General features: G+C 70.4%; 103 protein-coding genes, 1 tRNA gene and 2 pseudogenes (1 of these 106 cut by a window edge). 46 read left to right on the forward strand and 60 right to left on the reverse strand.

From position 1 onward, the window contains the following. Nucleotide 1: 1 nt before the first annotated feature. The 10 genes from AYO52_RS18035 to AYO52_RS16835 form a co-directional block, all read right to left on the reverse strand. Complete coding sequence (locus tag AYO52_RS18035) at nt 2-364, reverse strand: TniQ family protein (protein WP_172812199.1); 363 nt, start codon at nt 362-364, stop codon at nt 2-4. 5 nt (nt 365-369) lie between these two features. Continuing rightward, nucleotides 370-1854, reverse strand: a complete 1485-nt coding sequence (locus tag AYO52_RS18040) for a TniQ family protein (RefSeq protein ID WP_082924126.1) — start codon at nt 1852-1854, stop codon at nt 370-372. Then, a complete protein-coding gene (locus tag AYO52_RS18045; protein WP_082924127.1) occupies nt 1851-2891 on the reverse strand; it encodes a TniB family NTP-binding protein in 1041 nt (346 codons plus the stop codon). The genes AYO52_RS18040 and AYO52_RS18045 overlap by 4 nt, the downstream gene beginning before the upstream one ends. After that, the gene (locus AYO52_RS18050) at nt 2888-4963 is read right to left on the reverse strand and encodes a DDE-type integrase/transposase/recombinase (protein ID WP_172812201.1); all 2076 of its coding nucleotides are present in this window, start codon (nt 4961-4963) and stop codon (nt 2888-2890) included. The genes AYO52_RS18045 and AYO52_RS18050 overlap by 4 nt, the downstream gene beginning before the upstream one ends. Before the next feature lie 98 nt (nt 4964-5061). Next, entirely contained in the window at nt 5062-5781 is a 720-nt protein-coding gene (locus AYO52_RS16805; protein ID WP_067720001.1) for a TnsA-like heteromeric transposase endonuclease subunit, read from the reverse strand. 739 nt (nt 5782-6520) lie between these two features. Further along, complete coding sequence (gene dnaB / locus AYO52_RS16815) at nt 6521-8344, reverse strand: replicative DNA helicase (RefSeq protein ID WP_067720007.1); 1824 nt, start codon at nt 8342-8344, stop codon at nt 6521-6523. 486 nt (nt 8345-8830) lie between these two features. Continuing rightward, entirely contained in the window at nt 8831-9283 is a 453-nt protein-coding gene (rplI, locus tag AYO52_RS16820; RefSeq protein WP_067720010.1) for a 50S ribosomal protein L9, read from the reverse strand. 115 nt (nt 9284-9398) lie between these two features. After that, nucleotides 9399-9974 carry a single-stranded DNA-binding protein gene (locus tag AYO52_RS16825; RefSeq protein WP_067720013.1) on the reverse strand — a complete coding sequence of 192 codons (576 nt, stop codon included), beginning with the start codon at nt 9972-9974 and terminating at the stop codon, nt 9399-9401. 105 nt (nt 9975-10079) lie between these two features. Next, nucleotides 10080-10367 (reverse strand): 30S ribosomal protein S6, encoded by a 288-nt coding sequence (gene rpsF, locus AYO52_RS16830; RefSeq protein WP_067720016.1) that lies wholly within the window; start codon nt 10365-10367, stop codon nt 10080-10082. A gap of 157 nt (nt 10368-10524) precedes the next feature. Continuing rightward, a complete protein-coding gene (locus tag AYO52_RS16835; RefSeq protein ID WP_067720216.1) occupies nt 10525-10785 on the reverse strand; it encodes a LuxR C-terminal-related transcriptional regulator in 261 nt (86 codons plus the stop codon). A gap of 279 nt (nt 10786-11064) precedes the next feature. Here AYO52_RS16835 and AYO52_RS16840 point away from each other — a divergent pair, with 279 nt between their 5' ends. Next, nucleotides 11065-14946 carry an AAA family ATPase gene (locus AYO52_RS16840; protein ID WP_067720019.1) on the forward strand — a complete coding sequence of 1294 codons (3882 nt, stop codon included), beginning with the start codon at nt 11065-11067 and terminating at the stop codon, nt 14944-14946. Nucleotides 14947-15006: 60 nt separating this feature from the next. Here the strand turns inward: AYO52_RS16840 and AYO52_RS16845 are convergent, their stop codons facing one another. From AYO52_RS16845 to AYO52_RS16860, 4 genes are all read right to left on the reverse strand, one after another. After that, the gene (locus AYO52_RS16845) at nt 15007-15198 is read right to left on the reverse strand and encodes a hypothetical protein (protein ID WP_067720022.1); all 192 of its coding nucleotides are present in this window, start codon (nt 15196-15198) and stop codon (nt 15007-15009) included. Further along, the gene (locus AYO52_RS16850; RefSeq protein ID WP_067720024.1) at nt 15195-16763 is read right to left on the reverse strand and encodes a glycosyltransferase family 87 protein; all 1569 of its coding nucleotides are present in this window, start codon (nt 16761-16763) and stop codon (nt 15195-15197) included. The genes AYO52_RS16845 and AYO52_RS16850 overlap by 4 nt, the downstream gene beginning before the upstream one ends. 36 nt (nt 16764-16799) lie before the next feature. Beyond that, nucleotides 16800-19097: a transglycosylase domain-containing protein gene (locus AYO52_RS16855; RefSeq protein ID WP_067720027.1), complete on the reverse strand. Its 2298-nt coding sequence runs from the start codon at nt 19095-19097 to the stop codon at nt 16800-16802. Between the two features lie 130 nt (nt 19098-19227). Beyond that, nucleotides 19228-19716, reverse strand: a complete 489-nt coding sequence (locus tag AYO52_RS16860; protein WP_253702278.1) for a DUF5318 family protein — start codon at nt 19714-19716, stop codon at nt 19228-19230. A gap of 188 nt (nt 19717-19904) precedes the next feature. On the opposite strand from AYO52_RS16860, the gene AYO52_RS16865 reads away from it, so the two are divergent. The 5 genes from AYO52_RS16865 (at nt 19905) to AYO52_RS16885 (ending at nt 23152) form a co-directional block, all read left to right on the forward strand. After that, nucleotides 19905-20456 carry a PadR family transcriptional regulator gene (locus tag AYO52_RS16865; protein WP_067720031.1) on the forward strand — a complete coding sequence of 184 codons (552 nt, stop codon included), beginning with the start codon at nt 19905-19907 and terminating at the stop codon, nt 20454-20456. Beyond that, complete coding sequence (locus AYO52_RS16870) at nt 20453-21541, forward strand: inositol-3-phosphate synthase (protein ID WP_067720034.1); 1089 nt, start codon at nt 20453-20455, stop codon at nt 21539-21541. The genes AYO52_RS16865 and AYO52_RS16870 overlap by 4 nt, the downstream gene beginning before the upstream one ends. 21 nt (nt 21542-21562) lie before the next feature. Beyond that, nucleotides 21563-22135, forward strand: a complete 573-nt coding sequence (locus AYO52_RS16875; RefSeq protein WP_067720035.1) for a hypothetical protein — start codon at nt 21563-21565, stop codon at nt 22133-22135. 143 nt (nt 22136-22278) lie between these two features. Further along, entirely contained in the window at nt 22279-22947 is a 669-nt protein-coding gene (locus AYO52_RS16880; RefSeq protein WP_067720037.1) for a HemK2/MTQ2 family protein methyltransferase, read from the forward strand. A gap of 34 nt (nt 22948-22981) precedes the next feature. After that, the gene (locus AYO52_RS16885) at nt 22982-23152 is read left to right on the forward strand and encodes a CDGSH iron-sulfur domain-containing protein (RefSeq protein WP_067720218.1); all 171 of its coding nucleotides are present in this window, start codon (nt 22982-22984) and stop codon (nt 23150-23152) included. A 157-nt stretch (nt 23153-23309) separates the two neighbouring features. On the opposite strand, the gene AYO52_RS16890 is transcribed toward AYO52_RS16885, so the two are convergent. Both AYO52_RS16890 and AYO52_RS16895 read right to left on the reverse strand, forming a co-directional pair. After that, entirely contained in the window at nt 23310-24326 is a 1017-nt protein-coding gene (locus AYO52_RS16890) for an iron-containing redox enzyme family protein (protein WP_067720039.1), read from the reverse strand. Nucleotides 24327-24335: 9 nt separating this feature from the next. Next, the gene (locus AYO52_RS16895; protein ID WP_067720040.1) at nt 24336-25565 is read right to left on the reverse strand and encodes a hypothetical protein; all 1230 of its coding nucleotides are present in this window, start codon (nt 25563-25565) and stop codon (nt 24336-24338) included. Between the two features lie 178 nt (nt 25566-25743). Here AYO52_RS16895 and fdh point away from each other — a divergent pair, with 178 nt between their 5' ends. From fdh to nrfD, 3 genes are read left to right on the forward strand one after another with little or no spacing between them, the layout of a single operon-like run. Beyond that, nucleotides 25744-28998 (forward strand): formate dehydrogenase, encoded by a 3255-nt coding sequence (gene fdh, locus AYO52_RS16905; protein ID WP_253695467.1) that lies wholly within the window; start codon nt 25744-25746, stop codon nt 28996-28998. Nucleotides 28999-29001: 3 nt separating this feature from the next. Beyond that, complete coding sequence (locus tag AYO52_RS16910; protein ID WP_067720045.1) at nt 29002-29970, forward strand: 4Fe-4S dicluster domain-containing protein; 969 nt, start codon at nt 29002-29004, stop codon at nt 29968-29970. Then, nucleotides 29970-31061 carry an NrfD/PsrC family molybdoenzyme membrane anchor subunit gene (gene nrfD / locus AYO52_RS16915; RefSeq protein WP_082924130.1) on the forward strand — a complete coding sequence of 364 codons (1092 nt, stop codon included), beginning with the start codon at nt 29970-29972 and terminating at the stop codon, nt 31059-31061. The genes AYO52_RS16910 and nrfD overlap by 1 nt, the downstream gene beginning before the upstream one ends. Nucleotides 31062-31132: 71 nt before the next feature. Here nrfD and selB read toward each other — a convergent pair whose 3' ends face one another. From selB to AYO52_RS16930, 3 genes are all read right to left on the reverse strand, one after another. Continuing rightward, on the reverse strand, nt 31133-32896 hold the full coding sequence (selB, locus tag AYO52_RS16920; protein ID WP_067720047.1) for a selenocysteine-specific translation elongation factor: 1764 nt from the start codon (nt 32894-32896) through the stop codon (nt 31133-31135). Continuing rightward, nucleotides 32896-34158 (reverse strand): L-seryl-tRNA(Sec) selenium transferase, encoded by a 1263-nt coding sequence (gene selA, locus AYO52_RS16925; RefSeq protein ID WP_067720224.1) that lies wholly within the window; start codon nt 34156-34158, stop codon nt 32896-32898. Before selA ends, selB begins: the two co-directional genes overlap by 1 nt. Nucleotides 34159-34277: 119 nt before the next feature. Then, a tRNA-Sec gene (locus tag AYO52_RS16930) sits at nt 34278-34373 on the reverse strand. Between the two features lie 71 nt (nt 34374-34444). Between AYO52_RS16930 and selD the strand changes: the two genes are divergently transcribed. Next, a complete protein-coding gene (gene selD, locus AYO52_RS16935) occupies nt 34445-35455 on the forward strand; it encodes a selenide, water dikinase SelD (RefSeq protein ID WP_067720049.1) in 1011 nt (336 codons plus the stop codon). 168 nt (nt 35456-35623) lie between these two features. Here the strand turns inward: selD and AYO52_RS16940 are convergent, their stop codons facing one another. The 6 genes from AYO52_RS16940 to AYO52_RS16960 form a co-directional block, all read right to left on the reverse strand. Then, the gene (locus AYO52_RS16940) at nt 35624-36811 is read right to left on the reverse strand and encodes a M20 family metallopeptidase (protein WP_067720051.1); all 1188 of its coding nucleotides are present in this window, start codon (nt 36809-36811) and stop codon (nt 35624-35626) included. Next, nucleotides 36789-38678 (reverse strand): prolyl oligopeptidase family serine peptidase, encoded by a 1890-nt coding sequence (locus tag AYO52_RS16945; protein ID WP_067720053.1) that lies wholly within the window; start codon nt 38676-38678, stop codon nt 36789-36791. The genes AYO52_RS16940 and AYO52_RS16945 overlap by 23 nt, the downstream gene beginning before the upstream one ends. Further along, complete coding sequence (locus AYO52_RS16950) at nt 38671-41277, reverse strand: carboxylate--amine ligase/circularly permuted type 2 ATP-grasp protein (RefSeq protein ID WP_082924132.1); 2607 nt, start codon at nt 41275-41277, stop codon at nt 38671-38673. The genes AYO52_RS16945 and AYO52_RS16950 overlap by 8 nt, the downstream gene beginning before the upstream one ends. 67 nt (nt 41278-41344) lie before the next feature. Further along, the gene (locus AYO52_RS19070; protein ID WP_253702280.1) at nt 41345-41830 is read right to left on the reverse strand and encodes a circularly permuted type 2 ATP-grasp protein; all 486 of its coding nucleotides are present in this window, start codon (nt 41828-41830) and stop codon (nt 41345-41347) included. Then, nucleotides 41788-43227: a glutamate-cysteine ligase family protein gene (locus AYO52_RS16955; RefSeq protein WP_253702282.1), complete on the reverse strand. Its 1440-nt coding sequence runs from the start codon at nt 43225-43227 to the stop codon at nt 41788-41790. Before AYO52_RS16955 ends, AYO52_RS19070 begins: the two co-directional genes overlap by 43 nt. A 73-nt stretch (nt 43228-43300) precedes the next feature. Then, nucleotides 43301-44101 carry a crotonase/enoyl-CoA hydratase family protein gene (locus tag AYO52_RS16960; protein WP_067720055.1) on the reverse strand — a complete coding sequence of 267 codons (801 nt, stop codon included), beginning with the start codon at nt 44099-44101 and terminating at the stop codon, nt 43301-43303. A 501-nt stretch (nt 44102-44602) separates the two neighbouring features. Between AYO52_RS16960 and AYO52_RS16965 the strand changes: the two genes are divergently transcribed. Beyond that, a complete protein-coding gene (locus AYO52_RS16965; protein ID WP_067720057.1) occupies nt 44603-45313 on the forward strand; it encodes a GntR family transcriptional regulator in 711 nt (236 codons plus the stop codon). 251 nt (nt 45314-45564) lie between these two features. Here the strand turns inward: AYO52_RS16965 and fadD5 are convergent, their stop codons facing one another. The 5 genes from fadD5 to AYO52_RS16990 all read right to left on the reverse strand — a co-directional run bounded on the left by fadD5 (nt 45565) and on the right by AYO52_RS16990 (nt 51889). Further along, entirely contained in the window at nt 45565-47157 is a 1593-nt protein-coding gene (gene fadD5, locus AYO52_RS16970) for a fatty-acid--CoA ligase FadD5 (RefSeq protein WP_067720059.1), read from the reverse strand. A gap of 59 nt (nt 47158-47216) precedes the next feature. Next, the gene (locus AYO52_RS16975) at nt 47217-48008 is read right to left on the reverse strand and encodes an enoyl-CoA hydratase-related protein (protein WP_067720062.1); all 792 of its coding nucleotides are present in this window, start codon (nt 48006-48008) and stop codon (nt 47217-47219) included. Further along, a complete protein-coding gene (locus tag AYO52_RS16980) occupies nt 48005-48991 on the reverse strand; it encodes a nitronate monooxygenase family protein (protein ID WP_172812205.1) in 987 nt (328 codons plus the stop codon). The genes AYO52_RS16975 and AYO52_RS16980 overlap by 4 nt, the downstream gene beginning before the upstream one ends. A gap of 313 nt (nt 48992-49304) precedes the next feature. Continuing rightward, on the reverse strand, nt 49305-50294 hold the full coding sequence (locus tag AYO52_RS16985) for an oxygenase MpaB family protein (protein WP_227022309.1): 990 nt from the start codon (nt 50292-50294) through the stop codon (nt 49305-49307). A 98-nt stretch (nt 50295-50392) separates the two neighbouring features. Next, nucleotides 50393-51889, reverse strand: a complete 1497-nt coding sequence (locus AYO52_RS16990) for an aldehyde dehydrogenase family protein (RefSeq protein ID WP_067720070.1) — start codon at nt 51887-51889, stop codon at nt 50393-50395. 134 nt (nt 51890-52023) lie between these two features. On the opposite strand from AYO52_RS16990, the pseudogene AYO52_RS16995 reads away from it, so the two are divergent. From AYO52_RS16995 to AYO52_RS17005, 4 genes and pseudogenes are all read left to right on the forward strand, one after another. Beyond that, nucleotides 52024-53165: pseudogene (locus AYO52_RS16995) on the forward strand (acyl-CoA dehydrogenase family protein). After that, nucleotides 53162-53386 (forward strand): annotated as a pseudogene (locus AYO52_RS19075) (GXWXG domain-containing protein); the annotation flags it as partial. The pseudogenes AYO52_RS16995 and AYO52_RS19075, both read left to right, overlap by 4 nt. A 145-nt stretch (nt 53387-53531) precedes the next feature. Beyond that, nucleotides 53532-53666 (forward strand): DUF4334 domain-containing protein, encoded by a 135-nt coding sequence (locus tag AYO52_RS19080; protein ID WP_253702292.1) that lies wholly within the window; start codon nt 53532-53534, stop codon nt 53664-53666. 89 nt (nt 53667-53755) lie between these two features. After that, nucleotides 53756-54556, forward strand: coding sequence for an LLM class F420-dependent oxidoreductase (locus tag AYO52_RS17005; protein ID WP_067720072.1), 801 nt, complete (start codon nt 53756-53758; stop codon nt 54554-54556). A 180-nt stretch (nt 54557-54736) separates the two neighbouring features. Here the strand turns inward: AYO52_RS17005 and AYO52_RS17010 are convergent, their stop codons facing one another. From AYO52_RS17010 to AYO52_RS17030, 5 genes are all read right to left on the reverse strand, one after another. Beyond that, complete coding sequence (locus AYO52_RS17010; RefSeq protein WP_007627187.1) at nt 54737-54961, reverse strand: hypothetical protein; 225 nt, start codon at nt 54959-54961, stop codon at nt 54737-54739. A gap of 6 nt (nt 54962-54967) precedes the next feature. After that, nucleotides 54968-55879: a carbohydrate ABC transporter permease gene (locus AYO52_RS17015; RefSeq protein WP_253702284.1), complete on the reverse strand. Its 912-nt coding sequence runs from the start codon at nt 55877-55879 to the stop codon at nt 54968-54970. Nucleotides 55880-55914: 35 nt separating this feature from the next. After that, nucleotides 55915-56904, reverse strand: a complete 990-nt coding sequence (locus tag AYO52_RS17020) for a carbohydrate ABC transporter permease (RefSeq protein ID WP_067720075.1) — start codon at nt 56902-56904, stop codon at nt 55915-55917. A 190-nt stretch (nt 56905-57094) separates the two neighbouring features. Then, entirely contained in the window at nt 57095-58363 is a 1269-nt protein-coding gene (locus AYO52_RS17025; protein ID WP_067720078.1) for an ABC transporter substrate-binding protein, read from the reverse strand. A 278-nt stretch (nt 58364-58641) separates the two neighbouring features. Beyond that, nucleotides 58642-59697 (reverse strand): ABC transporter ATP-binding protein, encoded by a 1056-nt coding sequence (locus tag AYO52_RS17030; RefSeq protein ID WP_067720081.1) that lies wholly within the window; start codon nt 59695-59697, stop codon nt 58642-58644. 206 nt (nt 59698-59903) lie between these two features. On the opposite strand from AYO52_RS17030, the gene AYO52_RS17035 reads away from it, so the two are divergent. Further along, nucleotides 59904-62018 carry a PhoX family phosphatase gene (locus AYO52_RS17035; RefSeq protein WP_067720083.1) on the forward strand — a complete coding sequence of 705 codons (2115 nt, stop codon included), beginning with the start codon at nt 59904-59906 and terminating at the stop codon, nt 62016-62018. A gap of 87 nt (nt 62019-62105) precedes the next feature. Here the strand turns inward: AYO52_RS17035 and AYO52_RS17040 are convergent, their stop codons facing one another. Beyond that, on the reverse strand, nt 62106-62918 hold the full coding sequence (locus AYO52_RS17040; protein WP_067720085.1) for an alpha/beta fold hydrolase: 813 nt from the start codon (nt 62916-62918) through the stop codon (nt 62106-62108). A gap of 113 nt (nt 62919-63031) precedes the next feature. Between AYO52_RS17040 and AYO52_RS19160 the strand changes: the two genes are divergently transcribed. The 3 genes from AYO52_RS19160 (at nt 63032) to AYO52_RS17055 (ending at nt 65409) form a co-directional block, all read left to right on the forward strand. Further along, a complete protein-coding gene (locus AYO52_RS19160) occupies nt 63032-63577 on the forward strand; it encodes a MarR family winged helix-turn-helix transcriptional regulator (protein WP_067720087.1) in 546 nt (181 codons plus the stop codon). Continuing rightward, nucleotides 63574-64248, forward strand: a complete 675-nt coding sequence (locus AYO52_RS17050) for an SDR family oxidoreductase (RefSeq protein ID WP_067720089.1) — start codon at nt 63574-63576, stop codon at nt 64246-64248. Before AYO52_RS19160 ends, AYO52_RS17050 begins: the two co-directional genes overlap by 4 nt. Before the next feature lie 72 nt (nt 64249-64320). Further along, on the forward strand, nt 64321-65409 hold the full coding sequence (locus tag AYO52_RS17055) for a 2-dehydropantoate 2-reductase (RefSeq protein ID WP_082924133.1): 1089 nt from the start codon (nt 64321-64323) through the stop codon (nt 65407-65409). A 58-nt stretch (nt 65410-65467) separates the two neighbouring features. Here AYO52_RS17055 and AYO52_RS17060 read toward each other — a convergent pair whose 3' ends face one another. Continuing rightward, nucleotides 65468-65749: an Lrp/AsnC family transcriptional regulator gene (locus AYO52_RS17060; RefSeq protein WP_067720093.1), complete on the reverse strand. Its 282-nt coding sequence runs from the start codon at nt 65747-65749 to the stop codon at nt 65468-65470. Nucleotides 65750-65787: 38 nt separating this feature from the next. Between AYO52_RS17060 and AYO52_RS17065 the strand changes: the two genes are divergently transcribed. Then, nucleotides 65788-66477: an AIM24 family protein gene (locus tag AYO52_RS17065; RefSeq protein ID WP_067720095.1), complete on the forward strand. Its 690-nt coding sequence runs from the start codon at nt 65788-65790 to the stop codon at nt 66475-66477. Between the two features lie 49 nt (nt 66478-66526). Here AYO52_RS17065 and AYO52_RS17070 read toward each other — a convergent pair whose 3' ends face one another. After that, nucleotides 66527-66901: a nuclear transport factor 2 family protein gene (locus AYO52_RS17070; RefSeq protein WP_067720096.1), complete on the reverse strand. Its 375-nt coding sequence runs from the start codon at nt 66899-66901 to the stop codon at nt 66527-66529. A gap of 180 nt (nt 66902-67081) precedes the next feature. On the opposite strand from AYO52_RS17070, the gene AYO52_RS17075 reads away from it, so the two are divergent. Further along, nucleotides 67082-68512, forward strand: a complete 1431-nt coding sequence (locus AYO52_RS17075; RefSeq protein ID WP_067720099.1) for a sugar porter family MFS transporter — start codon at nt 67082-67084, stop codon at nt 68510-68512. A 238-nt stretch (nt 68513-68750) separates the two neighbouring features. On the opposite strand, the gene AYO52_RS17080 is transcribed toward AYO52_RS17075, so the two are convergent. Beyond that, entirely contained in the window at nt 68751-69362 is a 612-nt protein-coding gene (locus tag AYO52_RS17080; RefSeq protein WP_067720101.1) for a GyrI-like domain-containing protein, read from the reverse strand. Nucleotides 69363-69534: 172 nt separating this feature from the next. Here AYO52_RS17080 and AYO52_RS17085 point away from each other — a divergent pair, with 172 nt between their 5' ends. Next, complete coding sequence (locus AYO52_RS17085) at nt 69535-69717, forward strand: hypothetical protein (RefSeq protein WP_067720103.1); 183 nt, start codon at nt 69535-69537, stop codon at nt 69715-69717. Further along, complete coding sequence (locus AYO52_RS17090) at nt 69714-70601, forward strand: hydrolase (protein WP_067720105.1); 888 nt, start codon at nt 69714-69716, stop codon at nt 70599-70601. Before AYO52_RS17085 ends, AYO52_RS17090 begins: the two co-directional genes overlap by 4 nt. Nucleotides 70602-70608: 7 nt before the next feature. Here the strand turns inward: AYO52_RS17090 and AYO52_RS17095 are convergent, their stop codons facing one another. From AYO52_RS17095 to AYO52_RS17105, 3 genes are all read right to left on the reverse strand, one after another. After that, nucleotides 70609-71019 (reverse strand): helix-turn-helix transcriptional regulator, encoded by a 411-nt coding sequence (locus AYO52_RS17095; protein WP_082924134.1) that lies wholly within the window; start codon nt 71017-71019, stop codon nt 70609-70611. Next, nucleotides 71016-71504, reverse strand: coding sequence for an SRPBCC domain-containing protein (locus AYO52_RS17100; RefSeq protein WP_067720107.1), 489 nt, complete (start codon nt 71502-71504; stop codon nt 71016-71018). The genes AYO52_RS17095 and AYO52_RS17100 overlap by 4 nt, the downstream gene beginning before the upstream one ends. A 149-nt stretch (nt 71505-71653) precedes the next feature. After that, entirely contained in the window at nt 71654-72547 is an 894-nt protein-coding gene (locus AYO52_RS17105) for an SDR family NAD(P)-dependent oxidoreductase (RefSeq protein ID WP_067720232.1), read from the reverse strand. Between the two features lie 215 nt (nt 72548-72762). Here AYO52_RS17105 and AYO52_RS17110 point away from each other — a divergent pair, with 215 nt between their 5' ends. The 3 genes from AYO52_RS17110 (at nt 72763) to AYO52_RS17120 (ending at nt 76115) form a co-directional block, all read left to right on the forward strand. Further along, on the forward strand, nt 72763-73992 hold the full coding sequence (locus AYO52_RS17110) for a lipase family protein (protein ID WP_067720109.1): 1230 nt from the start codon (nt 72763-72765) through the stop codon (nt 73990-73992). A gap of 278 nt (nt 73993-74270) precedes the next feature. Then, nucleotides 74271-75140 carry an alpha/beta fold hydrolase gene (locus tag AYO52_RS17115; protein WP_067720111.1) on the forward strand — a complete coding sequence of 290 codons (870 nt, stop codon included), beginning with the start codon at nt 74271-74273 and terminating at the stop codon, nt 75138-75140. A gap of 117 nt (nt 75141-75257) precedes the next feature. Next, nucleotides 75258-76115, forward strand: a complete 858-nt coding sequence (locus tag AYO52_RS17120) for a hypothetical protein (protein WP_067720113.1) — start codon at nt 75258-75260, stop codon at nt 76113-76115. Nucleotides 76116-76118: 3 nt separating this feature from the next. Here the strand turns inward: AYO52_RS17120 and AYO52_RS17125 are convergent, their stop codons facing one another. Further along, a complete protein-coding gene (locus AYO52_RS17125; protein ID WP_067720115.1) occupies nt 76119-76841 on the reverse strand; it encodes a methyltransferase domain-containing protein in 723 nt (240 codons plus the stop codon). A 397-nt stretch (nt 76842-77238) separates the two neighbouring features. Here AYO52_RS17125 and AYO52_RS17130 point away from each other — a divergent pair, with 397 nt between their 5' ends. Next, the gene (locus AYO52_RS17130) at nt 77239-78594 is read left to right on the forward strand and encodes a lipase family protein (RefSeq protein ID WP_082924135.1); all 1356 of its coding nucleotides are present in this window, start codon (nt 77239-77241) and stop codon (nt 78592-78594) included. Between the two features lie 46 nt (nt 78595-78640). On the opposite strand, the gene AYO52_RS17135 is transcribed toward AYO52_RS17130, so the two are convergent. After that, a complete protein-coding gene (locus tag AYO52_RS17135) occupies nt 78641-79075 on the reverse strand; it encodes a nuclear transport factor 2 family protein (protein WP_067720117.1) in 435 nt (144 codons plus the stop codon). Between the two features lie 24 nt (nt 79076-79099). On the opposite strand from AYO52_RS17135, the gene AYO52_RS17140 reads away from it, so the two are divergent. Genes AYO52_RS17140 through AYO52_RS17150 form a run of 3 tightly spaced genes read left to right on the forward strand, consistent with a single transcriptional unit; the run spans nt 79100 to nt 80951 of the window. After that, nucleotides 79100-79630: a nuclear transport factor 2 family protein gene (locus tag AYO52_RS17140; RefSeq protein ID WP_067720119.1), complete on the forward strand. Its 531-nt coding sequence runs from the start codon at nt 79100-79102 to the stop codon at nt 79628-79630. Then, entirely contained in the window at nt 79627-80523 is an 897-nt protein-coding gene (locus tag AYO52_RS17145) for an SDR family NAD(P)-dependent oxidoreductase (RefSeq protein ID WP_067720121.1), read from the forward strand. The genes AYO52_RS17140 and AYO52_RS17145 overlap by 4 nt, the downstream gene beginning before the upstream one ends. 2 nt (nt 80524-80525) lie before the next feature. Continuing rightward, nucleotides 80526-80951 (forward strand): hypothetical protein, encoded by a 426-nt coding sequence (locus AYO52_RS17150; RefSeq protein ID WP_067720124.1) that lies wholly within the window; start codon nt 80526-80528, stop codon nt 80949-80951. 165 nt (nt 80952-81116) lie between these two features. Here the strand turns inward: AYO52_RS17150 and AYO52_RS17155 are convergent, their stop codons facing one another. Continuing rightward, nucleotides 81117-84146, reverse strand: a complete 3030-nt coding sequence (locus AYO52_RS17155; protein ID WP_067720126.1) for a leucine--tRNA ligase — start codon at nt 84144-84146, stop codon at nt 81117-81119. Between the two features lie 122 nt (nt 84147-84268). Beyond that, the gene (locus AYO52_RS17160; RefSeq protein WP_082924136.1) at nt 84269-84784 is read right to left on the reverse strand and encodes a DoxX family protein; all 516 of its coding nucleotides are present in this window, start codon (nt 84782-84784) and stop codon (nt 84269-84271) included. Between the two features lie 82 nt (nt 84785-84866). Here AYO52_RS17160 and AYO52_RS17165 point away from each other — a divergent pair, with 82 nt between their 5' ends. The 3 genes from AYO52_RS17165 to AYO52_RS17175 all read left to right on the forward strand — a co-directional run bounded on the left by AYO52_RS17165 (nt 84867) and on the right by AYO52_RS17175 (nt 86681). Continuing rightward, nucleotides 84867-85382: a MarR family winged helix-turn-helix transcriptional regulator gene (locus AYO52_RS17165; RefSeq protein ID WP_067720128.1), complete on the forward strand. Its 516-nt coding sequence runs from the start codon at nt 84867-84869 to the stop codon at nt 85380-85382. After that, nucleotides 85379-85972 (forward strand): SdpI family protein, encoded by a 594-nt coding sequence (locus AYO52_RS17170; RefSeq protein ID WP_082924137.1) that lies wholly within the window; start codon nt 85379-85381, stop codon nt 85970-85972. The genes AYO52_RS17165 and AYO52_RS17170 overlap by 4 nt, the downstream gene beginning before the upstream one ends. A 139-nt stretch (nt 85973-86111) precedes the next feature. Next, a complete protein-coding gene (locus tag AYO52_RS17175; protein WP_067720240.1) occupies nt 86112-86681 on the forward strand; it encodes a hemerythrin domain-containing protein in 570 nt (189 codons plus the stop codon). A gap of 60 nt (nt 86682-86741) precedes the next feature. On the opposite strand, the gene AYO52_RS17180 is transcribed toward AYO52_RS17175, so the two are convergent. Continuing rightward, the gene (locus tag AYO52_RS17180; RefSeq protein WP_067720130.1) at nt 86742-87113 is read right to left on the reverse strand and encodes a hypothetical protein; all 372 of its coding nucleotides are present in this window, start codon (nt 87111-87113) and stop codon (nt 86742-86744) included. Then, nucleotides 87110-87511 carry a YidH family protein gene (locus tag AYO52_RS17185; RefSeq protein WP_067720133.1) on the reverse strand — a complete coding sequence of 134 codons (402 nt, stop codon included), beginning with the start codon at nt 87509-87511 and terminating at the stop codon, nt 87110-87112. Before AYO52_RS17185 ends, AYO52_RS17180 begins: the two co-directional genes overlap by 4 nt. Nucleotides 87512-87579: 68 nt before the next feature. On the opposite strand from AYO52_RS17185, the gene AYO52_RS17190 reads away from it, so the two are divergent. Next, nucleotides 87580-88584, forward strand: coding sequence for a bile acid:sodium symporter family protein (locus AYO52_RS17190; RefSeq protein WP_067720134.1), 1005 nt, complete (start codon nt 87580-87582; stop codon nt 88582-88584). Nucleotides 88585-88617: 33 nt separating this feature from the next. On the opposite strand, the gene AYO52_RS17195 is transcribed toward AYO52_RS17190, so the two are convergent. Both AYO52_RS17195 and AYO52_RS17200 read right to left on the reverse strand, forming a co-directional pair. Continuing rightward, complete coding sequence (locus AYO52_RS17195) at nt 88618-89187, reverse strand: VanZ family protein (protein WP_256388227.1); 570 nt, start codon at nt 89185-89187, stop codon at nt 88618-88620. Nucleotides 89188-89270: 83 nt separating this feature from the next. Then, nucleotides 89271-90122 (reverse strand): alpha/beta fold hydrolase, encoded by an 852-nt coding sequence (locus tag AYO52_RS17200; RefSeq protein WP_067720136.1) that lies wholly within the window; start codon nt 90120-90122, stop codon nt 89271-89273. A 457-nt stretch (nt 90123-90579) separates the two neighbouring features. On the opposite strand from AYO52_RS17200, the gene AYO52_RS17210 reads away from it, so the two are divergent. Next, entirely contained in the window at nt 90580-90858 is a 279-nt protein-coding gene (locus AYO52_RS17210) for a WhiB family transcriptional regulator (protein ID WP_067720140.1), read from the forward strand. A 135-nt stretch (nt 90859-90993) separates the two neighbouring features. Beyond that, entirely contained in the window at nt 90994-91725 is a 732-nt protein-coding gene (locus AYO52_RS17215; RefSeq protein ID WP_067720142.1) for a GAF and ANTAR domain-containing protein, read from the forward strand. A 65-nt stretch (nt 91726-91790) separates the two neighbouring features. On the opposite strand, the gene AYO52_RS17220 is transcribed toward AYO52_RS17215, so the two are convergent. Further along, nucleotides 91791-92492, reverse strand: a complete 702-nt coding sequence (locus tag AYO52_RS17220; RefSeq protein ID WP_067720144.1) for a type 1 glutamine amidotransferase domain-containing protein — start codon at nt 92490-92492, stop codon at nt 91791-91793. Between the two features lie 913 nt (nt 92493-93405). On the opposite strand from AYO52_RS17220, the gene AYO52_RS18475 reads away from it, so the two are divergent. After that, on the forward strand, nt 93406-93735 hold the full coding sequence (locus tag AYO52_RS18475; RefSeq protein WP_067720147.1) for a hypothetical protein: 330 nt from the start codon (nt 93406-93408) through the stop codon (nt 93733-93735). A 120-nt stretch (nt 93736-93855) separates the two neighbouring features. Continuing rightward, nucleotides 93856-94413, forward strand: a complete 558-nt coding sequence (locus tag AYO52_RS17230) for an N-acetyltransferase (RefSeq protein WP_067720150.1) — start codon at nt 93856-93858, stop codon at nt 94411-94413. A 36-nt stretch (nt 94414-94449) separates the two neighbouring features. On the opposite strand, the gene AYO52_RS17235 is transcribed toward AYO52_RS17230, so the two are convergent. Next, complete coding sequence (locus AYO52_RS17235) at nt 94450-94902, reverse strand: MarR family winged helix-turn-helix transcriptional regulator (RefSeq protein ID WP_235027764.1); 453 nt, start codon at nt 94900-94902, stop codon at nt 94450-94452. A 72-nt stretch (nt 94903-94974) separates the two neighbouring features. Between AYO52_RS17235 and AYO52_RS17240 the strand changes: the two genes are divergently transcribed. Then, nucleotides 94975-96219 carry a cytochrome P450 gene (locus AYO52_RS17240; RefSeq protein ID WP_067720154.1) on the forward strand — a complete coding sequence of 415 codons (1245 nt, stop codon included), beginning with the start codon at nt 94975-94977 and terminating at the stop codon, nt 96217-96219. Between the two features lie 22 nt (nt 96220-96241). Here the strand turns inward: AYO52_RS17240 and AYO52_RS17245 are convergent, their stop codons facing one another. Both AYO52_RS17245 and AYO52_RS17250 read right to left on the reverse strand, forming a co-directional pair. Next, complete coding sequence (locus AYO52_RS17245; protein ID WP_067720244.1) at nt 96242-96526, reverse strand: branched-chain amino acid transporter permease; 285 nt, start codon at nt 96524-96526, stop codon at nt 96242-96244. A gap of 47 nt (nt 96527-96573) precedes the next feature. After that, complete coding sequence (locus AYO52_RS17250) at nt 96574-97278, reverse strand: AzlC family ABC transporter permease (RefSeq protein ID WP_067720156.1); 705 nt, start codon at nt 97276-97278, stop codon at nt 96574-96576. Between the two features lie 84 nt (nt 97279-97362). Here AYO52_RS17250 and AYO52_RS17255 point away from each other — a divergent pair, with 84 nt between their 5' ends. Together AYO52_RS17255 and AYO52_RS17260 are read left to right on the forward strand one after the other, a co-directional pair. Next, complete coding sequence (locus AYO52_RS17255) at nt 97363-97794, forward strand: VOC family protein (RefSeq protein ID WP_067720158.1); 432 nt, start codon at nt 97363-97365, stop codon at nt 97792-97794. A 163-nt stretch (nt 97795-97957) separates the two neighbouring features. Further along, nucleotides 97958-99703, forward strand: a complete 1746-nt coding sequence (locus tag AYO52_RS17260; protein ID WP_067720160.1) for an RNA-binding domain-containing protein — start codon at nt 97958-97960, stop codon at nt 99701-99703. Between the two features lie 160 nt (nt 99704-99863). Here AYO52_RS17260 and AYO52_RS17265 read toward each other — a convergent pair whose 3' ends face one another. Together AYO52_RS17265 and AYO52_RS17270 are read right to left on the reverse strand one after the other, a co-directional pair. Further along, the gene (locus AYO52_RS17265) at nt 99864-101111 is read right to left on the reverse strand and encodes an MFS transporter (protein WP_253702286.1); all 1248 of its coding nucleotides are present in this window, start codon (nt 101109-101111) and stop codon (nt 99864-99866) included. An 85-nt stretch (nt 101112-101196) separates the two neighbouring features. After that, entirely contained in the window at nt 101197-101829 is a 633-nt protein-coding gene (locus AYO52_RS17270; RefSeq protein ID WP_067720162.1) for a YqgE/AlgH family protein, read from the reverse strand. A 103-nt stretch (nt 101830-101932) separates the two neighbouring features. On the opposite strand from AYO52_RS17270, the gene AYO52_RS17275 reads away from it, so the two are divergent. After that, nucleotides 101933-103354 carry an MFS transporter gene (locus AYO52_RS17275; protein WP_067720164.1) on the forward strand — a complete coding sequence of 474 codons (1422 nt, stop codon included), beginning with the start codon at nt 101933-101935 and terminating at the stop codon, nt 103352-103354. On the opposite strand, the gene AYO52_RS17280 is transcribed toward AYO52_RS17275, so the two are convergent. From AYO52_RS17280 to AYO52_RS17295, 4 genes are all read right to left on the reverse strand, one after another. Then, nucleotides 103274-104560: a hypothetical protein gene (locus tag AYO52_RS17280; RefSeq protein WP_067720166.1), complete on the reverse strand. Its 1287-nt coding sequence runs from the start codon at nt 104558-104560 to the stop codon at nt 103274-103276. The genes AYO52_RS17275 and AYO52_RS17280 overlap by 81 nt on opposite strands. Nucleotides 104561-104667: 107 nt before the next feature. Continuing rightward, complete coding sequence (locus AYO52_RS17285; protein ID WP_067720168.1) at nt 104668-105951, reverse strand: glycosyltransferase 87 family protein; 1284 nt, start codon at nt 105949-105951, stop codon at nt 104668-104670. Then, entirely contained in the window at nt 105948-107489 is a 1542-nt protein-coding gene (locus tag AYO52_RS17290; RefSeq protein ID WP_253702294.1) for a CCA tRNA nucleotidyltransferase, read from the reverse strand. The genes AYO52_RS17285 and AYO52_RS17290 overlap by 4 nt, the downstream gene beginning before the upstream one ends. Nucleotides 107490-107897: 408 nt before the next feature. After that, nucleotides 107898-108230 (reverse strand): putative quinol monooxygenase, encoded by a 333-nt coding sequence (locus tag AYO52_RS17295; RefSeq protein WP_067720170.1) that lies wholly within the window; start codon nt 108228-108230, stop codon nt 107898-107900. Between the two features lie 100 nt (nt 108231-108330). Between AYO52_RS17295 and AYO52_RS17300 the strand changes: the two genes are divergently transcribed. The 4 genes from AYO52_RS17300 to AYO52_RS17315 all read left to right on the forward strand — a co-directional run. Beyond that, nucleotides 108331-109413: an alpha/beta hydrolase family protein gene (locus AYO52_RS17300; RefSeq protein ID WP_172812202.1), complete on the forward strand. Its 1083-nt coding sequence runs from the start codon at nt 108331-108333 to the stop codon at nt 109411-109413. 70 nt (nt 109414-109483) lie between these two features. Continuing rightward, on the forward strand, nt 109484-110809 hold the full coding sequence (locus AYO52_RS19095) for an NUDIX hydrolase (RefSeq protein WP_227022304.1): 1326 nt from the start codon (nt 109484-109486) through the stop codon (nt 110807-110809). Then, nucleotides 110806-113442 carry a hypothetical protein gene (locus AYO52_RS17310; RefSeq protein WP_067720172.1) on the forward strand — a complete coding sequence of 879 codons (2637 nt, stop codon included), beginning with the start codon at nt 110806-110808 and terminating at the stop codon, nt 113440-113442. The genes AYO52_RS19095 and AYO52_RS17310 overlap by 4 nt, the downstream gene beginning before the upstream one ends. Then, a protein-coding gene (locus AYO52_RS17315; protein WP_067720174.1) for a lipid II flippase MurJ crosses the window boundary here: on the forward strand, nt 113439-114550 show its 5' portion. The gene runs 760 nt beyond the window's last position; only the first 1112 of its 1872 coding nucleotides appear in the window; its start codon is at nt 113439-113441; the stop codon falls past the right edge of the window. Before AYO52_RS17310 ends, AYO52_RS17315 begins: the two co-directional genes overlap by 4 nt.

A 114550-nucleotide genomic window follows, 5' to 3' on the forward strand; every position in this document is an offset into this window, starting at 1 on the left:
CTCAGATGCGAAGAGCCTGTAAGGGGAACCAACCGCGGGCCGAGATCGCTCGGAAGGCCGCTGCAGATGGTTCAGCAAAGCCGTTGAAGTCCAAAGGTCGATTGTTCGCGAAGCGCTGAAGGGTTGCACTCTTCGCTTGACAGAGTTTCAGCGTAGTAATTCGTTCAATCTGCTCGAGCAGGTCGTCCGATGGTTGAACGAGGGCAAAGGTCAACGATTCTGCGTCGGCTCGAGGATCGAGTAAGCGGAGCAATTCCATAGTGGTCAGGTCGTTGGCAAGAGCGACCCGCTCCAAGTATGAGTCGAGTGCCTCTCCGTCTGAGAGCTGCACCCGGCTTGGCAGGGGCTCGGTCGGGCTGGCCATGACAGTCATCCGACTTGATCTTGGATGCGGTGGAGGACTTGCTCACCGCAGCGTCGCTGGAGACCTCGCCCCTCGACTTCCGCGACTACTGAATCGCGCAGGTCGAGAAGCTGCAGCTTCTGTTCGACCGTCAATTGTGCGTCAACTCGCCAGATGTCTTCGAGGGGCACGACACTGTCCGAGATCACCTTCGGCTGTTGCTCGGGGCTTTGCATCCACAGCCAGTATTCAAGGACCTGTCGAGTTTCCGGGTCATTGCCGATTTCTGGCATCAGCCATCTGACAGCCGGGCCGGGTAGCCCGATCCTGCCGGCGGTTAAAACGGGTGTTAGTTGATTTGTCAGAATCGTTGTCAGCTCCGCAGCGAACGTGGAGGATGCGATGGGAGATGCCTCAACCGAGCCAATCAGAGCACTAGCGCGGCGGCCAGTTCCTGCCGTGGCTTGGGCTTGAATGCCCGGTCCGTTTCTGTACGTAGTCACGGCTTCATGAACGTCGTTACAGGCCTGTCTGCGCGCGTTCCACATCGCAGCAGCGCCTTCACGCACACGTGAGTCCTCACGATGTAAGGCGTTCCAATCTGGATCCCCTGCAGCGAGGTAGATCGTCGGGACAGCGCCTTCGTGAAGTCCGCCCGCATCGACGAGTTTGGCGATTCGTCTTCCGACTCGCATCAGGTTCGAGATTTCTTCCAACGCCTGTAATCGCGCCTCCTCCTGATCTCGCCTAGGCTCCGTCTGGCTGGCGGGTCGTTCGCAGAGAACTCGGAGGTTAGTCGCCATTGCCCTGTCGAATCCGCTACAGGTCACGATCGGTAGAAGGCAGTTGAGCAGTATCGCCGCCTGTAGGGGGGTTAGAACTGCCTGCCCCGTTGTGATCTGGACTTTCTCTAGCCACGTCAGCACGTGCTCTGTCCCAGGTTGGACCTCGTGGGGTCTCACTGCCTTGCTTAAGCGTCGCAACTGCTTCATGTGGGAAAGTAGCCGGCCAGTGACGATAAAGGCATCGTGGTTGTCGCGAAGCAGATTGTTGGCGCGAGCTTGGAGCGCCAAGACTCTATCACTCGCCACGACTGCTCTGTGCGGCCCTGCGTCGTTGACTTCGAGGAAGACGCCGTGCTCTTCGCAGGCAAAACGCAACCAGGTCTTCTCGCAGTGCGAGCGGATTCCGTGCACTTCACATTCCGGGCACACCCACCGCCTGCCCTGAAGGAGCCCTACGAGTCGGGGAGTAGGGCTCCGCTGGCGATGGCGAACCGACATCGCATCAAGTTCATCTGAACTCACGGACAGGCGCTGTGCAAGCTCGCTCAGTGGAATTTTCTTGCGGTTCGAGAGATTCTCTGGCGTCAGCCCGTCGCACCCCTTAAGTAGAAGCGATACGGGAACGTCATTCGCGTCAGCGCACCGTTGGACGAACGACGCCAGGGTTTCCTGCCTGGCTGGTGAGAGGCGTGTGGGCAGCTGAGTGGGCTGGTCGGTGGTGATCATGATCGAGCCCCTTCCAACGCGGCTTGTCGAGCTTCAGCGCGTGCGCTAAGTGGTACCGCTTTGATATGGGCCCCAGTAATCACTCCGGTTCCATCCTCGATTGCGCGGCCGGCACATTCGGTAAGAAGTTCACGCACATCGCCCAGATACCCTTGTGTCCTCTTCCACAGCAGTCCCGCGAACTCATCGTGGAGCACGCCAGTTGAAAGCCCAGGGAGATATAGCGCTAGAGCACGCTCCTGCGCCACCAACATGGTCTGCCACTTTAGCTTTCCTTCGTTCGTGTCAACTTCTATCGGGCCCAAAAAGTGTGCTTTCAGCCTCGCGGCGATCTGCGGATCTGTGAGCAGCTCACCCCCCTCGAGGTTTGCGCCCACTAGGACGATTGAGGCGCCCAGTTCACCGAGCTCAGTATTTAGTACCTTGACGTGATCAAGTACCTCTCTTCCGATCTTTTGTCCGGTGTTGAGCAGGTGTGCGTCGTCGATGATCAGTAATCGCACGAGATGCCGCTCACACGCTCTCAGAACTCGTCCAGTCTGGAGACGTGCTACGCCCTCCCCCGGGAGCGCTAAGAACTCAAGGATCACTGAATTCAGGTCCTTCACCTTCGCGGCAGACGGCAAATTTACCCAGCAGACCGGAACCACGTCGCGCTCCTTCTCAGGATCTGGGTACCAAACTGGCCTGCCATCCGGTCCAGAGGTCGGGTACCCCAGCGCCGATTCTCTGTATCGTTCCATCGCCCAGCGCTTGACGAACGTGCTTTTCCCCGCGCCGTTCGGACCGGTAACCGACATGAATGTCCTCGCCCCAGGCGGGGAATCATTGTTAGCCCTTACGGTCTCGGATAGATGACGCGCAATAGCCTCCCGGTCCGGCGTCGTAAAAAATTGAGTGCGATACCACTTTCTGACCTGAGCTGCATATTGTTCACGGACTTCAGGGCTAGCCGAGCGGAGCTCCGTAGCCGTGAGTCGGTCCGGTTCCTTGCCGTCCATCGCGATGCTCGCCCGGTGCCACCGATGCGCCGTCATTGCTTCTCATTTGCGTAGTCAAGTGTCAGCCGGCCCCAAGGGGCGTCGAAGTCGATTGGGCTCGTACTCAGCGTTTCCGTCGTAGTCGGATGCGGAGACAAAGGAGTCCGTGATTGCGCATCCACAGCCTCGTTGATGTCACGACGAGATTGCTGCCGTCGTAATCGCGCTGCGCGGATCCGCGCTGGCTCGTCGAAATTCTCAGCATGCGTGGTGAGCTCGATAAGTTCTTCAGCAATGAGGTGCTGGGACCACTCGCGGGAGATCATCTTCTTACCGCCTCGGTTCTTGGCAACCTTCCACGCGGCATCTACAAGTGCGTCAGTCATGGGCGCGTGTGTCAATCCGGCGCCCTTCCAGGGAACCTCGTTGACCTCGTTGGTTTCTGGGTCGCGGAACCACAGCCTGCTCAGGTCGTGAGGATCACGGTAGAACGGCGCGGCGGCGTCCTTCTCACGAAATCGCCCTTTCCGACCGTTCCGGTACTCATCGAGGCATTCGGCGTCGAAGATGAGGTTCTTGCACTTGATTCCGCCATGTGAAATTACTGCCCAGTGAATTGGGAGGAAGTCGAAAACCATGTCGGCGCGCTGGGGGACATCGATGCAACCCGTAAGTTCGGTGAGCATGTCCCACATCTCGAGCGGCGTGAATCTCGCTTTGGGCTCTCCCGGAACGCGCAGTCCCGCGTGTTCTGTCCGGTGGTAGTCCAAGCTCACAAATCTCCGGAGGTGCTGCTCTAGTTCGTTAGCGGTTAGTAGGGCTTCTGTGTCGACCTTGGCGCCGCGCTCGCCAGTGTTCCTGCCCTTGTATCCAGGGATTTGCTGCCACGCACGTTGCAATGTCTCATGGAACCGCTCGATATGCGGGTTGTCAGTTGGTCTGCCGCCTCGTGTCGGCAGGAAATCGATTCCGAGCGACGCAAGAGTGTCTTGAAAGTGCGCGGACATGAAGTTAGAGCCGTGATCACTTCGCACTGCATCTGGCAACACTGACGGGATAGCGTGCTCACCCTGAAGGGTTGTGTAGTCCGGCAGTACGTCAGTCTTCCCGTCAGCCGTGGTCATCAGAGATACCTGACCCGGCAATCCGCACCACCTCCAGTCAGAGACGGATGTCCCTTCGACGAGCATGGAGAAAGGTCGGCACACGTCGTATAGGAGTAGAGCCGCGTCAACTGCGTCAGCGGACTTTGGGACCACGCGCAACGCCAGCACGACTCGTGTCGCCACATCGATCGCGGTGAGAACTTCGACACTGAAGACTTCTCCAGTTCCCACGTCCCTCACCAGACAGTCCGCTCGGGTCGCGTCGATCGCTACGACCTGCCCGGGCCGCATGGCCGGGTAGTGCTCGTAGCCCGAGGTGTTTCGCAGTGAGCGGGTCTTCTGGGTACGCGTCGTCGCACCACGCGTGAACATGAGCCACGAGAGGTACTGGGATTTGATGCGCTTCGCTGGCTGTTTGTATTCCACTCCACTTTGCTTGAGCGCAACGGTGATTCTTCGGTCCAGCTCCGCGATGTTGACCGCGGACCGGTCCCCGTCGAAGGTGCGGGCGAGCGTTTCCGCGACCTCTCGATAGGCCTCATCGATCTGCGCCCATTCCTTCCGGGGTTTCAGCGCACGGCCATCAATCAACCCGACAAGTCCGTCTCGTCGCCAATTCTGGACCCAGCCACGAATCGAACTACTTGAGGGGGAGCTACCAGCCTTGCCCCCCTGGGCGAGTTTGCGTTGACGGGTCCGGTCCACCTCAAACTCGCTTGCCAAATGAGCCGCCATCGCGTTTGCTCGAGCTGTCTCAGATACGCCACTGTGTGAGCCAAACGGATGCCGCGGCTCTCCGGGCCGCGCTAGGTCCGGGTGCCCGTCTCGATAGCCTGTCAAGACCTCTTGGACGACCTCGAGCTTGAACAGCGCGGCTTCTCTCGCGCTTACTGAAAGTGCGTCCCACAACGGTTGTAAGGCCGCGGAGGCAGCAGCCACCCTGCCGTCGTCTATCTGACGCGCTTCGGTTAGCTCGCCAAAGTTGATGACTTCTTCCGCCCCCGTAACCGTTTTGACCTCCAATCCACCCGGGAGAACTCCAGTGACGCGGTACAAGCCACCGGGCATCAGGATCAGGTCGCCACGCTTGATCGGCGTACGCGCGTTAGGGCGCCTAACACTCACAGCGCACCTACCGAGGTTCGAATCTCGCTGTTGAGGTCGATTCGACGCTGTAGATCACACGCGAGGTCTCCAGACCAGATGAGATGCCAAATCCCAGCTTTGACCCTTCCATCCCCCTGGTCCAAGCGCATCAACTCGCCTAGCGCCACTACTGCATGAAGTCGAACCTCCTCGATGATGAGAGGCCGCACGGAGTCGATCCAGCTCGGTGGCCGACGAAATCCTTGCAGCCACAACAAATTCAGCTTCTCCACCCGGTCAAGCTCGGCGAACAATTTGTAGCTCCACCCAAAAGCCGCACATGCTTCTCTCGTGACCGGAACGGCTTCGAGGAACTCCGCGTCCTGTTTCTCAACCGGCCGGGCATCCCAGATCGTCACCAACTTGGACGCGTCAACCGACAGGACATCAGGAATATGGGACTTTCGTCCCGATGGCGTCGCCCATGAGACTCGGCATGGTTGAGGGACCAACCACTGCACTTGCGGGTCTCTATCCAGTTTCCGCACGAGGTCGTGCTCAAGGCCGGACTCGACGTCCAGCACCCGACCGACGGTCTGACTCCATGCTCTGGCGGGGATGTTCTTCGACCGCGTACTTGCACGAACTTTCCGGAACGGCGTGATACATGAGAAGTCGGTTGGCGGAAGGCCCTCCGACCAATCCCGTGCCTCCGGCTTGCCTTCCCACCGGAAAGACCATGTGATTGCGGTCATCAGGCACCTCGCCAGGGGTTGACGAGCCGGGTTTCGAAACTGTCTGCTAGAAAAGACAAGGGAATCCTCCACTGAGGTAAGTCCTGCTATCACAGGTGAAGTCCCACGCGAAAGCGTGGGCGGATCCAGCGAGAAGGTCGGGTGGCACCCCGGCCTTCTTTCGCATTTCGGCGCTCTACGTCGCCCGTGTTGTTCTAAGTCGTCGCCGCCCCCGAATCCCCAAGAGCCTGCGCAAGAAGGTCAGCGACAACGCCACTAACTGGCTTCTGGTTTCGGTTCGCCGTCTCATAGATCCGCGCGGCCAGCTCCGCGGGCAGCCGCGCGGAAACGAGGACTCGCTCGTTCGGCTTCAATTGCTGCGCACGCAAACGAGGCCTGCCCGTTCGCGCAGGCTGAAGATCAACGCGAGGTGCATGATCAGCGGGCGACATGGTTGGCCTCCAAGCACGGGTCGGAGTAGACATCCGTCCTCGGAACTCACGTTATGCCTCGTGACCTGCACCGTCCACGAAACCGCAAAACTCGACCACTACATTCGTAAAGCCAACAACGTTCGTAGCCTTTTGACCAGCATCTATGCACTTCCCAGAACTTCTAGATTGACCGAGCCGTAGCGGTCGGTCTACTGATGATTCTGGATTTCACCTGGTCAAAAGGATTCTGACGCCCCAATAGCTGGTTCACCCGTCAATCTAGAAGGTCATTTCGTCAATCTAGACCGCACAGCGACACGCGGCAGCTACAGCCCCCGCGCCATGTCCACGAAACGCGAGTAATGGAGCTGATGCGCCACCGTGATCGTGGACGTGGGACCACCGCGGTGCTTGCCCAGGATCAGGTCCGCCTCGCCGGCCCGAGGGTCGTCGCGCTCGGAGGCGTCCGGGCGGTGCAGCAGCATGACGATGTCGGCGTCCTGCTCCAGTGAGCCGGACTCACGCAGGTCGGACACCTGGGGCCGCTTGTCGGTTCGCTGCTCGGGGCCACGGTTCAGCTGGGAGATCGCGATCAATGGGACGTCGATCTCCTTGGCCAACAGCTTGAGCTGACGAGAGAACTCGGAGACCTCCTGCTGACGGGACTCCACCTTCTTGCCCGACGACATCAGCTGCAGGTAGTCCACCACGATCAGCCGCAGGTCGTGCTTCTGCTTGAGCCGGCGGGCCTTGGCGCGGATCTCCATCATCGTCATGTTGGGCGAGTCATCGATGAACAGCGGCGCCTCGGAGATCTCCCCCATGCGCCGCGCCATCCGGGTCCAGTCCTCATCGCTCATCTTGCCCGACTTCATATCGGACAACTTCACGCGCGCCTCCGCGCTCATGAGGCGCATGACGATCTCCGTACGGCTCATCTCCAGCGAGAACACCACCGAGGAGAGCCCGTGCTTGATGGAGCAGGACCGCATGATGTCCAGGCCGATGGTCGAGTTGTGCGTGGGGATCGCGGTGGGCCCGGCCAGATACAGGTGATTGGCGGCGGCGACCTCGATGCACCTGACCGGGACGCTCTCCGCACTGCGCACGTCGGTGATGAGCCGGGCCGCCCGGCCGGAGCCGGGATTCTCGGGGACGACGATGCCGAAGTCGCAGACCAGCATGAGGGTGTCGAGTGACTTGGTGGTGACGACCTGCTCGGTGCCGCCCATTTCGATACGCCACTCGTGCTCGGCGTCGGCGACCAGCTCGGTGCCGTCGTTGAACCGCACTGTGAAGCACGGGCGGTCCTGCCACACCTCGGTCACGGCGACGACCTCGGTGGGCTGCCCGTCGGCATCCAGCACCCGGTCCCCCACGGCGACCTCGCCCATGGTGGTCTGCCCGTCGGGCGTGGGCAGGACGGTGTCGAGGGCCAGCGCCTTACCCACGCCGGGGCGGGCGGCGATGATGATCATCTGGCCACCGTGCAGACCGTTGGTCACGGCGTCCAGGTCGGCGAATCCGGTGGGCACACCCTGGGCGAGCCCACCAGCGGTGTGGATCGCGTCGATCTCGTCCATCGTGGGCTGCAGCAGCTCCTCGATGATCACGAAGTCCTCGGTGGTGCGTCGCTCGGTGACCTCGAAGATCTCCGCCTGGGCGCGGTCCACCACTTCGGCGACGTCCGCGCCCTCGGACCCCGAGTAGCCGAACTGCACGATCCGGGTGCCGGCGTCGACCAGGCGGCGCAGCACCGCCTTCTCCGCGACGATCTGCGCGTAGTACCCGGCGTTGGCCGCGGTGGGGACGGTGGAGATGAGCGTGTGCAGGTACGGGGCACCGCCGGCACGGCGGAGGTCGCCCCGGCGGTCGAGCTCGGCGGCCACGGTGACGGCGTCGGCCGGCTCACCGCGTGCGTACAGGTCGAGGATGACGTCGTAGATCGCCTGGTGCGCGGGCTTGTAGAAGTCGCCCGGCTGGATCTCCTCCACCACGTCCGCGATGGCGTCCTTGCTCAACAGCATCCCGCCGAGCACGGACTGCTCGGCGGTGAGGTCCTGCGGCGGGGTGCGGCCGAACTCTCCGCCGCCGCCCTCGTCCGGCGGAGGCGGCATCTCGCCGGGACCGCTGAATCCCCCCTGCGCCATGACCGCTCCTCTCCGCCGTAGAACTCGTACCGTCACCGAACCCGATCGGGCGCCAACCCGAATGGGCACCGACCCTGAACAGGCGCCGAGCGACCTCTCCACTGTAGGTCACCCCGCCGACACGCCCGGCGCCCTGCCCACCCGGTTATCCCCAGGTTTGTCCACATTTGCGAGAGAGCACCTGTGGACAACTGTGAATGGATGTGGGTTACGCAGGGCCGATGGGCGTATCACTGTGGACAACCGGTGGAAACCGCTGGCCACTTTCAGCAAAACCGCAGGTCACCATCATCGTCGCAGGTCGCGGCGCCGGTGGAGAACGGCGCTTACCACGTCACAAACAGGGACACAATGGATAACGAAAGATGAACGGCACTGATCCGAGAACCGTCCGGACCCTAGGCATTACAACTAGTTATCCACAGGCCGTCCACAAAAGCGAGGGCCCCGACCGTCACTGTGACGATCGGGGCCCTTCGCGGTGAATCAGGCGGGGACGACCTCGACCGCGACGCGCGCGGTGGTGTCGTGACCCAGGTCGACGACGACGCTGTGGGCGCCGGTCGACTTGATGTGCTCCTTGGGCATCTCGACGGCGCGCTTGTCGAGAGTCGGTCCGCCCGCGGCCTTGATGGCAGAGGCGACATCGCCCGCGGTGACCGAGCCGAACAGCTTGCCGGTGTCCGAGGTCTTGACCGCGACCTTGACGTCGGCCAGCGACTCGAGCTTCTGCTTGAGCTCGTTGGCGTGGTCCGAGTCGCGCACCTCACGAGCCTCCTGGGCCCGCTTGATGGAGTCGACCTGGCGCTCGGCGCCACGGGTGGCCACGATGGCCAGCCCGCGCGGGAGCAGGAAGTTACGACCGTATCCGCCCTTGACCTCGACGATGTCGCCCGGCGCACCGAGCTTGTCGACGTCGGCGGTGAGGATCAGCTTCATGATCCGTCTACCTTTCTTTCCTCCGACGGACCCGACCTGGGCCGGGATGTCGCGAGGTCATGTCTCATGCTTATGGGGTGGGACGCGGGTGGCGCCCCGGGGAATTCGACGCGCTCTAGAACGGGGGCTCGTCGTCCATGCCACCGAAGCCACCGGAACCGCCGGCCTGCGGGGCGCTGCCCCACGGGTCGTCGTTCTGCTGACCACGGCCCTGGCCGCCGCCGTAACCGCCCTGCGGCTGACCGCCACCCTGGAAGCCGCCGCCCTGCTGGCCGCCACCCTGGAAACCGCCGCCCTGCTGGCCGCCGCCCCCGCCGCCTTCACGGTTGGTGCGGGTCACCTTGGCGGTGGCGTACTTGAGCGACGGGCCGACCTCGTCGACCTCCACCTCGTAGACGGTGCGCTTCTCGCCCTCACGGGTTTCGTACGACCGCTGGCGCAGCCGACCGTTGACGATGACGCGCATGCCCTTCTGGAGCGACTCGGCGACGTTCTCCGCCGCCTGCCGCCAGACGTTGCAGGTGAGGAACAGGCCTTCGCCGTCCTCCCACTGGTTGGTCTGCGAATTGAAGCGACGTGGCGTGGAGGCGATCCGGAAGTTCGCCACCGCGGCACCCGACGGCGTGAACCGCAGCTCGGGGTCCGCGACGATGTTCCCGACCACTGTGATAGGGGTGTCGCCCTGTGCCATGCGCTTGTCCTCCGTGTTGAAGCCGGCGTATTACAGCCTGAGGTGGATGGTGATCGAAGGCCGACCGACCGCGCCCAGATTACCGGTGCGGTCGGACACTCCGGGTCACTTGTCGGCGCGGAGCACCTTGGTGCGGAGAACGTTCTCGTTCAGACCGAGCTGACGATCCAGCTCCTTGACCGCGTCCGGCTCGGACTTGATCTGCGCGACGGCGTAGATGCCCTCGGTCTGCTTGTTGATCTCGTAGGCGAAGCGGCGCTTCCCCCAGACATCGACCTTGTCGACCGATCCGCCCTCTTGCCGGATCACGTTGAGGAACGTGTCCAGCGACGGCGCCACGGTGCGCTCGTCGAGACTCGGATCGAGGATGACCATCACTTCGTATTGACGCATGGGACCTCATCACCTCCTGTGGACTACAGATTCGGCCACGGTGTCTCCGTGGCAGGAGGGTCGTTGCGTCAGCAACCGCTCAAGGCTACCCCGGTGACCTCGGCAGACGAAATCACCGTCGGCGGCGGCAGCACCGTCGCACGGGCGCGCCACCCCCTCACAGGTCGTCGAGTCTGACGTAGCCGTCCTCCACCGCTCGCAGCAGCAACCGGACCTTGGTCCGCGCGGGCCGGCCGACGGCGTCGTACTTGGAGCGCACCCGCTGGATGTAGGTGCTGACGGTGGAGTCGGCCAGGAACAGCCGCTCGGTGACCTCGCGCTTGCTGTCCGAGGCGAGCCAGGCGATGAGGACCTCGACCTCCCGGTCACTGAGGTCCGGACGGGCCGCGGCGGGGCGGAAAGGAATCGTGGCGGTCATGGCGCCCTCTCGTTCGATGAGTTCCGATTCATTCTGGCGACGGCCGGTCACGGCGTGAACTTCCCCCGAATTGTCAGTACAAGTCCGTACGGATGCGTCCTACGATCGTATGAAACCCCAGCACATGACCTCCGAATCCCTTCCGTACGCCGGTCGCCCGGCCGTACGATGTTGACCGTGCACACCCCCCGCGAGCCCGTCGAGGGCGCAGTTGGACGATCAGCTCCTTCTCAGATTCAGACTCGGGAGGAGCTCGGCACCGCGCTCACCGCTCTCCGGGTGACGGCCGGTCTCTCGGTCCGCGACGTTGTGCGGCTGGTCCCCTCCCTGACCCTCGGGACCGCCTCCGGCTGGTTCTCGGGCCAGCACGTGCCGACCCGCGCGAGCGAGGCGACGCTCGTGGAGCTGCTCCGCCTGCTCGGTGTCGGCGGGGACGCGGGCTCGGATACGGACCCGGCCGGCACGAGCCCTGCCGGCACGGACCCCGCCCGCGCAGACTCCGCCACCGCGGCCACCATCGACGAGTGGCGGGCGGCCGTCGAGCGGGTCCGGATGCGTCCGGGGCCCCGACGCACCACCCGCCGCATGCAGAACGGCGCCCGCCCCGGGGAGACCGGCTCGTCGACGGACCCCGCTGCCCCGGCCGGGACCGACCCGACCGACGCCCGACCGACGCCCCGCTCGGCCGTGCCCCAGCCCGACGACACCGGCAGCCCGTATGTCGGCCTGCGCTCGTACCTCAGCGACGACGCCGCCCTCTTCCACGGTCGCGGGGCCGAGATCGACCAGGTCCTGGCCCGCGTGACCGCCTCACGGACGCGGCCGCTCGTCGTGGTGGGCGCCTCCGGGTCGGGCAAGTCGTCACTGCTCGCGGCCGGACTCGCCCCGCGGTGGGTCGCCGAGGGCTCGACCGTGGCGATCGTGCGCCCGGCCGGGATCACCGGCGAACTCGCGAGCGCCACCGGCCACCTCGTCGTCGACCAACTCGAGGAGCTCTGGGCGGACGAGGTGAGCCCCGCGCGCCGCGCGGAGGTGCTCGACGCGCTGGCCACCCGCGCCGCCGGGGGCCGGCCGACGATCCTCGCCCTGCGCGCGGACTTCTTCCAGCCCGCCCTCGCCGAGCCCGTCCTGCGCGACGCCCTGGACGACCCGGTGGTGATCGGCCCGCCCAGCCGCGAGCAGCTCGCCGAGATCATCGTCGAGCCCGCACGCTCCCTCGGCTACACGGTCGAGCCGTCGCTGGTGAACCTGCTGCTCGACGCGGTCGCCCCCGCCGACGGCGGCGCCGACGAGCGCTCCCTCCTGCCGCTGCTGTCCCACGTGCTGCTGGTGTGCTGGGAGCGCAGTCGCCGCCGTCGCATCACCGTGGACGACTACTACTCCTCCGGCGGGGTGGAAGGCGCCGTCCGCGCGTCGGCGGAATCCGTCTACCAGGAACTGGATCCGGCGGGCCGGGCCGCGTGCAGGACCCTGTTCCTCCGGCTGGTCGACGTCCGTTCCGCCCGTCCCGTCCGCCGCCACGCCCCGCTCGCCGAGCTGTCCGAGAACCTCCTCGTCGTCGCCACCCCCTTCGCCCACGCGGGCCTGCTCACCGTCGACGGCGAGGCGGTGACCCCCACCCACGAGGTGCTCTTCTCCTCGTGGCCGCGCCTGGTCGACTGGATCGACGCGGACCGGGAGGGCCTGCGCACCCTGGCGCGCGTGCGCTCCGCCGCCGCCGACTGGGAGGGGTCGGGGCGCGACGAGTCCGCGTTGCCCCCCGCGTCGGCGACCGCGGACTACCTGAGGTGGAGGGACGACGACGACGGCCCCAGCGCCCACCTGGCGGAATCGGAGCGGCAGTTCCTCGCCGCCGCCGAATCCCATCACCGATCCGTCGCCCGGAGGGACCGCAGGCGCATCCGTACACTGACCGTGCTGGCCGCGTCGTTGGCGGTGGTGACCGTCCTGGCCCTGGTCGCGAGCGGTGTCGCACTCCGCGCCGGCGCGGACGCCCGCCACACCCGCGACGTGGCCCTATCCCGCTCCGGCTCGGTCTCCTCCACCACCGCCTTCTCCCGCGACCCCGGCCTGGGCCGCGCGTTGGCCCTGGCCGCCTACCGGATCCACCCCACCACCGAGGCGCGCTCGGCGCTACTCAACACCAGCCGCGCCGACGTGCCACTGCGGTTCGAGGCCGCCCCCGGCAGTGGACGGGTCATCGCGCTGCCGGACGACGGCGGTGTCGCCGCCGTCAGCTCGGACGGCGTCCTGCGCATCTTCCGCGCGGGCGACCCCGCCGCGGTCGCGACCCTCGCCCTGGGCGCCGGGGAGCGCCACGAGCTGTACGCCGCCGCCCTGTCGCCGGGCGGCTCGGTCCTCGGGGTCGCCGGACAGGGCGCGGTGCACCTGGTCGACCTGCGCGATCCCACGGAGCCCACGATCCTGGCCGCCCTCGAGGAGGGTGCCGGGCCGTTCCACTCCGTCGCCTTCTCCCCCGACGGCACCACCCTCGCGGCCGGCACCGGTGACGGCCGTGTCCTGCGGTGGCCGCTGGACATGCGCGGCGGGGCGCTGGCCGTCACCGACCAGCGGGCGCGGGTCGCCGTCCCCGATCCCGGGGCCGAGGTCGCCAAGCCCGTCGAAGCGCTGGCATGGCTGCCCGACTCCCGGACCCTGCTGGCGGCCAACCGCACCGCGGGCGTCAAGACGCTGCTCGACGCCGACGCGTCCGGCCGGGGTCACCGCGGACCGGACCTCGACACCGGGCCGGTCGCGATCCCGCTCGCCCTCGCGGTGAGTCCCGACGGCACCCGGATTGCGGCCGGGACCACCGACCGGTCCGTGCAGCGCTGGCAGCTGGACGGCGACGGCGGTGCTGGCGGCGCCGCCGTCCTCGAGGGTGCCCGCCCGCTACCCGAACTGACCGGGTGGAACGCCTACGTCCACGACGTCACCTATGACGACCGGGGACGGCTCGCCGCCGCCGGCTCCGACGAGCGGGTCCGCGTCTACGACCCCGTCGGCCGGATGCTCACCGAATTGCCGGCCTCGCAGGTCGCGACCGGGGTCCGCTTCACCGACTCCGACCGCCTCGTGACCTATTCGGTCGACGGCCTGGTCCGACTCTGGCCGCTGGGACGCCTGGGCGCGGCCTCGGAGTCCAACTCGATCTTCCAGACCGCGTCCTCGGCGGATCGGACCACCGGGGTCCTCGGCGTCACCGCCGCGGAACTGCACTACACCGTCGTCGACACCACCGGCCCGGTCCCGCGCGAGACCGGCCGCGTCGTCCCCGACGCCGGGACCCGGTTCTCCGGCTCCGTGGCCATGTCCCCCGACGGGCGCGTCGTCTACGCGGGGCTCGCCGACGGGGGCCTGCAGGTGTTCACCGCGCCGTTCGGGCCCGCCACCCGCCCGGTGGCGGCCCTGCCCGTGACCTCCGGGGTGGTGGTGGCCAGCCCGCTCAGCCCCGACGGGCGCACCCTGGCCGTGTGCAGCGACACCAGCCCCGACCTGGGACTGGTCGACGTCACCGATCCCGCCGAGCCCACGCTCCGGGTCACGGTGCCGCTGCCCGACCCGTGCGTCGTCGCCGAGTTCTCGGCCGACTCCGGGCAACTCGTCGTGCCGACCCTCGGGCCCGAGACGGTCGTCCTCGACACCACCGACCCCGACCGGCCGACCGTCGCCCACCGGCTCACCACCGGGATCGGCGCCTCGCCGTCGGCCGGGTACGCGCCCGGCTCGCCACTGCTGGCCACCTCCGGCGGGGACAAGACGATCCGCCTGTGGGACATGGCCGACGCGACCGCGCCCCGCGAACTGTCCTCGTTCACCGCGCCGCCCGGGGAGATCTACTGGACCGCGTTCTCCGCGGACGACGACCTGGTCATGCTCACCTCGAGCACCGGCCAGGTTACCGTGGTGGACGTGTCCGACCCTGCCGGGCCGCAACCGTGGGCGGTTCTGGGATCGACCACCGATCCCCTGCTCTACCAGGGCCGCAGCGCCTCACCCACGGGCGGCCTGCTCGCGGTGGGCGTCGAGGGCGCCATGTGGATGTGGCAGCTCGACCCGGACCGGGTGGTGAGCGAGGCCTGCGCCGGTGGCGTGCAGCTCACCGCCGAGGAGTGGGATCGGCACTTCCCGGACACCGAGCCGTTCGACCTGTGTGGCTGAACGGGTCGCGCAGTGGGAGCGCCGGGCCGCTGACCGGGGGCAGGGGCGGTGCGGGGGCGGTCAGCCGTGTTGGAGGCCGATCGTCAACGCCTGCGTGACCGGGATGACGGTGAGGAACAGGAAGGCCGCCACCGTCCAGCCGATCCACACGGGTTGGCGCCACCCGGCCCGGTAGCCGCCGGCAGCGGTGACCATGCAGATGAAGCCGATCAGGATGTAGACGAACATCCAGATCATGGAGTTGGTGCTCATGGGGCGGCGTCCTCTTTCCGGGGGGCGTCGACGGGGTCGCGCCTCGCGGGCGGGGCGACGACGAGGGGTTCGTCCGGGTCGGCGAGCACCCCGGCCAGCGGGTCCGGGCCCTCGGGCGTGCCCTGGTGCGTCATGCGGACGCGGTCCAGGTGGGGGCGGTAGATCTCGAGGATGACCACGGCGCAGATCGCCACGACCAGCAGGTCGCGGACCAGGACGAGTGGGTGGAACACGTCCGCGCCGATCCCCTTGTTGTCCACGCCGTGGAAGTACGACATGTGCGCCACCCAGAGCAGGGCGTCGAACGCCATCCACGGCAGCAGGAGCCGCACGCGGGGGACGGCGAGCACCGCGAGGGGCACCAGCCAGAGCGAGTACTGCGGACTCCACACCTTGTTCGTGAGCAGGAAGAACGCCACGATGAGGAACGCCAACTGCGCGACCCGGGGGGTGACGGGCGCAGTGAGTCCGATGACGAGCACCGCGATGCAGCCGAGCGCGAACAACACCAACGACACCAGGTTGAGGGTCGCGGGGGCCTCCCCCGCCGCGCGGGCCGCGTCGAAGCCCTGCCACCCGGTGAGGGTCTGGATGACCGCGTAGATGCTCTCGGGATTGGCGGGCCTGTCCGAGTTGAGTCGGTAGAACTCCCGCCAGCCCTCGGGGAACGGGATCATGATCGGCAGGTTCACGGCCAGCCAGGCCACCACCGCCGCCGCGGCCGCCTTACCCAGCTCGGCGAAGCGCCGACGGCGCAGGGCCACCACCAGAAGTGCGCCGAACAGGAACAGCGGGTACAGCTTCGCCGCCACGCCCAGGCCCAGCACGACCCCGGCCCAGACCGGGCGCGAACGGGCCCACAGCAACAGCGCGACGGAGGCGAACGCGATCGCCATCAGGTCGTAGTTGGTGAAGGCCTGGAAGATGATGAGCGGGCTGGCCGCCATGAGCAGCGTGTCCCAGGGCCTGCGCCCCGCGGACTGGTAGGTGGCCCATACGGCGATCATCCACGCCATCGCGAGCAGGACGCTGCCCAGGACGAAGTACTTGGCCACCTCGATGAGCCCGCCGGGGAAGACCGCGTGCCAGGCCTGGGCCGCCTGGGCCGTGACGTACTGGAACATCCCGGACAACACCGGGTACTCCATGTAGCGGACCTCGCCGTTGTCGGCGATCCACATGTACTTGTACGGGAAGGCGCCGGTGTCCAACCCCTCGGCCGAGTACAGCGGCAGCGGGTCCGCGTAACACGCCTTGTAGTACTGGCGGCCGTCCCAGTTGAGGCCCGGCTGCGAACCGTCGGTGGGGTGGGTGGTCTCCAGGCAGGCGGACTTGGAGAAGAACCCGAACGCCAGGAAGATCACGGCGAACAGCATGATCACGCGCAGCGGCGTCCAGAACCGTTGACGGCCGACCACCGCGTGACGACCGACCGGCCCACCCCACGCCGCGATGGCCTCCGCGCCGACCCCGTCACCGGGGCGGACCCGCTCGTGCGGCTCCAGGGAGCGGAGGTCGTCGTCGAGCGGCAGCGGGGAGATACGGCCGTTGCTCTGCACGGTCACACCCTAGCGGCGGGGGCGGGGGCCGGTCGCCCGGGATCAGGCCCCGTCGTCCCCGCCGCCTGCGCCACCGGTGCCTCCGTCTCCGCCGGTGCCGCCACCGGCATCAGCACCACCGCCGCCGGGGACCGGGGCGGGCTCGGGCGCGGGCGCCGGGGCGGGTGCGGGTGCCGGCGCACCGGCGCCCGGGATGACGATCTCCGGCAGTCCGGGGACCTGGAGCGTGAGCGGGCCGGGAGCCTGCGGCGCCGGCGCGGGCTGGACCGGGGCCGGGGCCTGACTGGCCTGGGGGACGTAGTCATCGGTGCCGGCACCGGTACCGGTCCCGCCCGTGGTGCCCGAACCGCTCCCGTAGGACTGCCCCTGGGACGCGCCGGCCTGGCCGCCGATGTACCCGGGCTCGGGGAAGCTCTCCCATTCCGTGCCGGACAGGGCGCCGTCCATCGCGGACTTCCAGATGTCGGCGGGCAGCGACGCGCCGTACATGGTGCCGCCCCAGGCGTTGAGCAGCGGCTGGTTGTCGTCGGTCCCCACCCAGACGGCCGTCGCGATCGACGGGGTGTAGCCGACGAACCAGGCGTCCTTGTTGTACCCGGTCTCGCCGAGCTGGGTGGTGCCCGATTTCGAGGCCGAGGGCCGCCCGCCGGCCAGCGAGTGACCGTTCGAATAGGCAGCGATGGGCTGCATCGCGGAGGTGAGGTTGTTGGCGACGTCGGGGTCGACCACCTCCTCGCCCTCGATCGAGGAGTTGTCCAACAGCACCTCGCCGTCGGCGGTCTCGACCCGCTCGATGAAGTGGGTCGGCCGGTGGACGCCCTCTGCGGCGAAGGTCGCCAGGCCGGTCGCCATGTCCCGCACGCGGATCGGGTACTGGCCCAGGATGAGGCCGTCGTAGGGATCCTCGCCCTGCTCGCTCAGCGTCTCCCACGGTAGACCCGGGATCTGCTTGGGGATGCCGGTGCGGTGGGCCATGTCGCGGACGTCGTTGGCCCCGTTGTCCAGCATGCGCTGGAGCCGGATGAACGAGGTGTTGAGCGACAGCAGCAACGCCTGGGAGATGGAGCACGAGCCACAGGACCGGCCGTCGACGTTGGTGACCGTGACGTTGCCGGTGGTCACCGGTGCGGACGAGATCTGGGTCCCCAGGCCGATGCCCTGATCGAGAGCGGCGGCGACGCCGAAGATCTTGAACGTCGAACCGGTCTGCAGGGGGGCGTTGGCGTAGTCCCAGCCCTCGGCCTCCTCGCCGCCGTAGTACCCGATCACGCCGCCCGTCTTGGGATTGATCGAGACGATGGCGGTCCGGTTCTCCGGCCTCTCGCCCTGCATGTTCGACCGGGCGGCGTCGACGACCGCCGACTGGGTCTGGGGGTCGATCGTCGTGGTGATCTTCAGGCCCCGCGTGTTGAGCATCTGCTCGTCGATCCCGGCGGCCGCGAGCTCGCCCAGCACCTGACGGCGGATGGGTCCGTTGCTCGGGTCGCCGACGTTCTGCTCGATCGCCTGCGGGTCTTCGACGACCTGAGGGAACGCCGCGTTGCCGCGCTGCTGGGCGTCGATCGCGCCCATCTCCCGCATCCCGTCCATGACGTAGTTCCAGCGGCCCTCGGCCGCGGCCCGGTTGTTGAGCGGGTCGAGCGCCGACGGCGACTGGATGACGCCGGCGAGCAGCGCGCCCTCCTCGATCGTGAGCGCCTCGACCGGCTTGTTGAAGTAGGCGGTGGACGCGGCGGCGATGCCGTAGGCGCCGCGGCCGAAGTAGATGGTGTTGAGGTACGCCTCGAGGATCTGGTCCTTGGACCACTCGTTCGTCATCTTGGCCGCGATGACGATCTCCTTGGCCTTGCGTTGGTACGTGGGGGCGTCACCGACCATCGTGTTCTTGACGTACTGCTGGGTGATGGTCGAGCCACCGCCCGCGCCGGCCTCGCCGGTGATCTGCCCGATCACCGCGCGACCGATGCCGGTGGGGTCGTACCCCTCGTTGGTGTAGAAACTGCGGTCCTCGGCGGCGATCACCGCGTTGCGCACGTGGACGGGGATCGCGTCGAGCTCGATGAGCGTGCGGTTGCCCTCCGGGGGCACGATCCGGCCGATCATCGTGGTGCCGTCACTGGAGTAGATCTCGGAGATCTGTTCGGTGCGGACGCTGCCGGGGCTGGGGATCTCGGTGCGGTTGTACATCACCCCCGCGATGGCCAGGGGGATCACGAGGACGACGACGGCGAGGAGGATCACCGTCGTCCAGATCGGATGGCGACGGGCCCAGCCGCGCCGGTCCGAGCTGGTGCTCCGGCCCTCGTCGGCGGACCGGTTCGTCCTGCCATTCTGCGACATGTTCTACCCTCCTGCGAGCCGACCCGTCTGGCCCGGGAGTCCCCCGGTTGCGGTGCTCTGGCGACCATTGTGTACGAAATCGCGACCGATTCTGTACTCCGGAACCCGCGTCGGGCACTCCGGGCGGGCGTCAGCTGTGTCGGCGGAGCTCTCGCGCCGCTCGTCGCACGCGCTTTCCGGCACCCGGGGTGAGCCCCACCTCGTAGGAGAGGATGAGGTGGTTCCAGGAGCAGCTGCGGCACACCTCCACCACGTGGACGGTGAACTCGTCGTGGGTCAGGGCGAGGTGCTCTATCTCGTCCCGACCGCGGGCCGACCCGGACGCCGGCCCGAGGTCGTCGCCGAACACCCAGGAGACCTCCGTGAGGTTCTCCTTGCGGCACACCGGGCAGACCGTCTCCGTCTCCACGCCGTGGAAACCGGCGGCCCGCAGGAGGTAGACGTCCGCGTCGCACACCTCGCGGAGCGAGAGCGCGCCCTCGCGCAGGCCCCCCAGCACACCGCGGCGGCGCAGCGCGAAGTCCACCACCCGTCGACGCTGTAGCGCCGCACGGCCGGTGGGGTCCTCGGGCCCCGGCGGGGGGCCGGGTCGCGGGGAGCGGGAGTCGGCCTGGTCCACGGCGTCCAGCCTACGGCCCCCGCAGCGGGCCCGGGCCGGAGCGAGCAGCGGAGCGTGCCGACACGTCGGACCGATGTCACTACTCGGTATATCGGCCCGATACATCAGCAGGTGTACAGTCTGAATCCGTCGCATGACACACGGCGCACGACGCGCACAGGCACGATTCGCGGGAAGGGGGAGGTGGAGTGCTCGAACTGGCCATCCTGGGCCTGCTCGACGAGCGGCCGATGCACGGCTACGAGCTGCGCAAGCGACTCTCCGAGATGCTCGGGACGGTCCGGACCGTGTCCTTCGGATCCCTCTACCCCACTCTGCGCCGCCTCCAGCAGCAGGGCGACATCGTCGAGGACTCCTCGGCCGCCACCGCCACCAGGCCGCCCGCCACCGCGCGGCGCGGGCGCAAGACCTACCGCATCACCACCCGCGGCAAGGGGACGTTGGCGGCCCTGCTCGACGAGCCGGTGTCGGCGTCGTTCGCCGACGACGGTTTCGGCGTCCACCTCGCGTTCTTCGACCGCACTCCCGGGCCCGCCCGGGTGCGCCTTCTCGAGGGCCGGCGTCGGGTGCTGGAGGAGCGTCGCGAGAGCCAACGCGACGCCGCCACCCGCGCCGGACCCACCGAACTGCGCTACGCCCGGCAACTCACGTTGCTCGGGCTGGAGACCAGCGAGCGCGAGCTGCGCTGGATCAATGAACTCATCCGGACAGAGAACCCATCACAAGGAGATCCCCAATGACCGACAAGAAGGTGCGCGTCGCGATCGTCGGCGTCGGCAACTGCGCGTCCTCGCTCGTGCAGGGCGTCGAGTTCTACGCCGGCGCCGCGATCGACCAGACCGTTCCCGGCCTCATGCACGTCAAGTTCGGCGACTACCACGTGGGCGACGTCGAGTTCGTCGCCGCGTTCGACGTGGACGGCAAGAAGGTCGGCATGGACCTCGCCGAGGCGATCAACGCCTCCGAGAACAACACCCTGAAGCTGTGCGACGTGCCGCCGACCGGCGTCACCGTGCAGCGCGGCCCCACCCTCGACGGCCTGGGCAAGTACTACCGCGAGACCATCGAGGAGTCCGCCGCCGAGCCCGTCGACATCGTGCAGGCCCTGCGTGACGCCGAGGTCGACGTCGTGGTCAGCTACCTGCCCGTCGGTTCGGAAGAGGCCGACAAGTTCTACGCGCAGTGCTGCATCGACGCGGGCGTCGCGTTCGTCAACGCCCTGCCCGTGTTCATCGCCTCCGACCCGGAGTGGGCCGAGAAGTTCCGCAGCGCCGGCGTCCCGATCGTCGGCGACGACATCAAGAGCCAGGTCGGTGCCACCATCACCCACCGCGTCATGGCCAAGCTCTTCGAGGACCGCGGCGTCGCGCTGGACCGCACGTACCAGCTCAACGTCGGCGGCAACATGGACTTCAAGAACATGCTCGAGCGTGACCGCCTGGAGTCCAAGAAGGTCTCCAAGACCCAGGCCGTGACCTCCAACCTGGAGGGGTCGCTCAAGGACAAGATCCACGACCGCAACGTCCACATCGGCCCCTCCGACTACGTGGAGTGGCTCGACGACCGCAAGTGGGCGTACGTTCGTCTCGAGGGACGCGCGTTCGGTGACGCCCCGATCAACCTCGAGTACAAGCTCGAGGTGTGGGACTCCCCCAACTCGGCGGGCATCATCATCGACGCCGTCCGCGCGGCCAAGATCGCCAAGGACCGCGGCATCGGGGGACCGATCCTGCCCGCCTCGGCGTACCTGATGAAGTCGCCGCCCGAGCAGATGGCGGACGACAAGGCCCGCGCCGAGCTCGAGGCCTTCATCATCGGGGCCTGACCAGCGCAGCAGAAGGATCGTATGAACACAGCGACGAACCACCCGCACACCACCCCGGGGCGTCGTCGTGTCCCGGCCGTCATCGCACTCGCGATGGCGGCCGGTGTCGCACTCTCGGCCTGTTCCGCCGACACCGCGGACGACTCCGCCACCTCGCCGACGACGCGGCCCGACACCTCGTCGTCGTCGTCATCCTCGACTCCCGCCCCCACCACCACGGCCCCCGACACCGCGGAGCCCGTCTCCGCGCCACCCGCGCCGGCACCGCCCGTCTCCGCCGCCCCCGAGCCCCGACTGCCCGCCAACGTCGTCGGCACCGGTGGGCCCTGCCAGATGCTCGGCGAGGTCGCCCAGGCCGAGGACGGTTCCGCCCTGTTCTGCACCGAGGACCCCGGCGGCGCCGGCCCCCTGTGGTTGCCGCAGGGCGGCGTGGGCGGGACCGACGGGGCCGCGATCGCGGACGCCACCGGACAGGCGCGACCCGGCGGACCGTGCGCCCAGGAGGGCCTTGCGGTCACCTCCGCCGACGGCGCCGTACTCACCTGCCGCCTCACCGGCGGCGGCGACGTCCCCGGCGGCCTCTACTGGCAGTAGGCCACCCGGGGCGCGGTCCGGGCGGGCCCGACGGGCGGGCCGGGCGGTCCGGGCGGGCCCGACAGGACCGCATCCGGTTGCAGGTGGGGCGCTTCGCCGATTGACTGGACAACATCTGTCCCGAAGATCAACCGGAGGCCCCGATGACCCAGACCCGGTTCACCCATATCGAGGTCGACGACGGTGTCTACGCGCCCCAGGACGACTCCTGGCTCATCTGTGAGGCGCTCGACCAGTGCGATCTGGTCGCCGGGCGGCGTGTCCTCGACATCTGTACAGGCAGCGGCATCCTCGCCATCGAGACCGCGCTCAAGGGCGCCAGGGAGGTGCTCGCCTACGACATCTCCCCCGCCGCCGTCGCGTGCGCGTCCCGCAACGCCGAGCGGGCCGGGGTGCAGGTGGACGTCCGGCTCGGCACCCTCGACGACGCCCGCCGGGCCGGCCCCTACGACGTGGTGGTCTCCAACCCGCCGTACGTCCCGTCCGACGCCCCGCTCGAGGGCACCGGACCCAACCGGGCGTGGGACGCCGGCGCCAACGGCCGCGTGGTGCTGGACCAGCTGTGCGACCTCGCCCCGGACCTGGTCTCGCCCGGCGGGAGCATGATGATCGTGCACTCGGAGTTCTCGGACCCCCCGCAGACCATCCGCAAGCTCGAGCAGTCGGGATTCACCGCGCGGACCGTCGCCACCCGCGTCGTGGACTTCGGTCCCGTCATGACCTCGTACGCCGAGCGACTCGAGGCCGCCGGCCTGCTCGAGCCCGGTCGCCGCGAGGAGGAGCTGGTGGTGATCCGCGTTGACCGCGTCTGACGCCCGGCGGGTGCGGATCGTGCCCGGGGGACCGATGCTCATCGAGGGCCCGGTCGACATGACGACGCCCGACGGCGAGCGCGTGTGCTCGGACCGCTTCATGGTGGCCGTGTGCACGTGTCGGCGCAGCAAGACCTACCCGTTGTGCGACACGAGCCACCGGCGCAAGGTCCGGGCAACCGACCCGGCCCGCGACGACGACTGAGCGCTGTCCCGGGGCGGCGGCGGACCCCTTCCCGCGAATCCGCTACCCGGAATCAGGATCTGCTACCCCGATGCGCATAGCGAATCCCGATTCGGAGTAGCGGATCTTCCCGGGGCGGTGGGACGGGCGGCTCGCCGGGAGAGTGGCCGGGAGAGTGTCAGGGCAGGAGCGAGGACTCGCCGCGCTTCCACGCGGCGAGCATCTTCTCCGCGGCCAGGTCGTCGAGATAGTCCAGCGCGCGCATACCGAACACCACGTCGGCGGCCAGTTCCGGCTCACGGCGCACCAGATCGCCCACGACGTCGTGCCGCATGACCTGCTCATGGACCGCATCGGCCTCCACGTGCTCGGCGTAGAAGTGGACGCACTCCTCGGGAGCGCCCAGCCGACGCAGTCCGGCCACCAGGCGGGCCGATCCCGGCGACGAGGTGATCTCGATGGCCGCGAAATGGCCGATCGCCGCGCCCCGCAGTGACCGGTGCAGGCCGAACATCGACATGAGGTTGACCGTCGCCAGCGTCTCTGCCGACACCCGGTCGAGGTAACCGAGGTAGGTCGGGTCCAGCTCGGCGGCGCTCATGAGGTCGGCCCACAACCGCTGGTGCACGCGCTCACCCCGCCCACCACCGAACTCGTCGAACTCCACCGCGACGAACGAGGCCTTGGCCTGACCCTGCAGACGCGGGATCGTGAACGCGTGCGGGTCACCCTCCTTGAGGTGGTACAGGGACCGGTGGGCGAAGTACTCGCGCAGCTGGTCCCACGACCCCTCGTCCTTGAAGTACCAGGACGGTCCGGTGCCGGAGGTCGCCTCGACCGACAGTGCGTCCATCTCGGCCACGGGGTCGTCGCCGGGCTCGACGGCCGACCGCAGGTGCCCGAGGAAGACCCGCTCGAGGTCCCGCCGCAGCCGCAGCACCTCCGGCTCCCACTCCAGCTCCGCGTCGACCCCGTCGAAGCCCCGGTAGTGCAGCTCGTACAACGTGTACAGGGCGAGCTGAAGGTCCCGGCCCAGCGGATCGGTGTCCGCCGGTACCGGCGGCAGGTCCTGCACGGCGCCAGACGACAACGCCGCGACGACCGCCTCGGACAGCGGACCACAGGCGACGGGAAGCGACGGCGCGGTCGTGGCGGAGTCCTGCGCGGGGGCGGCGTCGATCGGTGCAGCTGTCATATCCCTTGTCTACCCCCTCGGCCGGTCGTCCTCCACCTCGCGCGGCCCCCCGTCGCGGGAGCTCTTACTCCCGTTCCCGCTCTCGCTGCCGTCGTCGTCGTCGTTGTCGTCGCCCTCGTCGCCCTCGTCCTCGTCCTCGTCCTCGCCGTGTTCGCGCTCGATCCGCTCCTGCTCCTCCTGCTCCTCGCTGTCGCCGTCGCCGCTCTGGTAGCTGTCGAACATCTTGCGGCGTTCGTGCCAACGCAGGCTGTAGGTGGCTTCGCGGACGGCGTCCTCGTCGTCGAAGTTCGACCCGAGCGCCCCGGCGAAGGCGCCCAGACAACTGGACAGCCAGGCCAGGTGGACGTAGTCCCAGACTGAGACGGGCCGCTCGAGCTGCGTCTCGAGGTATCCGGCGTCCATCACGGCGATCGCCAGCACGAACATGGCGGCCAGCAGGCCGAGGTACATGATGCCGACGCCGGTACCGACCGTCAGGACCGTGGCCGCGTTGTCCATCCGCCGGCTGCTCGCCGTGAGCCCGTCATCCGGGCGGGTCCACAGGCCGTTGCGGAGGATGAGCCACACCACCAGGGTGAGCACGCCCATCACGCTGATCAGTAGCAGCCGGAGCGGATGCAGCGCCACCGCCAGCGAGGCGATACTCCCGTAGAAGATGCCGAAGGCGCCCGTGCCCGCCCCGGCGGCCACGACACCGGTCAGCGCCGTCATCATCCGGGTGGGCCGGTTGTTGCGCACCATCCCCGTCAGCAACCGGGCCTTGTTGAGGAAGCCTCGGCAGCGCTCGGGGGGCAGGTCGTCCGTCGCGGGTGCGCCCAGCCCACTCTGGTGGGTGCCCGCGCGCACCAGCTTGAGGGCGAGCTTGCGTACCTTCGAACGCACTCTGACGACGCCGAAAACCGGGATACACACCAGTGCCGCGGTGGTCGAACCGCTCACGTCGTAGAGCAGCGGGTCCCCGTCGGAACGGGTGGCGAGGTCCGTCAGATAGAGCACGAAGTCCCAGTCGTGTTCCTGCAGCAGCCGGGGGGCGTGCTCGGTGAGCCGGATCTCGCCGTCCGGTCCGAGCGGGAGGGTCTCCTGGTCGACCTCCACCCGCCACCGACCCCCGAGTTCGCTGGACAGGTCGTCCGCGAGATCGTCCGCGATCGCCACCGCGACCCTCCGGGGCACGCCCGGATCGGCCATGAGACCGACGGTCGCCCACACCTCGTCCTCGTTCCACGTCTGCTCGTCCACCCCACCATCATGGACCCGGGAGAGGATTCGCCAAATCGGTTGCGAAGGGCATTGTGCTGGCGTTACATGGGACGGAACCCACGTGGTGCGGACAGGAGAACGGGAGGTGACGATGTCGGAACAGGCGAGGTCGGAACACCAGCCCGACCCCGGCCGGCCGCGCGCGTCGCGGCCGGAACTGGGCCGACGCGGTTCACCGCTGAACTGGCCCGTCTGGCGGCAGTTCACCGGTGAGGATCTGCTCGGTCGCGGCTCCGCGACCCGCTCCCGGCGTTCCCTCGAGATCACCCCCCGCACCGCCACCGCCGACAAGGTGGTCAAGAGTGTCTGCCCGTTCTGTGCGGTCGGGTGCGCCCAGGACGTCTACGTCTCCGGTGGCAAGGTCACCCAGATCGAGGGTGACGGCGACAGCCCCATCTCCCGCGGCCGCCTGTGCCCCAAGGGTTCGGCGAGCAAGCAGCTCGTCACCAACCCGGACCGCATCACCACGGTGCTCCACCGCAAGCCGTACGCGACGGAGTGGGAGGAACTCGACCTCGACACGGCCCTGGAGATGGTCGCCGACCGCGTGCTGGAGTCGCGAAAGGAGTTCTGGGAGGAGACGGACTCGAACGGTGACACCGTCCGGCGCACCCGGGGTCTCGCGAGCCTGGGCGGGGCGACGCTGGACAACGAGGAAAACTACCTCATGAAGAAGCTCTACACGGCGCTCGGCGCCATCGAGGTGGAGAACCAGGCGCGCATTTGACACTCCTCCACCGTTCCCGGTCTGGGAACCTCATTCGGGCGTGGTGGTGCCACGAACTACCAGCAGGACCTCGCGAACGCCGACTGCATCGTCATCCAGGGTTCCAACATGGCCGAGGCGCACCCGGTGGGGTTCCAGTGGGTCATGGAGGCCAAGCGCCGTGGCGCCACGATCATCCACGTCGACCCCCGGTTCACGCGCACCAGTGCGCTCGCTGACCAGCACGTACCCATCCGTGCGGGGTCGGATATCGCGTTCCTCGGCGGGCTGATCAACCACGTCCTCACCAACGACGCCTGGTTCTCGGAGTACGTGCTGGCCTACACCAACGCGTCGACGATCATCGGCGAGGACTTCGAGGACACCGAGGACCTCGCGGGCCTGTTCTCCGGCTTCGACGCCGATGACCGGACCTACGACCTGGAGTCCTGGCAGTACGCGGGTGCCCAGAACGACATGCCCGACGAGGGCCGCGACGACGACGATGCCGAGGACGAGGCCTCCGAGACCCCCGGCGCCGCCGGCGCCCGCGCGTCGGACACGACCGAGGACCCCCTGCGCGACGAGACCCTGCAGCACCCGCACTGCGTCTTCCAGATCCTCAAACGGCACTTCAGTCGCTACACGCCGGAAATGGTCGAGCGGACCTGCGGCGTCGCTGCCGACGACTTCCTCCGTGTCGCCCGCGCGCTGACCGAGAACTCGGGACGGGAACGCACCACCGCGTTCTGTTACGCCGTCGGCTGGACCCAGCACACCGTGGGAGTGCAGTACATTCGCACGGCCGCGATCCTCCAGCTGTTGCTCGGCAACATCGGGCGCCCCGGTGGCGGAATCATGGCGCTGCGCGGCCACGCCAGCATCCAGGGCTCCACCGACATCCCGACGCTGTACGACCTCATGCCCGGGTACCTACCCACGCCGAACGCCGGCGAGCAGCCGGACCTCGACAGTTACATCGGCACCGACGACGTGGCGCAGGGATTCTGGGGCCACATGCGCTCGTATACCGTCAGCCTGCTCAAGGCCTGGTGGGGCGACGCCGCCACCGCGGACAACGACTTCGCCTACGACTACCTGCCCAAGCTCACGGGCAAGCACGACTCGACCGTCACGGTGCAGCGGCAGATCAACGAAGGCGGCGGCGGGTACTTCCTCGTCGGCGAGAACCCCGCCGTGGGCACCGCCAACGGGCGGATGCAGCGCGCCGGGCTGGCCAACCTCGACTGGCTGGTCGTCCGCGACCTCGTGATGATCGAGAGCGCCGACTTCTGGCGCAGGGGCCCGGAGATCGAGACCGGCGAGATGCGCCCGGAGGACATCGGCACCGAGGTCTTCTTCTTCCCGGCCGCCAACCATGTCGAGAAGAAGGGCACCTTCACCAACACCCAGCGGTTGCTGCAGTGGCGCCACCAGGCCGTCGAGCCACCGGGGGACGCACGCAGCGAACTGTGGTTCTACTACCACCTCGGGCGTCGCCTGCGGGAGAAGCTGGCCGACTCCACCGACCCCCGAGACCGGCCGCTGCTGGACCTGACCTGGGATTACCCGATGGAGCCGGGCTCGGACGACGAACCCGACGCCGAGGCTGTGCTGGCCGAGATCAACGGCCGCGGCGAGGACGGCGAACCCCTGTCGACGTTCACCCAGCTCAAGCCGGACGGCTCGACCTCGTGCGGGTGTTGGATCTACTGCGGCGTCTACACCGACGGCGTCAACCAGGCCGCGCGGCGCAAGTCCCGCCACGAGCAGGGACCGGTGGCCCCGGAGTGGGGCTGGGCGTGGCCGGCGAACCGTCGCATCCTCTACAACCGTGCCTCCGCCGACCCCGAGGGCCGGCCGTGGAGCGAACGCAAGGCACTCATCAGCTGGGATCCCGACGCCGCCGACGGCGCGGGCCGGTGGGTGGGCGAGGACGTGCCGGACTTCGAGGCCGACAAGGCGCCCGATTACACCCCGCCCGAGGGCGCGGTGGCGCAGGACGCCATCGGTGGGGCGCAGCCGTTCATCATGCAGGACGACGGCCGCGGGTGGCTCTATGCGCCGCGCGGTCTGGCCGATGGTCCGCTGCCCGCGCACTACGAGCCGCCCGAGTCACCCGTGGCGAACCCGATCTACCCGGGGCACGACGCCAATCCCGCCCGCGCGATACGCCCCGGCCGGTACAACGAGACCCAGCCGGGCCACGGGGAGCCGGGCAGCGAGGTGTTCCCGTTCGTGTTCACCACCTACCGCCTGACCGAGCACCACACGGCGGGCGCGATGAGTCGGACGTTGCCCTACCTGTCGGAACTGCAGCCGGAGTTCTTCTGCGAGATCAGCCCCGAGCTGGCGCGGGAGCGGGGCCTGGTCAACGGGGGCTGGGCGACGATCGTCACCTCCCGCTCCGCGATCGAGGCGCGGGTCCTCGTGACCAGGCGGATGACGCCGCTGCTCATCGACGGTCGCACCCTGCACCAGATCGGGCTGCCCTATCACTGGGGCGGCAACGGCGTGAGCATCGGCGACCCGGCGAACGACCTGCTCGCCCAGTCCCTCGATCCCAACGTGTCCATTCCCGCGACCAAGGCCACGAGCTGTGACATCGTCGCGGGACGACGGCCGCGTGGACCGGCGCTGCTGGAGTTCGTCGAGGGCTACCGCCGGCGCGCGGGAGTCATCACCGAACCGGGAACGGAGAGCTGAATCATGTCCGCCTTCCTGTCCGATCTCGGGCGGTCCTTCTTCGGGGACATCGACCCCGCCGAGGACAACGGCTACGCCGACCCGCCGCCGCGCAAGGGCTTCTTCACCGACACCAGCGTGTGCATCGGCTGCAAGGCCTGCGAGGTGGCGTGCAAGGAGTGGAACCTCATCCCCTCCGACGGCCTCGAGCTCACCGGCATGTCCTACGACAACACCCAGGCGCTGGGCGCGTCGACGTGGCGGCACGTCGCGTTCATCGAGCAGGAGGTGCCGGCCCGGTCCGGTGCGCACGCCGCGCCGGCCCCCGCGGCGCCCGCGCCCGTCGACCTCGGGATACCGGCGTCGACCCTGCCGGGCGACTCCCCCGACGCCGGGGAGTCCACCGACTTCCGATGGCTCATGGAGTCGGACGTGTGCAAGCACTGCACGCACGCCGCCTGCGTGGACGTCTGCCCGACGGGGGCGCTCATGCACACCGAGTTCGGCACCGTCGTGGTGCAGAGCGACATCTGCAACGGCTGCGGGTACTGCGTGAGCGCGTGCCCGTACGGCGTGATCGAGCGCCGCTCGGGCCCCGCGGGCGACCCCGCCGTGGGCATCGCCCAGAAGTGCACGCTCTGCTACGACCGACTGACTGAGGGCCAGACCCCCGCCTGCGCCAAGGCGTGCCCCACGGATTCGATCCAGTTCGGTGACCTCGACGAGCTTCGCGAGCGCGCGGCCGGGCGCCTGGACCAGCTGGTCGAGGCGGGCGAGCCGAACGCCCAGCTCTACGGGCACGACTCGAACAACGGCGTCGGCGGCACGGGCGCGTTCTTCCTGCTCTTGGACGACCCGGAGGTGTACGGGCTGCCGCCGGACCCCGTGGTGACGACCCGCTTCGTGGGGACGATGTGGCGGCAGGCCGCCCTGGCCGCGGTGACGCTGCTCGGCGGCGCGGTGGCCGCCTTCGCCGCGGGGGGCGGGTCCTGATGGGCAACGGCGACGGGGCCGACCACAACCGAGCCGACCACAACCGGGCCTACGACGACAAGGCGGGCATCACCCCGGGGCCGGGGCAGAAAACGCGGACCCGCCGAAAGGGCAAGGGGGGCCGCGAGCAACTCGTGGTGCCCCCCGCGGAATTCCGCTCCTACTACGGCAAACCGATCGTCAAGGCCCCGCCGTGGGAGTACGACATCGCGGCCTACCTCTTCCTCGGCGGGTTGGCCGGTGGCTCGTCCCTTCTCGCCGCGGGTGCGGATCTGGCTGGCCTGCCGAGCCAGCGGCGCTCGGCGCGGATCGTCGCGCTCGGCGGGATCACCGGAAGCCTCTACTACCTGGTCCGCGACCTGGGACGCCCGGAGCGGTTCCACCACATGCTGCGAGTGTTCAAGCTGACCTCCCCGATGAGCGTGGGCACCTGGCTCCTGTCGGCGTACGGCCCGTTCGTGGGGCTGGCCCTGGGGCAGGAGATCGTGCCGCTGCTGCCCACCCGCCTCGCGCGTCGCCTGCCCACCGACCTCATCACCCGCGCCTCGCGACCGGCCGGGATCGTCGCCGCCCTCGTGGCGCCGGCGGTCGCCTCGTACACGGCGGTACTGCTCACCGACACCGCCGCCCCCAGCTGGAGCGCCGCCCGCCGGGAGCTGCCGTTCGTCTTCGTCGGCAGCGCCGCGGCCGCGTCCGGCGGGGTGGGCCTGATGCTCAACCCGCTCCACGAGACGGGCCCCGCCCGACGGCTGGCCGTGGGCGGCGCGACGCTCGAGCTCGCCGCCGACCGGATCATGCAGCAGTCGATGGGCATCACCGCCGAACCGCTCCACGAGGGCCGGGCCGGGGCGTACCACCGCGCCGCCCAGATCCTCACCACCGCCGGCGCGGTGGGCGCCGTGCTCGGGCGACGCAACCGGGCGCTGTCCGCGGTCGCCGGCCTCGCGCTGGCGGCGGGGTCGGCGTGCACCCGGTGGGCGGTGTTCCACGCCGGGATGGCGTCGACGAAGGACCCGAAGTACGTGGTCATCCCCCAGCGCGAGCGGCGTGACGCCCGCGGTGGCGGGGAGGCCTACGCGGGCGAGCGGTAACCGGACCTACCCGCGGGCTCGTCCGGCCGGCGGGGTCCGGGGCGGCCCGGCGCGGCAACCGACAGGTCGGGTCAGACAATGGCGTGGCCGTCGTCGCCCTCGCGGCGGGTGAGCCCGCGTTCGGCGAGCACCTCGAGCAGCGGCATCACCACACGCCTCGAGGTGTCGAGGTGGGTGCGCGCGCCGCTCGGGGTGAACGGCTGCGGTAGTTCACGGAGCCGCCGTACCGCCTCCCCGATCACGCCCGGACCCAGCCACACCCCGGGTCCGACGCCGGTGAGGAGCCCGGCCCGTTCGCAGGCGGCGAGCTCACGCGGTCCGAGGCCCAGCCCGGCCAACTCCCCGGCTGTCGGGGCGTCGAACGGCCCGACCCGGAACCGCTCGGCCAGGGTGTCCGCTGCCGCGCGGACCGCCGGGGGCAGGCCCGGCCCGTCCCCGGCGACCACCCGGCCCCCCTCCACCCGCAGCGAGGCCGCGGCCGGGTGATCGAGGACGGCCATGAGCAGTGATGCGTCGGGCAGCCCGAGCGCGCGGCGGGCGGCCTCGGTGGGCAGGCCCGGATCGAGCGGATCGGCGCGGTCGTGCTCGCGCACGGCCTCGACGAGGGTCTCGGCGAGGACGGCGACGCGCCCGGGGTCGATCAGCCACCCGCGGTGGGACTGGTCGCGGACCGGGATGGCGATCCCCCATGCGCGCAGGTCATCGACGTGGGCCACGCCGCGCCGACGCAGCTCCGAGGGCAGGTCGGGGCGCTCCGGTGTCGCCGCCAACTCCTCGGCGCGGTGGCGGGCCGCACCGCGGCGACGCAGCGCCGGCGGGGCGGGATCCAGCACGACGGCGCCCGCCGGGATGCGGTCGGCTCCCGGTTCGCGCAGGATGAGCCGGTCGCCCACCCGAAACGGCAGCGGGTCCGCGAGCGTCAGGCGGGCATGCCCCTCGTCGAGGGGCCGCACGTGGGCGGCTGTCGCGGCGGATCCGATGTGCACCATCACCGACTCCGGCAGCGCGTCCATCCGCCCGTCGACGCGCACGTCGAGGGTCTCGACCGGGCGCCACCGCCGCGGGGTGACCAGGGTGCTGCCCCGCGGTATATCGTCCGCGGCGACGCCGCGCAGATTCACGGCGACCCGCGACACCGCCGCCACCTCGTCGCGCCGCTGCCCGAGCGACTGCAGACCGCGAACGGTGACCTGGGGACCGCCCGGGCCCAGCTCCAGCGTGTCCCCCGCCCGTATGGTGCCCGCGGGAAGCGTGCCGGTGACGACGGTGCCGGCGCCGCCGATGGTGAACGACCGGTCCACCCACAGCCGCACGTCGGCGTCGCTATCGGCCTCCGGCAGCAGCGTGCCCAGCCGGGCGAGCTCCCCTCGCAGCGCGTCCATCCCGGCGCCGGTGACGGCCGAGACGCACACCGCCGGTATGTCCGCCAGGGGTGTCCCGGCCATCGCGTCGCGGGCCTCGGCCAGCGCGAGGTCCGGGTCCAACAGGTCACTGCGCGTGATGACGAGGACGCCGTGCTCGACGCGCAGCGCGGTGAGCGCGTCGAGGTGTTCGGCGGACTGGGGCATCCACCCGTCGTCGGCGGCCACGACGAACATCACCGCGGGCACCGGCCCGACCCCGGCCAGCATGGTGGGGACGAACCGCCGGTGGCCGGGCACGTCGACGAACGCGACCGTGCGGCCGTCGTCGAGGGTGGTCGAGGCGTACCCCAGACCGATGGTCAGGCCGCGGCGGCGTTCCTCGTCCCACCGGTCGGGCTCCTCACCGGTGAGCGCGCGGACGAGCGTCGACTTCCCGTGATCGACGTGGCCGGCGGTGGCGACGACGAACATCAGGCGGGCGCCTCCGCCCGGAGCACGAGCCGCGCCAGCTCGTCGTCGTCCCCCGGCGGCACTGCACGCAGATCCAGCAGGCACCGGCCGTCGGTCACGCGCCCCAGGACGGCGGGGCGTCCAGCGCGCAATGTCTCGGCACAGCGCTCCGGCAGGGACACCGCGGCGCTCGGGAGGTCGACACCGGGCGCGCCCCCACCGCCGACGGCGGCGACGGACCGGACGGCCTCCGCATCAAGCCCCGCCGCGCGCAGTCGTGCGGCGATCCGCTCGGCCCGCGCCCGCAGTTCGGCGGGGTCGGCCTCGAGACCGGCGACGACGGGCGGGCGCGGGCCGCGCAGCGTCGCCTCGAGGGCCGCCAGCGTGAGCTTGTCGACGCGCAACGCGCGGGCGAGCGGATGGCGGCGCAGGCGCTGCACGAGCGCGGCGTCGCCGGCCATGATCCCGGCCTGCGGGCCACCGAGGAGCTTGTCGCCGCTGGACGTCACGAGGTCGGCGCCCGCCGCCAGCGTCGTGGTCATGTCCGGCTCGTCCGGCAGCGTGGGGTGGGGCGCGAGCAGCCCCGAGCCGATGTCCACCACCAGCGGCACCCCGAGATCCCGCAGTTCGGCGGGCGGGACGGACGAGGTGAAGCCGCTCACCACGAAGTTGGAGGGGTGGACCTTGAGGACGAAGGCCGTGGTGTCGTCGATCGCGCGGGAGTAGTCCTCGGCGTTGACCCGATTGGTGGTGCCGACCTCCCGCAACCGGGTCCCCGTGGATTCCAGCAGCTCCGGCAGGCGGAACCCGTCGCCGATCTCCACCATCTCACCGCGCGCGATGACGATCGTCCGTCCCGGCCCGCCCAGCGCGGTCGCCGCGAGGGCCAGGGCGGCCGCGCCGTTGTTCACCACGTGGACGTCGCCCGCCGTGGGCACGGCGGCCCGCAGTGCGTCCAGCGCGCCGCGGCCCCGCCTGCCCCGGCGGCCCGTCACCAGGTCCAATTCCACGTCATTGGTGCCCGCGGCCTCGGCGAGCGCGCGCACGGCGGCGTCCGACAGCGGCGCCCGACCGAGGTTGGTGTGCAGCAGGACGCCACTGGCGTTGAGAACGGGCGTCAGCGTCACGGGCGCGCCGGGCAGCGCGGCGAGCACCGCGTCGACGATCTCGGCGGGCGGGACTGCTCCGGCCCGGGCGCGGTCCTGGGCGACGCGGATCTCGCCCTTGACCAGCTCGCGGCCCAGCCCGTCGACCGCCTCGGTGAGCCGGGGATCGCGGAGCAGAACGTCGGTGGACGGGATGAGGCGACGCGGTTCGGGCGACGACGGCCCCGACCCCTCGTGCGGCTGCTCGGTGATCGTCCGTTCCCCTTTTCCGATCGGTGCCGGTGACGGTGAGGTTGTGGCGGAGGCGGACGGGAATCGAACCCGCCTGACCGAGATACTCGGCCACGTCGGTTTTGAAGACCGCGGGGACCACCAGGTGCCCGGACGCCTCCCTACCCCACGAGACTAGGCGGTGTTCCCCGGCCGCGCCCACCGATCGGCGCCGCCTCGTTAGGGTCGGACCATGGCCACCGAACCCATTTCGCCCGCCGCCCGACTCACCTCGTACGCGCACGGGGGCGGGTGTGCCTGCAAAATCCCGCCCGGTGCTCTGGAGAACGTCGTGGCGGACCTCATCGGGGCCCCGGTCCGGGAGCCGGCCGCGGAGCTCATCGTGGGCCTCGACGACGGCGACGACGCGGCGGCGGTGCGGATCACCGGTGGCCGGGCCGTCATCAGCACCGCCGACTTCTTCACCCCCGTCGTCGACGACCCGTACGACTGGGGGCGCATCGCCGCGGCCAACGCGCTGTCCGACGTCTACGCGATGGGCGGGACGCCGATCATGGCGATCAACCTGCTGTGCTGGCCGATGGACGTCCTGCCGTACGAGATGGCCGGACAGGTGCTCCGCGGTGCCCAGGAGGTGGCCGGCGCCGCCGGCTGTCACGTGGCCGGCGGGCACAGCGTGGACGACCCCGAGCCCAAGTACGGCATGGCCGTCACCGGGCTGGCGGACCCGGACCGGCTGCTGCGCAACGACGCGGGCCGGGCCGGGGTGCCGCTGTCGCTCACCAAGCCGCTGGGGATCGGGATGCTCAACTGTCGGCACAAGAACACCGGGGAGGTGAGCCGCGAGGCGATCGAGACGATGACCACCCTCAACGACGTCGCCTCCCGCGACGCCCTGGCCGCCGGGGTCGAGTGCGCCACGGACGTCACCGGGTTCGGCCTGCTCGGCCACCTGTACAAGATGGCCCGGGCCAGCGGCGTCTCGGCCGTGATCGACCCCGCCGCGGTGCCCTACCTCGAGGGCGCCCGTCAGGCGCTCGCCGACGGCTACGTCAGCGGCGGGACGCGCCGCAACCTCGACTGGGTACGTCCGCACCTCGCGGCCGACGTGGACGAGGACGAGCTGCTCCTGCTCGCCGACGCCCAGACTTCCGGCGGGCTGCTCGTGGCCGGGGAGATCCCGGGGGGCACCGTGATCGGCGAACTCGTCCCCGCCGGAGACGCGGCGATCACCGTGCGCTGACGGGGCCGGTTTCCCCGCACCTCGCCGAGCAGAGGGTTTCGCACACCCGCTCTCGGGCGATACCGGCGAAATCCTCTGCTCGGCGGGAGGGTGAGCGCACGTGGGCGGGAGGGTGAGCGCACGAGGGCGGGAGGGTGAGCGCACGCGGCCGGGATCCGCCCCGCCAGCTCAGGCGGGGCGGTCGAGGCGGGCGAACGCGTCGAAGATGCGGGCACCGTGGGCCAGCGCCCGCTCGTCCAGCACGAAGCCCGGATGGTGGAGATCCGTCTCCTCGGACTCGCCGTCCCACACCCCCAACCGCAGGTAGACGCCGGGGATCTCCTCGGTGTACCAGGCGAAGTCCTCGCCGCCGCTGGACTGGTCAGCGGTGCCCACCCCGTCGGTTCCGAGCACCGATTCGACGGCCTTCGCCGCGAGGTCGGCGCACTCGTCGTCGTTCACCACGGGCGGCACACCCTGGATGTACTCGACCTCAGTGCGCGCCCCGTACAGGGCACCGATCCGCTCGACCGTCTCGCGGACCAGCGGCTCGACGGTCGCCCACACATCCCGGTCCGCACTGCGCAGCGTGCCCCAGATCTCGCCCGAGTCGGGGATGACGTTGGGCGCGGAACCGCCGGCCTTGATCGAGGCCCACGTGAGCACGGTGCCCGACCGCGGGTCGATCCGCCGGTCGATCACGCCCGTGACGCCCGTGACGATCTGGGCGAGGGTGAAGACGGTGTCCTGGGTCTCGTGCGGACGCGCGGTGTGCCCGCCGTCCGAGTGGACGGTGATGCCGATCTTGGCGTTGGACGAGGTGATGGCCCCGCCGGTCACGCCCACCTCGCCGACCGGGCGGTGCGGGTCGCAGTGCAGCGCGAGGATGCGGTCGACGCCCTTGACCACGCCCTCCTCGACGCAGTCCTTGGCACCGCCGGGCATCGTCTCCTCGGCCGGCTGGAAAATCAGGCGCACCGGGCGGGGCGGCGGGTCGGCGACCAGCATCTCGGCGGCGCCCAGCAGCATCGCCGTGTGGCCGTCGTGCCCGCAGGAGTGGCTGACGCCCTCGACCTCGGAGGAGAAGGACTCGCCGGACTCCTCGCTCATGGCCAGCGCGTCGATGTCCGCGCGCAGCGCCACCACGTCGGTCGACGTGGCCCCGTCGGCGGCCGCGACGTCGCACCACAGCCCGGTGCCCACCTCGAACCGCTCGGGCTTGAGCCCCATCGATCGGAGCTCGCCCTCGATGTACTCGGTCGTCTCCCGCTCCTCGTAGGACAGCTCGGGGTGGGCGTGGATGTGCCGCCGCCACCCGACGAGCCGGCCCTCGAACCCGGTCGGGTCGGGGGTCTCATTCTTCTTGCGTCCGAACATCGAACACCTCCTGGCAGAACTGGACCACCCGGTCGCCGAGACGCTGCCGGTTGGCCAATTTCACGAATTCATGACCTTCGTCCTCGAACAGCAGGACGTCCACCGGTACGCCGCGCCGGCGCAGGAACTCCACGGCCTGATCGGTCTCGCTGAGCGGCACATTGGTGTCGTGCGCGCCGTGGACGAAGAGCATCGGGACGTCCACGTGGTGGTACCGCCGTAGGGGCGAGGCCTCCCGCAGTAGCTCACGTTCCTGGAGCGGGTTGCCGTACTTGGGGTAGGCGGCCGCGGCGATCCACGGCTCGGTGGTGCGGTAGAAGGTCTGCAGGTCGCTCATCCCGCACGCGGCGATTCCGCCTCGCCACCTGCCGGGGTGGCGGACCAGCGTGGCGTTGACCAGGTAGCCGCCGTAGGACCGGCCCGAGACCACCGCCCGGCCTGGATCGGCGATGCCCTCGTCGATCAGGTGCAGCAACGCGTCCTCGACGTCGTCGATGCCGGAGAAGCGACCGTAGCGGTCGTCGGCGTGACTGAAGAAACGACCCGAGCCGGTCGACCCGCGCACGTTGGGCAGGAAGTAGTTCACGCCGATGTCGAGGTAGCGGCGGGCGATGTCGTTGTACCCGGGGCGCGACTGCCCCTCGGGACCGCCGTGGAGGTGGACCACGGTCGGGCCCGGTTCGTCAGCGATGTCGGGACGGTACAGCCAGCCGCTGAGCTGGAGTCCGTCACGGGCGGTGAACTCGACCAACGTCGGCGCGGGGTCGGGTTGCTCGGGCGGCCACCCGGTCCACCTGCGGTTGTCCACGTCGTACATCACCACGCGCGGCGGCTGGTCGAGGCTCTCGATGGTGAGCGCGAGCAACCGGCCGTCTGCGGTGAGCGTGGGTGAGGTCGCCACGACCTCGGGCAGCGGTGGCCGAACGATCACGCGGGGGCGCTCCGGCCGTAGGTCGAGGACCTCGATCTCCGACAGACCACCGCGCACGTTCCACAGCAGCACCGCGGTCGAGCGGTCCAGGCTCACCTCGACGCGGTCGAGATCGGCGTCGGTGCGGAACGCCACCGGCCAGGACTCGGTGGAGTTCTCGTCCGCCTCGACCGCGAGCAGGCCCATCCGGTCCGCCGAATGGTCGCTGCGGACGACCATCCGCATGGGACGGTCGTCGTCCCCCGCGTCGAGGATGACTCCGGCGTCCGTGGTGGAGCCGGTGTCGACGGGTAGCAGTGGCCACCACCGGCCGTCGGGGACGATGCGCAGCAACTCGCGGTTACCGCGGGCACCCACCCGGAACAGCGCGGCTCCGTCCCACGCGTGGACCAGTGCACCGCCCATCCGTCGATCGACGACGGTGTGCTCCCCGGTCTCGGGGTCCACGAGGCGGCCCTCGGCCAGGCCCTCGGAGTCGAACGCCGTCACCGCGAGCAGGTCGCCGTCCCAGCCGACGATCTGGACGGTGGCGTCGCCCACGGTGTCGACGGGGTAGACGTCGTGATCGTCGGGGTCGGTGGTGACCAGCCAGATCCGTTCGCGCTCGCCGCCGTCCGGGGCGACCTCGCAGGCGAGCCACCTGCCGTTGGGCGAGTAGGCCACGCGGCGCACGGGGCCGTCGACGGGCAGCACGACGTCGCGCTCCGGCCCGGCCCCGTCCAGCCCACCCGGCCCCAGCGGCCGCTGCACGGCGCGCGGGTAGCCGGTGCGCTCGGTGACCACGCACGCCAACATCGACCCGTCGGGCGACAGGTTGGGGGACGTGGTGTGGCGGATCTGGGTGGGCCCCCCGGCGGCGTCGTCGGGTGGTCCCGCGACGTCGCGGGACTCGGCCTCCTCGGTGACCTCGACGTCGACCTCGGTGGTGTCAGGCACGGTGAATCCAGGTGTCCTTTCCGCCGCCTCCGCTCGAGGCGTTGACGACCATGGTGCCCGCCGGGGCCACGCGCGTCAGTGCGACAGGCGGGGCCGTGGCGGCGATCTCTCCCCCCTCACCGTGCCGCAACATGACGAACGCCCGCATGTCGACGTGGCGTCGCTGCAGTTCGCGGCCGTCGAACGTCGGCAGGGTGGACAGTGACTGCACCTCCTGCGCGACGAACCGGTCCCCGTGGCGGCGCAGCTCGTCCCGACGCTCGTCGAGCTCCCGGGGCGAGCATTCCGGGCCCACGGTGATGTCGGACCCGCCGTAGCCGTCGATCGGCTTGACGACCAGCTCGCCGAGCCGGTCGAGGACCTGTCGACGCTGGTCCGGGTCGGCGCACAGGTACGTGTCGACCTGGCCGATGAGGGGCTTCTCGCCCAGGTAGAAATCGATGATCTTGGGGACCATCGCGTAGATCGCCTTGTCGTCGGCGGCCCCGTTCCCGGGCGCGTTGACCACGGCGACGCCGTGCTCCGCCATCGCGTTCAGAAGCCCACTGCGCAGCGCGGTGCCATCTGCGCCCGTAGAGGACAGGAGCATCTCCTCGTCCATACGGACGTAGAGCACGTCGATCTTCTGCCGCTCCCCGCTCCCGACCCGCCACAGGGCGGAGTCCTCGCACACCAGGTCCGAGGGCGTCACCAGGGTGCCACCGACCGCCTCCGTGACACTCTTGAGGTCGTACGCCTCGAGTTCGTCCTCGGCGACCACCACGCCGATGGCGGGATCGTCGACCCCCTCGGGCGCGGCCGCCCGCAGGGTGTCGGTCAGCATCGCCAGCGCCTCGCGGGGGTCGTGGACCTCCGACCGCGCACCGAACTCGGGGAAACCCTCGGCGATCCGGTCGCGCAGTGCGACCGCCATCGCCATCCCCCCGGGCATCCGCAGGTTGTCCTCGAGCACGATCCACTCGCCCGGCGCCGTGGAGACCAGGTCCACGCCACACACCGGGGCGTGCAGGACGCCCTCGGGCACCGCGCGTCCGGTGGGACGGAACCCCGGTGCGCGCTGGAGCGCCTCGGCGGGGACCACGCCGGCCCGGCTGATCTCGCCCGCCCCGTAGATGTCGCGCAGGAACATCTCCATCGCGCGCGCCCGCTGCTCGATGCCCGCGGAGATCCGTGCCCACTGGTCGGCCGGGACGATCCGCGGGACCGAGTCGAGCGGGAAGACCTGCGGCTCGTCCTTGCCGTACACCTTGAGCGTGATGCCCATGGAGCGCAGCGTGTCGTCCACCTGCTCCTTGCGCTCGCACAGGACCTCGGGGCCCATGTCGGACACGGCCTTGAGCAGGTCCACGTACTCGGGCCGCGGGTTGCCGTCCTCCGAGATGGCCTCGTCGTGCACCTCCTCGGTCACCGCCTCGCCGAGCGGCGAGTAGGAGGCGAGCATGTGTCGCATCCCGCGGTCGTCGGCGGTGTCCCGGGGACGGATCCGCTCGACGGTCTCGGCGAGCAGGACGGCGATCACGTCGCTGCGGCGTCCCCGTCGGCGGTGCGCCGCGCGTTGGCGGGTGGCCGAGGTCGCAGAACCGCGGACTCCGTCGAGCAGGTTCAGCACCAGGTCGAGTTCGCCACCGGCCCGGAGGTGGTCGACGTGGTCGTCGACCAGTCCGGTGAGCACCTCGGTGGCGGGGCGGGGGCGCCCGGTCGCCACGTCCACGAGGTCCCCCTCGAGTCCGGAGCGTGCGGCGCGCCAGAACGCCGCCGCCAGCACGGCGTCGGAGGGTCCGTCCCACCTGCCGGATCCGGTGCCCTGCGCGGCGTCCCGTTCGGCCAGGACGCGGTCGACCGCCGCGCGGAACAGGGCGGCGACGACGACGAGGGTGTCGATCGTGCTGCACGAATCGCAGGCCACGAGTTCGATCCCGTCCCCGTCCCGGGAGGGGCGGACGTCGACAGCGATCCCCTCCCGTCCCGCGACCACGCCGGTGGCGACGATCTCGTCCTCGCAGGCGAGCGCCTCGTCGGCGGTGTCGGCGGCATAGGCGGGCAGGTGTGCGGGCGACCACTGGCTCTCGAAATAGCGGGTGGAGGCGTACCCGGAATCGGTGCCGTCGGCCCAGTAGGGGGAACTCGCCGACAGTGCCAGCAGCACCGGCGCGAGGGCGGCGACCCGTCGGGCCGCGTACTGGGCCTCGTCGGCGTCGGCGGTCTCGACCACCACCCGGAAGCCGGCCGAGGCGCGGGTCTGCGACTCGCGGCCCGGCGCGGGGTGGGGGTCCTGCGGCGCTGGGTCGAACTCCACTCCGGGCGAGGCCAGCGACCCTGCCGCGACCACCCCGGTCCGCAGTCCGTTGGCGGCCTCCGCCAGGCGGGTCCGGTTACGGCGGAGGGCGTCCCCGAGCTCGCCGAGCCCGGTGTGGGCGCCCGCGTCCGCGACCACGATCGCGCCGTGTTGCTCCGGCCGGACGTGGCCCTCCTGTCCCCGTTGCCCGGTGTCGCCGAGAGCGGCGAGCACCTCCGTTGCCCGCCGAACCGGTCGCCGGATCCTCGTGTCGACGAGGTGGAGTTCCTCTTCGACTCTGATCCATCGCTGTGCGTCGGTCATCATTCCCACGCTAAGGGAACGCGGGCGCACCCGCACCCGCAGCAGCTCCCCGCGCCCGGCGCGGGGGTCACCGCATGATCCACGTGTCCTTGCCGCCGCCGCCCCGCGAGGAGTTGACGATCATCGATCCCGCCGGCGCGACCCGGGTGAGCCCGGCCGGGACCGCGTGCGCGGTGGTCCTGCCCCCCTCGCGTCGGACGTGGGCGAACGCGCGGAGGTCCACGTGCCGGCGCTGCATCCGGGTCCCGTCGAAGGTCGGCAACGTGGACAGGGGCACGACCTCCTGGGCGATGAACCCCTCCGGCCGGGTGAGCAGGTCCTCCCGGCGGGCGGCCAGCTCCGCCTCCGAGCACTCCGGCCCGATAGTGATCCCGAGTCCGCCGTACCCGTCGATCGGCTTGACCACCAGCTCGCCGAGGCGGTCCAACACGAGGTCCCGCTGCGTCCGGTCGGCACACAGGTAGGTGGGGACCTGCTCGAGGATCGGGGTCTCCCCCAGGTAGAAGTCGATCATGGCGGGGACGGAGGCGTAGACGGCCTTGTCGTCGGCCACACTTCGGGCGAGATGATGCGGGGTACGAAGTCCATGGGGAACGCCTGGGGCCGCTCCTGTCCGGTGACCCGGAACGTCACCCCGGCCACCGAGGCCTCCTTCTCCGCCGTCACCTGTCGCGACCGGAGCCGCACGGTGCCCGCCCGGTCCAGGGCCGACATCACGGGAGCGTAGGCCTCACGGGGGGCACCCCCCTCCTCGACCGCCTCGTCCCAGCTCGGGTCGGCGTCGAGGCCCTCGATCGGTTCGTAGACGCCGAACAGTCGTGAGTGGGCATCGGGGACCGCCGACCGGGGACCGCTGATCCCGGCGGTCTCCGCCGCGAGCAGGTCGACCACGTCGTGGGGGTGCCCCCGCCGGCGGAGGGCCTGGCGCTGCCGGAACGCACTGCTGCCGTTGTAGAGCGCGTTGTCGAGCAGGGTGCGCACGGTGTCGAGGTCACCCGACCGGTTCAACTCGCCGGTCAGGGACTCCACCAGATCCGAGACGACGTCGGTGGCGGGCCGGGCCCGGAAGGTGACGGGGTCCACGAGATCACCCTCGAGGCCCGACCGGGCCGCGCGCCACAGGGCCGCCCTCAGCCTCGTCTCGGCGGGGGCCGCCGACCCGGCGCCGTCGGCGACGGCGGTCGCCTCGCGCTCGACGAGGGCCCGGAACAGAGCGGCGGCCAGAACGGTGGCGTCGGCGGAGGGACAGGCGTCACCCACCTGCAGCTCCACGGACCGCCGGTCGGCCCCGGGCTGCACGCCGAAGCCGACCATCGACGCATCGACGACCACCCCGCTGGCCACGAGGTCGGCCACCAGCTCGTCGTACTCGGCGGCCGAGCACACGCCCGCCACGGGCGCCGCCGTGGGCCACTGCGAGGCCGCCACCGAGCGGCAACTCGCGTAGCCGGAGTCCGACCCGTCCCTCAGGAACGGCGAACTCGCCGTGAGCGCGAGGAACACCGGCAGGTACGGCGCGATCCGGCAGGACACCGCGACAGCCTCGTCTGCGCCATGGGCCTCGACCCGGATCCGGACGCCACAGTAGATCTGATCCCGGGCCAGGTACTCGTAGTCGGCCAGGAGTCGACGAGTCCTCGGCGTCTCGTCGACGAGGGCGGATCCGGGGGGCACGAGCGGGACGGCCCCGGCGGCGACCACCGCCAGCCCGAGCTCGGCCCCCGCCCCGTTGAGCCCCGCCCGCTCCGCGCGGAGGGCCGACCGCAGCTCCGTCGCGGACCCGGCAGGGGCGGTCGCGGCGCGGATGACGCAGTTGCGCAGTTCCTCTCCCGAGCCACCTCCACCCCGCAGGGCCAGCAACTCCGCCGCCCGGGGCGTCAACTCCCTGCTCGCGGTGTCGAGGACGTGCAGGTCCTCTTCGACGACCATCGACCTCAACACTGCTTCCATAACGGAAATGTAGGGCCGGGGGGCGGAGTTCACATCCGGTCGGGCTGGGGGATGGGTCTCATCGGATCCGGGTTCAGCGCGCCTTCCACACCGGGGCACGCTTCTCCGCGAACGCCCTCGGGCCCTCGGCCGCGTCCTCGGAGGTCATGACGGTGATCATCTCCGTGTCATTGACCTTCCACTGGTCGACCTCCGCCGGACGCCCGCCGTCGGTGATCCCGAGCGCGACCCGCTTGGTCCCCTGGACCGCCAGCGGCGCGTTGGCGGCGATGGTCCCGGCGAGCTCGAGCGCGGTGTCGAGCAGCCGGTCGGCCGGGACGACGTGGTTGATCAGGTGCAGGTCGAGCGCCCGCCCGGCGGTGATCGGCTCGCCGGTGAGCATCATCTCCATGGCCACCCGGTGGGGCAGCTGGGCCGGCAGCCGGAACGCGCCACCGGCGGCGGCGATGAGCCCACGCCGCACCTCCGGCAGACCGAACACCGCGTGGTCGGCGGCCACCACGAGGTCGCAGGCCAGGGCGATCTCGCAGCCCCCACCCAGTGCGGTGCCGTTGACCGCGCCGATCACGGGGACCGAGACGTACTGCTGCATCATCCCCGCGAATCCCCACTGCCGGTTCTCGGCCGGGAAGATGTCCTCACCCCGGGAGATGGCCTTGAGGTCGGCGCCCGCACAGAACGACCGCTCTCCCGCGCCGGTGATCACCACGACCCGGATCTCGGGATCGGTGTCCGCCTCGTGCAGCGCGTTGCCCAGCAGCGTGCTGACCTCGCCGTTGACGGCGTTGCGGGCCTCCGGGCGGTCGAGGGTGACGAGTAGGACGTGGTCCCGGCGCTCGGTACGGACGGCGGGACGGTTCTCGGTTGACGTCATGGGCCCAGTCTCGCCCGGCTGTGGCCGCCCCGCAGCCCCTCCGCGCTATTCGGCCCTCTCCGCAGGAAAGTTCGTGCGGATGTCCGCGCATCGCACGCTCGAGTGGCACGGCCGACGTCGCTGCGCGTAAACGCATCCTTCCCCTCGGCCGGTCCCGGTGCGGGGCAGGTCCAGGCGCCCCGCCGGTCGGACACCGTGCCCCGCCGGTCGGGCTCCATGTCGCGGGTCGGGGGCGCCACTCGCGGGTCGCCGACGGTCGCCGCGGGGCCACCGCCGAACTGTCGCCGATTCCGACCCGCGCTGCAGCGCCCCGAGGAGACGGGCCGGTCGAGGGTTGTCATAACCGAAACGAACGCGAGCGAGAGATGTTTCACGTGAACCCTTCTCGGCGGCGGGTGGATGCCCCGCCCCCGGCGAGGTAGTGTGAGCCACTACAGATATATTTTATTTAGATCATCGGTCTCGGCGCTCCGGGTGGGTGCCCTTCTCTCGTGGAATGAGGTGGCGGACGTGGCCCCCACACGACTCGGCCAGCGCCCGCAGCTCTCCGAGGAGGTCGCCGACCACGTGCGGACTCGGATCATGAGCGGCGATGTCCGCCCGGGGTCCTTCATCCGGCTCGACGAGACCGCCTCCGCACTCGGGGTGAGCGTGACCCCGGTCCGGGAGGCACTACTCACCCTGCGCGGCGAGGGCCTCGTCGATCTGGTGCCGCGGCGCGGCTACCTGGTCTCGCCGATGAGCCGCCAGGACATCGAGGACATCTTCTGGCTCCAAGCGGAACTTTCCAAGCGCATCGTCGACCGGGCCATCACCCGCTACGACGCGGAAACTCTCGAGTTCCACGGTCGTCTGATCGACGAATTCGAGAAGGCATCCGCGTCAGATGACACCGACGGCGTGGTGCACGCCCAGTACGCGATCCACCGGTGCCTCAACCGGGCTTCCCGCTCGGACAAGCTGTCCCGGTTCCTGTCCAACGCCGCCCGCTACATGCCCTACCGGCTGTACGCGGACGACCCCGAGTGGCGTGCGGGCGCACTGACGGACAACCGCCGCATGCTCGAGGCGCTGCGTGACGGCGACGTCGAGACGGCCCACGAAGTGGTGGACGCCGAGTTCACCGGTGGCGCGAGTCTGCTCATCGCCCATCTCGAGCGAGCGGGCGTGTGGGACGACAAGCGCGCACCGGAACTCGACCCCGAGCACTGAGTCCCACTTCAGTGATCGGTCCGTCCGCACTCTCCACCTCAGATCGGTGAACAGGATGCGGTAGGTGGCCGTCCGAACCGTCCGGGGGAGTTCGTCGGGCCGCGTGCGAACTCCACGGGATTCCGAGTTCATCCCGGAACGGTCGCTGCAGGAAGCCGGTGGTCGCGCACCTGTGGATCCGGCCCGACGATAGAGCTGGTGAGCACTTCCCTGCTCTCCCGGAGTGGTCGGACGGGAGCCGGGACACCAGCTCAGACGCCCACGGTGCCGTGCTCGGAACGCAGTGTGCCCTTGACGACCTTGCCGCTGGCGTTGCGGGGGAGTTCGTCGACGTGGACCAGATGCTTGGGGAGCTTGAAGCCGGCGAGCTTGTCCCGCAGCCACTCGCTGATCTCCTCGAGGGTGAGATCGGCAACGCCGTCCTCCACGTTCTGGGCGACCACTGCGACGGGGACCTCGCCCCACCTGTCGTCCTTGCGGCCGATCACCGCGACCTCGCGGATCCTCGGGTGCCCGGCGATGATGTTCTCCACCTCGGCGCAGTAGATGTTCTCGCCGCCGGAGATGATCATGTCCTTCTTGCGGTCCACCACGTAGACGAAGCCCTCGTCGTCCATGCGGACCAGGTCGCCGGAATGGAACCACCCGCCCTCGAAGGCCTCCGCCGTCTCCTTGGGCTTGTTCCAGTAACCGGACATCGTGGTGGGACCACGGTAGACGATCTCGCCGACCTCACCCGGGCCGACGGGCTCGCCGAAGCCGTCGACGACGCGCGCCTGGAGGGTGGGGATGACCTTGCCGACGGAACCGATCTTGCGGATCGCGTCATCGCCGTCGAGGGCACAGGTGATGGGGCTCATCTCGGTCTGGCCGAACACCGCGCAGTTCAGGGCGTCCGGGAAGGTCTCGGCCATGGCGCGCAGGATCGTGTCGGTGGACGGGGCCGCGCCCCAGGAGATATTGCGCAGCACCAGGCTGCGCGGGCGGGCCTGCTGCTCGGCACAGACGGCCTGCCACTGCACGGGGACGAGGAAGATGCTGGTGATGTGCTCGGCCTCGAGGGTGTCTAGGACCGCTGCGGGGTCGAAGGCCTGCAGCGGGTGGACCACCGTGACGCCGCCGAGTTGGAGGCTCGGCGCGATCGAGCCGAGCGCCGCGATGTGGAACATCGGGGCGGCGCACAGTGCGCGCCCGTCCTCGTCGAACAGTCGGAAGACCCGGATGCAGGTCAGGGACTGCGCAGTGAGGTTTTCGTAGGAGAGCATGGCGCCCTTGGGCCGCCCCGTGGTGCCCGAGGTATACGTAATGAGCGCGGTGGAGTCCTCGGGCACGTCGACGGGCTCATGCGGCTGGCCCTGCTCCGCTATCGCGTCCGCGTATGTGATCTGGTCGGGCGCCCCCGGTTCACCGCCGATGACGATGTGGTGGCCCGGCTCCTCGCCCTGGGCGCGGATCGCGCCGACGAGCGGCGCGAGCATCGCGTCGGTGACGACGACCTTCGGCGTGCAGTCGCTGACCAGGTAGGCGAGCTCACCGGGGGTGAGCCGGAAGTTCACCGGTACCGCGATGGCGCCCAGCTCGTTGATGCCCAGCACGGCCTCGACGAACTCCGGGTTGTTGAGCGTGATGAGCATGACCCGGTCGCCCCTGCCCACACCGCGGCGGGCCAACGCGTCGGCGAAGCGGTTGCTGCGATCGTGCAGCTGGGACCACGTGGTGGTCTGACCGAGGTAGCGCAGTGCCTCCGCGTCGGGCTGCATCTCGGCGTGGGTGGCGACCCACGTGTTCCAGTTGTTGCGACGTGCCGCGTGGAGTTCGGCGATGGGATCCGTGGCGGTGGTCATGATCTCGGCCTTTCGTCGGGCGGTGGGTGACGGGAGGGGCAGGTGACAGGAGGGACGGTTCAGGAGAAGTTCGGGCGCCGTTTCTCGAGGATCGAGGACACGCCCTCGGCGAAGTCGGGGGAGATCAGCAGCTCGCACTGGCCCTCGTGTTCCCTGGCCAGGGCCGCGTCCAGCTCGGCGAGCGTGGCCCCGGTGACGGCCCTCTTGGTCAGTTCCAGGGCGCGGCGCGAACCCCGGGCCAGTCGGCGGGCGAGCTTCGCGGCGGCGGGCTCGAGGTCCGCGGTCGGGTGGACCTCCATGGCCAGTCCGACGTCGTGGGCCTCCGCGGCGGAGACGGCGTCGCCACGCAGCAGCATGCGCGAGGCGATCGACCGTCCGACGGCCGCGGGCAGCAGCACGCTGGCGCCGCCGTCGGGCATGAGTCCGATGTTGGTGAACGCGAACAGTAGGTAGGCGTCCTCCGACATGAGGACGAGGTCGGAGGCCAGCGCGAGCGAGACGCCCACCCCGGCCGCCGGGCCGGTGACGGCGGCGATTACCGGGACCGGGACCGTGAGGACCGCGCGGACCAGTGCGGCGGCCCCGGCCATGGTCGCGTCGGGGCTGGGCGCGTCCGCGCCGGCGTCCTTGATCGCCTGCAGGTCAGTTCCGGTGGTGAACGCCCCGCCCTCCCCTGAAAGCACGATGACCCGGGTGCCCGGATCGCTGCCGTGTTCGATGATGAGCTCGGTCAGCGCGGTGACGGTGGGGTGGTCGAGCGCGTTCATCCGGTCGGGCCGGTTGATACTGATCGTGGTCACGCCCAGGTCGTCATGGTCGACCTTGATGGCGTCACGTCCGGTCGCGGTCATCGGACCTTCTCCCCCGCCTCGACCATCCCGGCCAGCCTGCCGGTGATGATCTCCTCAGCCTCGGCCATCATCCGGTCGACGAGCTCCGCCGCGGTGGGCACGTCGTGGATCAGACCCTGACACTGGCCGGCGCTCCAGATGCCCGCGTCCAGGTCGCCGTCCTCGAAGACCTTGCGTCCGCGGGCTCCGGCGACGAGGTGCTGGATGTCGGAGAACTCGGCACTCTCGGCCTCTTTCGACACGACCTCGGCGGAGACGGCGTTGGCGGCCACCCGCGCGGTGTTGTGCAGTGTCCGGAAGATCAGCTTCGTGTCGAGCTCGGTGTTGGCCACGATCTGTTGTTTGACCTGCTCGGCCACCGGCGACTCGGCCGTGCACATGAAGCGGGTGCCCATGTTGGCGCCGTCGGCTCCCAGCGCCAGTGCTGCCACCATGCCGCGGGCGTCGGCGATCCCGCCGGAGGCGAGGATCGGGATGGACAGCCTCGCCGCCGCGGCAGGGATGAGCACCAGGCCGGGGACGTCGTCCTCCCCCGGGTGGCCCGCGCACTCGAAGCCGTCGATCGATACCGCGTCCACACCGAGCTGCTCGGCCTTGATCGCGTGGCGGACCGAGGTGCACTTGTGGATCACCTTGATGCCGGCCTCGTGGAACACCGGTAGGTGGTCCTTGGGATTGGACCCGGCCGTCTCGACGATCTTCACGCCCGACTCGACGATCGCCTGCCGGTACTCGGCGTACGGGGGCGGAGAGATCGCGGGAAGGATCGTGAGGTTGACGCCGAACGGCTGGTCGGTCATCTCCCGGCAGCGCGCGATCTCCTTGACCAGGTCCTCGGGCGTGGGTTGGGTGAGTCCGGTGATGATCCCCAGCGCGCCGGCCTCGGACACGGCGGCGGCGAGTTCGGCGCGGCCGACCCACATCGTGCCGCCCTGGACGATGGGATGATGGACGCCGAACTCCTCGGTGAATCGGGTGCGGATCACGGCTGGACCTCCTCGTAGGTGCCACCGGAGGTGGCCTCAGGACTTGGCATCGGCGACTGATCCCTTCTGCAACCGACCGCGATGACGTCGTCCCTCCAGAACGACCATGGATCCGATCACATATATGTGTAAGTGTCGCTACGCGATGCCCACCGTAGCCGGTGTTGTCAAGATCACACCGTGTTCCACCTAACCCGGAAAGCGCACCCATGTGCCCCTCACGCCCTCGTGGGTCACGCACCCTCTCCGGGCATCGGGTTCGGCGTCCCGACGTGCGGAAATCGCGGGGCGCGGCGGCGGTTCCGCCGGGTCAGGCGGCTCCGGTGGAGCCGGCGGCTGGAGCGTGCACGACCGGGCAGGCGCCCACCCGGTCGCGCGGCTGGATGGGGCAGGCCCCCAGGTCGGCGGGACGGTAACCCTCCGGGTATCCCGGGTACGTCCGGTTCTCGGTCCCACGGGACCCGAGCTCGCGGCGGCGGACCGGCAGCCACCGCACCACCTTCGACCGCATCCGCAGCGCCGCGTAGGCGGCCTCGCGGAACGCCCGAGGTTGCCACGGGAAGCCGAAGGCGCGGGTCATGTCGTCGTCGATCAGCGCCTGCACGACCTTGCGGACCACCGGCCGGGCCGGCTCCGGGTACCAGGAACACATGAGATCGAGCGTGTACGTCCCGATGAGCTCGTTGGTCCGGGCGTAGCGCATGGTGCGCGCCTCGTAGTCGTCCCGCCAGCGCCGGAACTCCCCGATGTCCTGCGGGATCCCCTTGATCTTCATCCGCTCCCCGACTGCGCGGTAGAAGTGGAACGCCGCGAGCCGCTCGTTCGGATGCAGACGCCGCCAGCCGTTCGCATCGATCCACTCGAGCGGTTCGTAGATGAACGTCGACAACACATAGAGCATGTCGTCATTGGTGATCTCGTACATCGCGTGTTGGCGGTTGATCACCCGCAGCGCCTCCTTGCCGCGGGGCGAGTCGTACCCGTGCTCGACCAGCTCCACCATGAGCAGCGCGGTGTCGTCGTACCGCTTCTGCGGGTGATCGCGGAAGTTGCCCGCCTGCTCCAGGACCGCCGACACCGAAGGGATGCAGTAGGTCCGGTACAGCGCCAGCTCGAGCGCTCGCTGATAGTCCCACGGGAACTCGTACGCGGAGGTGATGCGGTGGATCTCCGCCGCGTCCGCCACCGGATCGAGAGTCGCGATGAGATCACGCCAGTACCAGCGCCCGGGCTTGAACGGGACCCCTGCCGTGAGCGGGTGGTCGACGGCGGCGTCGGCGACGAGGTCGGCCGGGATCATGGTCCGAACACCCCGGGCACGGCGGACCGCTCGGTGGCCGCGGCCCTCGTCGTCGTCGTCACCTCCTCGGTTCTCTCGGAGGTGGCGGTCATCTCACCTCACATCCTTCCCTGGACGTTCGCGAGCATCCACTTGACGATCTTGATGTCACGCGGCTTGCGGGTCATGGTCATGAGGTTCAGCGGGGCCGCGAACTTCTGCGCGGTGATGGCCTTGGGGCGGGCGAACTCGCGCAACCCGTCGGCGCCGTGGATACGGCCGAAACCCGAGTCACCCGAACCGCCGAACGGCAACGCCGGGATGCCGGCGAACGCGAGGAACGAGTTGACCGACACCATGCCCACGTCCAACTTCTCCGCCAGGGCCAGCCCCCGCTTCTTGTTGCCGGTGAAGATCGAACCGCCGAGGCCGTAGCTGCTGGCGTTCGCCTTCTCGATGGCCTCCTCCAGGTCCGCGACAGGGTTGATCACGACGGTGGGGCCGAAGGTCTCCTCGGTGATCGCGGACGAGTTCTCGGGGACGTCGACGAGGACGACCGGCTCGATGATCTTCTCGCCGACCGAGTCCTCGCCGCCGAGTACGGCCCTGCCGCCCTTGGCGATCGCGTCCTTGACGTGCCTGCGGACGATGTCGACCTGCGCCGGCAGCGTCATGGGCCCGTAGCTGGAGGAGATCGAGTTGCCCGGGGTGAGCGCGCGGACCTTGGCCGTGAACTTCTGGACGAACGCGTCGTGGACGTCCGAGTGGACGTAGATCCGCTCCACGCCCGCGCAGGTCTGGCCCGCGTTGCCCATGGCGCCGAAGACCGCCTGGTCGGCGGCCGCGTCGAGATCCGCGTCCGAGTCGACGAGCAGGGCGTCCTTGCCACCGCCCTCGATGACGACCGGCGTGAGCGTCTCCGCGCAGGCGGCCATGACCTTCCGGCCCGTCGCGGCGGAGCCGGTGAACGCGAGCTTGTCGACGCCCGCCCTGCACAACGCCGCGCCCGTCGAGCCGTCGCCGGTGATCGTCTGGATGAGCGGCTGGGAGGCGCCCAGGGAATCCCACACCTCCGCCAGCCACACGCCCACACCCGGCGTGAGCTCGCTGGGCTTGAACACCACCGCGTTGCCCGCGGCCATGGCGTAGGACAGCGTGCCCATCGGGGTGAACGCGGGGTAGTTCCACGGGCCGATCGCGCCGACCACGCCGTAGGGCTGATATTCCACGTAGGCGGCCTGGTTGCTCATGAGCAGCCCGGCCGAGACGGAGCGCCGTCGCAGGACCTTGTCCGCGTTCTTGGCCGCCCACTCCAGATGGCTGACGGTGAGCATGACCTCGAGGGTCGCGTCCTCGTCCGGCTTCCCGGTCTCGGCGGAGATCAGGGACGCCAACTCCTCGGCCCTGGACGAGATCGCCCGCTTGTACTCCAGCAGCCACTCACGGCGACCCCGCGGACCCTGGTTCGCCCACCAGCGAGCCGCGGCACGCGCACGCTCCACGGCGAGGGCGACCTCCTCGGGACCGGCGACGGGGTACTCCGCGAGGACGGTGCCGTCGCGGGGGTCCAGGCTCGCGAACGTGGGGCCGGTCTTGCTGGGCTCGGTGGTCGTCATCTGAGGTCCTCTCGTTACCGATCACATATATTTGATGTAGCGTACCGCGATACGCGCCACAGTAGTCCAGTGTGCACCCAACCGGCACCCCGTGCCAGATACCGGGGCAACCACACAGAAAAACGAGGCGAGAAGTGTTCGACATCCTCACCGAAGAGCAGCGTGAATTCGCCAAGTCGATCGATGACTTCTGCGCGCGCGAGGTCGACGGCGTCGAGAGCGACGCGAGCTCACCACCGAGGGCGGCACCCACTCGCCGCACATCTACTCCAAGATGGCCGAGCTCGGATGGCTGGGGCTGACCGTCCCCGAGGAGTACGGCGGCTCCGACGCCGGCGCCGTCGAACTGTGCCTCCTGCTCGAGCACTCCCTGCGCGGCCTCGCCCCGATCGGCGGCATCGGCCCCACCCTCATCACGGCCGCCGCGTACCAGAAGTTCGGGACCGAGGAGCAGCGTAAACGCGCGCTCGAGCTGGTCGTGAACGGCGGGACCCTGTCCATCTCGATGTCCGAGCCCGGCGCCGGGTCCGACGTCGCCGCCCTGCGCTGCAAGGCCGAGCGCGACGGCGACAACTGGGTGATCAACGGGCAGAAGACCTGGTGTTCCAACGCCCACTTCGCCGACCGCATCCTGCTCGTCGCCCGCACCGACTCGTCGGGCAAGAAGCACGAGGGCATCACGATGTTCGACGTGCCCGCGGACATCGAGGGCCTGCAGATCACCGGGATCGAGACCATGGGCGGCAAGGAGGTCAACGACCTCTACTTCACCGACGTCCGCCTGCCCGCCGACTCCGTCATCGGAGAGGTCGGCGGCGGTTGGGCGCAGCTCATGACCGGGCTCAATACCGAGCGCCTCATCCTCGCCGCCATGCAGCTCGGCGTGGCCCAGCGGGCGTTCGACGACTGCCTGACCTTCATCAAGGAGCGCGAGCAGTTCGGCCGCCCCGTCGGCTCCTTCCAGGTGCTCCGCCACCGTATGGCCGACCTCGCCACCGAGATCGAGGCCGCGCGCCTGCTCGTCTACGCGGTCGCCAGGAAGGTCGACGAGGCCGACCCCACGGCCCTGTTCCCCCGCGAGGCCTCCATGGCCAAGCTCAAGGCGTCCGAGCTGAGCAAGCGGGTCACGCTCGAGTGCATGCAGTCCATGGGCGGATACGGGTACGCCACCGAGTACGGGATGGAACGTCTGGTTCGCCAGGCGGTGGTCCCCACCATCTACGGCGGCACCAACGAGGTCCAGCGGGACATCATCGGCAAGACGCTCGGCCTGTGAGCACCGCCGGGGCGGTCGGCACCGCCGGGACCGCGGGCGCCGCCGCGCGCGAGTTCGAGCTCATCCTCGCGCTCGACACGGTCCCCTCGGACCGCGTCTCCGCGCTGTGGGACTCCCTCGAGCCCGCGCGGGTCGACGACATCGCGGGCAGCCGCTGGAAGGGCACCGGCCTGGACACCGGGCACCCCATGTTCGGCATGCTCGGGCAGATGCGCTGGTGGGGCAAGGACTTCACCGAGGCCCGCAAGGTGGACCCGATCCTCGTCACCGACGACTCCGGTGAGGTCGTGCCGGACACCTCGGCGACCGGCGGGGGGCGGGGCGTCCCTGTGGGAGGTCTCCTTCCGCGGCCGCCCGACCGCCTCCATGGTGTACGACCGCCTGCCGGTGATCGACCACTTCGCCGTCGTCGGACCCGACACCCTCCTCGCGGTGATGAACGGGCGAGGCACCGTGCACGAGGGAGAGCACTTCTGGTTCGTCCTGGAGCGCGAGCGCTGAGACGCACGGGCCGGGTGCGCGGGGCGGGAGCCTGGCCCGGGTGCGCGGGGCGGGTGCACGGGGCGGCGCCACGCCCCACAATGGGGCGCATGACCCCGAACCCCACGCGCCCGGTCCGCATCGCCGTCCAGCTCCAGCCGCAGCACTCGCCGGACTACGGACTGATCCGGGACGCCGTCCGACGCTCCGAAGACGCGGGCGTGGACGTGGTCTTCAACTGGGACCACTTCTTCCCGCTCTACGGTGATCCCGACGGCGCCCACTTCGAGTGTTGGACGATGCTGGCCGCGTGGGCCGAGCAGACCGAACGCGTCGAGATCGGCGCCCTGGTCACCTGCAACACCTATCGCAACCCCGACCTGCTCGCCGACATGGCCCGGACCGTCGACCACATCTCCGGCGGCCGCCTCATCCTGGGCCTGGGCAGCGGATGGTTCGAGCGGGACTACGCCGAGTACGGCTACGAGTTCGGCACCAAGGGCTCGCGGCTCGACGACCTCGGGCACTCCCTCGAGCGGATTGAGCAGCGCTTCGCCACGCTCACCCCCGCCCCGACGAGGGACATCCCCGTGCTGCTCGGTGGCGGCGGTGAGAAGAAGACCCTGCGACACGTGGCCCGCCACGCCGACATCTGGCACTCGTTCGTGGACGTGGAGACCTACCGCCACAAGTCGGAGGTGCTCGCCGGGCACTGCGCGGACGTGGGGCGCGATCCGGGCGAGATCGAGCGGTCGACGGAGATCGGCGGGGCCAGCTCGCCCGACGAGGCGAAGCGGCTCGCCGAGAACCTGCACGCCGAGGGCGTCACCCTCTTCACGGTCGGGCTCAACGGCCCCGACTACCCGCTGGACCTGGTCGAGTCGCTGGTGGCCTGGCGCGACGGGCGATAAGCCGGCGCGCCGGCGCTGAACCTGCCCGTCGGCGCCGGAAATCCGCTACTCCGAATCCGGATCCGCTATCCCGATCGGCGTAGCGAATCCGCATTCCGAGTAGCGGATTTCGGGCTGGATTGGAACCGGGGCGGGCCGGGCGGGCTGGGGCGGGCGCGTGTCGGCGCGGGCCGCGGCGGGTCAGCCCCGCTTGACCGCCCGGTCGACCCGGCGCCACGTCCGGTAGGTGTACCACGACGCCACCAGCATGAGCACCAGCACGAGCGAGGCGAAGATCGACGGTCGCCCGGTGAGGATCAAGCCCACCGCGTTGACCAGCGCCAGCACGGTGAAGAACCCGACGAACCCGCCGATGACCTCCAGCCGCTGCCGGGCACCCAGGGCGTCACCGCCGCTCCGAGCCACCGCCGATCAGCTCTTCAGGCCGCCGGCGGTGAGGCCGGAGATGATCCGCCGCTGGAAGATCAGCACCATGATCACCAGCGGCACGGTGACGAGCGCGCCGGCGGCCATGATCGCCGCGTGCGGCGGCAGATACGGATTGACGCCGGAGAACCGGGCGATCGCCACCGTCACGGGCTCGGTCGCGGTCGTGGACAGCTGCTGCGAGAGCACGAACTCGTTCCACGTGATGATGAACGCCAGGATCGCGGTGGTGAACAGGGCCGGCGCGGCGAGCGGGAGGATGATCTTGATGAACGCCTGGCCGCGGGTCGCACCATCGACGCGGGCAGCCTCCTCCAGCTCCCACGGCAGGTCGTTGAAGAACGACGTGAGCGTGTAGATGGTCAGCGGGAGCGCGAACGAGATGTTGGGGATGATGAGCGCCTGGTAGGTGCCGATCCAGCCGATGTCCGTGAACAGCTGGAACAGCGGCGTGACCAGGGCGACGCCGGGGAACATCGACGCGGCGAGGATGATCCCGGTGACGAGGAACTTGCCCCGGAAGTCGACCCTGGCGAGGGCGTAGGCGGTGAACACGCCGAACGTCAGCGCGAGGGCGGTGGTGATCGAGCTGATGAGCACGGAGTTGATGATCGCGCCCAGGAAGTTGTTGCCGCCGTCCGTGGCCAGCGCCTCACGGAAGTTGTCGAGCGTGAGGTGCGAGGGCACCGGGCTGGCGGAGAAGATGAACCGGTTGTCGCGGAACGCGGTCACCAGCATCCAGTAGAACGGCGCGAGTCCCCAGATGAGGATGAGTAGCGCGCCGACGTAGGTGCTGACGGTGGGGCCGAGCGGTTTGCGCGGCGGCTTGATGTCCTCGTCGTCGCGGCGCCGGTCGGAGCCGGGGGTCGACGACGACGACGGGGTGGTCGTCGGCATGGTCGGCGAGGTGCTCGGTTCAGACGCTCGGTGACTCACCGGATCTCCCCCTTCTTGCCCGTGCGATCCTCCACGACGTTCGCGCCGAGGAATTTGACCATGATGTACGCGACGGCGAAGACCAGCAGGAACACCAGTGTCGATATCGCGGAGGCACTGTTGAAGTTGCCCATTCTCATCTCGTTGACCACCAGCATCGACACGGTCGCGGTGGGCGAGTTGGAGTTGGCCGACACGAGGATGACGGGCAGGTCGTACATGCGGAGTGCGTCGAGGGTGCGGAACAGGATCGCCACCATGAGGGCGGGACGCACCAGCGGAAGGGTGATGCGGACGAATTGCTGCCAGCGGGACGCGCCGTCCACGCGGGCCGCCTCGTAGACGTCACCAGGGATCATCTGCAACCCGGCGAGGATGAGCAGCGCCATGAACGGCGCGGTCTTCCACACGTCGGCGATGATGATGGCCATACGGGCGTAGAACGGGTCGGTGGTCCACGCGATGTTCGTGCCCAGGAGGGTGTTGGCGATCCCGTTGGGGGCGAAGATGAACGCCCACAGTTTCGCCGTGACGGCGGTGGGGATCGCCCACGGGACCAGGACGGCGGCGCGCAGCAGCGAGCGTCCCCAGATGCTCTTGCCCATGACCACGGCCATGGCGAAACCGAGCACCGTCTCGAGGGAGACGGTGGTGACGGTGAAGAACAGCGTGTTGCCCATGGCGGGCCAGAAGTCCACGGACGAGACGCCCGGCGGACAGGTGACGGTGCCGTCGCCGCCGGGAGCGGGGCAGGCCTGCGTCAGCCAGTAGAGGTAGTGCTGGAAACCGGCGAACCCGCCCTCCGAGAACATGCCCGTGGCCGGGTCCAGGCCGCGGTCGGCCATGAACGACAGGTACACCGCGCGAATGACCGGGTACCCGATCACCACCGCGAGGATGGCCAGGGCCGGACCCACCATCCACACCGGACGCCAGTCGAACTTCTTCTCGACCAGTGGCGCCGGGGACTTCTCGCTCGTCGTCATCGCCTTGCTCCTCGCCGGGTTCGCGCCCGCCCCACCAGGGAGAGGAGGTGGGCCCCGGGAACGTTACCCGGGGCCCACCTGCCCTGGTCCGACAGCCGTCTGCCGCCGGACCGTGTGCCGATCACCCGGACCGCGGTGATCGTTGACCTCGTTCGATCACCGTGCTCGGTGGATCACTGTGCGTTGTGAATCACTGCGCCTGTTGGATCGCGGCCGTCATGTCGTTGAGGGCCTGCTCGACGTCCTTCTCCCCGCGAAGCGCCGCGAAGGTGTTGTCCTGGATCGCCTTGGACACGGACGGGTAGAACGGCGTGACCGGGCGCGGCTCGGCGTTGTCGAGCGCCGCCTTCAGCGCCGGCATGTAGGGGAACTCCTGCTGGAGCGCCTCGTCGTCGTAGATCGAGGACAGCACCGGCGGGAACGACTGCTCGGCGAAGCCCATCTGGACGTCCTCGGAGATGATGAACTCGAGGAAGGCCCGCGCGGTCTCCTTGTTCTCGGAGAACACGTTGATCGCGTTGTTGTAGCCACCGAGCGTGGACTGACCGGCGCCGTCCTCGCCGACGATCGGGGCGACCTGGAAGTCACCCTGGACCTGCGACGTGGGGTCGGACTGGCCCGACTCGTACATGTACGGCCAGTTGTAGGAGTACATGGTCTCGCCGGCGAGGAAGGCCTGCGCGGTCTCCTCCTCCGTGAACGCGTCGGTCTTCTGGGGGATGACGCCGCCCTTGTAGGCGTCGACGAGGGCGGTCAGGCCGGCACGCGCCTCCTCGGTGTCGAGCTCAGGGGTATTGCCGTCCTCACCGACGACCTGTCCGCCCCAGCTGTGGATGAACTGGGTGGCGGCGACGGTCAGACCCTCGTACTGGCTGAGCTGGGTCTGCAGGCAGTCGACGTTCGCACCCTCCGCGGCCTCGCAGGAGGAGACGAGCTCCTCCCAGTTGGCGGGAGCCTCCGGCTGGAGGTCGGTGCGGTAGTACAGGAGCTGGGCGTTGGTGTTCTGCGGCACGCCGTAGAGGGTGCCGTTGTAGGTCGCCGAGTCGACGGCGGCCTCGATCAGGCCGGAGGTGTCGACCTCGGTCTCGTTCTCGATCGGCTGCAGCCACCCGTTGGCCGCGAAGTACGCGGTGTCGGTGACGTCGAGGGCGAACACGTCGTACTCGCCGCTCTCGGTCTGGAGCGACTGCGTCAGGGTGTCGCGCTGCCCGTCCTGCTCGGCGGGCAGCTCGCGGAGGGTGACCTCCTGGTCGGGGTTCTCCGCGTTCCACTGCTCGATGACGGGGCGGAGCTTGTCGGTGTCGTTGCTGCCCATCGCGAAGGTGATGGGGCCGACGCCCGAGGTGCCGGCCTGCGCCTGCTCGTCGGATTCATCGCCACCCGATCCACACGCCGTGGATACCAGGGCGACTACGGAGGCGGCCGCCGCCGCCTTGAGGAACCTGCCGTGAACGGCCATGCGCTCTCTCCTACTGTCGTGTCTCGACTCCCCTCGGCGAGTGCCGACGGGGCAGTGGACCGGTGCCGACTGTGACGCGGGTCTCACTGAGGACCTGCTGAGCGTAACCCACGAGACGGCGGTGGCGCGGGACCACGTGCGGACACGCGACCGACGCGCCGTCGCTCCCGACACCACGGATGGTCACGAGAGCGAGGTCACAGGAGTCACTCTAGCAACACCGCTCGGGGCGGACACCGGCGTGTCCCGCTGTCGGCACGGGCCCCGGCCCCGTGGAGTCAGCGCAGCCTGAGACCGGATTCCACGTCGAAGAACCGCACCTCGTCGTCGAGCGCCTCGAGGTACATGGTGTCGCCCTTGCGGGGGTGGTCACCCGACTCCGCCCGGTACACCACCGGGTGGTTGTCGCGGGTCGAGCAATGCAGGTAGCTGTCCGCCCCGAGCTCCTCCACCAGGTCCACCGTCACCTCCAGCCCGTGGCCTTCCGCGGCCATCCGCAGGTGCTCGGGCCGCACGCCGACGGTGACCCTCGACCCCGAGCCGGCGGGCACGGGTTCACGGAACCCCTCGAGGTCCACCGCCCCGTCGGCGACAGGGGCGTCGAAGAGGTTCATGGACGGTGACCCGATGAAGCCCGCCACGAAGGCGTTGACCGGGTTGTTGTAGAGCTCGCGAGGGGCGTCGACCTGCTGGAGCACCCCGTCCTTGAGCACCGCGACGCGGTCGCCCATTGTCATGGCCTCGACCTGGTCGTGCGTCACGTAGATCATCGTGGTGTGCAGGTCCCGCTGCAGCTTGGCGATCTGTGCGCGCGTGGCCACCCGGAGCTTGGCGTCGAGGTTGGACAGCGGCTCGTCCATGAGGAAGACCTGCGGGTTGCGCACGATCGCCCGCCCCATGGCCACGCGCTGACGCTGGCCACCGGAGAGCTCCTTGGGCTTGCGGTCGAGGTACGGCACCAGGTCGAGCATCTCGGCCGCGCGGTCGACGCGCTCCGTGATCTCCGACTTGGACGCCTTGGCCAGCTTCAGGGCGAAACCCATGTTCTCGCGGACCGTGTAGTGCGGGTACAGCGCGTAGTTCTGGAACACCATCGCGATGTCGCGGTCCTTGGGCTCGGTGCCCGTCACGTCCCTGTCACCGATGAGGATCCGTCCCGCCGCCACGTCCTCCAGACCGGCCAGGGCGCGCAAGGTCGTCGATTTTCCGCAGCCGGAGGGTCCGACCAGGACGAGGAACTCGCCGTCGGCGATCTCCAGGTCCAGGCGGTCGACGCTGCGTCGCGCCGCCCCCGGATAGACGATGGACACGTTCTCGAAGGTCACCGAGGCCATGAGAAATATTTCCCTTCACCGGCAGGAACGTGCCGGACGATCCGAGATAGAGGGCGAACACGGGTGACTGTAGCGGCCCGGAGCGGAGTTCACCCGCACTGCGCACACAGTTCATCCGGGCGTGGCCCGCCCGCGACCGCCCGGTCGTCCCGCGCGCCTAGCGTGCATGCGTCCACTACGACTGTTGACGCCTCCAGGAGACTCGAATGTCCGTCCGCCGCCTGCTCCCGATCGCCACCGCCCCGACGCCGGGGATCTCCAACCGACAGCACGTGACCTGTGTCTACAAGTGCGGGGACCAGTGCGCCGCGCCGGTGCCCAACACCACCGACAACCCGTACTTCGGGGACATCGCCACCGAGATCAGCCGCCGCGGTGCGCTCAAGGCCGCGGGCGTCGTGGCGCTGGCGGTGGGCGCCACCCAGGTGCTGCCCGCGACCGCCGCGGCGCAGGGCTCGTCCGCCGCCGGCTCGCTCGGCCCCACCGGATCCACCGGCGGCGCGACGATCGACACGGGGTTCGCCCCGGTCGCGCCCAACACCGCCGACGCCGTCACCGTCCCGGCGGGATACTCGAGCGATGTTGTGATCCGGTGGGGCGACCCCGTACTGCCGGGCGCCCCGGAGTTCGACTTCGAGAACCAGACCGCTGCGGCGCAGGCCATGCAGTACGGCTACAACTGCGATCTGGCGGTGATGTTCCCGATGGACGACCGCGACGATCGCTTCCTGCTCACCGTCAACCACGAGTACACGACCGAGCCGTCGATGTTCCGCGGCTACGATTCCTCGGCCCCGACCCGCGAGCAGGTCGAGATCGCCTGGGCGGCCCACGGGCTGACGGTGGTCGAGCTGTCCAGCCGCGCCGGCGACGGCGGGCTCGACCCCGTCATGGGGTCCTACAACCGGCGCATCACCGCGACCACCCCGTTCGAGCTGCGCGGACCCGCCGTCGGCCCCCTGACCCGGACCACGGCCGACCCGACCGGCACCCGCGTGCTCGGCACGCTGAACAACTGCGCCGGCGGGCACACACCGTGGGGCACCGTCCTGTCCGGCGAGGAGAATTTCAACCAGTACTTCGGCACCACCGGGACGGTCACCGACCCGGAGCGTCTCGAGGCCCTGCGCCGCTACGGCGTCTCCGTCTCCCGCTCGGGGCGCCGGTGGGAGGAGTTCGACGCCCGCTTCGACCCGGCCGCCGAGCCCAACGAGGTCAACCGCTTCGGCTACGTCGTCGAGGTGGATCCCTGGGATCCGAACTCGACCCCGGTCAAGCACTCCGCGATGGGCCGGTTCAAGCACGAGGGTGCCTCGGTCCACGTCACCGGCGACGGCACCGTCGTCGCCTATTCCGGAGACGACGAGCGCTTCGACTACCTCTACAAGTTCGTCTCCAGCCGCCGGATCACACCCGGTACCGGCTCGGCCGCACGGGCCGAGAACATGAAGATCCTCGACGAGGGCACCCTCTACGTGGCGACGTTCGCCGGCAACTCCCCCGCCGCGCAGATCGACGGCTCCGGGACGCTGCCCGCCGACGGCGCGTTCGACGGCACCGGCACCTGGATCCCGCTGATGACCGTCGCGCCCGGTGGGAACGCCGTCTCACACGTGCCGGACATGACGCCGGAGCAGGTCGCGGTGTACACCCGCATGGCCGGCGACCGCGTCGGCGCCACCAAGATGGACCGCCCCGAGGACGTCGAGCCCAGTCCGACCACCGGCAAGGTCTACATGGCGCTGACCAACAACACGCGCCGCACGACCGCGAACGTGGACGAGGCCAACCCGCGGCACAACAACAAGCACGGTCAGGTCGTGGAGATCACCGACGACCACGCCGGCACGACCTTCGGCTGGAACCTGCTGCTGGTGTGTGGCGACCCGGCCGAGGCGGACTCGTACTTCGGCGGCTTCGACAAGTCGAAGGTCAGCCCCATCTCCTGCCCGGACAACGTCGCCTTCGACACGGCCGGGGGACTGTGGGTGTCCACCGACGGCAACGCCCTCGGCTTCAACGACGGCCTCTACTCGGTGGCGACCGAAGACCCGAACCGCGGCGAGACCAAGCTGTTCCTCACGGTCCCTGTCGGGGCCGAGACCTGCGGACCGCTGGTGTTCGACAACCGGGTGATCGTCAACGTCCAGCACCCCGGTGAGACGGACGGCGCGTCGATCGAGAACCCCGCCTCGCACTGGCCCGACGGCGGCACCTCGCAGCCGCGGCCGTCGACCGTGGTCGCGTGGCGCAACGGGTTCTCCGGTGGCGCCGGCTCTCTCGGTTCGGGCTCCCTGCCGACGGGTCTGATCGGCTCCTGACGGCGGACGGCCGGGGCGGGTAGGCGGACTGCCGGGCCGGCGGGTCGGGTCGGTCAGGCTCGGCTGCCGGGCCGGCAGGCGAGCCGGTCAGGCCCGACTGCCGGCCCGCGCGTACGCCAGGCCGCGCTCGGCGCAGGCGGCGATCGAGGCCGCGACGCCCTCCGGGTCGTCGGACATCGGCACGTGCCCGTCGGCGCTGACCTCGACCCTCGCCTGCGGGAACAACCGCGTGGCGAGTGAGACCTGCCGCACCGGAAGGACCATGTCGAACCGGCCCCACCGGATGGTGATCGGCAGGTTCTCGTCGACGGGGGCGGAGAACACGAACGCCCGCCGGTCGGCCCGGTCGAGCACGGTGTTGGACACGATCGCCTCGCTGTCGATGGCCGCGGCCTCCGCCGGGTACCGCCACGGGCGGGCGCAGAACACCGCCATCATCACCGCGCGTCCGGCGGCCCGCTCGGTCAGGGCCGGGGTGTGGCGGCCGATCCGGCCGGCCGCCCGGCGGAGACTCCGGAAGACGCTCACCGTGTAGCGCCATTCGGCGTGCGAGCGGAAGAACCCCGCGGGCGACAGCGCGGTGACGCTGCTCGCCAGTCCCCGGGCGCCGAGCTCCAGCGCGAGGAAGCCCCCCAGGGAGTTGCCGGCGATGTGGGGGCGCTCCCCGGCCGGGACGACCTCCTCCAGGAGGGTGACGAGCTCGGAGACGAAGTAGTCGAGCACGTCGCCGGTGTCCGGCAGATCCGCGGACCGCCCGTGGCCGGGCAGGTCCACGACCACCACGCGGAACCGGTCCGCGAGCAGCGGCACGACCGGATCCCAGGCGTGCGCCCGGTGGCACACGCCGTGCAGTAGGACGATGGTCGGGCCGGCCCCGGTGATCTGGTGATACAAACCCATGCGATCAGTATCCACCCCGGGACGAGGTGGCGCCCCATGACGGGAGAAGTTCGGCCTAGATTCGGTGCCGCGAGGCTTCCGGGGCGGAAGCCGGTGTCGAGGGAGCAGGGGTCATGGAGACGACGACGAGCGATCCGGCGATACGGGAAGGTGAGCCCGGGCGGGGACTCGCCGAGAAGTTCCGACCCATCCTGTTGCGCCTGGACCTGCTTGTCCGCCGGCAGAGCACCCAGTACGCGCTGAGTCGCGCGCAGACCTCGATCCTGCACACCCTGGCCTGCCACGGGAGGCTGCGGATGTCGGACCTCGCCCGACTCGAGAACGTCCGCGTACCGACCACCAGCAATTCGGTGAGCGTCATCGAGGCCATGGGGTACGTCGAGCGCGAACCCGACGCCTCCGACCGACGCGGGGTCTGTGTCCGCCTCACCGACCTCGGTCGGGCCCGCATCGAACAGGTCCTCGCCGATCGTGACCGGGACTTCGCCGAGCGGATGTCCTATCTGAGCCCCGAACACCGCGATCTGCTCTCCTCGGCGGTGCCCGCCCTCACCGCCCTCCTCGACGCCTTCGACGGCGATGTCGACGCCCTTCCCGACTCTCAGCAGTCCGACCCGCAGCACTCCGACGCCCCCGGTCCGTCTAGCCTCGGGGCATGAGCACGGTTCTCGTCACCGGCGCCTCCCGCGGGATCGGGGCGGCGACCGCCCGCACGCTGTCCGCCCACCACGACCTGGTCCTCGTGGGCAGGGACGTCGACGCGCTGCGGGCCGTGGCCGCTGACTGCCGCTCAGCCCGGGTGGTGGAGGCCGACCTCACCACCGGCGACGGGGTCGCGCGCGCCGCCCGCGACATCAGCACCCTCGACGGCCTCGTCCACTGCGCCGGCGTCGCCGAACTCGGCCGGATCGACGAGTCCGAGGCCGGCCAGTGGCGCCGGGCGTTCGAGGTCAACGTGCTGGCCGTCGTCGAGCTGACCCGGGCACTGCTCCCGGCGCTGCGCGCGGCACGGGGCCACCTCGTCGTCGTCAACTCCGGCGCGGGGACCACCGCCAAACCGGGCTGGGGCTCCTACAGCGCCTCCAAGTTCGCGCTCCGCGCCGTCACCGACACCCTTCGCGGCGAGGAACCCGACCTGCGCGTCACGTCCATCCACCCCGGCCGCGTGGACACCGACATGCAGCGCGCGATCGCCGCCGCCGAGGGGCGCGACTACGACCCGGGCGCCTTCCTCCGCCCGGAATCCGTGGCCACCGCCGTCCGGCAGGCACTGGAGTCCACTCCGGATTCACACCCCACCGAGGTGGTCCTGCGGCCGCGCCCGCACTGACTCCCCCGTCCGGCGGCCAGGTACGTCGAACGGCTCCCCCGCCGCCGCGCGTGTCGTAACCTCTGCACCACCATGACCAGCCCGAACCCTCCTCTTCGGATCACCGTGATCGGCGCGGGCGTGATCGGCTGCTACCTGGGCGGCCGGCTCGCCCGCCACGCCGACGTGACCCTGGTCGGGCGCCCCCACGTGCTCGACCCGATCCGGGCGGTGGGACTGACCGTCGAGTCCGGAGACGGCGAGGACGCCCGGCTCCACATCCCCGCCGACGCCCTCACCCTGGCCACCGGGCCCGAGAGCGTCCGCCGCTCGGACGTCGTGCTGGTGTGCACCAAGGCCGGGCAGACCGCCGCCGCCACCGCCGAGTTCGCACCGTTCCTCCGGCCGGACACGCTGGTCGTGGGCCTGCAGAACGGTCTGCACTCGGCGGACCTCATCCGGGAACTGGTCGACAGGACCACGGTGATCCCCGGCGTCATACCGTTCAATGTCGCGCGCATCGGGCCCGCTACCTATCGGCGGACCTCCACCGGGGTGATCCGGCTCGCCGAACACCCCATGGCCGTCCCGCTGATCCGCACCATGACGGCGGCCGAGCTGCCGGTGCGGCCCACCGACGACATCCAGGCGGTCCTCCACGGCAAGGTCCTGCTCAACCTCAACAACGCCGTCCAGGCGCTGTCCGGACTCCCGCTGCGCACGGAGCTGCTGGACCGGGACCTGCGGCGCTGTGTCGCCCTGTGTCAGGCGGAGGCCAACCGCGTGTTCACCGCGGCCGGGGTGGTGCCGCGGGTGCCGCTGGCCATCCCCGCCGGCGCCCTCCCGGTGGTGATGCGGCTGCCCAACCCGCTGTTCCGCCGCCTCGCCCGGGCCGCGGTCCGCGTCGACGCGGACGGCACCTCGTCCATGACGGACGATCTCGTGCGCGGCCGGCCCACCGAGGTCGAGTACCTGCAGGGCAAGGTCGTGAAGATGGCCGGTCAGCTCGGACTGGGGGCTCCGGCCTGCGCGCGGATGGTGGAGCTGGTGCACGAGGCCGAGGCGGCCGGCGAGGACCGGCGACAATGGACCGGCAGGGAGCTCCTCACCGAGCTGCAGCGCGCCCGGCGCCGGGCCCGCCGTCTGGCCCGGATACAGCAGATGACCGGCCAGCCGACCTGACTCCCGGTCCCCGTAGCCGATGCGGCCCCCCGTAGCCGGTTCGGTCCCCGTACCCGATTCAGTCCTCGTACCCGATCGAGAACGCGGCCTCGAGATCGTGCTTGGACTGGGTGCGGAACGCGATGTGGGTCTCGGTGTCCACCACGCCGGGGACCTTGTTGAGGCGGTCCGAGACGATGTCGGCGATCTCGTCGTTGCGCCGGGCCCGCACCAGCACGATGAGGTCGATGGTGCCGGTGACCGAGTAGACCTCGGAGACTCCGTCGATATCGGCGATGGCCCCGGCGACCTCGGGGATCCGCGCCGTCTCGGCGTGGACGAAGACGATTGCGGTGATCATGACCCCAAGGCTAGTGGAGCGGGCGTACCGTGTGCGCCATGATCCACGGGGACCTCTTCCAGTCGGCGCGCGAGACGGAGACGAACCGCCCGTTCGCCCTCCAGAACTCCAAGATGCTCAAGGTGACGCTCGCCGACCAGCCGATCCTCGCGCGGACCGGATCGATGGTCGCCTACCAGGGGCAGGTCGGGTTCGAGAACGTCGGCAGCGGCGGGATCGGCAGGATGTTCAAGGCGGCGGCCACCGGGGAGGGTGTGCCCCTCATGCGCTGCACCGGGCGGGGTGAGTTGTTCCTCGCCGACCAGGCCTCCGAGGTCCAGGTCCTCTACCTGGAGGACGACATGATCTCGGTCAACGGTGCGAGCGTGCTGGCGTTCTCCGAGGGGGTCGCGTGGGACATCCACCGCATCGCCGCCAAGGGCGCCGTGATGACCGGCGGGTTGTTCAACGTCTCCCTGCGGGGGACCGGGTTCGTGGCGGTGACCACCAAGGGACAGCCGGTCGCCCTCGACGTGACCTCCGCACCGACGTTCGCCGATCCCCAGGCCGTGGTCCTGTGGACCGCCGGCGTGACGATGGACGTCCGGGTGGACACGGGCGGGGTGAAGTCCCTGCTCCGGGGCGGGTCCGGGGAGACGTTCCAGTTGGCGTTCGGCGGTCAGGGACTGGTGGTCGTGCAGCCGTCGGAGAACGTGCCCCAGGGGGCCGGGAGCCAGGGCGGCGCGTAGTCCGCGCGCCCCGGCGACCCCGGCCGGCGCGGGGTTCAGGGGCGCGGGGTCAGCGCATGTTCTCCGGGGTCCAGTAGGCGCGCATCGAGGTGACTTTGCCCTGCTCGTCGTGGGTCATGAGGTCCCACACGTTGATGGTGGCCTTGGAGTCCGCGTCGAAGTGGGTGGTGATCTCGAAGTTGAACAGCAGGTCGTTTCCGCACACGCGCGCCTCGAGCACCTCGCCCTCGATTTTCATCGCCACGACGCTGGCGTAGAACTCGCGGATGCCCGCCTTGCCCTCGTGGACGGTGCCGTTGCCCACCGGGTCCTCGACGGTGGCGCCCTCGGCGTAGAGGTCCATCACGGCCTCGAGGTCGCCGGCGGTCAGTGCCGCGATGTAGGAGTCTGCGGTGGAACGGATCTGGTCGGGTGAGGCGCTCAAGGCGGTGGCCCTTTCGGTGACGACGACGAGGTGACCCCGAGCCTAGAACGTGTTCTCGCCCCGTGGGGGCGGACCGGGCCGAACGACCGTCTCCTTTATCGCTTGCGTCACTTGCACCGCGTGCCTACGCTCCCTTCACCACCTGGTGCAGGTGCGTCGGCCGACAGAGCGGGGTACGTCATGTCCACGCAGCAGACCTCACCCACACCTGCCGAGGAGGAGACGTTCAACACCGGCCGGGTGGTGCTCATCTCCCTGGTCGCGGCGTTGGGCGGCTTCCTGTTCGGCTTCGACACCGCGGTGATCAACGGTGCCGTGGACGCCGTGCAGGAGACCTTCGAGATGAACGCCGGGCTGACCGGCTTCGCCGTGTCCTCCGCCCTGCTCGGGTGCATGGTCGGCGCCTACGTCGCCGGCCGTCTCGCCGACCATTGGGGTCGCACCCGCGTGATGATCCTCGCGTCGGTGCTGTTCACCGCCAGTGCCCTGGGGACCGGGTTCGCCTTCGGCCCCGTCGACCTCATCATCTGGCGGCTGGTCGGCGGGCTCGGGGTGGGCGCGGCGTCCGTCATCGCGCCGGCCTACATCGCCGAGGTCGCCCCACCCGCGATCCGCGGTCGGCTGGGATCACTGCAGCAGCTCGCGATCGTCTCCGGCATCTTCGTCGCACTGCTCTCCGACGCCTGGCTGGCCGGCATCGCGGGCGGCGCGATCGAGGAACTGTGGTTCGGCGCCGAGGCGTGGCGGTGGATGTTCTGGGCGGAGGTGATCCCCGCCGTGACCTACGGGGTGCTCGCGCTGACCATCCCCGAATCACCGCGCTACCTGGTGGGCAAGGGCATGGTCGACCGGGCCCGCGAGGTCCTCCGCTCCATTCAGCAGGGCGGTGTCGACTCCCGGATCAGGGAGATCCGCGCGACGGTCCGCGACGACCGCAAGCGCTCGTGGCGCGACCTGGTCAAGCCGGGCGGGGTCAACCTGCTGCCCATCGTGTGGATCGGCATCATCCTGTCGGTCTTCCAGCAGGCCGTGGGCATCAACGTGATCTTCTACTACTCCACCTCGCTGTGGCAGTCGGTCGGCTTCACCGAGGAGGACGCGCTCACCCAGACGGTCATCACGTCCGTGACGAACATCGTGGTGACGATCGTGGCGATCGCACTCATCGACAAGATCGGCCGCCGCAAGCTCCTCATCACCGGGTCCGTCGGCATGACGATCTCGCTGGCCGTGATGGCGCTGATGTTCAGCACCGCGACCATGGGACCGGGCCCGGACGGCGAGCTCGCCCCGCAGCTCGCCGACACCCAGGGGCTGATCGCGCTCATCGCCGCGAACGGGTTCGTCGTGTTCTTCGGCATGTCGTGGGGCCCGGCCGTGTGGGTGCTGCTCGGCGAGATGTTCAACAACCGCATCCGCTCCGCGGCCCTCGGTCTGGCGGCCGCCGCGCAGTGGCTGGCGAACTTCGTCGTGTCCACCGCGTTCCCGCCGATGGCCGAGTTCAGCCTGACGTTCACCTATGGCTTCTACGCGGTCTCCGCGCTGCTGTCGCTGCTGTTCGTGGCGAAGTTCATCCCGGAGACCAACGGTCGGTCGCTGGAGGACATGTAGCGGCGCGGCCTACCCCGCCGCCCGGCCCGTCGCCCGCAGCGACGGCGCGGGACGGCGATGGCCTGTGAGCGCTCGCCGAGAAGAGGAATTCGCGCACTGCTTCTCGAGAGATACAGGCGAAATCCTCTGCTCGGCGGCGGGCGACGGGCGACGGGCGACGGGCGACGGGCGACGGGCGACGGGCGGCGGGCGACGGGCGGCGGGCGACGGGCGGCGGGCGACGGGCGATGAACCCGGGTCAGGCGGCGTCGTCCGGGGTGCGGGCGGGGCAGAACAGGTCGGTCCGCAGGGTGGCCGGGTCCATGTCGGGGCTCGGCTCGGTCACGTAGACCTCCCAGAACGGGCTGCCCGGCGCGCGGCCGGTCGCGCCGATCGCGCCCATGAACTCGCCCCAGGCCTGCCCGAGCCCGTCGTAGGAGCCGAGGTGACTGGTCACCGCCACGTCCCCGGCCGGGAGCTCGGACGCGATGACCTGCATCCCGTCGATCTCGGCCGGCTCGTCGGGGTCCAGCTCGGCCAGCGGTCGCGCCAGGGGGAACCCGATCTCCAGGTCCGCGGCGGGTTCGGGCTCCTCGGTGGTGCGCGTGTAGAGCGCGAACGCCGGCCCGGCCGGGGTGACGCCGGCGGCGAACAGGGCCGGGAAGGCCGTGCCGAAGGCCGAGTCGAAGAACCCGGCGATCGTGGCCATGGGCACGCCGGTGGCGCGGACGACGGCGGTCGGCACGGCCGGTGCGCGCAGCAGCCGCACTCCGTCCACCGGCTGGGGCCCGAGGTCGGGGTACCCGGGTGGCGGGTCGGCCGGCGCGGTGTCGCGTGGGTCGTGGGACGGGGAGGATGACGACGACGACATGGTGTGCCCTCTCGCTGCGGCGGCGGTCTGTCCAGTGTGCGCCGCGGGCGGCCACCAGGGAAGACCCGCCGGGCAGCGGGCACCGCGCACCTGCGGGGCCTGCCACTGCGGCGCGGGTGGGTCGGGGGCCGCGACGGATGCGGCAGTCGCGCGCGACGGGGACAATCGGGGCATGCCGCACTACCGCCTCCACACCCCCGACCAGACGATCGACCTCGGCGACTTCGACACCGCCCAGGAGGCACTCGAGTCCGCCGTCTCCAGCCAGTCCGAGAAGATCCCCGTCGACGGGTCGCTCGAGCTGCAGATAGGCGACGACTGGCATGCCGTCGACATCGAGGGGGACATGCCGTGAGCCACGGTCGCGGTGCGGGCGCGGGCGGCGCACCCGTGGGCTCGGTGACCCAGTGCGCGACCTGCGGGGTCGAGCGTGCGGAGCCGCTACCGGAGGTGTGCCCGATCTGCGCGGACGAGCGCCAGTACGTGCCGTCCGGTGGGCAGCGGTGGACCGACCCGGAGGAGTCCCGGGCCCGGGGCGCGTCGATCGAGTTCGCCGAGCGCGAGACCGACGTCCTCAACCTCGTGCAGATCAACTGCCCCGGCATCGGGCAGAAGCCGGCGCTCATCCGCACCGAGCACGGCAATGTGCTGGTCGAGGCGCCGAACTACATCAGCGAGGAGGCGGTCGCCGCGGTGCGCGGGTGGGGCGGCCTCGCCGCGATCATCGCCTCGCATCCGCACATGTACGGGGTGCAGTCGCTGTGGTCGGCGGCGTTCGACGACTGCCCGGTCTACGTCTCCGCCCCGGACGAGCAGTGGCTGGGGCTTCGGCCGGGCAACACGGTGGTGTGGGGCGGGGGCCACGCCGCGGACCCGGCGGAGGGCGGCGAGATCGAGATCGTGCCGGGCGTGCGCGCGTCGCAGCCCGGCGGGCATTTCCCGGGCAGCGTGGTGGTTCACTGGACCGCCCCCGACGGTCGCGGCGTGCTGTTCACCGGTGACACGATCGGTTCGGTCGCGGATCCGGGGTGGGTGACCTTCATGCGCTCGTTCCCCAACTGGATGCCGCTGTCCGGCGCCGTCGTCCGCCGGATCGCCGACCACGTCTCGCGTTACGACTTCGACCGCATCTACAGCAACTTCGGCGGCTGCGTGCCGCGGGACGCCCGCGGTGCCGTCCAGCGCTCGGCGGAGCGCTACGCCGCCTGGGTCGACGGCGAGTTCGACCACCTCACCTGACCTGCGGTCACTCTGCGCGCCGGGAGTGCTCGGCGTGTTCGGTGCGCTGGGCGTGCTCAGCGCGCTGCTTGACCAGGGCGAGCCTGCGATCCCAGCCCCGGGACACCGCGCCGAGCAGATCGGAGATCTCCCGGATCCGATCGGGCCGCACCGCGTAGACCTGCCGTCGCTGCTGTGGGCTCGCGGTGACGAGCCCCGATTCCACCAGTATTCGCAGATGCTTGGCCACCGCCTGCCTGCTGATCCCGAGGTCGGCGGCCACCGCGCCGGCGTCGTCCGGCCGATCGGCCAGACGGACGAGGATGTGGCGGCGGGTCCGGTCGGCGAGAGCGGCAAAGACGCCGTCCGCCTCGGGCGCGAGCAGGCCCGACCGCCCCTCCCCCTCGGCCTCGCGGGAGTCGGTGGGGACGTCGCTCACGCCTGATCCTCCGCCCGGCGCCGGGCGAGGTCGAGTTCGGTCGCCCACCCGGCGGAGTTCTCCTCGAACCGCTGGCCGCGCACCACCGCGTCGCTGCTCAAACCGGCGAATCCGGTCTCCCGCACCGTGAGCACCACGCCGGAACCCTGCGGCTCGACGGTGAACTCGATTGTGTTGGACGGGAACTCGTCGACGCTGCCGACCTGCCCGCCCAGCCAGCGGAACACCGCCCGGCGGGGCGGGTCCAACTCGACGGTGCGGATGCTGAACTCGCCGTGCACCGGGTCCACCACCCGCGAGACGTCACCCTCGGTGGTGATCTCGTGCTCGGCCCACTCGCCGTCGTTGATGAACCATCCCGGTTCCGAGATGATGCCCCACACGGTCTGCGCCTCGGCGTCGATGCGGATGCTGCGGACGATCTCGTCCGGCACGTCGTCGGTGGTCGTATCGGGTCCGGTTCCGGCCGTTCGGTTCTCGCTCATCGGACTTCCCTCCCTCGCGGTGCGTTCCGCGCGGTGAATGCTGGGTCGCGGGGTGCACCTGTGCTTCCACGATCGCACGTGCGCAGCCGTAGTGCAACCTTTTGGTTGCACTAACCCGCGCGCGACCCCGCGAGCTGCTCGCGGCGGCCTCAGTCCGTCGCCGTCTCCGCCGCGGCGAACTCCCAGAAGCGCTCCGCGATCGCCGGGTCCGACGCCTCGGTGCTGCGTCCGATGAGCGCCGGCATCCCCCGCAGGTGCTGCATCGCGTCCGGCCCTGTGTAGCTGCACGGCGGCAGCGGACGGGTTGCGGCGAACATCGTCGTGAGCGCGGCCTGCGCGGCGGGCTGGGCGAAGAGCGAACACACGCCGGTCACCACCCGGTCGATCGCCGCACTTCCGGTCGCATTGGAGATCCCCGTGGCCGCCCAGCCGGGGTGGGTGAGCTGCACGTCCACCCCCGCCGCAGCCGCCTCGGCTCTCCCGTCCCGCAGCCGCTGGTCCAGCGCCAGGCCCCACAACATGTCGCCGAGCTTGGACTGGGCGTAGGCCGGGGCGGGGGCCCACCGTCGACGGCGAAAATGCGGGTCCTCGACATCGAAGGACCCGCTCTTGTGGGCGTTGGAGGCGACGATCACCACCCGCCGCCGCACCAGCGGCAACAGCAGGTTCGTGAGCAGGAACGGGCCCAGCACGTTGACACCGAGAAGCATCTCGAAACCCTCGCCGGTCTCGCACCGGCGTGGAGTGATCGCGCCGGCGTTGTTGACCAGAATGTCCACCGGCTCAGGCTCACCGCCCAGCAACTCGCCTGCCGCCCGGCGGACGCTCTCGAGCGAGGCGAGGTCGACCTCCACCACCCGGGTTTCACCGGGCAGCTGCGCCGCCACCTGCCGCCCGCGCTCGGTGTCGCGGACGGCGAGGATCACCCGCGCGCCCGCCCGGGATGCGGCGCGGGCCGTCTCCAACCCGACCCCACTCGTCGCGCCGGTGATGAGCCAGGTCTGGCCGGTCAGGTCTGGGAGGTCAATCGTCTTCTGGGGCACGAGCGCAGCGTACGTCGCGTCCCGCCCGAAAACGGTCGTGGCCACGGCGGAAATGGTCGTCGCCGTCGTGACGAGTCGGAGGTCCCAGCCCCGTGGCGACCGCCGAGAACGCCACGATCACGACCAGAATTCTGCCGGGGCCGACATGAGGCGGCACGTGCCGAAACCGCAGGCAACACGGGGTCGAAGCGGGCGGAACGGACTACCCTCCGGGTATGAACTCCGTCACCCCTCCGCGCTCCTCCGCCACCCGCTCGCGCCGCCCGCTGGCCGCGGCGACTGCGGCCCTCGTCGTCGTCGCCTCCCTCACCGCTCCGACCGCGAACGCGCAGCCCGCGCCCAACCCCGCGCCCACCTGGTCCGGGCTCGATACCCGCGAGTGGAACCAACCCGTCCCCTCCCCCGGCGTCGCCGCGGCGACGGTCCCGCTCGACCCCGCGCTCTCCCTGCCGCAGGCCGGGCGGGCGGTACGGCAGGCGTACGGGACGATCGACCAGCACGGCCGCAACGCGATCGCCACGTCCGCGGTGTTCCTGCCGCACGGCACCCCACCACCGGGCGGCTGGCCCGTCGTCGCCTGGGCACACGGCACCACCGGCCTCGGCGACGACTGCGCTCCGTCCACCCAGCCACGCTCCGAGCGCGACGCCGAGTACCTCGGCCACTGGCTGGACCGTGGGTATGCCGTGGTGGCTTCGGACTACGTGGGCCTCGGCACCCCCGGGCTGCTCAGCTACCTCAACGGGCAGGCCGCCGCGAGAGGGATCGTCGACTCGATCGTCGCCGCGCGCGCGGACGGGCTTCCGCTGTCCGCCAGGTGGGGACTCGTGGGGCAGTCGCAGGGCGCCGGCGCCGCACTCGTCACCGCGACCCGCGCCACCGAACTCGGCGCGCAGGCTGGCCTGGACTACCGGGGCGTCGTCGCGACCGGTGCGCCGGCGAACATAGAGCATTTGTTCCAGTGGGGCGGCCCCGGATTCCCGCCGGTGAACCTCCCGACCGGGCTCAACCTGTACGCGATGTACATCCTCGCCGGGTTCCGCGACCAGCACCCGGAACTCGGCATCAACGGGTTCCTCACACCGCAGGGTCGCGAGATGGTCGACGCCGCCGAGACGCTCTGCTACTCCGCGATGCGGGAGAAGGTCGGCGACTTCCAGGTTTCGCAGGCGCTGGCGCGGCCACTGCAGGAGATCCCCGACGTCTTCGGACACCTCCGCCGCTACATGGGCACGCCGGCAATGGGCTACGACCGGCCCGTGTTCCTCGGCCAGGGGCTGCTCGACATGGACGTCCCCGCCCCCTCGGCGCTGTCACTGGCTGCGGAGATGTCCCTCAACGCGCAGCCGCTCGAGCTGCACGTCTACCCGGACCGGGACCACAGCGGGACCGTTTACGCCGCCATCCCGGACGCCACCGCGTTCCTCGACCGGGTCATGAGGTGACGCCGGGGTGACGAGCCCGGGGTGGCCAAGCGGTCATCGCCACCCCCATCTACACCGACCGTCCATATGTGGCACTTCATAAATGCTGGCCAGCATCAACGGCGTTAGTGCAGCCGGCGTGACACCCGTCATAATTGTTACCGACTTGTCACCCAGCGCGATTTCAGGTTAGAGTTTCGCCATCGCCGCGCGGGGATGTTTCAGGGACTCCCCGCGCGGCTGACTTAATTTCCGACGACGGTGGGATTCCTAGAACGTGTTCTAGTAGCGTGGGGGGCATGAGCGCCCTCGACTTCGAGTCCACCAGCAAGACCATCACCGCCGGCCGCTTCGAGCTGCACTACCACGAGGCGGGCGAGCAGAGCGTCGCCGAGCCCGAGAGCGCGGTCCCCGTCCTCTTCCTGCACGGATCCGGCCCCGGTGTGACCGCGTGGTCCAACTTCGCCGGCAACTTCCCCGTCTTCGCCGAGCGTTTCCACACCATCCTGCTGGACATGCCGGGATTCGGGAAGAGCTCCGACCTGGAGTGGGAGAAGGCCTACCCGCTCATCGCCGCCGAGGCGATCGACGCGTTCTGCGAGGCCAAGGGCATCGAGAAGGTCGACATCATCGGTAACTCCATGGGCGGCAACGTCGCCTGCGAGACCGCTCTGGCCTACCCGCAGCGCGTCCGCAAGATGGCGCTCATGGGCCCCGGCGGCCTGGCTGCTCCCCTGTTCACGCCCGAGCCGAGCGAGGGATCGCGTCGGCTGTTCGAGTTCCTCGCGGAGCCGTCCGACAAGGCCATGGCGGCCTGGGTCGACACGATGGTCGGCAACAAGAAGGTCGTGGACGAGGACCTCATCCGCGCCCGCACCGAGGCCGCCACCGCCCCGGGCGCCGTCGAGCGGATGTACTCCGTGTTCGGCTCGATCCTCAAGCCCGAGAACGCCTACACGCCGCTGTACGCCCGCGCCTCGCAGATCCGGCAGGAGACCATGCTCATCTGGGGCCGCGACGACCGCATGCTCCCCTACGAGCAGGCCCACTTCGCGTTCCGCCAGCTCCCGCGCGCCGAGCTCCACGCCTTCTCCCGCTGTGGCCACTGGGCGATGATCGAGCAGAAGGACAAGTTCGAGCGCCTGGTGATCGACTTCCTGCTCAACTGACCCGGCGGCGGTGCGGGCTGGGCGGGGGTGCGGGCTGGGCGGCGGCGCGGGCGCGGTGGCCGGTCGCGGCAGTGCCGGGGCAGTGCTGCGGCAGGGGCGAGGCGTTAGCCTCGGGCCATGACCGACACGCCGCAGCCCGACCAGCCCGCCGTCGACCCGCAGACCGGCGAGGACCTGTCGTGGAAGCAGACCCCGGTGGCGATCGTCCTGCTCGACCGGCCCGCCCCCGGCCACGACGAGGTCGGTGAACTCCTCACCGAGATCTTCGAGGGGTCGTACGAGGTCGAGCGGGGCACCGACGACGACCCCGCCACCGCCGTCTACGTCGAGGACGCGACGGTCATCGTGTCCGCGGTCGACGCGCCGGTGCCGGAAGCCATCGAGTACACGCGTGACCTGGCCGCCTGGAACGGCGGTGAGGCCGTGGTGGAGTCGCACCGGTCCCAGGTCGTCGTGGCCGCGTTCCGGTGGGGACCGATCGGGGACGACGGCGAGCCGGGCGAACCCGAGTACCTGGACCCCCGGCTCGACACGCTCCGTTGCGAGCTGGCGGTTGCGAACGTCACGGCGGCCCTGACCGCGCTGCCCGGCGCGGTGGCCGTGAGCGTGGGCGGCGCCGCGGCGACCCTGCCGGCCGGCCCGTACCGCGATCTCGTGACGGGCAACCCCGTGCCGGCACCGGCGCTCGTCGGGGTGCGGGCCGGGATGCAGACCGAGACCACCTCGTGCGTCTACACCAGTGGGATGGGCCGATTCGGTCGCATGGACCTCGAGCGACTCGACGTGGACGCTCCGCCCGCGGCCGTCTACGCCGAGATGTGCAACCTCGTGGCCTACTCGCTGGCCACCGGGACGATCTTCCAACCCGGCCTGACCCTCGAGGTGGGCGGACCACAGCCGCTCGTCGCCACCGCCGAGGTCTCACCCTTCACCGGGCAGGAGGTCCTGCGGTTGGCGCCCGCCGACCAGCCGTGAACCCTAGGGGCGCTGGCGGCCGTTCCGCTCGACGACCAACCGCGTGGTGGCGGCCAGCTGGAACGGCCGGATCACCGGTTCGATGCGGCTGATCAGCCGCTCCTTCTTGAGCTTGGCGATCACACTGCGCACCAGTTCCGGCAGCGGGTTCCCGGCGTGGTCGACCAGCGGGTAGATCCGCACCTCCGGCGCCACGCGGGCCATCTCCACGATCGCGTCGACATGGTCGGCCAGATCCATGCGGTCGGCATAGGTGAACAGCAGGTGCGAGCACAGCACCAGGTCGGCCGAGTCGTCGGCGAGAGGGAGCGAGGGAAGAGCCCCGGCCACATACCGCTCGGGGGCGGTGGCCAGGTGGCCCAGCATCCGGTCGGCCGCCGAGCGGCGGATGACCTCGTGCCCCACGACCCCGCCGCGGACGTCCCAGTCATAGTCGAACTCACGCGCGTGCTTCTGCGCCAGGGACCGCTCGACGTCCTCGAGGATCCGGCCGCGGAGGTCGTCCGCGCCGAGCGCGTACTGCGGGTCCACCGCGACGGCGTCGCCACCCGCCGCACAGATCTCGGCCACCGCGCTGGCCGCGCCACCGGGGCAGTCAACGATGCGCCCCTTCAGGTCGGCCTCGTCCAGGCCGAACATATCGGTGTACTCGTCCAGCGACCGTGCACTGACGAGGACGTCGGTGTCCTCGAGCGCGTGGAAGGTGGTGTGGGGACTTGCGGTCACCTGGGGACTCTCCTGAAGTCGGCTGGCCCGGTCCTGTTCCGGGCCGTGGGGTCTGAAGCGTTGACCCGGGTTCCGTCGGAGACCGCCTCGCATGGCGGATGCGGCCCGACCGATCCCGGCGGGCCCTCGCATCGTCGGTACTACGCCAAGACGGCGTGGGCGATGCGGGACCACGTCGGTCCGCCTCGCCAGCACATCAGCACGTCTTTGGGCACGCTCTCACCGTAACAGCGGGGTCGGACACCGGCCACCGGGAAGTTCACGGTGTTCAGAAGAGGCTGCCACACGAGGGTCCGGACGGCCGTGAGGTGGACCACACCGGCGACTCGGCACGCGTTAGGGTTCTGTCCCATCGGCGTGGGTCCTCTGCCGCGCGGTCTCGACCCCGGGAGCATTCGTGAGAACACCGTCCAGCCGGCGCACATCATCCGGACCGTCCACCGTCGCCGGAGCACTCGCGCTGGGCGTCGCGGTCGCCCTGGCCCCCGCCACGGGCCCGCTCGGCGCACCCGAGGCCGCCGCCCAGGGGTCGTCCACCGCGCCGGATCGCACCGCGTTCTACGTCCCGCCGGCCGAGCTCCCCGCCGACCCGGGCGCGATCATCCGCACCCAGCCGATGACCATCACGCCGAGCCTGCCCGATGTGATGAACGGCGGTGCGCTGCCCGCCGACGCCCAGCGGATCATGTACCGCTCCACCGGCGCCGCGGGCGCTCCGATCGCCGTGACCGGCACGTTCCTGCAGCCCAAGGCGCCCTGGACCGGCCCCGGGCCGCGCCCGCTCGCGGTGGTCACGCCCGGCACGCAGGGACAGGGCGACCAGTGCGCGCCGTCGCGCTCCATGGAGGTGGGCCTGGGTATCCAGACCGCGCCCCCGTCGATGGCCGCCGGGTACGCGATCATCGACGCGCTCACGATGGTGATGGAAGGCTTCGCCGTCGTCGTCACCGACTACGAGGGGCTCGGCACGCCCGGCCACCACCCGTACGTCAACCGCGACTCCCAGGGCCGGTCGGCCCTCGACGCCGCCCGCGCGGCGCTGCGGCTTCCCGGCGCGGACCTCGCGCCCGACTCCAAGACCGTGGTCAGCGGCTACTCGCAGGGCGGTGGTGCCGCCGCCGCGGCCGGGGAGATGCAGCCGGACTACGCACCCGACGTGAACCTGGTCGGCATAGCGGCCGGGGCGCCGCCGTCCGACATGCTCGGCACGCTCGACCGCGTGGACGGCGGCCTGCTCACCGGCGCGGTGGGATACGCGATCAACGGCATCCTGCAGGTCCACCCCGAGTTGCGTCCGGCGTTCGACCGGCATCTCAACGCCGAGGGGCAGCGCATGCTCGAGGTGACCGCCGGGCAGTGCGTCGCCGAGACCGCGTTCGCCTACGGCCTGAAGCGCACGAACGAGTTCACCGTGGACGGCCGCTCGCTCGGCGACGCCGCGCGGTCGGAGCCGGAGATCGTCCGGGTGCTCGAGGGCTACAACCTGGGCAGGGTCGCGCCTGCGGTGCCGGCGCTGGTCATGATCGGCAGGAACGACGACGTCGTGCCGCACCACACGGCCGTGGACCTCGTCCGCGACTGGTGCGAACAGGGCACCACCGTGGAGCTGCGGACGGCCGAGGTGCCGTCGATCGCCCCCGGCCTGGTGATCGACCACGCCATCCCGATGCTCTCCGAGCGGTCCACGAACGCCCGCTACCTCCTGGACCGCGTCCTCGACCGCCCGGCGCCGAGTTCCTGCGGGACCGTCTGAGGCGGCCGGCGCGAACCGGGCCGGGCCGGGGCGGGCCCGCCCCGGTTCAGGGCAGGTTGTGGTGGAACGCCTGCTGCTGGCTGAGGCGGTCGATCCGCCAGCCGTCATCCGTACGGACGAAGTCGAGCACGTACCAGAGCCCGTAGAAGAACACCTGCTGGTCCTTCTCCTCCACCGGCTTCAGCGCCATCGGGTTGAAACACATGCAGCGCCCGGTGGCCGAGTCGCCGTCCAGGCCCACCTCGAGGTTGCCCATGAGGTGCTGCGTGGCGGAGAAGATCGGCAACATCTCGGCCAACCACGCGCGCACCGCCGGGTAGTCGTCATCCGGGCCGCCGGACGCGGCGTAGCTCACCCGGGCGTCCGGGGTGAACACCGTGTCCAGCCCGTCGAAGTCCCGCGAATCGATGCAGGTCGCGTACGTGGTCATGAGGTCCTGCAGGTCCCAGCGATCGGATAGTTCGACCAGTGTTCGGCTCATGCTCCCTACGCTAACGTGAGCCCTATGCAGTACGAGGAGGAAGTCCGCGCCCGCGAGGCGATCGAACAGCTCAAGTACCGGTACTGGCGGGCCTGTGACGCCAAGGATCCCGAGGGCTTCCGGTCCTGCTTCGTGGCCTCCGGTGGCGTGCTGGACTTCGGCCCCCTCGGGCGGACCGACCCGGACACGATGGTCGGGGTCTTCCGTCAGATCGCACTCGCGACCGCCTCCGACGGCGGCCCGCGGATCCTCGACATGCACCACGGCTTCATGCCGTCGATCGTCGTGGAGGGCGACGGACCGAGCAGCCCACCGCAGCGCGCCACGGGGACCTGGACCCTGCAATTCCGCCAGGTGGACCGGGACAAGGGCACCGAGACGCTCTCCACCGGCGAGTACTCGGATGCGTATGTCATCGAGGACGGCCGCTGGGTGATGGCCGAGTGCCTGTTCACCCCGGGCTGGTCGGTCACCCGCACCCTCGACGACGCCACCGTGACCTACCCCGAGGTCCACACCGTCCCGGGTGCCGCCACCGCCGGAGCGGACTCGTGAGCGCCCGCGTCGCCCTGGTGACCGGGGGCAGCCGCGGAGTCGGACGCGGTGTGGCCACCGCACTCGCGCAGGCCGGGTGGACGGTCTACGTGACCGGCCGGTCCGCCGAGAGCCTGCAGGGCACGATCGACGCGGCCTCCGGCGCCCCGGGCGAGATCCGCGCACTCGAATGCGACCACTCCCGGGATGACGAGATCGTCGCCGTCGTCGCCCGGATCGCAGACGAGACCGGACGCCTGGACCTGCTGGTCAACAACGTGTGGACCAACCCCAAGGGCTTCATGGGGTTCAACGGCAAGTTCTGGGAGCGGCCCGCTGGCGACTGGGACGCCCTCATGGGCGTCGGACTGCGCGCGCACTACGTCGCCAGCTGCGAGGCCGCCAAGGTGATGGTGCCGCAGGGCTCCGGGCTGATGGTGAACATCTCGTCGTTCGGTTCTTGCGCACCGTTCCACACCGTGCTCTACGGGATGAGCAAGACCGCCCTCGACAAGATGGCCTCCGATATGGCGCACGAACTCGCCGGCACCGGGGTCTCCACCCTCTCGCTGTGGTTGGGCCTCATCCGCACGGAACTGCTGCTGTCGCTGGGGATGGACGACTTCAACGGCTTCCCGCTGGACCGCGCCGAGGACCCCACCTTCGTCGGACGGGTCATCGCCGCCCTCGCCGACGACCCCGACCTGGCCCGGATGAGCGGCTCGACCGTCATCACCGCCGAGTACGGGCGCGAGAAGGGGATAAGGAACGACGACGGCGAGGTCCCCCTGTCGCACCGCGGAGCGTTCGGCGGGGGTCCGCTCTTCCCGCCGGTGACGGACGAGCAGCTGGGTCTGGACACGGTGGACGAGGTGGCCGCGGCGGGCGGTCACAACGGGTTCGGCGGGCGGTAGGGATGACATCCGGCGACCACGGGGACCACAGCGCCCACGGAGACCACAGCGCCCACGGGGACTTCGACGACCCGCTCGAACGCCTCGAGCGGAACGAGCGGCAGGCCAACCAGGCCTTCCGGTACGTGCTGCTGTCGATCGTCGCGATCGTGGTCATGGCGACCGTGATCGTGATGCTGGAGGGCGGCATTGACGAGGAGTGCACGGACGAGGGGGCGCTGTGTATGACCGCCGACCGCGTCGAGGTGGTCGTCCTGCCGCTGCTGCTGTCGGTCATCCTGGCGGTGACGGCGGGCGTGACGACCTACCGGCGGTGGAAGCAGCGCATCCGGTGGCGGCCGTGGCTGTACGCGACCTATGCGATGTGGATGGTCACCACGGCGTACCTGATCGTCTCGTCCTCGGCGGTGTTCGTCCGGGCCGGCTGAGGGCGGCCACCTCCCCGGAGACCCCGCCCACCACGACATCCGCTACCCGGATTCCGGATCGGCTACCCGCACGGGAGTAGCGGATCCGGAATCCGGGTAGCGGATTCGAGGCCGGGGCCGGATCTGGGGCCGGGGCCAGAACAGGGGCCGGATCTGGGGCCGGACTCAGGGGACGATGTTGACCATCTTGCCCGGCACCACGATGACCTTCTTCGGCGCCGCCCCGGCGAGGTTCTCCTGCACCTTGGCATCTGCCAGGGCCGCGGCCTCGACATCAGCGGGCGTGGCGTCGGCGGGAACGGTGATGCGCGAGCGCACCTTGCCCTTGATCTGCACCGGGTACTCGACGGAGTTCTCGACCAGGTAGGACTCGTCGTGCTCGGGGAACGGCCCGTGGGCGAGCGACCCGGTGTGCCCGAGCCGCGACCACAGTTCCTCGGCGAGGTGCGGGGCGACGGGCGCCACCATGAGCACCAGCGGCTCGACGACCGAGCGTGGGGCGCCCGGCCCCTCGGTCGGGTACGTCTTGGTCAGGGTGTTGACGTACTCGATGAGCTTGGCGATCGCGGTGTTGTCGCGCAGCCCGGCGAAGTCGTCGCGGACCCCGGCGATGGTCTTGTGCAGCGCCTTGAGCACGTCCTCGCCCGGCGCGCCGTCCGCCGGCTCGGTGTCGGTGACGCGGACCTCGCCGGTGGTCTCGTCGATCACCACGCGCCAGAGCCGCTGCAGGAAGCGGTGCGCGCCCACGACGTCCTTGGTGGCCCAGGGCCGGGAGGTGTCGAGCGGGCCCATGGACATCTCGTACACGCGCAGGGTGTCGGCGCCGTAGGAGTCGCAGATCTCGTCCGGGGAGACGGAGTTCTTGAGCGACTTGCCCATCTTCCCGTACTCCTGGAACACCTCGATCTCGGCGGCGCCGGCGGAGGTGTCGGTCCAGAAGAATTTCCCGTCGCGCTCGGTCACCTCGGCCGCCGGCACGTAGACGCCACGGGCGTCGGTGTAGGCGAAGGCCTGGATGTAGCCCTGGTTGTACAGGCGTCGGTAGGGCTCCTCGCTGGTGACGTGGCCCAGGTCGAACAGCACCTTGTGCCAGAAGCGGGAGTAGAGCAGGTGCAGCACGGCGTGCTCGACGCCGCCGACGTAGAGGTCGACGCCGCCCGGGTCGTTCGCGCCGTGGGTCTCGGGCCGGGGCCCGGTCCAGTAGCGCTCGTTCTCCAGGGCGCACAGCTGCTCGGAGTTGGTGGGGTCGATGTAGCGCAGCTGGTACCAGCTCGAGCCGGCCCAGTTGGGCATGACGTTGGCGTCGCGGGTGTAGGTCTGCAGGCCATCCCCGAGGTCGAGCTCGACGGTCATCCAGTCGGTGGCCTTGGCCAGCGGCGGGGACGGCACGGAGTCGGCGTCGTCGGGGTCGAACGAGACGGGCTTGTAGTCCTCGACCTCGGGCAGCTCGACGGGCAGCAGCTCGTCGGGCAGGGCGTGGGGCACGCCGTCGGAGTCGTAGACCACCGGGAACGGCTCGCCCCAGTAGCGCTGGCGGGCGAACAGCCAGTCGCGCAGCTTGTACTGGATGGTGCCCTCGCCGGTGCCCTGGCCCTCGAGCCACGCGATGGTGGCGGCCTTGGCCTCGTCCACGGCCAGCCCGTCGAGCACCAGCCCGCCGGAGTTGGTGGAGTTCACGGCCACGCCGTCGCCGGTGAAGGCCTCGGCCTGCACGTCGATCTCCGAGCCGTCCGCCGGCGCCACGACCTGCACGATGGGCAGGCCGAAGGCTCCTGCGAACTCGTGGTCGCGGGCGTCGTGGCCGGGCACGGCCATGATCGCGCCGGTGCCGTAGCCCATGAGCACGTAGTCGGCGACGAACACGGGGATCTGCTCGCCGTTGACCGGGTTGATGGCGTTGACGCCGAGGAAGACGCCGGTCTTCTCCTTGTTCTCCTGGCGTTCCAGGTCGGTCTTCTGCGCTGCGCGCCGGCGGTACTCCACCACGGCCTCGGCGGGCGAGGAGTGGCCGCCGGTCCAGCGCTCGTCGAGCCCGCCCCCGGCGCCCGCACCGGCCGCGCCGGCCTCCGGCCAGAACGGGCCGGCCAGCTCGTCGACCAGCGGGTGCTCGGGCGACAGGACCATGTAGGTGGCGCCGAAGAGGGTATCGGGGCGGGTGGTGAACACCTCGATGGACTGGTCCGCCACGGCGAAGCGGACGCGGGCCCCCTGGGAGCGGCCGATCCAGTTGCGCTGCATGGATTTGACCTTGTCGGTCCAGTCGAGGCGGTCGAGATCGTCGACCAGCCGGTCGGCGTACGCGGTGATCCGCATCATCCACTGGCTCAGGTTCTTGCGGAAGACGGGGAAGTTGCCGCGCTCGGAGCGGCCCTCGGCGGTGACCTCCTCGTTGGCCAGGACGGTGCCCAGCCCGGGGCACCAGTTGACCGTGGAGTCGGAGAGGTACACCAGCCGGTGGGCGTCGAGGACCTTCTCCTGCTCGGCGCGTGAGAGCTCGGCCCAGTCGCGGCCGGCGTGCTCGCCCGGCAGGGGGCGGGCACCGGAGACGAACTGCTCGACCAGCTCGGAGATGGGCCGGGCGCGGCCGGTGCGGGTGGGGTGCTCGCCGCCGTCGATCGCGCGGGCGGGGGCCTCGGGGTCGTACCAGGAGCCGTGGATCTGCAGGAAGATCCACTGGGTCCACCGGTAGAAGTCGGTGTCGGTGGTGGCGAACACGCGGCGGCGGTCGTGGCCCAGGCCGAGGCGGCCAAGCTGGCGCTCCATGTTGGCGATGTTGGCCTCGGTGGTCACGCGCGGGTGCTGGCCGGTCTGGACGGCGTACTGCTCGGCGGGCAGGCCGAAGGCGTCGTAGCCCAGGGTGTGCAGGACGTTGGTGCCGAGCATGCGGTTGTAGCGGGCGAAGACGTCGGTGGCGATGTACCCGAGCGGGTGGCCGACGTGCAGGCCGGCGCCCGACGGGTAGGGGAACATGTCCTGGACGAAGAGCTTGTCCTCGGGCGGGGCGGCGCCGTCCGGGTCGGCGAGGGGGCCGACGGGGTTCGGGGCCTCGAACGTGCCGCGCTCGGCCCATTCGGCCTGCCAGCGCGACTCGATCTCCCCGGCCAACCCGGCTCCGTAGCGGTGGGCCGGTCCGGTGTCGGACTGCGGTCCGGTCTCGGACTGCACGCCGGTGGCGGTCTGGTCGCTGCTGCTCACGGTTGTCTGCTCTCCCTGGTATCGCCGGTGCCCACACGCAGGCGGTGTCCAGCCTAAACCCTGGGGCGGGTCGGGCCGCGTCAGCGTGTGGGCACCGCCCCGTCGGCCGAGGGCGGGGTTGATCAGCCCCTGGCGGCGCGACGCCCGGCGATGAGGGCGTCGACGCTGTAGCGCCCGGTGCCGACCAGACCGAACACGGCGACGGCCAGGCCGATCACGGCGACGAGCTCCCAGCCACCGTCGGCGGCGTAGATGCCGGCGGCCTTGTGGACGTAGGCGTAGGCACCGACCATGACGACGACGACGAGGACGGCCACCGCCTGGGTGAGCAGACCCAGGACGAGCAGGATGCCGCCGACGAGTTCCACGGCACCGGCGAACGCGGCCGCGGCCTGGGCTGCGGGGACGCCGACCGACTCGAAGAAGGCGCCGGTGCCGTCCACGCCGTTGACGAAGATCTTCTGCCCGCCGTGCACGATCAGCACAGCGCCCAGCAGGACACGGGCGAGGAGCAGGCCGAGGTCGCGGACGACCGCCGGCACGGGGAGCAGGCGGGTCTCGACGGGGGCCGGGGGCGCGGTGGCCGGCCGCGTGGCGGTGGTGGTGTCGGCGGTCGTGGTGGCGGTGTTGGCGGTCATGCGACTCCCTCTGTAGATGATGTGACACACATTCCTAACCGGGCCCTATGTGTTGTGTCAACTAACGGGGTACGGTGGGTGCATGGCTGAACAGGCTCCGGGTCAGGACGTGCGATGGTTGGACGACGAGGAAAAGGCGCTGTGGCGTGACTACCTCGCGATCCAGGGGCGCCTGCATCTGGAGATCCAGCGCGACCTCAAGACCTCGTCGAGCCTCACGGAGCCCGAGTTCGAGGTGCTGGTCTACCTCAGCGAGGCCGACGGTCCGCTGCGGATGACCGCGCTCGCCGACGCGTTGCAGTGGGAGCGCAGCCGCCTGTCCCACCAGGTCACCCGGATGGTCAAGCGCGGGCTCGTGGAGCGCACCAGTTGCCCCGACGACGGCCGCGGGGCGTTCGTGTCCACCACCGACGAGGGCATGGCCGAGATCGAGAAAGCCGCGCCCGATCACGTCGCCACGGTGCGGCGGGAGTTCCTCGACCGCCTCAGCGCGAAGGACAAGCGCGAACTCGCCCGGTTGCTCGCCCAGGTCCGGGGTCCCGGCGGGGCTGAGTCGAATCGGAGATCCGACGTCGCGGGCGTACCCTCGGTGGCGTGAACGCAGTGCTCGTGGTGGTCATGGTGCTCCTCGTGGCGCTCGCCCTCGTGCTCGCGGGCACGGGTGTCGCGGCGCTGGTCGGCAGACTGCCCGGCAACGGCGTCCTGGGCGTACGCACCCCGGAGACCCGCCGCTCCCCCGAGGCCTGGGAACTCGCCAACCGCGCCGCCGCACCCTCGTTCCTCGGCGCCGGTCTCGTGCTGCTGCTCGGTGCGCTCGCCCTGGGACTGATCGGCGGATGGGTCGGCGGCCTCGTCGTCGTCGTCTCCCTCGTCGCCTCCCTCGCCCTGCTCAGCGTCGCCGGCCTGGCCGGGGCACGCGCGGCGGCCAGGTGGGACGCCACATCCGGTGACCAGGGCGGCTGTGGCTGCGGCCCCGACGGCTGCGGCGGCCACTCCGCCGGCGCAGCCGACCCCGCCGCCACCGACGCCTCGACCTGCGGTGACTCGGGCTCCTCCCCCGACGGCGCCGCCTCCTGCTCCCCCGCCGGCTCCACGCCCGGCGACCCCGCCGCGGACTGCGGCGTGACCGGCGGCTGCGGCACCTGCGTCCTGCAGGGCATGTGCGAGACGGAGAGCACGGGTCACTGACCCGGCCGCCGAGCCGGCCACTGAGCCCCCACAGAACCGGCCCCCGGCTCCTCCGGTGGCCGTCGGTCCGGTGGCCGTCGCGCACGGTCGCCTCTACGGTCGAAAGGTCCATCCGTCTCACACCGCGAAGGAGAGCCTCATGGCCGACACCGCAGCCGCCGGGGACGTCGTCGACATCCTCACCGCCGACCACCGCGAGATGGTCGGACTCCTCGAGTTGATCGAGGACACCGCCGACCCGGAGGAGCGCCGCTCGCTGGCGGACTCCGCCATCGCCGAGGTCGTACGCCACTCCGTGGCCGAGGAACTGTTCGTCTACCCCGTCTACGAGCGCGAGGTGCCGGACGGCGCGGACGAGGTCGAGCACGACAAGGAAGAGCACCAGGAACTCGAAGAGGTGATGAAGGAACTCGAGGGCCTGGACGCCGGGAGCGCCGAATTCATCGCCACCGTGAAGCGATTCAAGGAACTCCTCGACCACCACGCCGACGACGAGGAGTCGGACCAGTTCCCCAAGATGCGGAAGCACATCTCCGCCGAGGACCTGGTCGACCTGGGCCGCAAGGTCGAGGCCGCCAAGAAGATCGCCCCGACCCGGCCGCACCCCGGTTCACCGCACTCCGAGCTGTTCCACATGACCCTGGGGCCCGGCGTCGGCATGGTCGACCGCCTCCGCGACGCCCTGAGCGGACGGGCCAAGAACACCTGACCTCTCCGCGCCCGGCCCCGGCGACCACCCGCTCGGGGCCGGGCCGCGCGCTCGTACCGGCTAGTTCGTCAGGCTGACCAGCACGGCGACCAGGCCGCAGGTGGCCATCACGACGACCAACACCACCAGACCGACGTTGTGGGCCGCCCGCGTCTGCGGCACCTCGGCCCCGCGGACGAAGCGCCCGACCCGCCGCTCGTGGTGACGCTGCACCCGGAGCAGCGCCAGCAGCGGGACCACGGTGAGCAACGAGAACACCGACGCCCAGAACGCCGACGTCTCCGCCACCAGCTTGGCGATGAGGATGATGTTCACGCCCACCACGGCCCACGTCCGGGCCCACGACAGGCTGGTGCGCTCGGCGGCCAGTCCCGCGTCGGGAGGCACCGCCCGCGGTTCCACCCCGATCCGCCGCTGCCGGGGCATCCTCATGCGAAGGTGCCGCCCAGGATCGCCACGATGAGCAGGACCGCGCCGATCGAGATCCCCAGCACCAACAGGATGGATGCCTGCGGCATGGGCAGCGGCCGCTGGTGACGCATCGAGGCCTCGATCCGTATCCACCGTCGGAACGCCACGATCGCGAGCACCGCCGCCAGCACCAGCAGGATGCAGGCCAGCGGCGTGCGGACGACCTCCGGGATCTCCTCCCCCGCGAACGCCTCCATCGCCACCGCGCCCGCCGTCAACCCGAGGCTGGTGCGGATCCAGGCCAGGAAGGTGCGCTCGTTGGCGAGCGTGAACCGGGGGTCCGGTTCCTCGCCGTCCCGCAACGCCCTGGGCCGCCACCCCTCCGGGGCCTGTCCGGTCTGTCCGGCCTGTCCGGTCATCGCCTGCGCTCCGTCATGGTGCCGAGCCTATCGGTCGCCCCCTTCCCCCCTGGTGGTGGAATAGGCGGATGGGCATTCTGCGTCGTCTCCGGATCGAGCCGTTCATCCTGGCGATCCTGGCGGCGGTGGTGGTCGCCGCGTTCCTGCCCGCCACCGGTGGCGCGGCCGACGCGCTCGACTGGGTGACGACGATCGGCATCGCCGTGCTGTTCTTCCTCTACGGCGCGCGCCTCGAGCCCCGCGAACTGGTGGTCGGTCTCACGCACTGGCGGCTCCACTCGGTCGTGCTCGCCTCGACGTATCTCCTGTTCCCGCTCCTCGGTCTGCTCGGCCAGTGGCTTCTCACGCCCGTGCTCGGCGCCTCCCTGGCCGCCGGGTTCCTGTTCCTCACCCTGGTCCCGTCGACCGTCCAGTCGTCCATCACCTTCGTCGCGATCGCCCGCGGTCACGTCAGCGCGGCGGTGGTGTCGGCGTCGGTGTCCAACCTGCTGGGGGTGGTGATCACTCCCCTGCTTGTGTTCGCCCTCATGACCACCGACGGGTCCGTGGTCATCACGTGGGACTCGGTCGGCACGATCGCCCTGCAGCTGCTCCTGCCGTTCGTGGCGGGCCAGCTCCTGCGGACCTGGGTCCTGCCGGTCATCCGCAGGATCAAGCGGATCGCGCTGTTCGACAAGACCGTCATCGTGCTGGTGGTCTACGCGGCGTTCTCCGACGGGGTCGCCGACGGGATCTGGTCGACGATCGGCGCCGCCGAGCTGGCCTGGTTGATCCTCGCGTGCTGCGTGCTGCTCGCGGTCGTGCTGGGTCTCACCGAACTCGCCTCCCGGGCCCTGCGTTTCGAGGACCGGGACAAGCGCGTCGTGCAGTTCTGCGGGTCCAAGAAGTCGCTGGCCACGGGTTTGCCGATGGCGGCCGTGCTGTTCGTCGGCCAGCCGATCGGGCTCCTGGTCCTGCCGCTGATGCTGTTCCACCAGATCCAGCTGATCGTGTGCGCGTGGCTGGCCGGCCGGTACGGGCGGGCCGCAGACACTGACGCCGGCGCCGGCACCGACCCCGGCGCGGGAGCGTAGGGGGCGCCAGGGGCGCGACGACCCCTCCGCGGGTCACCGCGCCGGTGACCTGCCCGTCCCCAGCTCCACCACCGCGGCGGGGTCGCCCAGGCGCGGCCCGAGGACGACCAGAACGGCGAACACCGCAGCGGTGACGAGCGCCAGGCCGATCCACAGTGGGTGGAGGCGCGGGCCGCAGGCGCGCGCTATGAGGGCGCCGACCAGCGCCCCGGCGGTGTTGAACAGCAGGTCCGTGACGTCGGAGTGTCCCAGGGCGAGGGCGTACTGGAGGACCTCGCCCGTCGCGCTGATCGCCGCTCCGGTGACGACGACGAGGACCGCCCCGGCCCGGCTCTCCAGCAGGATGTACAGGAGCACCCCGAGCGGCACGAAGAAGGCCAGGTTGCCGAGCGCGTCGAACACCGGGCCGAACCAGGTCTGGGCGTCCCGGAACTGGGCCAACGGTACCCATTCGACCGAGCGACCGCGCTGGGATTCCGGTCGCCACAGCAGCCCGATCACGAAGAAGGCCTTGAGCATGGTCAGCGCCACCACCACGGCGCCGTAGGCGACCACGGCGAGCGCGGCCCAGCCTCGGACCCTCGGATCTGTCGGTCGCGTCACGGGCACAATCCTCACACGGGCCCCGGCAACGGAGACGGTCCCGGTCTGGCCGGGACCTCGGGCCCGGAGCGCCGTGGGTCCCGTCAGCCCCGGTGGGCGTCGAGGAATGCCCGGAGTGCCGCGGCGACCTCGGCCGGGCGTTCCTCCGGCGCGAAGTGGCCACAGTTCTCGATGAGGTGCAGTTCGCTGCCGGGGATCGCGGCGTGGAGTCGGTGCGCCCAGTCGGTGACCTGCCAGGTGTCGTCGGCACCCCAGACCAGCTGCACCGGGATCCGACCGAGCCTGTCCAGCTGGTCGGAGATCTCCAGCGTGTGGCGCGGGTCGTAGTGCGCGACCTGGTGCCGGAAGAAACTCGGTTGGCCGATCGGCCCGCTGATGAGGTCGACGTACACCTCGAGCGCGGCGGGGTCGAAGTTCGCCGGGTCGCTGTGCGTGGACAGCAGCCAGTCGCGGAAGTGCGCCCGATGCTCGGCGTCCGGCGTACGGGCCAGCTCGTCCAACCCGTCGGCCATCTGTTGCCGGGTCCGCTCGGAGGGGTAGCTGTCGAAGCTCACCACGTCGATGAGGGTCAGGGACCGCAGGCGCCCGGTCGACTGCACGCCAAAGCGTTGCGCGATCCCGCCGCCGATGTCGTGGGCCACCAGGTGGAACGTGTCGAGTCCCCACTCCCCCAACAGCCCCTCGAGGACGGCGACCTGCCCGGTGATCGACGTATCCACCTCCGGGTCCCGCGGCCGCTCCGACAGCCCGTATCCGAGGAGGTCGAAGACGTGGACGCGGTACCCGGCCCCGGTGAGGACGGGCACCACGTCGCGCCAGATGTACGACGACGAGGGCGTTCCGTGGAGAAGGACGACGGGTTCGCCCTCGCCGTGCACGCCGATCGAGATCCGGTGGCCGTCGATGACGGCGTGGCGGTCGACGATGTGGTTCACGGTGTCGCCCTTCCGAAACGGTTGCCCGCTGTGACCCAACTTACTATGGTGGGCGGTGAGTTCAGCAGCGAGCTCACGATATCCCCTCGGAGATGTCCGTGAAACACTCGTTGCAGGTACTCATACGTGTCGGGGCCCGCCCCGGCCCTGTCCGCGTCGAAGTCGAAGGCTGTCTGACACAGGCTAGCTGTCCCGATCTCATCCGGATCCTCGATCACGGCACCCGGATGGCCGGGTGCGCCCACATCTGGGTGGATCTCTTCAGTCTCGACCACATGGATCTGGCCGGAGTCGCGGCGCTGAGGGATTACGCGCGCCATCGGCAGGACTCGGACGACGACTGCCCCCGGATCAGCATCTACGCCCCGTCGGTCCCCCGCCCGTGTACCGCCGTGCCGGGGCACGTCGCGCGGTACGGGTCGCCTTCGGCATCCCGCATCCTCTCGGGAGGGTGGAGATGAGCAACCCCACCGCGTTCACCGCCTCGGAGGAAAGGTGGTCGTGGGCCGACCACGGCAACTGTGTGGGCAGTCCCGACCTGTTCTACAACAGCGACGATGAGCCGAAGTCCTCCCGTCGGAAGCGGGAGGAGTGGGCCAAGCGGCTCTGCGAAAGCTGCCCCGTGATGTCGGCGTGTCGCCGGTACGCCCTGGAGAACCGCGAGCTCTACGGGGTGTGGGGTGGCATGACGGAGAACGAACGCCACCGTCTGGCTGGACGGGCCAGAACCGGCTGATCGGGAGGGTAGCGTGGGATACGACCACGACCGACACCACGTGAAGACGCCGCTCTTGACGGAGCCCTTCGGAACTCGCTCCGGCGGAAGCCGGGTTACAGATCTCGGGGAGTTTTCTCGCCGAAGGACTCTCCGATGCCTGCTGACAGCGCCCCACACCCCCTCGCCATGACGTTGTACGACCTGTTGGCCGAGGACCGTGATGTCCCCGATCTCCTCGACGATCTGGCTCGTCTCGCGGCCGACCACCTTCAACGGAGTCAGGACGTCCACTGCGGCATCATTCTCCGGCGGGAGAAAAGCAAGATCGTCGTTGCCAGTAGCTCCGAGACGGCGTCGCAGATGGACGAGATCCAGGCGGGTTTCGAACAGGGACCGTGCATACAGGCGATGACGGACGGGGCGATCATCGTGGTGACGGACGCGCGAGCGGAGTCACGTTGGCCCGACTACATGGAGGTCGTCCGGGGCCACGGCCTCGCGAGTGCGCTCGCTGTCCCGCTGGAACTGGGGGAACTCGGTGAGGCGGCGATGAACTTCTACACCCGGCATCCCGGCCTGTTTGACGAGGACGACGTGGTCGACGCGCAGCGCTACGCTGACCTCGTCGGCAAAGCGCTCCGCATCGCGCTGCGGATCGCGGACCACGCCGACGCCGCGCGGCATCGGCGCGCCGCGATGGAGAGCCGCACCGCGATCGACATCGCGATCGGGATCATCATGGCGCAGAACCGCTGTTCACAGGATGAGGCCTTCTCGGTCCTGCAGGGGGCGTCGAGCCACCGCAATGTCAAGCTCCGACTTCTGGCCGAGGAAGTCGTCGCGTCCCTGGGGCACGGCGCCCCCGAGACGCCGTTCGACGCCTGACGGACGCGCGGTCTCCGGCCGGGGCACCCCGGGGTGCCCCGGGGCGCAGACGTACGGCCCTCCGGTCAGGCCCCCAGGTCGGAGACGATCCGCTTGGCCAGTTCCTCAGAGGACTGCGGGTTCTGACCTGTGTACAGGTTGCGGTCCACCACCACATGTGAGCCCCACGGCTCGGCGGCGGAGGAGTAGTCGGCGCCCAGCTCGACGAGCTTGTCCTCGAGAAGCCAGGGCGCGCCCTCGGCCAGGCCGACCTGCTCCTCCTCGACGTTGGAGAACCCGGTCATCTTGTACCCCGCGAACGGCGAGGACGACGCATCCTCCGAGGCCGCGAGCACGGCGGCGGGGGCGTGGCACAGCATGGCCAGCGGCTTCTCCGCGGTCACCCGCTCGGCGAGGATCGCACCGGAGGTCTTGTCCACGGCGAGGTCTTGCAGGGGGCCGTGGCCGCCCGGGTAGAACACCACGTCGAACTCGTTGTGATCGACGGAGGCCAGGTCGGAGGGCGAGTTCAGGACGGGCGCGAGCCGGTCGAGCGAGGCCTTCACCTTGTCGAGTGTCTCCGGGTCACCGGCGCCTTCGCCGAGGCTGGCCTGGTCGACGGTGGGAGCGCGCCCACCCGGGGTCGCCACGGTCACGGACCAGCCGGCGTCGGTGAACACCTCGTACGGGGCCACGAACTCCTCGGCCCAGAAACCGGTGGGATGTTCCGACCCGTCCTTGAGGGTCCAGTGGTCGGCTGCGGACATGATCATCAGTACGTTAGCCATGCCGCGACAGTACGGATCTCGGGGCGACTCGCAACTGGTCGCGCGATATCAGTGCGGGTTACCTTCTGCTGTGATCCCGGTCACGCATCAGAGCCTTCTCACGCAATTGTGATGTCACCGCGATTCACTTACCGATCGCTGTTACCTGCGGGTTCGCCTGCTTCCCCGAGTTAGGCGACATATCAGCAGGTCACAGGATTATTCGCCAGGCGATCTCGTTAGTGAGGAAAACGTTGAGGCACCGCCGACACAGTCTTAATGTTCACGCCGCATGAGCTGAGGGGTTCAGCATCCGCCCGGACGAATGGCGCACGGGCATATGACTCGAGGAGGGGTGCCCATGCGGTCAACGCGTCCGCCATTCGCCCGATCCATGTCGCTCATGGTTCTCACCGGATTGGCCCTGCTCGGGTTTTCGGCGGGAGCGGGAGCAGCTTGGCTCTCCGGGGGGACGGCGACAGCCACAGCGGCTGGGCCGGTGGCGTCCTCGGTGCAGCAGTCCGGCCTCACATCAGCCGCACCCTCCCCTACCTCGACGCAACCTTCGTCCTCCACCTCCGCGACCTCGACCGCGCCGGTGAGCAGCGAGCGACTGCCTTCGTCGAGACGCGAGCCGTCGCCGGCCCGCCCGGCCGCCGCGCACGCGCCGGTCGTGCCAGCTCCGCCGCCGGTCGTCCGGGCGCCGGTGTTCCCCGCGCAGCCGGCCGCTCCGGCCCCGTACCGGCCCGCACCGGCGCCCGCTCCGGCTCCCGCGCCAGCGCCTGCACCAGCGCCACCGGCCCCCGAAACCATCACCATCGACCTTGGCGGACGCGGGGAGATCATCCCCCAGGCGCCAATCGCCCCCAGACAGCTCAACATCCCCTGACGCCGAACACGTCAGGTCCACCCACCAAGAGAAAGAAGACTACTCATGCTCGCAGCAGCCACCGCCATCTCCGGAATGATCATCTCCGCCCTGATGGCTCTCGGCCCCATCGCAGCACCTGTCGTCGGCGCCGCGATGGCGGCCGGCCCAGTCGCCACCGCTGGCACCGCGATCGCTGGCATGGTCGGCACTGGCGCTGCAGCAGGCGGTTCAGCCGCCCTGGGTGCAGGTGCAGGTGCCATCGGAGCCAGTCCCCACGCCGCAGTCGGAGTGCAGAACGGAATCACCGATGCGCTCAACCAGGCGAAGGACGCCGCTGCCGGGTCCGTCAACGACCTGAACATCCCGGGTGTTCCGCACATCTCGTTCAACTGAATCGGTACGACAAGCGGTCAGCCGAACAGCGCAGGTTCCGCCCCTCGCGTGGTTGATCTCCTCGCCGCCCTCCCCCCGCGAATGTTGGGTCTGGGAGGGCGGCGGTGCTTCAATAACCCGATGACCAGCGTGACCTACTTCCAGCAGACCGACGCCGACCACCTGCGTCCCGCTGGCCGTGCGGAGCTGACCATCTCCCGCGTCTTCCCCGCCGAGCCGTCGTTCAACTCGCGGATGTACCGCGAGATCGGCGGCGACTGGAATTGGATCGATCGGTTGGAGTGGGCAGAGGGCGACTGGGCTTCGTACTGCTCCGACCCGTGCGTCAGCACGCTGCGTGCGACCCGGGGCGGCGAGATCGTCGGGTTCGCCGAACTCCGCATGAGCCCCTGCGACGAGACCACCGGCCCAGCCTTCAACAACGCTGACGGTGCCGGGGACGACGGCGTCGACGTGGAGATCGTCTACTTCGGCCTGCTCCCCCAATTCGCCGGCCGCGGCCTGGGCGGATGGTTCCTCTCCGAGGTCTGCCGCATCGCCTGGAACGTGCCCGGGTGCCGCCGGGTGTGGCTGCACACCTGCGACGACGACTCCCCCGCCGCCGTCCCCAACTACCTCTCCCGCGGGTTCGTCGAGTACGCCCGCGCGGACACCGGCTGCGCTACCTGCTCCGCCTGATTCAACGGCCGGCGTGCCCCATCGGCCGAACTCGACTCACTGCTCGGGGAGCCGGCTCAGCGCCCGCCCGCTCATCCGGGAGACCAGCTTCTCGGACACCGCGCCGAACGCCTGCAGCTCGTCGTCGTCGAATCCTTCGAACAACCACTCGGCGAGTCCGACGCGCGCGGTCACCACCTCATCCACGATCCGGCGTGACTTCTCCGTCAGGTTGACCAGCCGCACCCGCCGGTCGTCCGGTGGCATCGTGCGCTCCACGTGCCCGCTGGCCACGAGGCCGTCCACCAGCGCGGTCACCTGGCGCGGCGAGCAATCGAGATAGGTGGCGAGCTCCACCTGCTTGCACTCGCCCTGCAGACCCAGGACGAACAACAGCTCGAGCCGCGGCACCGTCAGGTCGTAGTTCGCCGCCGCGCGCGCGATCGATCCCGACATCTGCTCCGCCAACATCAGAGCGCGGTCGAGAATCTCACTCGAGGATAGTGCCACGTGTATATAGTTACCACTATTCACGGTTTCATCCCCGCCGGACCCGGCGGGCGACCAGCCCCAGGAGACACCATGGACGTCACCATCCCGGCAGGCTTCGACTTCACCGACCCCGACCTGTTCTCCAAGCGGCTCCCCCACGACGAGTGGCGCAAGCTCCGGCAAACCGAACCGATCCACCGCGTCGAGAAGCGCGCGGGCTCCGACGGGTTCGACGACGACCACTACTGGCTGGTCACCAAGCATGCCGACGTCAAGGAGATCTCGCGCCTGACCGGGGAGGTGTTCTCCGCCGGCGAGAACACGATGATCCCGCGGTTCGCCGAGGGAACCGACCGATCGATCATCGAGGCCCAGCGGTCGATGCTCGTCAACGAGGACGGCGAGATCCACAAGAAGCACCGGCGCATCATCTCCCGCGGGTTCACCCCCCGGGGCGTGGCCGGCATGCGCGACGAGCTCGCCGACCGGGCACGCAAGATCGTCACCGCCGCCGCCGAGTCGAACGCCGACGACTTCGTCACCGCCATCGCCTCCGAGCTGCCGCTCCAGGCGATCGCCGACCTACTGGGCGTGCCGCAAGAGGACCGCCACAAGATCTTCGAGTGGTCCAACATCATGACCAGCTACGACGCCGGCGGCGACCCTGACGCTCCCGCCATCGCGTCCATGGAGCTCATCGGGTACGCGAACGCCATGGCCGAGGACCGCGCCGCCAACCCGCGCGACGACATCGTGACCAAGCTCGTCCAGGCCGACGTCGACGGCGAACATCTCTCCGCCGAGGAGTTCGGTTGGTTCGTCACCCTCCTGGCCGTGGCCGGCAACGAGACCACCCGCAACGCCACCACCCACGGCATGGTCGCCATGCTCGAGCACCCCGAGCAGTGGGAACTGTTCAAGCGCGAGCGGCCCGAGACCGCCTACGACGAGATCCTGCGGTGGGCCTCGCCGATCACCCAGTTCCAGCGCACCGCCATGGAGGACACCGAGATCGGAGGCGTGTCGATCGCGAAGAGCGACCGCGTCCTGATCTGCTACGGCTCCGCGAACTTCGACGAGGAGGTCTTCGACGACCCCTTCAGCTTCAACATCCTGCGCGATCCGAACCCCCACGTCACCTTCGGCGGCCAGGGCCCGCACTACTGCCTCGGCGCCAACCTCGCGAAGATGCAGCTCGAGCTGATCTTCAACGCCGTCGCCGACTACTTCCCGGATCTGACCGCGCTCGGCGACCCCACGCGGCTCCGGTCGGGGTGGCTCAACGGCCTGACCGAGTGGAAGGTCGACCTGGGCACGTGCCCGGTGGTCCACTGAGCGGCAGGCGGGGCCGGCAGGCTCACACCAGCAGGGTCTGCAGCAGCATGTAGGTCGCGGTCCCCAGCACGATGCTCGCCGCGGCCCGTCGAAACGCCAGGTGCACAGCCAGAGTGAGCCCCAACGCGACGGCCGCCGGCACCCACGAGCCGAGCTCGGTGGTCGTGTCCCGCAGGGTGTAGACCACCAGCACGACCATCACGCCGGCGGGCATCGTGCGGCCCAGATAGCGGACGACACCGGAATCGCGCAGCCGGGTCAGCGCCAGGAACGGGGCGGCCCGCAGCGCGAGCGTCACGAGGAACATCACGCCCAGCCCGGCGAGCAGGTAGGCGGTCCCGGGCACCGCGGCGGTCACGAGGCGTCCCGCCCGGCACGCACGGCCCAGGCATAGCGCAGCAACAGCACCACGACGAACGCGCACAGGCCCACGATGAGCATCTGCCCGGGCGCCACCACCGCCGCGACCAGGCCGCAGACCAGGCCGATCACCGGCGCCGGCAGGTCTCCCGAGGACCGCCACGCGTCCACCGCAAGCACGGCGAACAGGGCGGTCAGCGCGAACTGCAGCCCGTCCAGTCCTTCCGGCAGCGCGGATCCCACGAGCGCACCGACGATGCCCGGCACCACCCACAGCGACTGGCAGGTGATCGCGATGGTCAGCGTCCGGGCGCCGGTCATCTCCACGCGCCGCTTGGTGGCGGTGATCGCGTACACCTCGTCGGTGAGGGCGTAGACGGCATAGAGTCGGCCGAGCCGAGAGCGGATGGATTCGATCGGGAAGCTCAGCCCGTAGAAGACGTGCCGGAAGTTCACCAGGAACGCCGCGGCGGCCAGCGAGTACAGGGGAGTGACCGCGGTGAGCAGGCCGATCGCGAGGAACTCCATGGAGCCGGCGTAGATGACGATGGAGAACACCGGTGCCCACCACCAGTCGAACCCGGCCTGCGTCATCAGCACCCCGAACGCCAGACCGAGCGGGACGAGTCCCAGCCCGACGGTCGAGCAGTCGGCAAGACCCTTGCGGATCTCTGCGCTGGTGGAGGGGGCGTGCGGCACGCCGGGCAGTCTAGCCAGCCACGATTTGGCATCACCCCCGTCGGAGCCCTTCCGCGCTCGCGCCGGACGGCGCACACTCGGGGCATGAGCGCACACCAGCCCGGGACCCCGCCCGCCCCCACCGTGTGGCACTGCTTCCGGTGCGCGGACGCCCGCGCCGTCATCGACTGGTTGGTCGAGGCCCTGGGATTCGTCGAGACCGTCTCCCATGCCGAGGACGGCCGCATCGTGCACGCCGAATTGCTGTGGCCAGAGGGTGGCGGCATCATGCTCGGTGACCAACGGCCGGGGCCGGATGATCCCCATGCGATGCCGCCGGGAACCGGGTTGGCCTACGTGGTCACCGCCGACGCGGATGTCGTCTACGAGCGCGCCCGAGCGGCGGGCGCCGAGATCGTCATGGGGCTCCACGACACCGACTACGGGGATCACACCTTCTCCGCCCGCGACCCGGAGGGCAACGTGTGGTCGGTGGGGCAGTACCGAGGCGAACCATTTCCGGAACCGGCACCGTGACATAACCGGGGTCGGAACCACCAAGGACAACGCAGAACAACTCAGAACAACTACACACGAGGCTCTGAACTGCACCGACGCTATAAGCCAACATCCCTGGCAGGCCGAAGTTGTTTACTAGTTGTTTCAATAACTCCACAACAACTCGGGCTACTCTGTTCCCATGATGAGCCCGCTCCCTCAAGAAGTGGCCCACGCGCTGGACGCGATCAGAGCGGGAGCCACTGGCGATGCGCTCGAATCCTCGACGCTTGATTTCAAAGAAGACCCCGCCCGGGTACCGACCAGACAGCGTGGCAGCGGAAACCCAGACGCCAAGGTGGTCGAGTCCGTTCTCGATGCGGCGATTTGCTTTGCAAACGGCTCCGCCGGAGAAGCCCACATCGTCCTCGGGGTGGCGGACAAACGTGCTGGACTGGAAGCGTTCAGCGGGACGGATCGCGACGCACAGTGGGTCGAGCGGAAAGTATTCGAGAGCACGATCCCACATTTGCGGGTCGAGGCGCGCGACCTCAGCTACCACGAAGTTCGTCTGCTGTTGATCCGGGTCCCCGCAGGTCTGTCTGTCTACACGAGGACGAATGGCGCAGCGCGTCGCCGAGTCGGCACCCAGTGTGTACCAATGACTGAAAACGATCGGCGCGCCCTGCAGTATGCGCGTGCGAATCCGGATCTCACCGCCCGACCCTCCTCGTCGACCCTCGACGATCTCGACTACCTCGCCCTGAAACGGGCAACAGAACTACTGTCCGCAAGACGAGCCGCCACCGGTGATGGCACCGCCGCCCCCGCAGAGCCGCTGGCACTGCTGAGAGAACTGGGCCTACTCACCGACTGCGGAGAAATCACCGAGGCCGCAGTCCTCTTGTTCGGCCGCAGTCGCCCGGGGGCGGTAGTCGCCAGGCACCTGCTTCGTCAGGTTCCAGGCGGCGATCCGACCGTTACTGAAATCTCAGGGCCCGTCGTGCTCGCAACAGAACAACTGCAAACCCTCATTCAACGGCACTCCGACGCTGAAATCGCTCGGGTCGACCTCGGGACCGGCCAGGAGGTCCCTGTCCCGGCTTTTCCATCGACCGCCGTTGACGAGGTGGTGTCTAACGCGTTGGTCCACCGAGACTGGTCAATGTCATCACCCGTCGTCGTCGACCAGGCTCCTCGCCTGCTGAAAGTCTGGTCGCCGGGCGCGCTTCCGTTCGGAGTGGATATTCACCGACTACTCACTGTTCAATCGGTTCCGCGAAATAACAAACTAATGGCGGGAATGCGCCAACTGGGCCTCGCGGAGGAATCCTCTCGTGGCTTCGATCGAATGTGGCGGTCGATGTTGGCCACAGGGCGGGAAGCCCCCGAGGTCGATGCCGACGACTTCCACGTTGAGGTGAGACTCGTCGCATCCAGACCTGACACCAATTTCATAGCCGCTCTTAACCGATTCAGGAGGCAGTTCGGCGACAACATCATCGACGCGGTTCCCACGTTAATCGTGCTGCGACATCTGTCCCGCGCGCCTCTGATGACAGTTCGTCAGGTGCAGCGCGAGACTCAAGGTGGGCCGGCTGAATCACTTCAGGTAATGATTTGGCTCGAGGACGAGGGACTGGTGCAGCCGGTGACGAGCCGTGGCGACGAGTGGGTTTTGACTTCCGCTGCTCTCGCTTGTCTGGGGTCCGCGGTGCCGGCAGGGTTGTCGACGGTATCGGTTCAGGAGTGGGTGGAGGAGCACCTCAGAGCCGGTGACTCCTTGACCAATCGCGACATTGTCGAAGCGACGGGGCTGGACGGGCGGGAAGTAACCCAGCTCCTGCGGTACCTGCGGCAGACAGGCCGCGCACAGATCGACCCGGACGGACCGAGCCGGGGTCCCACGGTGCGATGGCGGGCGGCCGGTACGGGGCCCGCGGGATAGGCAGCGGGAACTGGCCGGAGCAGGTCGAGAACAACTCTGAACAACTCGCGTAAACGCCTATCGGAGTCCTGAACTGGGCTTTCGCTCCGGTCTTGTCGGTCGAGCCTGCGGCAGTTGTGCAGCCTGACCGGCTCACAAACAACTACCCACCAGCCCCTCGTCAGACCCGCACGACGTCTGCGCGCGGCACCAGCGGGATCGCCACCGCGGCGACCACCGCCGCGCCCGCGAACACCGGCCAGTAGCCGACCGCCTCGATCACGGCAGCGACCAGGGGAGTGGACGCCGCGATCGCCACGAACTGCGCGGTGTTCTGCACGCCCAGCGCGCGCCCGCTCCACCGCGGGCCGGCGTATTCGGCGACTGCGGTGAACGCCAGGCCGTTGTCGGACACCGAGAGCACGGTCGCGACCACGCCGAGCGTCACGGCCACCACCCCGGGGGCTCCCAGCGCCTCGGCCACAGCGAGGGCTGCCAGGCCGCCGGTGACCGAGATCGCCACAGCGCGAAGGGGTCTCATCCGCGACCCGACGCGGTCAGACACCGCGCCGGCCACGATCCTGGCGACCGCCCCGAGCACCTGACTCGCCGTCACCACGATTCCCGCGGAGACCGCCGACCAGCCGTGCCCCAGCACGAGCCACGCCAGCAGGAACGCCTGCAGCATGCCCTGCGGCAGGACGAGGAGCACCGACGCGCCGTGCACCCGGGCCAGGTAGTCCGAGCCGCGGTACGGCGACCCGTCCGCCGGGGGACGGGTCGCTGACGCCGTGCCGGTCACCGTGGGAACCGCGGCGCTCGGCGCCGACGGGGGAGCAGCCAGGTGGCCAGGCGGGTCGGTGACGACGACGAGGGCCGCGACCGCCGAGACCACGGCCATGACCAGGGGTACCGCGAAGGCCGCGGCCAATCCGTACGACTGCGCGAGCACCGGCATGGTCATGGCCGCGACCGCGGATCCGGCGGGCTGCGACATCTGCCGGACTCCCATGGCGAGCCCGCGGCGGTGGGCCGGGAACCAGCTGACGACCAGTCGCCCGCTCGCGGAGTTCCCCGAGGCGGTGAAGGCGCCGGTGACCAGCAACAGGATCGCCAGCAACGTGAACGAGTCGACGAACAGTGCGGCTGCCAGGGCGAGCGCGGCACCGACCGAGCCGGAGACCAGGACCAGCTTCTCGCTCGTCCGGTCGACGAGCCAGCCCCAGGCGATCAGCGCCGTGGCCATGCCCACCAGCGGCATCGCGACCAGCACCCCGGCCCGCGAGAGCGACAGCCCCTCGACGGTCGTGAGGTGGGGGAGCAGGAAGCCCACGCCGACGACGAACGCCGAGCCCGACGCGGCGACGAACGTGGCGACCGCCAGCACCAGCCAGTGCCGCGGGGTCACCGCGGTCGACTCATGCTTCACCGTCTCCACCTGCACGAGCCTAGACCCGATCCCACAAACTAGAAACCGTCTCCCATATAATGAGACTCATCCGGGGCGCCGGCCGTCAGTTGACGTCCCCGTCCTGCAGGAAGGTGGCGTACAGCGGCAGCGGCATCTCCTGACGCCGCAGTACCGCACCCCACACGTCGACGCGGGCGGGGGCGAGCAGGTCGCTGGGCAGGCTGGGGGCGACGTACCAGTCGCCGCGGTCGAGTTCGTCCTGCAGCTGCCCGGGGGCCCAGCCGGTGTATCCGACGAACACCCGCATCCCTTCGACGTGGTCGCGCAGGAGATCGGGGTCGCTGTCCAGGTCCACCACGTGCACCCGGCCCTCGATCTGCTGGAGCCCGACGAACCGGTCACCGTCCACGCCGGAGCCGAGCACCACCAGTGCGATCCCGGTGTCGGGTTTGACGGGACCGCCGATGTGGAAGACGGACGGGGGAGCGCAGATCTCGGCCCAGGCGGGCAGGATTGACTCCACCTCGGTCTCGCTCGGGCGGGTGATGACGACGCCCAGGGAGCCCGAGTGGTCGTGCTCGATCATGTAGATGATCGCGCGCTGGAAGTTGGGATCGGGCATGTCGGGCGCCGCGATGAGCAGCGACCCGGCGACGGGATCACGCTTGTCCATCGCGGAGTAGAGGCGGTCGCCGAACAGGCCGCCGCCGCCCAGATCGTCCGGTCCCGTGTCCATGTCCCCATGATGCCCCCGTGGCCGACGACCCACACGCGCGTCCCCTCGATCGGGTCCCGCCGCGGTGGTCGCCGCTCGTGCGGCGAGCGCTACGGTGATTCGCGTGACCTCACTGTCCGCCGATCCGGTCGGCCCCCCGCGCGGACGACTGGCGGCCGCACTGCGGGAGTCGGACGGCCTCGGCCGGCTGTCCACGGCGCGCCTGGCCGCCCTGCTCAGTGAGGGGATCCACCAGGCCGCGCTGGGCGGGATCGTGTTGTTCAGCCCCGAGTCCGCGACGACGCCCTCCGCCATCGTCGGCGGGTTCGCCGTCATGCTGCTGCCGTACTCGGTCGTCGGACCCTTCGCCGCCGCCGCGCTCGACCGCTGGGATCGTCGGGTCGTCGTCGCGGTCGCGGCGCTGGTCAGGACGGTGGCCATCATCGCGACCATCGCGCTGGTCGCCGCCGGCGCCGTGCACACGGGGGCGGGCCTGCCGATGTTGTTCGCGCTCTCGCTCGTGGCCATCGGGCTGGGCCGCCTCATCAACACCGGCATGACCGCGGCCATGCCCAAGGTGGTGCCCGACCGGATCCTCGCCGGCGCCAACTCGGTTCTGGTCACCGTGGGGTCGATCATCACGGCCGTCGGCGCGGTCGCGGCGTTCGCCGTCCTGGCCGTCCTCGGCGCCGGGGACGCCGCGGTGTCGTGGACCCTCGTGCCGTCCGTGGTCGCCGCGCTGGTGGGGGTGTGGGCGATCCTGGCGCTGCCGCGCCGGCACCTGGGACCCGACGACGACGAGCTCAGCGCTGATCCCGGCCGGGGCGTGGCACTAGATGCGCTGTCCCTGTTCGCCGGTGGATTGGCCGAGGGCGTCCGGGCCGCCCGGTCCACGGCCCTCGTGTGGGTGTCGCTGACCGGCGTGACGCTCGGCCGGGCGGCGTTCGGGATCACCACGATGCTGGCGATCCTGCTACTGCGCGACGCCGAGTCCGGCGGCGTGGGCGGCCCTGTCGTGGCCGGGATGGGTGGATTCGGACTGATGTCGGCGGCGGTGGCCGCAGGAATGGGCCTGGCCGCCGTCGTCACCCCCTGGGCCATCGCCCGTCGGCGGCGGATCGTCGTCGTGGCATCGGGCGCAGTGCTGTCGGGGGTCGCGCAGCTCGCGGTCGGCCCGACCCTCGACCCGACGGCACTGGTCGTGGGCGCGGTGGCGATCGGTCTGGGCGCCCAGGTGGTCAAGCTCGTCGCGGACAACGCCATGCAGACCGACGTCCCCGACGCCCGCCGCGGCGGGGTCTTCGCACTGCAGGACGCGCTGTTCAACTCGGCGTTCGTCGTGGGGATGGTCGCGGTCCTGCCGTTGGTGCCCGCCGACGGACGGTCGGTGTCGTTGATGCTGGTCCCGGCCGCGCTGTACGCCGCCGCCGCGGTGATCGCGGCGTTCGTCGCCGCGCGAAGGCGGTCAGGAGCCGAGCCCGAGCGAACCCGCGGCGATCGAACCGCCACCGACCGAACCACCACCGACCGAGCCACCACCGACTGACCCTCCGCCCACAGAACCACCGCCCACAGAACCACCGCCCACAGAGCCCGCGGCGACCGAACCGCCACCCACCGAGCCTGCACCCACCGAGCCGCCACCGACCGAACCTGCGCCGACCGAACCCGCGCCGACCGAACCCGCGCCGACCGAACCCGCCCCGACCGAACCCGCGCCCATCGACCCGGCGGCAGCCGAGCCCGCCGCGGCGGAACCGACAGCTCCGGCGTCCCCACCGGCCGAGCCACCACCAACCGAGCCACCACCAACCGAGCCACCGCCGAGCGCGCCGGCGTCGATGACCCCCACGTCGAGCGATCCGGCAGCCGAGCCCGCGTCGATGTGCGGGAGCTCCAGGTGAGGCGGCTCGAAGGGCAGCGCGGCGTCGAGCCGCCCGTCGCCGTTCATGTCCGCCACGGACAGCATCCCGCTGCCCGTGTCGACGGTGATGGAGCCGTCGTCCTCGACGACCGGTTCCGCGGGTTCGGGAACGGTCCCGCCCTGCACCGGCGCGGGTTCCGGGGCCGGGGTGTGCGCGACGGGCGGGGGCGGCGGCACCGGATCGGGTTCCGTGACCGGGGGAGTGGACCACCTTGCCGAGTCCGCTGCAGCGGCCGACCCGTGGTGGATCGCGCCGATGGCATCCGACAGCAGGGCGCCCCAGTCCGGCAAGCCGCCCATCGCGTCCGACCCGGCGGCCAGCCCGTCCGCCCCTGCGGCCAGCGAACCGCCCATCAGCGCGCCCGCACCCTCGGCTCCTGCCAGCACCGATCCGGCCGCCAGGGAGCCGGCCCCGACGGACCCCGTGCCGAGCGAGCCGCCCCCCACCGACCCCGCGCCGACAGACCCACCGCCCGCCGAACCGGCGGCAACTGATCCACCACCCACCGAGCCACCGCCCACAGACCCGCCCGCGACAGACCCGCCGCCCACGGACCCCGCGGCGAGCGCGCCGGCTCCCCCGGCGTAGACGTTCCACACGCCGCGTCCGCCGTCATCGGCGTAGGCGGCCTGGGCGCCGGTGCCCACGTCGGTCACCACGCGATCGGCGGCGCCGTCGAGGTCCGAGTCCCACAGGGCGTCGTCGGCGTATCCGTCGCCGTCGAAGTCCAGCCACAGCGCGTCCGCGGCACCGGTTCCGAGGGTGAGGTCGGGCTCGCCCTGCCACTGCGTCGGGTCCCCGACGCCGTCTCCGAAAAAGTAGTCCATGGCCAGAATCGTGTCCCGGGAGCCCTGATCGGACCAGCCCCGATCCGCGATCTGTGGAGCGATGGTCCGTAATCCACAGATCGTCGTTCCGCCTTGACGGCGGGCGCTCAGCTGCTCGCGGTGGCCCTGACGAGCAACGCGGGCTGTTCGGGATCGCCGCCCAGGTCGCGACGCCCGAGTCGAGAGGCCCGGGCACCCACGACGACGAGGAAGACCGCCGCCCAGATCAGGTAGGCGTTGCCGACGAGGTGCTCCAGCGGGCCCCAGCCGAGTTCGCGGCCCTCGCTGTGCGGCACCCACCACTGCGGAGTGCCCAGGAAGATCACCACGCCGCTGCCGGCCAGGGTTAGCCAGCCGCGCTCGTCGTCGTCGCCGTCTCGTCCCGCGCGGTCGGCCCACACCAGGGTGAGCACGACCGCGGGCACCGCCCACACCCAGTGGTGTCCCCATGACACGGGCGAGCAGAACAACGCCACGTTGCCCACCGCGACCGCGGCGGCCACCTCGTGGCCGGACCGCAGCAACCGCCACGCCACCCACGCGATCCCCAGGCCGATCGCCGCGGACACCACGAACCACGCGACCGACGCGGCGGTGTCCTCGAAGCCGAGTCGGTGCACGAACCCGTTCACCGACTGGTTGGACGTGAACGCCAGACCGCCGATCCGGGCCGGGTCGCGGATGGCGAAGGTCCAGTAGCGGGCGGAGTCGTCCGGGGTGAGCAGGTGCCCGATCCCGGTGAACGCCAGCGCCGAGACGACCGCCGTGGCCAGCCCACGCCAGTCGCGCCGCAGCACGAAGTACAGCAGGAACACCGCCGGGGTGAGCTTGATGGCCATCGCCAACCCGGTGAGGGTGCCGCCCCACCAGCGGCCGCGGCCGCGGATCACGTCGACCAGCACCAGCGCCATGAGGAAGACGTTGACCTGCCCGAACCCGATCGTCTCGCGCACCGGGCCGAACCACAGTGCCACCGCCACGATGGCTGCCGTGAGCCACCACAACTCCCGCTGCGGGCGTTCGCACGTGCGCGTGAGCACCAGGTGCACGACATAGGCCAGCACCGCGATGGTCGCCAGCGTGATCAGCGCGGACGCGACCGCCAACGGCACCAGCGTGAGCAGTGAGAAGAGCTGCGCCGACAGCGGGGGATAGGTGAACGGCAGGTGGGCGCCCTGGGCGAGCTGCGGCAGCTCGCCGTAGAGGTCGCCACCGTCGCGGAACACCTGCCCGCCGACGCGGTAGACGTCGAGGTCGATGCGGTACGGCGGGGTCTGCTGCAGCCCCGGGATTCCGACGGTGTGCAGCAGCGTGCCGACGACGGCGAGGACGGCGACGACGACCCGCGCAGCGGCCGAACCGAGGTAGCGGTCGACCGCTCCGCCGATCATGCCGGGTCGCCGTTCTGCTCGGCGGAGCCCCCGGACCCGCCGTTCTGCTGCGGTTCGTTCTGTCCCGCCCACCAGCTCAGGAGCGCGGCCTCGGCCTCAGCCCGGTCGAGCGGGCCGCGGTCGAGGCGCAACTCCTTGAGATACGCCCACGCGCGACCGACATCGGGCCCCGGCTTGAGGTCGAGCAGCGTCATGATCTCGTTGCCGTCGAGGTCGGGGCGGACCCGCGCGAGGTCCTCCTTCTCCTCGATCTCGGCGATCCGCCGTTCCAGCGAGTCGTAGTTGGCCTGCAGCTTGGCCGCCCGCCGCTTGTTGCGGGTCGTGCAGTCCGCCCGGACCAGCCGGTGCAGGCGCGGGAGCAGGTGTCCGGCGTCGGAGACGTAGCGGCGCACCGCGGAGTCCGTCCACTGACCCTCGCCGTACCCGTGGAAGCGCAGGTGGAGGAACACCAGGCCGGAGACGTCCTCGATCATCTGTTTGGAGTACTTGAGCGCACGCATGCGCTTGCGCACCATCTTCGCGCCGACCACCTCGTGGTGGTGGAAGGTCACGCCGCCGCCGGGCTTGGGCGCCCGTGTGGCGGGCTTGCCCACGTCGTGCAGCAACGCCGCCCAGCGGAGCACCAGGTCGGGCCCCTCGGGTTCGAGGTCGATGGCCTGCTTGAGCACCGTGAGCGAGTGCCAGTACACGTCCTTGTGCTGCATGTGCTCGTCGCGCTCGAGCTTCATGCCGGGCACCTCGGGCAACACCCGGTCGGCCAACCCGGCCTCGCACAGCATGTTGATGCCGTCGATCGGGTAGTCGCCGAGGATGGTCTTGTCGAGTTCGGTCCGCACCCGTTCGACGGTGATGCGGTCGATCTCCCCGGTCATCTCCGCCATCGCACGGAACACCCGCGGCGCGAGGGTGAACCCCAGCTGGGAGACGAACCGGCAGGCCCTCAGCATGCGCAGCGGGTCGTCGGAGAACGACTGCTCCGGTGCGGCCGGGGTGTCCAGGACGCCGGCGAGCAGGGCGTCCATCCCGTTCAGGGGGTCGACGAACTCCTGGCGCCCGTCCGGGTGCAGACGCACCGCCATGGCGTTGACCGTGAAGTCGCGCCGGATCAGGTCACCGTCGAGGGTGTCACCGAAGACGACCTCGGGGTTCCGGGTCACCCCGTCATAGGAGTCGGCACGGAACGTGGTGATCTCGATCTGCTGCTCGATCCCGCCACCGTCCCGCTTGACGGCCGACAGCGTGCCGAACTCGATCCCGGTGTCCCACACCGCGTCCGCGTAGTCGTCGAGGATGGCCCGCACCGTCTCGGGCCGGGCGTCCGTGGTGAAGTCCAGGTCGGTGCCCAGTCGGCCGAGCACGGCGTCGCGGACACTGCCACCCACCAGGTAGAGCTCGTGCCCGGCGTCGCCGAACGCCGTCGCGAGTGGGGCCAGCACGTCGGCCAGGTCGTTCATCGTGGTCTGGGCGCCCGCGAGCAACCGGACCCGGCGCGCCTCGACCTCCGCCGGGTCGGGCCGGGAACCCGGTCCGTCCTGCAACGCCGAGAACACCGCGGCGTCGTGTCGATCGGAGGCGGATCGATCGGCGGCGGCGCTGCTGTCGGCGGCACTGCGGTCGGGGGTCGGTCTGCGGGCTGTCACGGGCCCGACTTTACCGAGTGGGCCCGACAATCCCTGACCCGCGCGCTCGGGGCCGGGCGGGATCAGCCCCGTGGGCCGGATGGGCCCGGTGTGAGCCGGGTCCACGAGTGGGCAGGGCCGCGCCGGCGGCCGGGCGGGGGCACCGCCGGCACACGCAGTCCCGGGTACACCGCCTCGCCGACCTCTGCTGCCGGAATGTACGCCGATCACCGGGTCATGCTGCGGGAATGGACCATTCGGGGCGCGCAAGTCGACAAGGCAGCGCATCCGGGCCGGATGCGCTGCCGGAATGCCCGGCGCGCCGCCTCACCCACCCGCCGCGACGACCTTCGACCACAGCGGGTCCACGGCCTCCACCTCGGGCGGGCCGCTCAGCAGCGGGCTCGACTCCTCCAGGTATCGCAGGTAGGCGGGGTTACCGAGGAACTCCTGGGCGGCCGCGGCGTCCCGGTAGTGCTGGAACACCACCATCACGTCCGGATCCACGTGGGACGCGCACAGCACATAGGCCCGGTGCCCGTCGTTGGCCTGGACGGCCTCGGGCATGTGCCGGCGCCACACCTCGATCAACTGGTCGCGACGGCCCGGCTTGGCCCGGTGTCGCAGGACCAGGGCGTGGGTGGACGGGCCAGAGCTCATACCGCGGACTCTAGCCGCGCCCGCCGCCGCGGGACCGTCCCCGGCCGCCACGAGACCGACATTCTGTCCCGTGATACAGAAGCGATCTAGAGTGACGGGTGTGTCTCGTCGTCGTCGTATATACCCACGCCCGTCACCCACCCGTCGGCGCATCGCACCGACGGCCGTCGCGCTCACGGCCGCGGTGGCGCTGACCGGCGCGGTCCACCCGCTCGCAGGCGCGCAGTCCGCCGGCGGCGTCGACACCTCCACGGCCCTCGGATTCACCACCTCGCCCCGCCCCACCGCGCCGCCCCCGGCCGACACCTCGCGGCCACAGATCCTGCGCGTCCAACCGGTCGAGGGCCGCAAGGTGCTCGCCGACGTGTGGTCCCCGTCCATGGCCAAGGCCGTCCCCACGTTCCTCCTCCTCCCCGCGAGCCCGTCGCCGGCACCGCTGTTGCTCCTGCTCAACGGCGTGGGCGGGGGAGAAGACTACGTCGGCTGGGCCTATCACACCGACTACGAGGACTTCTTCGCCGACAAACACGTCCTGGTCGCCAGCCCGGAGGGCGGCCGGTTCAGCCTCTACACCGACTGGCAGCGCGAGGACCCCGTCCTCGGCGTCAACCGCTGGCACACCTTCCTCGACTCCGAACTACCCGCCGCGCTCGCCGGCGCCCACGCCCTGAACGGCACCCGCGGCGTGATCGGCGTGTCCATGTCCGGCGGCCCGGCGCTGACCCTCGCCGCGCGGAGCCGACACCACTACGCCGCCGCCGCGTCCCTGTCCAGATTCCCCGAGGTCTCCACTCCGTTCGGTCGCGCCGCCATGACCGCCATGGTCGCGCGCGGCGGCGGCAACGTCCACAACGCGTTCGGCCCGCCGGACGACCCGGCCTGGCTCGCACACGACCCCTCCCACCATGTCGAGCGCCTCCGCGGCACCGCCCTTTACCTCGCGTCCGCCCCCGGCAACCCCGGCCCGCACGACTCGCCGGAGATCGGGTCGGCGACCTTCGCCATCGGGGCGCCGACGGAGCTCGCCGCCGACCTGGGCACCCGCCACATGGCCCGCGCGCTGCGGGACGGCGGCGTGCCCTTCACCTATGACCGCTACCCGAGCGGCGCCCACACCTTCGCCCTGTTCACCCGCGAGTCGCGGGATTCCTGGCGGGTCGTCGGTCCGGCGCTCGGGGCCTGACCCGCACGCGGCCGGGCCGCGGCGCGCCGTGGATTCCGGTCCACTCACCCCCGGCCGGTAGCATCGATGGGTGTCCGAAGCCGATCGTCCCGCCGAACCGCGCGCCAACGCGCCGCGGCGTCGTCGTGCGCGTCGGCCCGCCGGACCCGGCGCCGCGGGACGCGACGCCGCAGGTCAGAAGCGGGACAGCGCTGCCGCGAAGGGGTCCGACGGCCAGCGCGGCGCGCAGGGCGACAAGCAGAAGTCGACGCCCCGGGACGCCGGGGGCGGCGGCCAGAAGCCAGGTCAGAAGCCGGGTCAGAAGTCCGGCCAGGGGGGCCAGTCCGGGCCCACCGGCTCCACCGGCCCCTCCGGCGACGGTCAGTCCCGGCAGGGACGGCGTCGCCGCCGCGGCGGACGCGGTCGGCGCGGCGGTCGGGGACAGGGCCGCGCACCCGAGAACCAGAACCAGCCGTCGAGCCCCGACGCCACCCACACGGTGAAGACCGGCGACGGCACCGCCGGCGCCACCTCCCGCCAGGCCCCCCGTCACCCGCGTCAGCCCGGCCGGTCCAAGTCGGGCGGCGGTGGCCAGGCGAGCTCCACCAACACCACCCGCACGTCCGCGCCCGCGAAGGCCGGCGGCGGCACCGGGTCCAAGACCGGCTCCAAGGCCGGTGGCAAGGGCGGGTCCAAGGCCGCGGCCAAGACCACCAAGCCCGGCACCCACCAGGGCGGCAAGGCCGGCGCCAAGAACGCCCGTGGCGGTCGCGGGGGCGCGCGGCATCCCCGCGGTGGCCAGCGACTCAAGACGGTGCTGGAGACCTCGGCCGGCGGCCTGGTGGTCCGGAACCTCGCGGAGGCGGGGGAGGGACCTGAGCCCGACCTGTCCCGGCTGGAGGTCGCCCTCATCGGTCGGCTGGACCGCCGAGGCCGCATGCTGTGGTCCATGCCGAAGGGGCACATCGAGCCGGGGGAGACGGTCGCGGAGACGGCCCGGCGCGAGGTGCTCGAGGAGACCGGTGTCGACGGCACCGTCCTGGCCCCGCTGGGCACCATCGACTACTGGTTCGTCGCCGAGGGCCGGCGCATCCACAAGACCGTCCACCACCACCTCGTCCGCTACGACCACGGCGAGTTGTGCGACGAGGACCCGGAGATCACCGAGGTCGCCTGGTTCGCGTTCGACGACCTGCCCCGGCGCCTCGCGTACCCGGACGAGCGGCGACTGGTCGAGTCCGCCCGCACCCTGCTCCCGGACTTCGCGCGCGCCGAACTGGCCGGCGACAATCCCCCGCCCGCCGACGCGCAGATGGTGGACCCGTCCCGCCGGGCGGACGGCCCCGAGCCGGTCCGCCGCACCGGGGCGCACGGCGTCACCCCTCGCGACCACGCGCCGGAGGAGTCCGGGCCGTGACCGGGCGGCCGGTTGGGCGCGCAGTCCGGGCGGTCGTCCCGACGGCACTGTGTGCGGCGCTGGCGTTCGGCCCGCTGTGGGGTGTCCAGCCGGCCGGCGCGATCACCCCCGCGGAGGCCGCGGCGGCCGGGTACATCCCCAACCCGGCGCCGACACTGGCCCGGATCACCATCGACGAGATCTCCCCGACCGTCCTCGACGGGGCGGGGGGCCCGGGCGGGGCGGGTGGCGGGGGCCGGGTCGCGGTCGGCACCGAGTCCGGGGTCCCCGTTGTCACGGTGTCCGGCACCATCACCAACGTCGGCGACATCCCCCTCGAGTCGGTCGACGTCCGGCTCCAGCGCGGGCCCCGCGCCGCCGACGCGGAGGCGGTGCGCGAACCGCTGGTGTGGTCCGAGCCGTCGTTCGCGGTCCGCGGCGAGTTCCTGCGGGTGGCCGAGACCGTGGCGCCGGGGCAGTCCGTGCCGTACCGCGTGTCCATGCCGGCCCGGGAGATCCCCGGCGACCCGGCCCCTGACCTGCAGCTGACCGAACCCGGCATCTATCCGCTCCTCGTCAACGTCAACGGCACGCCGGAGGGCGGGTCGCCCGCGCGACTCGACGACGCCCGCACCCAGTTGCCCGTGCTCGAGGCGCCGCAGCCGGCGGCGCTACCGGGGGTCGACGACGACGAGGTGGTCGCACCCGGGCCGGCGGACGGGCGGGGCCCGACTCCGGTCCCGCTGACCATGATGTGGCCGCTGGCGGCGGCACCCACGCGGATCGCGACGGTGCCCGGAGCGGAAGGCCCGGACCCGGTGGTCGCGTTGACCGACGACTCGCTCCTGCGCGAGCTGTCCGAGGGCGGTCGGCTCACCGGGCTGGTCCGGGCGGCCGACGACGCGTTCGACGGGCCCGGCGGGCAGGACCTGCGACAGGCGGTGTGCCTGGGCGTGGACCCGGAGCTGCTGGGGACCGTGTCCGAGATCGCCGACGGCCGCGCCGTGCTCATCGGGAACGGCACCGGCGGCGACGACGGGGGTTCCTCCGGGCGGAACCGCGGCGGCCGGGAGGACCCGGAGCGGTCCGCCCCCGCCGATCCCGGGGCGGTGGAAGCCGACGCCGAACGCTGGCTGGACGAGCTGCGGGCGCTGGCCGAGGGCACCTGCGTGGTGACGCTGCCGGCCGCCCAGGCCGGCCTCGAGGCGGTCGGCGCGGTGGGGTCCACCGAGCTCACCCGGGCCGCGCTGGACAGCGACGATTCCGTGGAGCGGATCCTCGGGGTGTCCCCGATCCCCGACGTGTTGGTCCCCGCGTCCGGGACCCTGCTGCCCGGCACCGCCGAGGCACTGGGGGAGCCCGGCGCCACCGCCGTGGTGGCGACCCCGTCGACGCGGACCGACACCGGTATCGTCCCGCCCCCCGGGATGGTGGGGTTGGCCGGGACCGACGGCGGACGCGCGCTGACGTACTCGGCGCCGATCGGGGCGGCCCTCGCCGCGACCGGGTCCGCGCCGGAGAACCCGCGCTATTCCGACCCCGACACCCGGTACTGGCTGACCGCCGACTCCGCGGCGGCCCGCCTCCAGGACGCGAGGGCCGCGCTCCTCGCGCCGGTCGTGGACGCCATCGACGCCGGGCCCGCCCCCATCGCCTCGCTCGAGGCCGCCGGCGCGGCCGGCGCGGCCGGCGCCGGGCCTTCCGCGGGCACCGGTCCCGCTGCCGACACCGGCCCCTCGGGCCCGTCCGACGATCAGGGGGTCCTGGCCGTGCCGCCGCAGGTGTGGAGCGTCGACGGCGAGGCCGCCGGCTCGCTGCTGGAGACCCTCGGCGCCCAACTGGCAGCGGGGAGGATGCGCGCGGTGCCGCTCACCGAGCGCCTGGCCGGACCGGTCACCGTCCCGGACGGGTCCCTGGCGGACGACCCCACGGGCGCCGTCGACCCGGGGGCCGTGGACCTGGCCGGGGTGGACCGTCGCGTCTCCGACGCCCTGCGGGGGATCGGCACGCTGCGGTCACTGGTCGACGCCGCCGATCCCACCTCGGCGGACGCCGAGGGCCACCTCGACCCGATGATGACCGAAGCCCTCCGGGCCCTGTCGGAGACCGGCCGGCGGGCGGGGGGAGACGGCACGTCACCCGGGTCCGGTTCCGGGGCGGACGCCCGCGCCGCCACCGCCGAGCGCCTCGACCGCCTCGAGCAGACGGTCTCCCGCTCGCTCGGCAGGGTGGACCTGCTGCCGCCCGGCAGCGTGTTCACCATGGCCAGCCCCAACAGCCCACTGCTGCTGGTGACCCGGAACGCGTTGCCGTTCCCGGTGCGCGTCGGCGTCACCGTCACCGCGCCGGACGACATCACGGTGGAGCCGGTGGGGGTCGTCCAGATCCCGGCCTCGGGGTCGCGGACCCTGCAGGTGCCCACCCAGTCCGATGCCGAGGGCGGCGTACGCCACACCGTGGCGTTCGTCCTCGAGGGTCCCGACGGGCGCCCGCTGTCGGAGCCGGTGGAGCTGTCCGTCCAGACCGGTGGCTACCCGGTCGCCCAGGCGTTCGCGTTGGCCGCGGCCGCCCTCGCCCTCGTCCTCGGGGGCCGGCGGTACCTGCGCTACCGTCGGGGCATCCTCGACCCCGCGGACGAAGGGCACCGACCGTGAACGACGAGCAGGGGTCCCCCGGACCCGAACTGCGCAGACCGGATCCCGGCCTCCGCGGCCGACGCCGTGAGGCGGGCAGTTGCGTGCTGCCGGGCCCGGCCTCCCCGCCGCCGGTCGCCGACTCGTTCATCCCGGACGCCGCGCCCGCGCCGTCGATCGAGCGGCCGATCGCGCGGCCGATCGCCCCGACCCCGGAGCGGTCCGCAGCGGGCCCGGCGACGCCCGGCGGGGGGACCGGGGCACGGAACCGCGACTCCTCCGACGCGTCGGTGATGCGCTCGACGGGATCGATGGCCGTGGCCAACCTCGCGAGCCGCATCACCGGGTTCGTCCGGATGATCCTCATCCTCACCGTGCTCGGCCCCGCCGTGGCGTCGGCCTTCAACACCGCCAACACGCTGCCCAACATGATCACCGAGCTCGTCCTGGGTTCGGTGCTCACCGCGATGTTCATGCCGCTGCTGGCCAAGGCCGCGCAGGAGGACGAGGACGGGGGCGTGTCCTTCATCCGTCGCCTGCTCACCGTGACCTCGGTCCTGGCACTGGGGGCGACCGTCGTGGCGGTGGCGTGCGCGCCGCTGCTCACCGAGCTCAACCTGGGCGACGGCGAGGTCAACACGAACCTGGCCACCGCGTTCGCGTTCCTGCTGCTGCCGCAGATCTTCTTCTACGGCGTGTTCTCGGTGATGCTCGCGATCCTCAACTACAACGGTGTCTTCCGTCCCGGGGCGTGGGCGCCGGTGTGGAACAACCTGGTGGCCATCGCGACACTGGTGCTGTTCGCGGTGGTCGGCAGCGGCATCGACCCGGCCGCGCCGGTCAACCTGCTCAGCGCGCCCATCCTGCTGTTGGGCCTGGGCACCACCCTGGGCGTGGTGCTGCAGGCGGCGGTATTGGTGCCGGCCCTGCGTCGCGCGGGCGTGGACCTGCGCCCCCAGTGGGGTCTGGACCCCCGCATCAAGCAGTTCGGCGGGCACGCCGTCGCCGGTGTGACCTATGTCCTCATCTCGCAGGTCGGTCTGGTCATGACCAACCGCATCGGGTCGGCTGCGGACGAGGCCGCCATCGCCATCTACCAGACCTACTGGCTGCTGTTGCAGGTCCCGTA

Origin of the sequence: Dietzia sp. 111N12-1 (assembly GCF_001658045.1) — a bacterium.
GTDB lineage: Bacteria > Actinomycetota > Actinomycetes > Mycobacteriales > Mycobacteriaceae > Dietzia > Dietzia kunjamensis.

Bases quoted from the DNA above. Each gene is read 5' to 3' on its own strand.
- AYO52_RS18035 (WP_172812199.1), bottom strand. From the start codon at position 364: ATGGCCAGCCCGACCGAGCCCCTGCCAAGCCGGGTGCAGCTCTCAGAC.
- AYO52_RS18040 (WP_082924126.1), bottom strand. From the start codon at position 1,854: ATGATCACCACCGACCAGCCCACTCAGCTGCCCACACGCCTCTCACCA.
- AYO52_RS18045 (WP_082924127.1), bottom strand. From the start codon at position 2,891: ATGACGGCGCATCGGTGGCACCGGGCGAGCATCGCGATGGACGGCAAG.
- AYO52_RS16805 (WP_067720001.1), bottom strand. From the start codon at position 5,781: ATGACCGCAATCACATGGTCTTTCCGGTGGGAAGGCAAGCCGGAGGCA.
- dnaB (WP_067720007.1), bottom strand. From the start codon at position 8,344: ATGGCGCAGGGGGGATTCAGCGGTCCCGGCGAGATGCCGCCTCCGCCG.
- rplI (WP_067720010.1), bottom strand. From the start codon at position 9,283: ATGAAGCTGATCCTCACCGCCGACGTCGACAAGCTCGGTGCGCCGGGC.
- AYO52_RS16825 (WP_067720013.1), bottom strand. From the start codon at position 9,974: ATGGCACAGGGCGACACCCCTATCACAGTGGTCGGGAACATCGTCGCG.
- rpsF (WP_067720016.1), bottom strand. From the start codon at position 10,367: ATGCGTCAATACGAAGTGATGGTCATCCTCGATCCGAGTCTCGACGAG.
- AYO52_RS16835 (WP_067720216.1), bottom strand. From the start codon at position 10,785: ATGACCGCCACGATTCCTTTCCGCCCCGCCGCGGCCCGTCCGGACCTC.
- AYO52_RS16845 (WP_067720022.1), bottom strand. From the start codon at position 15,198: ATGAGCACCAACTCCATGATCTGGATGTTCGTCTACATCCTGATCGGC.
- AYO52_RS16855 (WP_067720027.1), bottom strand. From the start codon at position 19,097: ATGTCGCAGAATGGCAGGACGAACCGGTCCGCCGACGAGGGCCGGAGC.
- AYO52_RS16870 (WP_067720034.1), top strand. From the start codon at position 20,453: ATGACCGACAAGAAGGTGCGCGTCGCGATCGTCGGCGTCGGCAACTGC.
- AYO52_RS16875 (WP_067720035.1), top strand. From the start codon at position 21,563: ATGAACACAGCGACGAACCACCCGCACACCACCCCGGGGCGTCGTCGT.
- AYO52_RS16880 (WP_067720037.1), top strand. From the start codon at position 22,279: ATGACCCAGACCCGGTTCACCCATATCGAGGTCGACGACGGTGTCTAC.
- AYO52_RS16885 (WP_067720218.1), top strand. From the start codon at position 22,982: ATGCTCATCGAGGGCCCGGTCGACATGACGACGCCCGACGGCGAGCGC.
- AYO52_RS16890 (WP_067720039.1), bottom strand. From the start codon at position 24,326: ATGACAGCTGCACCGATCGACGCCGCCCCCGCGCAGGACTCCGCCACG.
- AYO52_RS16910 (WP_067720045.1), top strand. From the start codon at position 29,002: ATGTCCGCCTTCCTGTCCGATCTCGGGCGGTCCTTCTTCGGGGACATC.
- nrfD (WP_082924130.1), top strand. From the start codon at position 29,970: ATGGGCAACGGCGACGGGGCCGACCACAACCGAGCCGACCACAACCGG.
- selB (WP_067720047.1), bottom strand. From the start codon at position 32,896: ATGTTCGTCGTCGCCACCGCCGGCCACGTCGATCACGGGAAGTCGACG.
- selD (WP_067720049.1), top strand. From the start codon at position 34,445: ATGGCCACCGAACCCATTTCGCCCGCCGCCCGACTCACCTCGTACGCG.
- AYO52_RS16940 (WP_067720051.1), bottom strand. From the start codon at position 36,811: ATGTTCGGACGCAAGAAGAATGAGACCCCCGACCCGACCGGGTTCGAG.
- AYO52_RS16950 (WP_082924132.1), bottom strand. From the start codon at position 41,277: ATGACCGACGCACAGCGATGGATCAGAGTCGAAGAGGAACTCCACCTC.
- AYO52_RS16955 (WP_253702282.1), bottom strand. From the start codon at position 43,227: ATGGAAGCAGTGTTGAGGTCGATGGTCGTCGAAGAGGACCTGCACGTC.
- AYO52_RS16960 (WP_067720055.1), bottom strand. From the start codon at position 44,101: ATGACGTCAACCGAGAACCGTCCCGCCGTCCGTACCGAGCGCCGGGAC.
- fadD5 (WP_067720059.1), bottom strand. From the start codon at position 47,157: ATGACCACCGCCACGGATCCCATCGCCGAACTCCACGCGGCACGTCGC.
- AYO52_RS16975 (WP_067720062.1), bottom strand. From the start codon at position 48,008: ATGACCGCGACCGGACGTGACGCCATCAAGGTCGACCATGACGACCTG.
- AYO52_RS16985 (WP_227022309.1), bottom strand. From the start codon at position 50,294: ATGATCCCGGCCGACCTCGTCGCCGACGCCGCCGTCGACCACCCGCTC.
- AYO52_RS16990 (WP_067720070.1), bottom strand. From the start codon at position 51,889: ATGACGACCACCGAGCCCAGCAAGACCGGCCCCACGTTCGCGAGCCTG.
- AYO52_RS19080 (WP_253702292.1), top strand. From the start codon at position 53,532: ATGGTGTACGACCGCCTGCCGGTGATCGACCACTTCGCCGTCGTCGGA.
- AYO52_RS17005 (WP_067720072.1), top strand. From the start codon at position 53,756: ATGACCCCGAACCCCACGCGCCCGGTCCGCATCGCCGTCCAGCTCCAG.
- AYO52_RS17015 (WP_253702284.1), bottom strand. From the start codon at position 55,879: ATGCCGACGACCACCCCGTCGTCGTCGTCGACCCCCGGCTCCGACCGG.
- AYO52_RS17020 (WP_067720075.1), bottom strand. From the start codon at position 56,904: ATGACGACGAGCGAGAAGTCCCCGGCGCCACTGGTCGAGAAGAAGTTC.
- AYO52_RS17025 (WP_067720078.1), bottom strand. From the start codon at position 58,363: ATGGCCGTTCACGGCAGGTTCCTCAAGGCGGCGGCGGCCGCCTCCGTA.
- AYO52_RS17030 (WP_067720081.1), bottom strand. From the start codon at position 59,697: ATGGCCTCGGTGACCTTCGAGAACGTGTCCATCGTCTATCCGGGGGCG.
- AYO52_RS17035 (WP_067720083.1), top strand. From the start codon at position 59,904: ATGTCCGTCCGCCGCCTGCTCCCGATCGCCACCGCCCCGACGCCGGGG.
- AYO52_RS17040 (WP_067720085.1), bottom strand. From the start codon at position 62,918: ATGGGTTTGTATCACCAGATCACCGGGGCCGGCCCGACCATCGTCCTA.
- AYO52_RS19160 (WP_067720087.1), top strand. From the start codon at position 63,032: ATGGAGACGACGACGAGCGATCCGGCGATACGGGAAGGTGAGCCCGGG.
- AYO52_RS17050 (WP_067720089.1), top strand. From the start codon at position 63,574: ATGAGCACGGTTCTCGTCACCGGCGCCTCCCGCGGGATCGGGGCGGCG.
- AYO52_RS17055 (WP_082924133.1), top strand. From the start codon at position 64,321: ATGACCAGCCCGAACCCTCCTCTTCGGATCACCGTGATCGGCGCGGGC.
- AYO52_RS17060 (WP_067720093.1), bottom strand. From the start codon at position 65,749: ATGATCACCGCAATCGTCTTCGTCCACGCCGAGACGGCGCGGATCCCC.
- AYO52_RS17065 (WP_067720095.1), top strand. From the start codon at position 65,788: ATGATCCACGGGGACCTCTTCCAGTCGGCGCGCGAGACGGAGACGAAC.
- AYO52_RS17075 (WP_067720099.1), top strand. From the start codon at position 67,082: ATGTCCACGCAGCAGACCTCACCCACACCTGCCGAGGAGGAGACGTTC.
- AYO52_RS17080 (WP_067720101.1), bottom strand. From the start codon at position 69,362: ATGTCGTCGTCGTCATCCTCCCCGTCCCACGACCCACGCGACACCGCG.
- AYO52_RS17085 (WP_067720103.1), top strand. From the start codon at position 69,535: ATGCCGCACTACCGCCTCCACACCCCCGACCAGACGATCGACCTCGGC.
- AYO52_RS17100 (WP_067720107.1), bottom strand. From the start codon at position 71,504: ATGAGCGAGAACCGAACGGCCGGAACCGGACCCGATACGACCACCGAC.
- AYO52_RS17110 (WP_067720109.1), top strand. From the start codon at position 72,763: ATGAACTCCGTCACCCCTCCGCGCTCCTCCGCCACCCGCTCGCGCCGC.
- AYO52_RS17115 (WP_067720111.1), top strand. From the start codon at position 74,271: ATGAGCGCCCTCGACTTCGAGTCCACCAGCAAGACCATCACCGCCGGC.
- AYO52_RS17120 (WP_067720113.1), top strand. From the start codon at position 75,258: ATGACCGACACGCCGCAGCCCGACCAGCCCGCCGTCGACCCGCAGACC.
- AYO52_RS17135 (WP_067720117.1), bottom strand. From the start codon at position 79,075: ATGAGCCGAACACTGGTCGAACTATCCGATCGCTGGGACCTGCAGGAC.
- AYO52_RS17140 (WP_067720119.1), top strand. From the start codon at position 79,100: ATGCAGTACGAGGAGGAAGTCCGCGCCCGCGAGGCGATCGAACAGCTC.
- AYO52_RS17150 (WP_067720124.1), top strand. From the start codon at position 80,526: ATGACATCCGGCGACCACGGGGACCACAGCGCCCACGGAGACCACAGC.
- AYO52_RS17160 (WP_082924136.1), bottom strand. From the start codon at position 84,784: ATGACCGCCAACACCGCCACCACGACCGCCGACACCACCACCGCCACG.
- AYO52_RS17165 (WP_067720128.1), top strand. From the start codon at position 84,867: ATGGCTGAACAGGCTCCGGGTCAGGACGTGCGATGGTTGGACGACGAG.
- AYO52_RS17175 (WP_067720240.1), top strand. From the start codon at position 86,112: ATGGCCGACACCGCAGCCGCCGGGGACGTCGTCGACATCCTCACCGCC.
- AYO52_RS17180 (WP_067720130.1), bottom strand. From the start codon at position 87,113: ATGAGGATGCCCCGGCAGCGGCGGATCGGGGTGGAACCGCGGGCGGTG.
- AYO52_RS17185 (WP_067720133.1), bottom strand. From the start codon at position 87,511: ATGACCGGACAGGCCGGACAGACCGGACAGGCCCCGGAGGGGTGGCGG.
- AYO52_RS17190 (WP_067720134.1), top strand. From the start codon at position 87,580: ATGGGCATTCTGCGTCGTCTCCGGATCGAGCCGTTCATCCTGGCGATC.
- AYO52_RS17210 (WP_067720140.1), top strand. From the start codon at position 90,580: ATGAGCAACCCCACCGCGTTCACCGCCTCGGAGGAAAGGTGGTCGTGG.
- AYO52_RS17215 (WP_067720142.1), top strand. From the start codon at position 90,994: ATGCCTGCTGACAGCGCCCCACACCCCCTCGCCATGACGTTGTACGAC.
- AYO52_RS17220 (WP_067720144.1), bottom strand. From the start codon at position 92,492: ATGGCTAACGTACTGATGATCATGTCCGCAGCCGACCACTGGACCCTC.
- AYO52_RS18475 (WP_067720147.1), top strand. From the start codon at position 93,406: ATGCTCGCAGCAGCCACCGCCATCTCCGGAATGATCATCTCCGCCCTG.
- AYO52_RS17230 (WP_067720150.1), top strand. From the start codon at position 93,856: ATGACCAGCGTGACCTACTTCCAGCAGACCGACGCCGACCACCTGCGT.
- AYO52_RS17240 (WP_067720154.1), top strand. From the start codon at position 94,975: ATGGACGTCACCATCCCGGCAGGCTTCGACTTCACCGACCCCGACCTG.
- AYO52_RS17245 (WP_067720244.1), bottom strand. From the start codon at position 96,526: ATGTTCCTCGTGACGCTCGCGCTGCGGGCCGCCCCGTTCCTGGCGCTG.
- AYO52_RS17255 (WP_067720158.1), top strand. From the start codon at position 97,363: ATGAGCGCACACCAGCCCGGGACCCCGCCCGCCCCCACCGTGTGGCAC.
- AYO52_RS17260 (WP_067720160.1), top strand. From the start codon at position 97,958: ATGATGAGCCCGCTCCCTCAAGAAGTGGCCCACGCGCTGGACGCGATC.
- AYO52_RS17270 (WP_067720162.1), bottom strand. From the start codon at position 101,829: ATGGACACGGGACCGGACGATCTGGGCGGCGGCGGCCTGTTCGGCGAC.
- AYO52_RS17280 (WP_067720166.1), bottom strand. From the start codon at position 104,560: ATGGACTACTTTTTCGGAGACGGCGTCGGGGACCCGACGCAGTGGCAG.
- AYO52_RS17285 (WP_067720168.1), bottom strand. From the start codon at position 105,951: ATGATCGGCGGAGCGGTCGACCGCTACCTCGGTTCGGCCGCTGCGCGG.
- AYO52_RS17295 (WP_067720170.1), bottom strand. From the start codon at position 108,230: ATGAGCTCTGGCCCGTCCACCCACGCCCTGGTCCTGCGACACCGGGCC.